Source organism: Streptomyces sp. NPDC041796 (genome assembly GCF_055590785.1).
Window position 1 is genome coordinate 1 of record NZ_JBVJAH010000003.1, and the last position, 112128, is coordinate 112128.

Consider the following 112128-nt stretch of genomic DNA (forward strand, 5'->3'; position numbering starts at 1 on the left):
CCGCACGCCACCCGCCGTACGCCGCGCGCCACCTCCCCCCCCCCCCCCCCCCCCCCCCCCCCCCCCCCCCCCCCCCCCCCCCCCCCCCCCCCCCCCCCCCCCCCCCCCCCCCCCCCCCCCCGTCGCGGGGGCGGTGGGGTCAGGAGACCGCGGCCCCTTGGGCCTCGGGCGCCGCTTCACCCTCCTGCCGCAGCCTGCGGGGGATGGAGAACATCAGCAGGAACACCACCGCGGTGACGCCGATGAACACCCACAGCAGCGTCTGGAAGCTGGCCGCGAAGGAGGTGCCGGTGGCGTCCTTCTGGTAACCGGCCAGGACGGAGGCGACCTTCTCGTCCGTCAGCGGGGCCGCGGTGCAGCTCTCCGGGACGGTGGCGAGGTCCTTCTCACCGGCGCGGTCCACGGAGCAGGTCCGGTAGGCGGCGATGACCGCGTCCGCCTCGCCGGGGGTGACCCCGGCGGTGGCGACCAGGTCCTGGCGCAGCTGCGGGACCTGCTGGTCGACACCGGCGCCGGTGTTGCCGGCGAGCCCGCCGAAGAAGACCACGCTCACCAGGGCGCCGCCGATGGCGAAGCCGAGCTGGGTGTTGGTGTTGACCAGGCCCGACGCGGAACCGGCGTCCTTGTGCGGCACCTCGGAGGTGACGATCAGCGGAAGCGGGGTGGCGACCGTGCCGAAGCCCAGGCCGATCAGGAACAGCGGGACGACGAGGTGCCAGGAGGTCACGTCGCTGCCGTACTCACCGGCGACCCAGATGTACGAGCCGAGGCCCGCGACCAGGACGACCGCGCCGACCTGCATCGCCTTGCGGCCGAACTTGGGCACCAGGATCATCACCGACGAGGTGGCGGTGAGGAAGGCGCCGATGCAGAACGGCAGGCTGGTGAGGCCGGCGCGCATCGGGGACCAGCCCTGACCGATCTGCATGTACAGCGTCCAGCCGATGGTGAACATGCCCATGCCGATGTAGAAGATCAGGTTCACGGCGAGGCCGGAGGAGAAGCTGCGGGTGCGGAACAGGCCGAGCTCCACCAGCGGCGAGCCGTCCTTGCGGGACTTGCGGCGCTGCCAGGCGACGAACCCGAGGAGCACCGGCAGCGACGCGATCATGGAGGCGTAACCCCACGCCGGCCAGCCCAGTTCGCGGCCCTGGAGCAGCGGGTAGACGAGCATGACCAGACCGCCGGTGGCCAGGACGAGACCCAGCATGTCGAGCCTGAGGGCCTGCGGCGCCTTGGACTCGGTGATCACCTTGGAGCCGTACAGCAGGCCGAGGAGACCGATCGGCACGTTGATCAGGAAGATCAGCCGCCAGCTCAGGCCGAAGAGGTCCCACTCGACCATCAGGCCGCCCAGCGCGAGGCCCAGGGTGGCGGCGAGACCGCCGACCAGGCCGTGCAGGGCGAAGGCCGTGCCGCGCTCCTTGTCGGAGAACGTCACGTGGATGATCGACAGCACCTGCGGCACCATGATGCCGGAGAACGCTCCCTGGAGGACGCGCGAGATCACGAGCTGCCAGGGTTCCTGGGCGAGCCCCGCCGTCAGGGAGGTCAGCGTGAAGCCGGCGACACCGATGAGGAACATCCTCTTGCGTCCGAAGATGTCACCCAGCCGTCCGCCCAGGATCAGGGTGAGGGCGAAGGCGAGCTGGTACCCCACCAGAACCCACTGGATGGCCGAGTAGCCGGCCGCCAGCTCCTGCTGCATCGAGGGCGCCGCCACGTTGGCGATCGTGCCGTCCAGCAGATCCATGAAGGCGGACACGAGCAGGACCAGCAGCGCCGCCCAGCGCTTCGGGTCGAGCTTCACCGTGTCGGCCGCCGCATCCGCGCCCGTCGTTAACCTCTCCACCTCCGTCTCCACGGACGGTGCCTGCTCGGACGAAATAGCCATGGTGTACCTCTCTGATACTTGGGGGGGTATCGGGGGATTCCGGGGGGAACCGGCGGACCGGCCGAAGGCCGTGAGCGTCGATACGCAGAATGACGGCGGTCAGTGGAGTTCCGCTGGAGTGCGGCTGAAGCGGGGAGCGGGAGCGGCGGGGCGGCTGCCTCGCGCCCGGTGGTGGGGGTGTGCGGCGGCTTCGGTCACCGTCAGCACGGGGGTCACACAGGCCTCGGTGGCCTCGAAACGGCGGGCCCAGGTGTCACGGTCGTGGCGCAGGAAGCGGTCGGCGAACAGCCGGCGCAGTGCGGGCCACTCGGTGGGGTCGTCGCGGTCCGGGACCGCGGCCGGGTCGAGGTCCAGCCCGTGCAGCAGGGCCGCGTAGAAGCGGTCCTCCAGCGCGCCGACCGCCACGTGGCGCCCGTCCGCGCAGGCGTAGCAGGTGTAGAACGGCGCTCCCCCGTCCAGCAGGTTGGCCCCGCGTGCCTCCCGCCACGCGCCGGCGCCGGTCATGGCGACGAGCATGCCGAGCAGGGCGTTGGTGCCGTCCACGATCGCCGCGTCGACGACCTGGCCGCGCCCGGACGTGCCCCGTTCGTACAGGGCCGCCAGCACGCCCGCGACGAGGAACATCGCGCCGCCCCCGAAGTCGCCCAGCAGGTTCACCGGCGGCACGGGAGGACCACCCGCCTCACCGATGGCGTCCAGCGCGCCGGTCAGGGCGAGGTAGTTGATGTCGTGCCCCGGGGTGTGGGCGAGCGGCCCGTCCTGTCCCCAGCCGGTCATCCGGGCGTAGACCAGCCGGGGATTGCGTGTGAGGCAGGTGTCGGGGCCGACGCCGAGCCGTTCCGCCACACCCGGACGGAAGCCCTCGACGAGCACGTCGGCGTGGTCCACCAGGCTGAGGAGTTCATCGGCACCTGCCGGGGCTTTCAGGTCGAGGACGGTCGAGCGCCGCCCCCGGTCCAGCACCCGGTGCCACTCGGCGAACGACCGGCGGCCGTCCGCCCGGTCGACACGCAGGACGTCGGCGCCGAGGTCGGCGAACATCATGCAGGCGAACGGCACGGGGCCGATCGCCGCGAGTTCCACGACCTTCAGCCCGTGCAGCGGTCCGGTGGCGTCGGGTTGCGTCATCGAAGGCTCCTCCTCGTCACGGCCCGGTCCGGCCGGCCGGACCCGGCCCGATGGGGCACGGCCCGGTCCGGTCCGGCTGGTACCGGCTCGGTACGGCACGGCGCACGGTGGGGGCGGTCGCTCGCGTTCCGCTCGTGGACCGGTCGGGGCCGGGGGCCCGCCCCCCGCCCGGCACGGCTGTTCGACCCCGCCTCGAGGGCCGGTCCCTAGCGTGCGGTGGCACACAGCCTTCGGCAGCACAGGAGGAGCTCACCCATGAGTACCGCGCTCACGCCCTTCAGGGCCGGGATCCCCGACGCGGATCTCGCCGACCTCAAGGACCGTCTCGCGCGCACCCGGTGGCCGGAGGCGGAGACCGTCGACGACTGGTCGCAGGGCGTGCCCCTCGATGTCCTCCGTGACCTGGCCGCGTACTGGCGCACGTCCTACGACTGGAGGGCGACCGAGGCGCGGCTGAACGCGGTGCCGCAGTTCCGTACCGAGATCGACGGCCTGGGCATCCACTTCCTGCACGTGCGCTCCCCGCACCCGGACGCCGTGCCCCTCTTGCTCAGCCATGGCTGGCCCGGCTCGGTGGTCGAGTTCCTCGACCTGATCGGTCCGCTGACGGACCCGGAGGATCCGGCGGACGCCTTCCACGTGGTGTGCCCCTCCCTTCCCGGGTACGCGTTCAGCGACAAGCCCACGGCCACCGGATGGACGGTGGAGCGCACCGCGGCCGCCTGGGCGATGCTGATGGCGCGGCTGGGCTACGAGCGGTACGCGGCCCATGGCGTCGACTGGGGCTCGTTCATCACCGGAGAGCTGGGCGGCATCGACGCGGAGCACCTGCTCGGCATCCACCTGGCGATGCCGTTCGCGAAGCCGCCGCAGGAGGAGGTGACGCTGGACGAGCGCGACCTCGCGGGTCTCGCGGCGCTCAAGGAGTTCCAGCAGAACGAGGGTGGTTACTCGGTCCTGCAGGCCACCCGCCCCCAGACCCTCGGTTACGCGCTGACGGACTCGCCGGTGGGCCAGCTGGCCTGGATCGCCGAGAAGTACTGGGCGTGGAGCGACCATGACGGTGACCTGGAGAAGGTCATTCCCCGCGACCGGCTGCTCGACGTGGTGACGCTCGCGTGGCTGGCCGGCACGGGCGCGTCCTCCGCCCGTATCTACTGGGAGAGCCACAACAGGATGGCGCTCGGCCCGGTGGCCGTCCCGACCGCCTGCTCGGTGTTCCCGAAGGACGCGCGGATGCCGCGCGCCTGGTGCGAGCACCGCTTCACGGATCTGCGCCGATGGACCGACCACGAGAGCGGTGGTCACTTCCCCGCGCTGGAGCAGCCGGAGCTGCTCGTCGGGGAGCTCCGGTCCTTCTTCCGCTCGCTGCGCTGAGCGGGGGACATGTCGATGAATCTCCGTCCGACCGGGCCGGCCGAGGACGATCCGGAGCTGCCCGCGTTCCCCTTCCCCGGCTCCAGCCATCGGGGCCCCGCGCCGCTGTTCGCGCGCCTGCGCGCCGAGCGGCCGGTCGTCCGGGTGGCCTGGGAGGGCGGCGGCCACGCCTGGCTGGTGACCCGTCACGAGGACGTGATCCGCGTGCTCGGCGATCCGCGGTTCAGCCGGGCCGCCTCCTACGCTCCGGACGCGCCGCGGTTCAGCGGCCTGTTCCAGGCGCCGCCCGGGATGATCATCTCGTTGGACCCGCCGGACCACACCCGGCTCCGGGCCCTGGCCGAGCAGGCCTTCTCCCCCGAGCGCATCGAGGGGATGCGCCCCCGGGTGCGGGAGGTCGCGGGCCGGTTGCTGGACGGGCTGGAGAAGGAGGCCGGGCAGGGCCCGGTCGACCTGGTGGCCGGCTTCGCGGCGCCGCTCGCCATGACCGTCATCTGCGAGCTGCTCGGCGTCCCCGAGGCGGACCGGGACCAGTTCCACTCCTGGGTACGGCAGTTCGCCGATGTGTCGGCTCCGGAGGAACGGTCGGCGGAGGGCGGGGAGAAGCTCGGCGCGTACATCGCCGGGCTGGTCGCGGCGAAGCTGAGGGAGCCCGCCGACGACGTCCTGTCCGCGCTGGCCGCCGCGAGGCTCGCCACACGCGAGCAGCACGACACCGATCCGCACGGCACCGAGACGCACCGCACCGATCCGCACGGCACCGACTCGCACCGCACCGATCCGCACGGCACCCACCGCGACGAGGACCGCCACCAGGGCGACGAACCCGGCGGTGACCGACTCGGGTTCGAGGAGCTCGTCGGGCTCGGCTTCACGCTGCTGGGCGCCGGGTTCGACTCGTCCGCCGGCCAGATCGGCAACTTCACCGTCACGCTGCTCGCCGGCCACCGGGACGTGTGGCGCCGGCTCGGCGAGCACCCCGAGGAGATCCCGGCCGCGGTCGAGGAACTGCTGCGTACGGTGAACCTCAACGGCAACGACACCTCGGGGCTACCCCGGATCGCCACCGAGGACGTGACCGTCGGCGGGGTGGTGATCCCCGCGGGGGAGGCCGTGTTCCTGGCGTTCCCGTCGGCCAATCGTGACTCCTCGGTCTTCCCCGACCCCGACCGCGCCGACTTCGGGCGGGCCGACAACCCCCACCTCGCGTTCGGCCACGGCATCCACCGCTGCCTGGGCGCCCCGCTCGCGCGCCTGGAGCTCACCGTGGCCCTCGAGGAACTGACCCGCCGCTACCCCGGCGCGCGGCTCGCGGTCCCCGAGCACGAGCTGTGCTGGCGGGCCGGGGACGTGAACCACAACCTGCTCGCCCTTCCCGTCGAACTGTCAAGGAGCACCGCATGACCGTCGAACAGCTGCCGGCGACCAGCCGGGAGGTCCGGCTGGCCTCCTACCCGGAGGGGGAGGTCACCCTCGCCCACTTCGAGCTCGGGGAGTCCGCCCTCGCCGAGCCCGGGGAGGGCCAGGTCGTCGTACGCAACGACTGGATGACGCTGGGCTCGGTGGCCCGCGACCAGATGAACCCGGACACCAAGCTGCCCATCCCGGTCTTCCAGCCGGGCGTCGCCATGTGGGGCCGGACCGTCGGCACGGTCGTCAGGTCCAACAGCCCCGACCTGGCGGTGGGGGACCTGGTGGAGCACTTCTCCGGCTGGCGGGAGTACGCCGTCGGCGCCTCCCACGAGTTCTTCAAGCGGGACCGGGCGCTGCTGCCGGGACCGGAGTACTTCCTGTCGCAGGGCCCGACGGCCTGGCACGGCATGGTCGGTACGGCGGACGTACGCGAGGGTGACGTCGTGTTCGTGTCCGGCGCCACCAACGGCGTCGGTGCCCTGGCGGGGCAGATCGCCCGGCTGCGGGGCGCCGGGCGGGTCATCGGAAGCACGGGCTCCAAGGAGAAGATCGCCTTCCTGGTCGACGAACTCGGCTTCGACGCCGCCTTCGACTACCACGACGGCCCGGTGGCCGAGCAGCTCGCCGAGCTGGCTCCCGACGGCCTCGACGTGATGTTCGACAACGTCGGCGGGGAGCAGTTCGAGGCCGCGGTGGAGCTGGCGTCACGCGGTGCGCGGTTCGCGCTGTGCGGTGCGCTGGCGGGGCAGCACGGGACCGGCGACGGGGGCAGCCCGCGGCTGCCGCTGATGTCGGTCATCACCAAGGACCTGACCCTGCGGGGCTTCGCCACGCTGCACACGCCGGACCAGATCGAGCACTGGAACGACCGGTTCGGCGAGTGGCTGCGTGACGGCCGCATCGTCTTCCCGCACACGGTCGTCGAAGGCGGGGTGCCCGCGCTGCCCGACGCGTTCGTCGCGCTGATGGAGCGCCGGTACAGCGGCACCGTACTGGTCAGGCTGAGCTGAGCGCGCTCGGCCGTACGCTGCGGCGGTGCCCCGTGGAACGTTCCGGGGCACCGCCGCTGTCACGCTTCAGGAGAAGGGAACGGTCATGACGGACGCCGGGGACGTACTCGGCCGGAGGGCGCTGAACCGGGCGCTGCTGGCCCGGCAGTTGCTCGTGGAACGCTCGGCGATGACGGCCTCCGAGGCCGTCGAGCACCTGGTCGGGATGCAGGCACAGGCTCCGGACCCGCCGTACGTCGGGCTGTGGACCCGACTCGCGGACTTCCGTATCGAGGACCTGTCGGACCTGGTGCGGGAGCGGGCCGTGGTGCGGATCGTGCTGATGCGCGGAACCCTGCACCTGGTCACCGCCCGGGACTGCCTGCGGCTGCGGCCCGTGCTGCGCGGCCCGCTGGAGCGCCGGCTCAAGGGCACGTTCGGCCGTAAGCTGACCGGCCTGGACCTCAACCGGGTGGCCGCGCTCGGCCGCGAGCTGGTCGAGAAGGAGCCGCTCACGCTGGGCGGCCTCGGCACCGCACTCGCCGAACACCTCCCGGACCAGGACCCGTTCGCCCTGGCGAACGCCGTACGCAACCTGGAGGCGCTCGTACAGATCCCGCCCCGGGGCCTGTGGGGCGAGAGCGGACAGGCCGTGCACACCACCGCCGAGGCGTGGCTCGGCCGGCCCCTCGACGACGACGAGTCGCCGGACGAGACGGTCGTGCGGTACCTCGCCGCGTTCGGTCCGGCGAGCGTGAAGGACATGCAGGTCTGGTCCGGGATGACCCGGCTCGGCACGGTGGTACGGCGGCTCGCGCCACGGCTGCGCGCCTTCCGCGACGAGAACGGCGTCGAGCTGTACGACCTGCCCGACGCTCCCCGGCCCGCTCCCGACACCCCCGTACCGGTGCGCTACCTCCCCGACTTCGACAACATCCTGCTCTCGCACGCCGACCGGTCCCGGATCCTCACCGAGGATCGGCGTCGTCTGGTCTTCACCCGCAACGGACTGATCAGACCGACCTTCCTGGTCGACGGGTTCGTCCGCGGCATGTGGCGCCTCGAACGCGGCCGTGACACGGCGACGCTGGTGCTGCGGCCGTTCGCGCCCCTGGCGGAAAAGGACCGGTCGGAGCTGGTGGCCGAGGGGATGCGGCTCCTCGCCTTCGCCGCGGACGACTGCCCCTCCCCCGAGGTCCGCTTCACCGACGGGCCCTGAGCGCAACAGCGCTCCCCGTCCGCTCGACCGGCACCCCAGCCGGACCCGGTGTACTGGCTCGCGGCTGGATCCGTCCGCCCGTCATACACCGGCCGAGAGAGGAAGTCGCCATGTCGGACACGCCCTTTGCCGAACGGACCGTCGTCGTCACCGGAGGAGGCACCGGCATCGGCCGGGCCACCGCGCTGGCCTTCGCCGGCCTCGGCGCCGGCGCCGTGGTCATCACCGGCCGCCGCAAGGAGCGGCTGGCCGAGGTGGCGGAGCTGCACCCGGCGATCGTCCCCGTCACCGCCGATGTGACCACGGAAGTGGGCGCCGAGGCCGTCTCCGAGGCGGTACGGGAGCACGGCGGCGCCCTGGACGTGCTCGTACAGAACGCCGGTGTCTTCCGTTTCACCCCCCTCGCGGCGCTCGACGCCGGCACGGCCCGGGAGGTGCTGGAGACCAACGTCCTGGGCCCGGTCCTGCTCACCGCGCACCTGCTGCCGCTGCTGCGCAGCCCGGGCGGGCACATCGTCCTCATCTCCAGCCGGGGCGGCCACAACCCCGGACCCGAGAGCTCGCTGTACTCCGCGAGCAAGGCCGCCGTGCACAGCTTCACCCGGAGCTGGGCCGCCGAGCTCGCCCCGCAGGGCATCCGCGTCAACGCCGTCGCCCCGGGCTTCGTCCGCACCGAGGCGTACGCCGCCAACGGGCTGTCGGACGAACAGGTGGAGGGGCTGTTCGCCGGGGTGACGCACTCCATCCCGCTCGGCCGGGTCGCCGAGGCGGAGGACATCGCGTCCTGGGTCACCCGCCTGGCCGAGCCGTCCGACTCGCTGGTCACCGGGCAGATCATCACCGTCGACGGTGGCATGGACATCGCCGGCCGCTAGGTACGTCCGCCCCTTCTCGATCGATCCCTCATGAAACGGAAAGGACTCAACCGTGACAACCAGTGCCATGGAGCCGGACGCCCTCGCGGAGGCGGAGACCAAGACATTCCCGTACGCGCGGCAGTGCCCGTTCACGCCGCCGAAGGAATACGCCGAGATGATCGAGAAGGACGTCTCCCAGGTCACCCTGGACGGATCCGGCCTGCGCATCTGGACGGTCACCGGCTACCAGACCATACGGGAGCTGCTGACCGACCCACGGGTCAGCGCCTCACGCAAGCACGACAACTTCCCGTTCTACTTCGTCGCCCCGCCGGAGTACCGGACCGAGACGTCGTTCATCGGGTACGACGGCAAGGACCACAGCAACACCCGGCGCAAGGCGGCGCTGACCTTCACCAACCGTCAGGTGCAGCGGCTGCGGCCGCGCATCGAGGAGATCGTCGACGACCACCTGGACAAGCTGCTGACGATGGCGCCGCCGGTCGACTTCCACCGGGTGTTCTCGCTGGCGGTGCCGATGACGGTGATCTGCGAGCTGCTCGGCATTCCGCAGGACCAGCACGACTTCTTCATCAAGCACGGTACGGCGCTGCTCGGCGGCCACAGCTCCACCGAGGAGCGGCAGGCGGCGATCGTCGAGGTGAACGCGTACATCAGTGATCTGATCCAGCAGAAGAAGGCCGAGCCGGGCGAGGATCTGCTCAGCCGGGCGATGGCCGACTACGAGGCCTCCGGCGAGGAGTACACCGACCGCGACCTGTTCAACATGGTCCGGCTGCTGATGAACGGCGGCCACGAGACGACGGCCAGTCAGATCTCGCTGGGTACCGCCTGCCTGCTGGAGAACCCCGACCAGCTCGAACTGCTGCTCAACGACCCGTCGTTGGTGCGGCCGGCCGTCGAGGAGCTCGTCCGCTTCGCCACCATCGGCGACACCGCCGTGCCGCGGGTGGCCCTGGAGGACATCGAGATCGGCGGCCAGGTCATCCGCAAGGGCGACGGCATCCTGTGCCTGGGGCTGGCCGCCAACCGGGACCCCGAGGTGTTCCCCGAGCCGGAGAAGCTCGACATCACCCGGGGCAGCCGCAAGCACCTGGGCTTCGGGCACGGGGTGCACCACTGCATCGGCGCCGACCTGGCGCGGCTGGAGCTGGAGATCGTGTGGAGCAAGCTGTTCCAGCGCATCCCGACGCTGCGGCTCGCCAAGCCGTTCCTGGAGATCCCGCGCAAGGAAGGCGCCGTGATCTACGGGCTGTGGGAGCTGCCGGTCACGTGGTGACCCCACCCGGCACCACGAAGGCCCGGTACCTGTCGGTACCGGGCCTTCCCGTCGTCCGGGGGCGGTTCAGGAGGCGTCCGCGGGGATGTCGGGCCGCGGCGTACGGCCCGGGCAGGAGGTGCGGGCGGGCGGCAGGACTCCGTCCACCAGGTACCGGTGCACCAGGGTGTCGACGTGCGGGTTGCCGCCGAGGACGTACACCTCGTGCTCGCCGGAGTCCTCGATGGTGAGGAGGTGGTGGCCGAGCCGCTCCGCCATGGCGACGCCTCCCGCGTAGTGGTCCATCGGGTCGCCGTCGGCCTGGACGACCAGGCCGGCCGGGTAGCCGTCCCGGGTGATCACCGTGGGCGGCTCGGGGGCCTGGAAGGCACGGAAGGCGCCGACCCACGGCTGGGCGCGGAGGACTCCGTAGCCGTAGGGGAACCGCTTCCGGAAGTCGCGCATGTCCTGGTAGTAGACCTCCAGGTCGGACGGCCAGGCGTGCTCCAGGGTGATCGCCTCCAGTACGCCGCACCGCAGGTCGCCCTCGCTGTCGCTCGGCCGCCAGGTGCCCTGCTGCGCCAGCAGGCCGCGGCACGCGTCGCCGGCGCCGTCGCCGCCCTCCCCGGCCGCCTCGCGCAGCCGGCCCACCAGGATGCCCAGCTCGGTCCACTGGCCGCGGTCGGCGGCGCGGTTGCCCACCGCCCCGTCGAACAGGGTGCGCAGCTGTGCCCCGTGGTTCAGCCCTTCGAGGAGGGTGACCACTTCCTCCACGGTGGCGAGGACCTGGGCGGTGGAGGTGCCGAGCCCGAAGTGGCCGTGCCGCGCGCCGGTCCAGGCGGCCCACTGGTCGACGTTGCGCTGCACGGCGTCGCCCTGCCACAGGAACTGTTCGCGCCAGGTCCAGTCGGGGTTGACGCACGAGTCGAGGACGCTGCGGTCCAGGGCCTCCGGGAACATGCTGCCGTACACGGCACCGACGTAGGCGCCGTACGCGTAGCCCACGAAGTTGAGGGTGTCCTCGCCGAGGACGGCACGGATGACGTCCATGTCGCGGGCCGTGTTGCGGGTGCTGATGTGCGGGCGCAGCGTGCCGCCCGCGCGGGCGCACGCCTCCTCCCGCAGCCGCATGTCCTCGGCGAGGACGGGGAACAGCGAGTCGGGCGGCCGCGAGTCGAACGGCGCGGCCGGCACGGTCACTTCGGCGTGCAGGGGCGTGGAGGCGCCGGTTCCGCGCGGGTCGAAGCCGATCAGGTCGTACACCTCGTGCAAGGGGGTGCCGGCGTACTTGTCGGGCAGGGCCCGGCCGTGTCCCCAGTCACCGCCGGGGCCCCCGTTGACCGCCAGCAGGATGCCGCGCCGCCGCTCGGGCACGGTGGCGCGGCGGCGGCTGAGGGCGAGGGTGATCCGCTCGCCCCCGGGGTCGGCGTAGTCGCGGGGCACCTCGATCGTGGCGTGCTCGAGTGTGTCGTCGTGCGGCGCGGGCGACCAATGCGGCCGTTGTGTGCGGAACTCGTTGACCACCGCAAACCTCCGTTCTCGTCAGGGTGCCAGCCTCTCGGTGTCGCCTCGAGACACTCTGGATCGCTCCCTGACCGGTACGGCCAGGGCGGCGACGACCCCCGCCGCGGCGAAGAGTGCCGCTCCGGCCAGAGCCGTCCCGTAACCGGAGGCGAGGGCGTCCGGGGAGGCCGTGCCGCCCGCGCCGGTGTCGTCGATGCGGGCGGTGGAGAGCGCGGCGAGGGTCACCAGGCCCACCGCGCTCCCCAGTTGGCGGGTGGTGTTGAGCAGGCCGGACGCCAGCCCGGCCTGGTGCGCGGGGAGTCCCGCGGTGGCGGCGTTGGTGGTGGCGTTGAGGACGGCGCCCATGCCGAAGCCGAGGAGCAGCACCGGACCGAGGACGTCGGCGGTGTACGAGGCCGTCGCCTCCGTCCCGGCGAGCCAGAGCAGACCCGCGCTGGAGAGGGCCAGTCCGCCGATCAGTACCGGGCGGGGGCCGACGCGCGGCACGACGGAGGAGATGCCCCACCCGCCGAGCGCGATGCCCAGCGACAGGGGCAGGTAACCGAGGCCGGTCTGGAGCGGGGTGTAACCGAGCACCTGCTGGAGCAGCAGGGTGAAGAAGTAGAAGGTGCTGAAGAGGGCGGCGATGCCGAAGAACGCCACGAGGTTGGCGGCGGCGACCGCGCGGTTGCGGAAGATCCCGAGCGGTACCAGCGGGTGTTTCGCGAACCGGGCCTGGATGACGAGGAACACGGCGAGCAGGGCCGCTCCGCCCAACAGCGGTCCCAGGACGCGTGGTGAGCCCCAGCCGTGCACATGGGCCTCGGACACCCCGTGGACGGCGGCCATCAGGCCGAGGGTCACCGTCACCGCGCCGGGCACGTCGAGGGTGCGCCGCTCCTGCCGCGCCGGGGACTCGGGCACGACCCAGCACACGGCGGCGAACAGCGCGATACCGATGGGCAGGTTGATCAGCAGGATCCACCGCCAGGAGAAGAACTCGGTGATGACCCCGCCGAGCAGCACCCCGACGGCGCCGGCGGCACCCGAGACGGCGCTCCACCAGCCGAACGCCTTGGCGCGGGCGTCCGGCCGGGTGAACGTGGTGCCGAGAACGGTGAGGGTGGCGGGTGCCATGACGGCGGCTCCCAGGCCCTGGAAGGCGCGGGCGAGGACAAGGGTGGCGGGGTCGTTCGCCGCTCCGCCGACGGTACTGGCGAGGGTGAACAGCGCGACCCCGCACAGGAAGATCCTGCGCTGTCCGAACAGGTCGGCGAGGCGCCCGCCGAGCAGGAGGAACCCGCAGACGACCACGGTGTAGGCGTTGTTGACCAGTTGCAGGTTGTGCCGGTCGAAGCGCAGGTCCTCGGCGATGACCGGCAGGGCCACGTTCACCACCGAGGCGTCCAGCACATTCATGAACTGGCCCAGGCAGCAGGCGACCAGGACCAGCCGGAGCCGGCTGCGGGCCGTGGCGGGAGGTGCGGTGGTGTCCGTTGTCCGCGCGAGAGTCATGGCGGCACGCTGGGCGCGGCCGATCGAAGTCCGGTAGCGGTCCGGTCGAGTGGTCCCGTCGCTTCGAGGGCTGCTCCACCGGGCCACCAGAGGCCGTCGCCACAGTCCTGGCCGTATCTCCGCAAAGCCGGTCGACACTCCAGAGGAGAGCGCATGGCCAAGATCACGTACAAGCATCCGAGCGGCACCGTCACCATCGTCGATGTCGAGGCGCCCAACACGGTCATGCGCGGTGCGAAGCTGAACAACATCGCGGGCATCGAGGCCCAGTGCGGTGGCTCCGCCCAGTGCGGCACCTGCCACGTCTACATCGACGAGGCCAACGAACTGCCGTTGCCCGCCATGGACTCCGTCGAGGACGACGTCCTGTACGGGACGGCCTGCGAGCGCACCGAGCACAGCCGGCTGAGCTGCCAGCTGCCGGTCTCGGAAGCGATCGACGGGCTGGTCGTCCACCTGCCGGAGGCACAGAGCTGATGGGCGCCCGAGGAGTCGTCGTCATCGGCGCGGGCCAGGGCGGGCTCGACACCGCCGCGGCGCTGCGCGGCCGTGGCTACCGCGGCCGGATCACACTGGTAGGTGACGAACCCGCGCTGCCCTACCAGCGGCCGCCCCTGTCGAAGGGCTTCCTCACGGGCGACACGGCCGCCGGGGAGCTCGAACTGCGCCCGCGGGCCTTCTTCGCCGCCCAGGACATCGAACTGATGTCGGGCGTCAGAGCGGCGAAGATCGACCGGCAGAGGCGGACCGTCCTCCTGGAGACGGGGTCGACCCTGCCGTACGACAGCCTCGTCCTCGCGACCGGAGCCCGGCCCCGCACGCTGCCCGTACCGGGCGCGGCCTCGCTGTCCGGTGTGCTGACACTGCGCGGTCTCGCCGACGCCGAGGACCTGCGGAAGCGGCTGACCGGCCCGCCGCGCCGCCTCGTGGTGATCGGAGCGGGGTTCATCGGACTCGAACTGGCCGCCACCGCGACGAAACTCGGGCACGAGGTGACCGTGGTGGAGGCCCAGGCCCGTGTGCTGGCGCGGGCGCTGACCCCGGTGATGTCGGCGCGCCTGCTCACGGAGCACGCCGACGCGGGCGTCCGCGTCCTGATGAACCGCGAAGTGACCGCCCTGTGGGGAGACTCCGCCGGACGGGTGGAGGTCGTCGAGCTCGACGGGGCGGAACGCCTCCCCGCCGACCTGGTGGTCGTCGGCGTCGGTGTGCTGCCCAACACCGAGCTGGCCACCCTCGCCGAGCTCCAGGTCGGCGACGGCATCATCGTCGACGCCCGGCTGCGTACGGACGACCCCGACATCTACGCGCTGGGCGACTGCGCCCGCTTCCCCAGCCCGCACGCGGGCCGTCACCTCCGGCTGGAATCGGTGCAGAACGCCTCCGACCAGGCCAAGTGCGTCGCCGCCGGAATCTGCGGCGACCCCGTTGCGTACACGGCCGTCCCCTGGTTCTGGTCGGAGCAGTACGCGCTGCGCCTCCAGATCGCGGGGCTGACCGCCGGACACGACGAGACGGTGCTCGTGGGCGACCCCGACGCCGGCCGGTTCTCCGTGTTCTGCTTCCGCGAGGGCCGGCTGACCGGCGTGGAATCGGTGAACCGCCCGGCCGACCACGGCATCGCCCGGCGCCTGCTCGCCTCCGGTACGGAGCTGACGGCCGACGAGGTGCGGCGACCGGGTTTCGACCTCAAGTCCGTCGCCCGTCCGGCCGCGACCCGGCCCGCCGCCGTCGTCGGTGCGTCGGCGACCTGACCGCACTTCCGCCACCTGTACATACCCCACACCCGACCCGCACAGAGAGAGGCATGCACCCATGTACCAGACACGGACGGTCCCGCCGTCACCCCGGCGCCGAACCCGGCACCTCACCCTGCGCCTCGTCGGCGTATGGCTCGCCATGCTCGCGGCGGTCGTCGGTTTCGGCACGGCGAACGCCACGGCCGGTGACGCCAAGCCACGGCGTCCCTCGCTGGAAGGCATATGGGACCTGACGGTGACGGTGAGAACGCCCGACGGCGGCACCAGCAGCACCACCCCGAGATTCGTCTTCCGCCCCGACCACAAGCTGACGGCCGAGGGCCCGCCGGACGCGAACGGCAACCCCCAGTACCGCGCGACCGGCTTCTGGAACGAGCGCAACGACGGCACCTTCTCGTTCTACGTCACCCACCCCGGCCGTGAGGACGGCGCGTACCTGGGCACGGTCCAGGCCGTCCACCTGGGCCGCGTCACCGGCGGCACGTTCACGACCGCGGCCCACGCCTTCGTCACCACCACCGCCGCGGGTGACACCCAGGGGCCCATCGCCGTCAGCAGCTCCGCCACGCGGGTCTCGGCCACGACCCGTTGACATCTCCCCCCACCCCCCACCCCGCGCCCGCGCCCCGCTCCTCACGAGCGGGACGCGGGCGCCGCTCGTCCAGGGCTCGAGAAGCCGCCGATACGGTGCGGACGACCGTGACGACGTGTACCCCCGTACGTGACCGAGAGAGGCAGGACATGACCTCATTCGATGCTGGAACCCCCTGCTGGGTGGACCTGACCGTGGCCGACCTGGAGGCCGGCAAGCGCTTCTACGGCGAGCTGTTCGGCTGGACGTTCGAGGCCGGTGCGGAGGCGTTCGGCCACTACACGCCGGCCCTCAAGGACGGCAAGAACGTGGCGGCGCTCGCTCCCGCGCAGGGTGGCGCGCCCACCGCGTGGAACCTGTACTTCTCCACCCCCGACGTGGAGGACCTCGCCCGCCGCATCACGGAGGCCGGCGGCAAGGTGACGGGCGGCCCGTTCCCGATCGCCGACGCGGGCAGCGTGCTCCAGGCCGTCGACCCGGGCGGTGCGGCCTTCGGCGCCTGGCAGCCCGGCACCCAAGCCGGCTTCGAGGTCCAGGGCGTGCCGGGCTCCTTCTTCTGGCCGGAGATCTACACCCGCGCCAAGGCGGACGTCGACCCCTTCTACGAGACGGTGTTCGGCTTCAACGGACAGCAGATCTCGGAGGGCACGGAGTTCGACTTCAAGCTGTGGTTCGCGCCCGGCGCGCAGGCGCCGACGGCCGGCCGCCTCCAGATGGGCGCGTTCATCCCGGAGGAGGTCCCGGCGCACGCGCTCGTGTACTTCTCCGTCGAGGACACCGACGCGACGGTGACGAAGGTCCGTGAACTGGGCGGCAGCGTGAGCCGCGAGCCGTCCGACAGCCCCTTCGGCCGCTCGGCGCTCGTCTCCGACGACCAGGGCGCGCGGTTCGCCGTGATGGGCCCCGTGAAGGACGCGGGCTGACCCGCCGTTCCGGCGCGTGAAAGAGCCGGGCCCGGCCACCGTGGGGTGGCCGGGCCCGGCTCTTTCCACCGCCCGCCGCCGTCGTCACCGGCACGCCTCGGGGGCGCCGCGAGCCACGCGGCGCCCCCGGGGATGCGACCGGACGGGTGTGCCGGCGGATGTCACGCGCCCCAGGTGACCGGGAGGCTGGTGAGCGTGTGGTTGATCTCGCCGCTGTGCCAGGGCAGTTCGCTCTCCGGCACCGCGAGCCGCAGGTCGGGGAAGCGCCGCACCAGGCCGTCGAGCGCGATCTCCATCTCCATCCGCCCCAGGTGCTTGCCGAGGCAGTAGTGGACGCCGTGGCCGAAGGAGATGTGCGGGTTGTGCTCGCGGGCCAGGTCGAGCCGGTCGGCGTCCGGGAAGACGGTCTCGTCCCGGTTGGCGGAGGCGAGCGCCAGCAGGACCGCGTCGCCCTTCTCTATGGTGACCCCGCCGACCTCGATGTCCTCGGCGGCGATGCGCGGGAAGCCGGAGGTGTCGGTGGCGAACAGGTTGACGTGGCGCAGCAGTTCCTCGACCGCGGTGGGGATACGACTACGGTCCTCGGCCAGCCACCGCCACTGCTCCTGGCCGTCCGCCAGCAGGGCGAGCACCGAGTTGGCGAGCTGGTTGGCCGTGGTGTCGAAACCGGCGCCGATGAGGGTGAAGCCGAAGGTGACCAGTTCCGGCTCGCTGAGCCGGTCGTCGTTGTCGCGTGCGGCGATCAGCTCCGACAGCATGTCGTCGGCGGGGGTCGCCCGCTTGTCGGCGATCAGCCCGACGATGTACTCGCTCAGCTTCGCCAGGCCGTTCAGCGACTCCTCGCCACCCGCCCGGTCGTCCACGGTGGCGAAGGCCCGCGCCCACTTCTCGAACGCGCGCAGGTCCTCCGACGGCACCCCGAGCAGCTCACCGATGACGGTCAGCGGCAGGGGCAGCGCGAGCTGCTGTACGAGGTCGATGGTGCCGCCCTTGGCCTGCATGTCGTCGAGCAGCTCGTCGGTGACCTTCTGCACGTTGTCCCGCATCCGCTCGACCCGGCGCAGCGTGAAGGCGCCGGCGACGAGCTTGCGCAGGCGGGAGTGCTCGGGCGAGTCCAGGGAGATGATCATCTCGGGTGTCGTGTGCATCGTCCCGCCGATGCGCGGCGCGCCGGGGCCGCAGGCGAGGGCGCGGCTGAGCCTCGGGTCCGCCGACAGCCGGCGCACGTCCTCGTACCGGGTGATGAGCCAGGCGTCCACTCCGCCCGCCGTCGGGACCTTCACCACGGGCTGCTCCGCCCGCAGCTCCGCGTACCGCGGGGCGGGACCACGGTAGGTCGAGCCGGTGAGGGGGAAGACGTCCGTCTCCTGAGGGGCAGTCATGGTGACACCTCCGCTTGGGCCTCTACAGTCACGCAGCACCCTAGGAACGGCCGATGGAGGGCAGGTCGCTCCTTCCTCGAGCCCCTCCCGGTCCGTCGCCGCCGAAGGTGAGGAGGGGGCGCCCCGGACCACGCTGTCCCGGACGCCCCCTCCCCCGCTCGTGCCGCCGCTCAGTCCTCCGGGCCGAGCAGCACCGCCCCGTAGTTCTTCCGCGCGGCCGTGTCGTACTGCAGCGCGACATGGCTGGTCGCCGAGGTGACGTCCCGCCAGAAGCGCTGCAGGGCCTGCCCCTCGCCCAGGCCGCCGGTCCCCGCGGCACCGACCAGCAGGCCGACGGCCTCCTGGAGGAGCTCGGCGGCGAAGGTGGCGTTGCGCTCGTTGCGCGCCATGTGTTCGGGGGTGAAGAGCCGCTGGTCGAGCACTCCGGCGTTCTCCATGACGAGATGCCGGGCGGCGTCGATCCGGCCGGAGGCGCGGATCAGTTTGAGCTCACCGGTCTGGTTGCGCTTGCGGCCCGTGAGCGTGGCCGCGGCGGCGGTGAGCGCGCCGGTGGCCGCTCCGACGACGGGGGCGATGAAGGTCAGCCCGCCGACCGCCTGGAAGGGGACGTTGTGGGCGGGCACGCCGGAGACGGCGTTGCGGCCGGTCAGCATGTCCGCGCGGTCGAAGGAGAGGTGGTCGGGCACCAGGACGTCGTCCACGACGACCGTGTGGCTTCCGGTGGCCCGCATGCCGACGCTGTCCCAGGTCTGGCGCACGGTGTACGTGCCGCGGGGCAGGGCGAAGAACCGCATCGTGGGCGGGCCCTCCCCCGCGCCGGGCACGACCGCGCAGACCAGGACCCAGTCGGCGAAGTCGACGCCGCTGACGTACGCCCACTGTCCGGTGAGGCGCCAGCCGCCGTCCGTCCGCCGGGCGCGGCCGACCGGCATCAGCGCGGTGGCGACCACCGTGTCGGGGCTGTCGTCCCACAGCGCCCGGTGCCCCTCCTCGGGCAGATGGGCGGCGAAGCGGGCCGAGTACGCGGACAGCGAGGCACACCACGCGGTGGCGGCGCAGCCCTCGCCGGCCGTCATGACCGCCGACGTCAGCTCGGCGAACGAGCCCTCGCTGCCGCCCCACCGGGCGGCGACGAAGTGCCGGGCGAACCCGGCTTCGCGCAGCGCGTCGACGACCTGGCGGTTCATGGCGCGGTCGGCGTCCGCGTCGGCGGCGTGCTCGGCGGCGAGGACGCGTACCTTCTCGGCCGCCTGTCCGAGGCCCGTGTCGCCGTGCCCGGCTGCCGGGGCACTGCCCGCGCCGGTGTTCCCGACGACGACCTGGGCGGGGTCCGGGGCGGCGTTCCCGGCGGCCTGGACGGGGCGCGTCCCGTTCGCCGTGCCGCTCATGGCCGGGGACCGTTCGCGACGGCCTTGGCGAAGAGCTCCAGCGTCTCGCCGGGGCTCGGCCCGTCCAGCGCCTTGAAGATCCGCTCGGCGCCCTCACCGTGGTTGTCCAGCTTGACGTGCGCCAGGGTCACGCGGGTGTGGCCCTCGTCCACGGCCTCGAAGTCGACCTCGATCTCGCTGGCCCGCTCGTCGTCCGGTATGGACTGCCAGTTGGGGTCGATGCGCCACGTCATGGCGAGCCGGCGGCCCGGCTCCCACTCGAGCACGCGCCCCCAGGCGATCTCGGTCCCGTCGACGTCCCACTCGTAGTAGCGGCCGCCGACGCCCGGCTCGAAGGCGAGACCGACCCGCTCCTTCTTGACCAGGATGTGGGTGGGGGGCCACCAGTCCTTGGGCCGCTCGGTGAAGACGGCGAAGCAGTGCTCTGGCGTGGCCGCCACGGTCACCGACTTCCGTACATCGGGAAGGGTCTGCTGCTGTTCGGGCACGGGGCCTCCTCGCTCGATCTCGCCGGGTGTCACCTGCTGCCGCCCGGTGTCCCGGGCATGTGGCGGGCCGGTCACGGTCACCGGTCGCCGCACGGAACGCCCCCACGCTCGCGCCGGCCGCTAGGCCCCATGTCGAGTTCCGCTCGAAGGCCGGCCTCCGGTCCGCCTCCACCCGTCGTCGAGAGCCGCGCGAGGCGGCACGGTCACGGTCGTCCCCACCCAGAGCAGCACCACACGACCTAGGGGAACGGGAGAGCACCATGACACAGGCGGGACGACGGGTGGCGTTCGTCACCGGCGCGACCAGTGGGATCGGCCTCGCCGTCACCGAGCTGCTGGCCCGGCAGGGCATGGCGGTGTTCGGGGTGGCCCGCGGCGAGGAGAGCGTGCGCACCATGGTCAAGCAGTTGCGCGAGGAGGGCCTGGAGGTCGCCGGCGCGGTGTGCGACGTCACCTCCCTCGACCAGATACGGACCGCGGTCCGGGCCGCGGTGGAGACGTACGGGCGCATCGACGTCCTCGTCAACAACGCGGGCCGGGGCGGCGGCGGTGTCACGGCCGAGCTGGAGGACTCCGTGTGGGACGACGTCATCGAGACGAACCTCACCGGCACCTTCCGGGTCACCCGCGAGGTGCTGAGCACCGGCCGGATGCGTGAGGGCGACTGGGGCCGGATCATCAACATCGCGTCCACCGGGGGCAAGCAGGGCGTCGAGCTCGCCGCGCCGTACTCGGCCTCGAAGCACGGTGTGGTCGGCTTCACCAAGGCGGTGGGCAAGGAGCTGGCCAAGAGCGGCATCACCGTGAACGCCGTCTGCCCGGGCTACGTCGAGACGCCGATGGCGCAGCGCGTACGCCAGGGGTACGCGGGTCACTACGGCGTGAGCGAGGAGGCGATCCAGGAGAAGTTCAACGCCAAGATCCCGCTCGGCCGCTACTCCACCCCGGAGGAGGTCGCCGGGCTGGTCGGCTACCTCGCCTCCGACACCGCCGCGTCGATCACCGCTCAGGCGCTGAACGTCTGCGGCGGACTCGGCAATTACTGACCCGCCCCGAGCCCCCACCCATGCCGCGCCCACAGAGACGGAGCCCCGAACATGACAGCTGCAGGCGCAATGCTCGCCGAGCCCGATCTGGCCGTATTCCGGTCCGCGATGGGCCGGTTTCCCACCGGTGTCACGCTGCTCACCCAGGGCAGCGCCGACGACACGGCCGTGATCACCCTCAATAGCCTGACCTCGGTTTCCCTCGACCCGCTGCTCATCCTCGTCTCGGTCAAGGCGGACGGCCGGATGCGTCCCCGGGTGGTGGAGCAGGGGAGCTTCGCGGTGAACGTCCTGACCGAGGCGCAGCGCGACCTCGCCCAGGAGTTCTGCCGGCCCGACCGCTCCGAGGGGCAGGCCGCCATGCTGCGGCTCGCCGCCGTCGAGGGCGTCACCGGCAATGCCGTGATCCCGTCCGCGGAGGCGTACTTCGAGTGCGTGCTCGACGCCCAGCACCAGGCCGGTGACCACACGCTGCTGATCGGCCGGGTGGTGGCCCTGTCCGGCGGGGCCGGCGACCCGGACCCCCTGGTGTTCCACCGGGGCCGTTTCACCCGGCTGCCGGCCGCTCGGGCGGAGGCCGCCGCGTGAGCGCCACGGCGGAGGTGCCGACGGGCGGCCAGGGGTCGCTGTGCGCGGTGGCGGACGGGGTGTACGCGTTCGTCCAGCCGGACGGCGGGTGGTGCCTGAACAACGCCGGGCTCGTCGTCGGCGAGGGCCGGACCGTCCTGGTCGACACCGCCGCGACCGAGTCCCGTGCCCGGCGGCTGCGCGCGGAGGTCGAGCGCGTCGCGCCGGGCGGGGCGGACTTCGTGGTCAACACCCACTTCCACGGCGACCACACCTTCGGCAACGGGCAGTTCACGCCCCGCGCCGTGGTCGTCGCCCACGAGGGGACCCGCGCCGACTCGGCGGAGGCGGGGCTGGGCCTGCGGCAGCTGTGGCCCGACGTGGAGTGGGGCGAGACGCCCCTGGTGCTGCCCACGCTGACCTTCCGCGGCTCACTCACGCTGTACGCGGGTGACCTGCGCACCGAGCTGCTCCACGTCGGGCCCGCGCACACCGCGACCGACGTGGTGGCGTGGGTCCCGGAGCGGTCGGTGCTGTTCACCGGTGACGTGGTCTGGTCGGGTGTGACGCCCTTCGTGCTCTTCGGTTCGATCTCCGGGTCGCTGCGGGCCCTGGACCGGATGCGTGCCCTGAACCCGCGTACGGTCGTGCCGGGTCACGGCCCGGTCGGCGGCCCCGAGTTGCTGGACGAGACCGAGGACTACCTGCGGTGGCTCCAGCGGCTGGCCGAGGAGGGGGTCCGGGACGGACTGACCCCGCTCCAGGCGGCGCACCGCGCGGACCTCGGGCGGTTCAAGGAGCTGATCGACTCCGAGCGTCTGGTGGGCAATCTGCACCGTGCGTACGCCGAGTTGGACGGACTGCCGCCCGCTGCGCGGATCGACGTGATCACCTCGTTCCAGGAGATGGTCGCGTTCCACGGAGCGCTGCCCGCGTGCCACGCCTGACACACCCGAGAGGAGACGGACATGGTCACGACCCTGTTGGAACGCCGGGAGGGAACACCGTACGAGCCGTACGAGCAGGTCCCCGCGGACGCCTTCCTGGTCCCGCTGTTGCTGCTGGCGGGCGAGGCGGACGACGACGTCGAGCCGCACATCTGCCGGGGCATCGACTGACCGCACGGTCACGACGTACACGACCGTCACCACGGTCACATGGGAATGGGGCCCCTTGCCGGGGGCCCCATTCCCATGTGGTGGTTCAGGCGGCGGGCGGTGCGGCCGGGCTGTCGCGGTGGATGACCCGCGACCGGGTCAGGAGCCGGCCGTCCCGCCGGACCAGCTCGTCCTCGACGGTGAAGGTGGGCTGGAAGTTCACCTTGCCCTCGCGGTCGGTCTGGGTGACGAGGGTGTAGTACGACACGCGGAGCAGATCGGCGTCCGCCGCGTCGGTCTCGATGATCAGGTGGCCGAACCAGTGCCGTACGGCGATGTCCTGGTAGCGGGGCAGGCTGGCCCGCATGCCCGCGATCATCTCAGCCCGGCCCCGCTGCCGGTGGCCGCCCGCGTGGACCACCTCGCCGTCCTCGGTGAAGGTGTCGGCGAACCCCTCGATGTCGAGGGCGTCCACCCGCCGCATCTGCTGGGCGTAGAAGGTCTGCACCTCGGCGTAGAGGTCCCCGGTGACCTGGTTGGGCAGGGTCCCGACCGGCTGAGACATGGATACTCCCTTCGAGACGGCCGGCCCGGTGGCCGCGCCGATCGCCCCCAGCCTGCCGCCCGGCCCTGCAGCGGCACTGGAGACCGGCTCGGAACCCGGGGCGTCACCCTGCCCTCGGCCGGGGCCGGTCAGCCGGCCGTCAGCTCGGCCACCAGCCGGGTCGTCACCGGCACCGGCACCCCGTGCTGTTCCGCCCCGCGCAGCAGGGCCCCGCCGATCGCGTCGAGCTCCAGGGGGCGCCCCGCCTCGGCATCGCGCTGCATCGACGACTTGGTGCCGGCCGGGAAGGCGTCGTACCGCGCCAGGACCGCCGCCGGGTCGGCCGGCGCCCCGCAGGCGCGGCTCACCGCGGTGGCCTCCTCGACGAGCGCCACCAGTTCGTCGCGGCGGCCGGTCCGCAGGTCGCCGACGGGCACCCCGTACCGCGTGGTGAGCAGCGCGAAGGGCGCGAGGAGGGTGAGCTTCGCCCAGAGCACCGCCGTTTCGTCCTCGGCGGTCCTGACACGCACCCCGGCCGCCTCCAGCACACGAGCGAGGCGCTCCAGCCGCTCGGGCGGTCCCGCCAGGTCCACCTCGGTGAACGGAGTGCCGTGCTCGATGACGCCCGGCGCCACCCGGGTCGACTCGGCCCGGATCACCCCGGGGACGATCCGGTCCCCGTACCGCTCGCGCAGCACCTGCGGATGTTCGACGCCGTTGAGCAGCGGCACCACCAGGGCGTCGCCGAGGACACCGGGCGGTATGCGGTCCAGTGCGGGGCCGAGAGTGGTGTGCTTGACGGCGATCAGGCACAGGCCGGCCGGCTCGCGCAGCTCGGTGTCGGCCTCCACGGAGGCGGTGAAGTCGCCGAACTGCGCGCTGTGCACGCGGATGCCGTCGCGGCGCAGGGTCCGGGCGGTCTCCTCACCGGCCACGCAGATCACCCGGTGCCCGGCGCGGGACAGCAGGGCGGCGAGCAGGCCGCCGATGCCTCCGGGGCCGAGGACGGCGACGGTTCCAGATTCGAGCACGGTACGGCGGTCCTTCCGGGGGGCGGGGGCGGGCACGGACGGAGGGTCGGCACCCGTCCTCTCTTCGCCAGGGCCCGTTGGGGTGCGAAGGGTGGACGGGTTGCCGCCCGGGGCCCTGTGACGATCTTCCGGCGGGCCAACCACCAAGTCAATCCTAGGATTTACTCCTCCGCTCCAAGGGATACCTTGGGTCCGTGACTCTTGAGGATCTCCGTGTGTTCGTCGCCGTCTGCCGCGCGGGCAGCCTCAGCGCGGTCGCCCGCGAGCTCGGCTGTACGCAGTCGGCGGTGAGCCAGCACGTGAAGCGGCTGGAGCGGGAGACCGGCGTCGCCCTCCTGGAACGCCACACGCGCGGTGTCGTCCCGACCCGGGCGGGGCAGGTGCTGCGGGCGGCGGCGGCCCAGAGCACGGCCGGTCTCGACCTGGCCCTGCGGAGCATCCAGGAATCCGTGCGCGGCGAGGTCGGTTCCGTACGGGTGACCACGGGCGCCACGTCACTGCGGCACTTCATGTCCGATGCCGTGGTGGCCTTCCGGCGCCGCCATCCTCGGGCGAGTCTGGAGTTCCAGACGGCGAGCTCCAGCCGCAGTTGCTTCGACGCTCTCGCCGCCGACGGCCTGGATCTCGCCTGGGTCACGATCGGCGACCGGGTGCGCGGAATCGAGCAGCGCCCGGTCGTCGACCTGCCCTGGGTCCTGGCCGTCCGCGCCGACGACCCGCTCGCGGCACGCCCACGGATCGAGGTGAGCGACCTCGCCGGCATCCGGCACATCCGTCTCCCGGCGAGGTCGACCTCCCGGGCACATCTGGACGCGGCCTTCGCCGAACTGGGCATCCGCGACAGCTCCGACACGAGCGTCGCCGACTGGGACACCGCGATCCTCCTGGCCGAACTCGGCCTCGGCCACGCCGTCGTGCCCGCCCTGCCGGGCCGCTTCACCGACGGCGGCGACGCGCTCACGTTCGTCCCCGTACCGGCGCTGCCGCCCCTGTCGGTGGGGTGGGCGGTGCGGAGCTGGGACGCCCTGACGCCGCTCGCCCGCGCCTTCGCCGACACCGTGCGCCGGACGTGCAAAGGGGGCGCGGCGTAGGACCGCGCCCCCTTCGGCGCGGCGTGAACCCGCGCCCCGGCTCCGCCCCAGGACCCCCGGGACCGGGGCTGGTTCAGCGGGCCCGGGGCGGGTTCAGCGGGCCCGGGGCGGGTTCAGCGGGCCCGGGGCGGGTTCAGCGGGCCCGGGGCGGGTTCAGCGGGCCCGCTGCTCGTATCCCACCAGCCGGACGCAGACGGCCAGTCCCTCGATCGCCTGCTCCAGCTCCGCGAGGCCCGGGTAGCTGGGGGCGATCCGGATGACCGCGTCGCGCGGGTCGTCGCCGTACGGGTGGGTGGCGCCGGCCGGGGTCAGCACGATGCCCGCCCCGGCGGCACGGCGTACGACCTCCTTGGCGCAGCCGTCCGGCACCTGGAGGGTCACGAAGTAGCCGCCCTTGGGGGAGGTCCAGGTGGCGAGCCCGGTCCCGCCGAGCTCGGCGTCGAGGATCCGTGCCACCGCCTCGAACTTGGGCCGGAGCAGTGCGCGCTGGCGCTCCATGTGGGCGCGCACCCCGTCGGCGTCCCGCAGGAACAGGACGTGGCGCAGCTGGTTGACCTTGTCGGGACCGATCGAGCGCTTGGCGTTGTTGCCGAGCAGCCACGTGAGGTTCGCGGGGGACGAACCGAAGAAGGCGACGCCCGCCCCGGCCGCGGTGATCTTGGAGGTGGAGCCGAACACGAACGCCCGGTCCGGGTTCCCGGCCTCGGCACAGGCGCCGAGCAGATCGGCGATCTCGACGGGCTCGTCGGTGAGGTGGTGGACGGCGTAGGCGTTGTCCCAGAAGATCCGGAAGTCGGGCGCGGCGGTGCTCATGGAGGCGAGCCGCGCCACGGTCGCGTCGCTGTAGCAGACGCCGTCGGGGTTGCTGTACTTCGGAACGCACCAGATGCCCTTGACCGCCGGGTCCTCGGCGACGAGCCGCTCCACGACGTCCATGTCCGGGCCGTCGGCGGTCATCGGTACCGGGATCATGTCGATGCCGAACCGCTCGCACAGCGCGAAGTGCCGGTCGTAGCCCGGCACCGGGCACAGGAACGCGATCCGCTCCTGCTCCACCCAGCGGGTTCCGGCCCCCGGCAGCACGCTCAGCAGGGCGTGGACCAGGCAGTCGTGCATCAGCTCCAGGCTGGAGTTCCCGGCCGCCAGAAGCTGTGCGGCCGGGACCTGGAGGGCCTCGGCGAAGATCTCCCGGAGCTCCGGCAGCCCCTGCAGTCCTCCGTAATTGCGTACGTCCGTGCCGTCCGCGGCGGTGTGCCGGCCGCCGGGCAGGCCCAGCAGGTCCCCGGAGAGGTCGAGCTGCTCCGGCGCCGGCTTGCCCCGTGTGAGGTCGAGCGCGAGCCCGCGCCCCACGAGGTCCTGGTAGTCCCGGCGGGCACGGTCGAGGAGCCCGGTCAGGGCTTCGGGGCTCAGCTCGGTGGTCATGGGTGTGTCCTCTCAGGGGTACCGCTCGGCTGGGTCGCGCCTGCCGAGGATACAAACCGGGGTGGTGAGCGCCCGCGGTCACGGGGCAAGGGGCGCCAAGAGCCTCGGGCGGTGTCCGGTCGGCCGCCGCGCCCGGGCCCGGACATGACGAGGACCCGCGCCTGGGAGGCCCACCCTCAGCGGCCCTTGCCCTGCGGCGGGTTGGCGATGTGCGGTCGCCGGGCGCCTTCCCTCGGCCGGGTGGTGTTCGGCCAGGCACCGCGCCGGACGCCGCCGGGTGGACGGTGTGCCCGTGACCATGTGACGGTGATCACAGAACATCGCGGCACCGTCCGGCGACGCCGGGCCCTGATCGTGCCCGCACTCGAAGCCGTCAGCCTGCTGTCGCTGCTGTCCCCGCTCCCCGCTTCGGCCGAGCCCCCGGGCCGGCATTCCCAGGTCGCGCCGGCACGGCCCCCAGTACCACGCCGGTGGACCGCCGCCGAGGCGCGTACGGACGCCTTCCTGAAGCACATCCGGCGGGATCCCCGGCTGCTGCGCCACTTCTTCGAGCACCTCCCCAAGGGCGGTGACCTGCACAACCACCTCTGGGGCGCGGTGCCGACGGAGTACCTGATCCGGCTGGCCTCCGAGGACGGCCTGTGCGTGGACACCTCGACGATGACGGCGGTCGCGCCACCCTGCCGTCCGGGCACCCGCCCTGCCGCGGACACCCGCACGGACCGCGCCTTCCACGACGCGCTGGTGCGTGCCTGGTCCATGCAGGACTTCCCGCCCGGCCAGAACGGACACGACCACTTCTTCGCCACCTTCGGCAAGTTCGGCGAGGTCACCCGGCGCCATCCCGGCAAGCTCCTGGCCGAGGTGGCCGACGGTGTGGCCGCACAGAACCAGTTCTATCTGGAGACCATGGTCAGCCCCGCCTCCGGCGGGGTGAAGAAGCTGGCCACCGAGGCCGGCTGGGACGCCGACCTGGCCCGGCTCCACGGCAAGCTGACCGCCGGGGGCAAGCTGGACGGACTGGTGGCCGAGGCCCGCGAGGAGGCCGACCGGGCCGACGCCGAGTTCCGCACCGCGGCGCGCTGCGGCACCGCCCGGCCCCGGCCCGCCTGCCGGCTGACCGTGCGCTATATCTCCCAGGTCTCACGCGGCAGTTCGCCGGAGCGGGTCTTCACGCAGATGGCGCTCGGCATGCGGCTGGCGGAGCGCGACGGCCGGTTCCTGGCCGTCAACCTCGTCCAGCCCGAGGACGGGGACAGCGCCCTCGACAACTACCGCCTGCAGATGCGCATGCTGAAGCACCTGCGCGGTGTCCATCCCCGTGCGCACGTCACCCTGCACGCGGGCGAGCTGTGGCCGGGCCTGGTCAAGCCCGAGCACCTGAAGTTCCACATCAAGGAAGCGGTCACCGTGGCCGGCGCCGAGCGGATCGGGCACGGCGTCGACCTGGTCCACGAGGACGACTGGCGGGGCACCGCCGCTACGATGGCCGCGCGCGAGATCGCCGTCGAGGTGCCCTTCACGAGCAACGCCCAGATCCTCGGCGTCAAGGGCGACGACCATCCCTTCTCCACCTACTTGGAGCACGGCGTGCCCGTCGTGCTGGCCACCGACGACCCCGGTGTCTCCCGCATCGACATCAGCCACGAGTACCAGTACGCCACCGCCACCTACGGTCTGACGTATCCCGAGCTCAAGGACCTGGCCCGTGCCTCCCTGGAGTACGCGTTCCTGCCGGGCCGCAGCCTGTGGCGCGGCAACCCCACCGCCGGGGGCTACCGCCCCGAGGCCGCCTGCCTCGGCCGGATCCCGGACAGCGGCCGCCCGGTCACCCCGGAGTGCCGCCGCCTGCTGACCGCGAGCCCCAAGGCGTCCGTGCAGTGGCGGCAGGAAGCGGCCTTCGGCGCCTTCGAGCGCGCCTTCCGCGTGGGCCGCTGAACCGCCCACCCAGGACCGGCCGGTCCCCGTGATGGCCGAGGGGCCGTATCGGATCACTCCGATACGGCCCCTCGGTTTGCGTTTCCGCGATCACCGGCAGGGCCGGCAAGACGCCCGGCACCACGTGGTACGCCGTCGCCGCCGCCCAGTCGGTGAGGTCGTCCTGTCCGACGGCGGCCGGTGTACGGGCCATGGCCGTGGCGCACGTCCCGCGCTCGCGCCGAACCGGACACCGAGCCGCTCACGGGTACACCAGGCGTCATGACACCACCGCTCCGTTCAGGGCCCCGCCACCCGGCCGCCACCGCCCCCAGCAGGGCCGGCGAGTTGTCCGTCCGGTGCCCCGGTCAGCGTGGCGTCCCGCCAAGGTGCCCCGGCGGTGTCAGCGCGCGTGCCTGCCCTTCGCCGGCTTCGGCTTCCCCTGCCCCGCCTCGGCCTTCCCGGGAGCCGGGCCGGCTGCTCCGTGACCGGTCGTACGGCCGCGCTGCCGCTCCCAGGTGCCGGGAGCCGACGGCGTGCCGCTGTCGATCGCCGCGTCCTCGGCCCCGGTGACCCGTCGGCTCCCGGTGTACGAAGGGGACCGCGGCGCGGACGCGGAGACGGCGGCGGCTGTGGCCGGCGGGGCGGGCGGGGCGGACGGGGAGGAGGAGGAGGCGGACGCGCTCGAGCGGTTCGTGCCGGGTGAGACCGGCTCCGTCGTGGCGGGGCGGGGCGGACCGGACGCGGCGTTCTCCCCCTCGGCGGGCGGACCGCCCACCGAACCGGCCAGCCCGACGCCGAAGACGGTAAGGGCCGCGCCGGCGGTCAGCAGAATCCGGCCGGCCCGGCGTGAGGCGGGCCGGCCGGAGGCGGATCGCGCGGGCACTTCCCCGCCCTGTGCGGGAACGGCGGCCTCGACGCCGTCGGTCCGCGGCGGGACACCCGCCCCGTGCGACCTCAGCGTGTCCGGGTTCCGCTCGCCGGGGCCGTCCTCACCGCTCATGGGCGAAGCCCCACGCACGGAGGATCCCGTGGGCGCGTCGGCCGCTCCCGCGGGATCCTCCGATGCCAAGGCGGCCAGGGCCTGCCCACAGGCCTGGGCGTCCGGCCGGCGGCTCTCGTCCGCGTCGGTCATCGCCTCCAGCAGTTCGACGAGCGCCGCCGGTATGTCCGGCGGAATGACCGGGGGCCGGTGCAGGCGGGCGATCGCGGCCTCCAGCGGCGCCCCGTCGTACTCCAGTTCACCCTTGATGGACTCGAGGAGCACAAGTCCCAGGCTGTAGATGTCCGCTGCCGGTCCGGCGCCCCGGCCCAGCACCTGCTCCGGGGCCATGTACGCGGCGGTCCCCACCAGAACGCCCGGGACGGTCTGGGCCGTGGTGCCGAGCAGCCTGGAGATGCCGAAGTCCGTCAGGTGGGGGACGCCCGCCTCGTCCAGCAGGATGTTCGCGGGCTTGACGTCGCGGTGGACGACTCCGGCCCGGTGCACATGGGCCAGCACCGAGGCCAGCGCGGCTCCGATCCGGCACGCCTCGGCGGGCGCCAGCGGGGCCGCGGCGATCCGGCGGCGCAGCGTCGTGCCCCTGACCAACTCCATCACCAGGTAGGGCGTTCCGTCGTCCCGGCCGCAGTCGTACACGGTGATCAGACCCGGGTGCTGCAACTGGGCCAGCAGGCGGCCCTCGCTGTCGAACTGCTCCTCCGTGTCGGCGGCACCGTCCGGGCGGAAGACCTTCACCGCGACAGGCCGCCGCAGACGCAGGTCCATGCCCTCGTACACGTCGGCCGCGCCGCCGCGGCCGAGCAGGTCGTCGAGCCGGTAACGTCCGGCCACCACGTGGGCGGTGAGCCGGTGGTCCGGTCGGATCGGCCACGAGCGGACTTTCATCACTGCGCTCCCTGCGTCCTGTTGTCACCTGCCGTCGTCCGCCCGCCCACGTGTCTGCTGCCGATGGCACGCCCGGCCGCGTGGTTGCGAGCACCGTGTGCACGTGTGCCCCCTCAGCCGCCGGACATCCCCCCGCACCGCACCCGACCTCGTGGACGGAGGGGTGCGGCATCGTTTCGGCTTCCTTTCGGCATGATGGAGTCATGCGGCCTCGACCGGTGCTCGTCTTCGACGGCGACTGCGGCTTCTGTACGTCCTGCGTGTCGTTCGTCGAACGCCGCCTGCGCCCCGACTGCGAGACCGTCCCCTGGCAGTTCGCGGATCTGGCCGCGCTCGGCGTGACGCCGGAGCGGGCCGCACACGAGGCGCTCTGGGTGACCCCGGCGGGCCGGGTGTACGGCGGTGCCCGGGCGGTGGCGAAGATCCTGCTGCGCACCGGCCGGGGCTGGGCGCCGCTGGGGGCGCTGCTCATGCTGGCCCCGGTGCGTTGGGTCGCCCACGCCGTCTACCGGCTGGTGGCGGACAACCGGCACCGGATGCCGGGCGGGACGGCGGCGTGCGCCGCACCGGCGCCACGTGGGCGAAGGTGACCGGAGCCGGGCGGTGGCTCCCACCGGAGGGGGTAGGTGAGGGCAGCACACGACCATCGCGTCTGCCAAGGAGACGAGCATGACCGACGACGCCTACCTGTTCCTCGTGGACGACCGAACGACCCCGCTGGGCGCATCCGTCGCGACCGTCGGAGACCTGGCATGCCTGGAGACGCCCGCCGTACGGGCCTGGCTCGACGCGCACGGTGTGACCGCCGCCTCCCCGCGAGTCCGGCTGCTGCCGCCCGAGGAGACGGGCGCCATCCCCGGCGGGGCGGAGAAGCTGCCTGTTCCGTTGAGCGACGAGGAGATGAACCGGCTGCGCCACGCACTGGCGCCGGGCGCCCTCGCCCGGGTGGAGAAGGAACTGCTGGCCTACCGCGACTGCGCGGGCGAGCGGGATGCCCTGCTGGCGCGGGCCACTGCCGCCGGGGTTCCGCCGCACCGCATCGTCGAACTCACCGGCGAGGACCCCCGGACCGTGGCGTCGGCGGCCGCGGCACAGGGACAGGGCCGTCCGTCGGACCCCGGTCCGCGGCAGCGGTGACGGGAAGAGGAGCACGACGCCCGAAGAGACGCGTACCGGGCTTCGACCGCTGAGGGGTGCCCGCTTGTTCACCGGACCTCGGGGGTTCGCCGGCACCCCGCGTCGGTGAAGTACAGCCGGCTCCCTGACTGCCCACGAGAGGTGTCTGCACCCCCGAGGTGCACAAGATCACCACTGCGGGCCCTGCTCTCTCGGCACACCTCGGCGCACCGCGCTCCCCACGGAGCCCGAGCGTGGTCGCACACTGACACGGTCAGGGAGCCCGGTCCCCGACTGGTGCCCAAAACGATCGAGGGGCCGTCTCAGATTGCTCTGAAACGGCCCCTTGACCTGCGACTCTCACAAGTCGGGACGACAGGATTTGAACCTGCGACCCCTTGACCCCCAGTCAAGTGCGCTACCAAGCTGCGCCACGTCCCGGTGCCCGTCTGACCTGGGGTTTCCCCCGGCCCGGCGTGCACGAGAACAATACCGCACTCCTGCCGGTGATCACGAACCGCTTTGCCGCTTGACCTCAAGCGCGGTTGAAGTTGCACCGTCGGTGGCATGACGAACACGACCGAGACCTCCCTGCCGGACCTGCACCGGCTGATGGCCCTGATGACCGGTGACGAGAAACACGGGCCGGCCGCCACGTCCACGCTCGACGCACTGTGGGTGCTGTACGACCGGGTGCTGCGCGTGTCGCCGGAGAGCGTCGACGCACCGGGGCGGGACAGGTTCCTGCTGTCGAAGGGGCACGGGCCGATGGCGTACTACGCCGTCCTCGCCGCCAAGGGCTTCTTCCTCGAGGAGCTGCTGCCGGGATTCGGGGCGTACGACTCACCGCTCGGCCACCACCCGGACCGGATGCTGGTGCCGGGGGCCGAGATCGGCAGCGGGTCGCTGGGGCACGGGCTGCCGCTGGCGGTGGGCAGCGTGCTCGGGCTGCGGGCCCAGGGGCTGACCGACGCGCGCGTGTGGGTGCTGATCGGGGACGCGGAACTGGACGAGGGCAGCAACCACGAGGCCATCGCGTACGCGGGACCGGCCGGTCTGGAGCAATTGCACACGCTGGTGATCGACAACGCGTCGGCGACCTACGGCCGGCCCGGCGGGATCACCTCGCGGTTCGAGGCGGCCGGCTGGGCGACCGAGACCGTCGACGGACGGGACCACGAGGCGATGTACGCCGCCTTCACCCGCCCCCACCCGGGGCGTCCGCTGGCCGTGGTGGCCCGGGTCGAGCCGAAGAACGCATAGAGGGGGAGAACACTCATGGACACGATGCGTGACCGTTTCATCTCGACCGCGAGCAGGCTGCTGGACGAGGACCCGCGCCTGGCGCTCGTCCTCGCCGAGATCAGCCGCGACGGCTTCCGGCCGGTGGAAGAGAGGCATCCGGAGCGGGTGATCAACGTCGGGATCAGGGAGCAGCTGCTGATCGGGGTGGGCGGCGGGCTCGCGCTCACCGGGGTGCGGCCGGTGCTGCACACCTTCGCGAGCTTCCTGGTCGAGCGCCCGTTCGAGCAGGTCAAGCTGGACTTCGGCCATCAGGGCGTGGGCGGGGTGCTGGTCAGCGCCGGCGCCTCCTACGACTGGCCCGCGGGCGGCTTCACCCATATGGCCCCGGGCGACGTGGCCCTGATGGACACGCTCGACGGCTGGACGGTGCACGTGCCCGGCCACCCGGACGAGGCGGAAGCCCTGCTGCGGCACGCGGTGGCGGGGGACGACAAGGTCTACGTACGGCTGTCACTGCAGGCGAACGAGCAGGCCCGGCCCGTCACGGGCGAGCGGTTCCTCACCGTCCGGGAGGGCCGAGGAGGCGTGGTGGTGGCGGTCGGGCCGATGCTCGACAACGTGCTGGCGGCGACGGAGGGCCTCGACGTGACGGTCCTGTACGCCACGACGGTGCGCCCCTTCGACGACGAGGCGGTGCGGCGCGCGGTGGCGGGCGACGGTGCGGCCGACGTCGTACTCGTCGAGCCGTACCTCGCCGGCACCTCCACGGCCGCCGCCAACGACGCCCTCGCGGACATCCCTCACCGGGTGCTGGGCCTGGGCGTCGCCAAGCGGGAGCTGCGCCGCTACGGCCATATGGACGAGCACCTGACCGCCCACGGCCTCGATCCCCGCTCCCTGCGCACCCGCATCGGCGCGTTCCTGAGCCGCTAGGCCTTCTCGACCCCCAGCTCCGGGTGGGCGGTGAGCAGTCGGCGCGGGGCGGCCTGGCGCCAGGAGTCGACGAGGATGGCGTACAACTCGTCCTCGTCGTCCAGCGCCGCCAGGCGGACCCGCAGCCAGGCGTAGGCGTCGTCGTGACCTTCCCGCAGGAAGAACTTCCCGGGCTCCGCCGCGATGAGCTCCTCCCGGTCGTCCTTGGGGCACTTGACGCCCATGGACCGGTCGTCGTCGTCCAGCGAGGCGAAGATCTTCCCTCCGGGGCCGCCCGCGCGGAACGTGGGCATGCCCCAGGAGAGCTTCTCCACCGCGCCCGGCAGCGAGAGCGCGAGTCTGCGTACGTCGTCGGCTGTGGCCATGTGACGACCGTACGACCCGGCACTGACAACGCCGCCGTCGACGCGACCGGGGCGGAGCCCGGGGGGTCACCAGCCGGTCACGCCCGCCGGTTGCTTGATGGTGACGTTGATCCGGTTGAAGAAGTTGGTCGTCGCGATCCACAGGATGATCGAGGCGAGCTGCTGCTCGTCGAAGTGGTCGGCGGCCTCGTCCCAGACGTCGTCCGGCACCGCGTCCGGCGTGTCGGCGAGCCGGGTGGCCGCCTCGGCGAGCGCCAGGGCCGCCCGCTCCGCGTCACTGAAGTACGGCGCCTCGCGCCAGGCGGCCACCGAGTGCAGCTGCTCGTCGCTGATGCCGTTCTTCTTCGCCTGACGCGCGCCGAGGTCCACGCAGAACCCGCACCCGTTGATCTGGCTGGCCCGCAGGTGGACGAGCTCGAGGACGGTCTCCGGCACATCGCTCTTCTTCACCGCCTCCATCAGGTTCTGGATGGCGGGCATCGTCCCGGGGAGCACGCTGACCGGGTTGGTCATCCGAGCCTTCATGGGTGTCTCCTTCATGCGTTCCGCGTCTGGTCGGTCACCCCTTCGACGGACCGGGGGTACGCGGATGTGACACGCGGCGGGAGTGGATCCACCGATGTGAGGCGCCTCACATGGACAGTTGGGCTCTCACAGGCGGCCGTCCTCCCGGCGGTGGATCCGCTCCACCAGTTCGGCGGCGAGCGACTTGATGGTCTCCAGCCCGGGCCGCCCCCAGGGCCGCGGCTCGGTGTCCACGACGCAGATGGTGCCGAGGGCCGTGCCCGTACGGTCGATGAGGGGCGCGCCCAGGTAGGAGCGGATGCCGATCTCGTCGACGACCGGGTTGCCGGCGAACCGCGGATAGTCGCAGACGTCCTCCAGGACCAGCGCCTTGCGGCGTACCACCACGTGCGGGCAGTAGCCGTGGTCACGGGCCATGTACCGGCCGACGCCCACGGCGGGGGCGCCCGTGGCGTGGAGCCGGCCGGCGGTCCCCGTCCGGGTGCCGCTCCGGGTGCCGGTGCCGGTCGGCGTGTGCAGGCCGGCGAAGAACTGCTGGTTCTCGTCGATGAAGTTGACCATCGAGTACGGTGCCGCGGTCACCTTCGCGAGCTTGTCCGCGAACGCGTCGAAGTCGGGGTCCGGTCGGTCCCCGATGCCGAGTTGACGCAGCCGCTGTACGCGCAGCGGGGCCTCCCTGTCGACGGGGGTGAGCAGCAGATGGCCGGTCGGGTCGTACGTCATTTCGGTGCTCCGTGGCTCGGCGCCGGCGCCGGGGCCGGGGCCGGGGCCGGGGGCGGGTTGGAGTCCAGCAGGTGCTGGACAAGGGTGACCAGGGTCTGGATCCCGGAGCTGGCGAGCCGGGCGTCGCACAGGACGACCGGCACCTCCGGCTTGAGGCCGATCGCCTCCCGTACCTCCTCCGGTTCGTAGCGGTGGGAGCCGTCGAACTCGTTCACGGCGACCAGGAACCGGATCCCGCGCCGCTCGAAGAAGTCCACCGCGGAGAAGGACGCCTGGAGGCGCCGGGTGTCGGCCAGGACCACCGCTCCGAGCGCGCCCTCGGACAACTCGTCCCACATGAACCAGAAGCGTTCCTGACCGGGCGTGCCGAAGAGGTAGAGCACATGGCTGTCGTCCAGGCTGATGCGGCCGAAGTCCATGGCGACCGTGGTGGTGGTCTTGCACTCCACGCCCTCCAGGCTGTCGGTCGCGGCGCTGACCGTGGTGAGCAGTTCCTCGGTGCTCAGCGGTTCGATCTCGCTGACCGCCCCGACGAAGGTCGTCTTGCCGACCCCGAAGCCCCCCGCGATCAGGATCTTCAGGGCGGTGGGGAAGACGTCGCGGTCCTCGGGCCGGGCCACGGGCCGGGCCTCAGAGCCGTCGTCGTAGGCCATCGAGCACTGCCTCCAGCAAGGAACGGTCGGTGGTGGTGTCGTGGAGGCGGGGCGCCCGCGCGGTCAGCGCCCCGCAGTCCACGAGGTCCGAGAGCAGCACTTTGGTGACCACGGCGGGCAGCCGTAAGTGCGCCGCGATCTCGGCCACGGAGGTCGGCCCGTCGCACAGCCCGAGGGCCAGGGTGTGGTCGGGGCCGAGGTGCGACCGGGGCGTCGCTCCGGTGGCCATGACCAGGGAGAGCAGGTCCAGCGCCGCCGTCGGCCGGGTGCGGCCGCCGCTCACCGTGTACGGGCGGACGAGCCGGCCGGCCGCGTCGTCGATCCAGGGCCCGTCCTGCCGGTGCGGCACGGGTCAGCGCCCCGTGCCGCCCGGCGCCACCGCCGCGTGTCTGGCCGGCGTGACCAGGTAGGGCCGTACGCTCTTGACCAGCATCGTCATCTCGTACCCCAGGACCGCCGCGTCCGTCTCCCGGCCGGCCAGGACGGCCAGGCAGGTGCCGGATCCGGCGGTGGAGACGAACAGCAGGGTGGAGTCGAGCTCGACGACCACCTGCCGGACCTCGCCGTCGTCGCCGAAGCGGGCGCCGGCGCTGCGGCCGAGGGAGTACAGGCCGGAGGCCAGGGCCGCCATGTGGTCGGCGCTGTCGGCGTCCAGGCCGTGCACCGATTTCACCAGGCCGTCCGACGAGAGCAGAACCGCGCTGCGGGTGTACGGGACCCGCTGGACCAAGCCGCCGAGCAGCCAGTCGAGATCCGAGGTATGGCCGTTCGGCACACCGCTCGCCATGGTGCATCTACTCCTTGTGCGTTTCGTCGTGTCGTTGCGGATCCGGGGATTGCGGGTACGGCGGGTGCGACACGTCCCCGGAGGCTGGGGGCATGGACTCGGCGAGGCCGATCCCGCGCCGGAAGGCCGCCATCAGGCCGGGGTCGTGCAGGGCGTCCCCGCTCTTGCGCGGACCTGGCGCGTCCCGCAGCTGCGGGACGAGGTGCTCCTGCGCGCGGCGCTGGGGCAGTTGGGGGCGGCCGGGGGTTTCGGGCGCGGCGGCAGCGGGGGCCGGCCGGGCGGGCCGGTCGCCGCGTACGGGCAGGGGCGCGTTGCCGCCGTGCTGGTGGGGGATCACCGGCGGGGCGGTGGCCGCGTCGACCGTGCCGGGGTGCACGGGCTCGGGGGCCGTGACCTCGCCGGGGGTGTGCGGCACGGGACCGGCGTGGTGTTCCGCCTGGCGCGGAACCTGGTGTGCCTCCTCGTGCCGGGCCTGGAGCGCGGCCTGCTGTTCGGCCGGGGAGAGACCGTCGGGTTCGGCGCCGAGGAGGCTTTGGGGCAGGACCAGTACGGCCTGGACGCCCCCGTAGATGTTGGACTGGAGGCGTACGGCGATGCCGTGCCTGCGGGCGAGCGCCGCGACGACGAACAGTCCGATCCGGCCGTCCTGGAGCAGGTGCGCCACGTTCACCTGGTCGGGGTCGGTGAGCAGGGCGTTCATCTTGTTCTGCTCGGAGGCGGGCATGCCCAGGCCCCGGTCCTCGACCTCGACGGCGAGCCCGGCCGTCACGTACTGGGCCCGCAGCAGCACGGGGGTGTGCGGTGCGGAGAACAGCGTGGCGTTCTCGACGAGTTCGGCGAGGAGGTGGATGACGTCGGCGACCGCGTGTCCGTGCAGGGTGCCGTCGATGGGGGGCACCAGCTTGACCCTCGGGTAGTGCTCCACCTCCGCGATGGAGGAGCGGAGCACCTCCGTCATGGTGACCGGGTTGGACCACTGGCGCCGCGAGATGGCGCCGCCCAGGACGGCGAGGTTCTCGGCGTGCCGGCGGATGCGCGTGGCCAGGTGGTCGATGTGGAACAGGCCTTTGAGCAGTTCGGGGTCCTCGACCTCGTTCTCCAGCTCGTCGAGGAGCTGGATCTCGCGGTGGACGAGGGACTGCAGGCGACGGGCGAGGTTGACGAAGACCTCGACCTTCTGTTCGTCACCGACGCTGCTGGACAGCCGCGATGCCTGGACGACGGTGGTGACCGCCACCTCGTGGGCACGGCTCAGCTCCTCCGTCAGCCGGTCGAACTCGTCCCCGTCGGCGGACGGTGGCGGTGAGGCCTGGCGGGCGGGTGGGCGTTCCCCGCGGCGGAGTTGCTCGACCAGGGCGCGCAGTTCGTTCTGGCCGTGTGCGCTGCGCCGCCGCAGGGCGTCGCACCGGTCCAGTACGGCCGTGGCCGCGCGGTTGGCGCCCAGCAGGGCGGCGGCCACGGCGGCCACGGCGAGGGCCGCGGAGGCGGTAAGAGCGGCCCACAGGGCGGTCGACGGCTCGGCGCCGGTGGAGCGGACCGTGAAGAGCACGGCGGCCGACCCGCCGAGCGCCACCACGACGGGCGGCAGCGCGGCGGCGCGCAGGAGTTGGGACCGGAAACGGATCTCCGGTGCGGCGGAAGAGGAGCGCGCCCTCCCGTTGTACGACAGGGAACGGGCGCCCGGCCGGCCGTGCCGCCCGCCTTCACGACGGTCCGGCCGCGCGCTGGGTGCGCGAAGTTGAGACATCAGCGTCCTTGGTCGTGGGGGCCCCAGGAACAGGATTCGGCGCGTTGCACGTACATTCGGATCCGGTGGTCGGGCGGTGGCGTCGGGACGCCATATGAACCCGCCGTTGATCACCGGCCACACACAGTAGTCAGCAATCCTTCATGTGTGATGCGCCGTTGACAAACTTGCCCGCCCAGCGTCCCGCTCTGGTATGAGCGCTCGCACGGCCGCCCGAAAATCCCTTCCGGCCGACACGCCGCGCCCGAGCCGGCCGCGGCGCCGACCGATCGGGAGGCACTCACCGACGGGTGGCCGGGCCGGGTCGCGTACCGTGGCGCCGGTGGAATCCCGAAACCCGTACGGTGGGCCGTCGCCCGTCATGAGCGCACGGATACGTGCCCGGGTTCGGTGGGAGCGGGTGAGGGCACTGGGGGCGGCCAACCCCCTGGTGGTCGACATCGGGTTGGCGCTGCTGGTCCAGGCGGCGATGACCATGCCGTTCGTGGTGCCGCGCCCGCCCGAGCTGGAACCGGCGACATGGCCCGCGTACGGACTGAGCACGCTCACCGTCGTCCCCCTGGTGTGGCGTCGGCGCGCTCCCCTCGCCGTCATGTTCGCGGTCCTGGCGGCCGGCGCGGTGTACACCCTGGCGTTGGACGGCCCCGGGCAGCCGCTGCCGTACACCGGTCTCGTGATCGTCTACACGGTCGCGGCCCTCTCCCCGCCCTGGAAGCGGCTGGCCACCGTGCTCCTGCTCCTGGTCGCCGTGCCCGTGTCGGTATGGCTCAACACGCGGTCGGCACGGGAACTGACCTTCTCCCTCTTCGTGTTCGGCGCCGCCTACGTCCTGGGGCGGCTCACCGCTGCCCGGCACCGCGCCAACCGGGTGGAGGCGGAACGGGCCGCGGCGCGCGAACGGGCCCGGATCGCACGGGAGATGCACGACATCCTCTCCCATGCGGTGAGCCTGATGATCGTGCAGGCGGAGGCCGGCCCCGTGGCGGTGCGCACGGCTCCGGAGCGGGCGGAAGCAGCGTTCGACGCCATCTCCGAGACGGGCCGGGACGCCATGGCGCAGTTGCGCCGCATGCTGGGCGTCCTGCGCGAGGGCGACGAGCCGGGGCACTCCCCGCGTGAGCCGCAGCCCGGTCTCGCCGGGCTGCCGGGTCTCCTCGACCGGGTGAGGGCCGGTGGCCTCGACGTCGTGTACGGGACGGCCGGTGATGTGCGGCGGCTGCCGGACGCGACCGGTGTGACCGTCTTCCGCATCGTCCAGGAGGCGCTGACCAACGTGGTCAGGCACGCGGACGCCCGCACCGTCTCCGTGCGGCTCACCTGTGGTCCGGGTGACGTGGACATCCGAGTGACGGACGACGGGCGTGGCCCGCAGCCGGGCTCCTGCGGTGGCCACGGGCTCGTCGGGCTCCGCGAGCGGGCCGCGGCGCACGGCGGTACGGCGGTCACCGGGCCGGGCCCGGACGGCCGGGGCTTCGAAGTGCGGGTCCGTATCCCCGTACCGTACGCGGCGGAGGTGACGCGTTGACGATCCGTGTGGTGGTGGCCGACGACCAGGAACTGGTGCGCAGCGGCTTCGCGATGATTCTGGACGTCCAGCCGGACATCGACGTGGTCGCGGAGGCGGGCGACGGCGCCGGGGCGGTCGAGGCGGTACGGCGGCACGCGCCGGACGTGGCCCTGCTGGACATCCGGATGCCGGGCATGGACGGCATCGAGGCGTGCCGCGCGATCAGCTCGGCCGGCACCTGCCGGACGGTGATGCTGACGACCTTCGACACCGACGAATACGTGTACGAGGCACTGCACGCGGGCGCGAGCGGCTTCCTGTTGAAGGACGTACGCCGGGACGATCTCGTGCACGCGGTCCGGGTGGTGGCGCGGGGCGACTCGCTCCTGGCGCCGCCCGTGGCCCGGCGTCTGGTGGAGCAGTACACCCGTCCGGCCACCCGTCCCCGGCGGCCCGATCCCCGCCTGGAGGTGCTGACCGGACGGGAGCGGGAGACGTTGCTGCTGCTGGGACGGGGCCTGTCGAACGCGGAGATCGCCGCGGAGCTCGTCGTCAGTGATCACACGGTCAAGACGCATGTGGGCAATGTGCTCGCCAAGCTCGGGCTGCGGGACCGGATCCAGGCAGTGATCTGCGCGTACGAGACGGGCCTCGTCGTGGTCGGGGATCCCCCGCCCGGGGGAGCCGCCCCGTCCGCCTCCTCCCCCGCACAGGCGAGGAACTGAGCCCGGAAGACCCGCTGGGCGGGCGATCCGCGGAAGGCCGGTGGTCAACAGGATGGAGCCGTCCGGAAAACCGGCTCACACCCACGGAGTTGACCATGAAGAGCATCCCCCGCACGCACCGCACACTGCTGGCAACGGCACTCGTCCTGGGCGTCGCGGCGGGCCCGGCGGTGCTGCCGGCCGCCGCGTCCGCTCCACACCCCGTGACCGCCCCGCACCCCGCGTCCGCCGTGGGTGTCACGGCTCCCGTGCCGTCCGGCGACGCCGCCCTGAGAGCGGCCGTCGCGGGCCTGCCGTCGGCCCACGCGACGGCCGCACTGGTCCGGGTCGGTGGCACGGAGGGCGTCTGGCACGGCAGCTCGGGCGTGCACGATCTGAGGAGCAACCGAGAGGCCGACCCCGGCGCCCGCTTCCGGGCCGGTTCCGTGACCAAGGTGTTCACCGCGGCGGTCGCCCTCCAGCTGGCCTCCGAGGGCACGCTGGACCTTGACCGCAGTGCGCGCTCGTACCTGCCGGAGCTGATCCCCGCGTCGTACGGGGCTGTCACCGTGCGGCAGTTGCTCAACCACACGCACGGCATCCCGGCGGCCGACTTCCCGGGGAGCACGGTCGAGGAGTGGTACGAGAACCGCTTCAGGACTCATGACCCCGAGGACATGGTCCGTTCGGCGACCTCGAAGAAGCGCGAGTTCGCGCCGGGCGAGAAGCAGCACTATCTGAACATCGGCTACACGATCGCCGGTCTGGTGATCGAGCGCGTCACGGGCGACTCGTACGAGCACCAGGTCCACCGCCGGATCCTCCGCCCGCTCGGACTGCGCGACACCTCCTTCCCGGGGACGAACCCGCACATCACCGGCCGGCACAACCACGGCTACCAGACGATGCGGCTGGACGACGGGACGATCGGTCTGCGCGATGTGACGGTCTGGGGGACGACCGACGGCTGGGCGGCCGGCGACATCATCTCCACCACACGGGACCTGGAGCGGTTCACGAACGCCCTTTTCCAGGGGCAGATCGTGCGCGGCCCGCTCCTGGAGGAGATGTTCACCCTGCCGAGGGTGGCGGACTTCACCAGCGGCGACCCGGCGGCGTACGCCGTCGGCCTGGCGATGAAGAAGCTGGGCGGCCGGGAGGTGTGGGGAAAGACGGGCGGCCGCTGGGGCTACAACGCGGCCATCGCCTCGACCCGTGACGGCTCCCGCACCATGGTCTACAGCGTGAACTCCACGGACGCCAAGGGCCAGGACATGAACGAGGTGGCCATGAAGATCATGGTGGCCGTCTACGGCAGGCCCTAGGCGTCCGCCTCGACTAGGCGTCCGCCTCGACGGTGACCTCCGCCGGCCGGGGCCGACGCCACGGGTGCGGCATCGGGTGGGACACCGCTCGCCACCAGGGGTCGACGGGGAGCGTGCCGGAGGGTTCGAACGGTTCGCCGGGGCGGGGAAGCGCCACTGCCTGCCCGGCTTCCCCGGCGGCGTCCCGGGTCCACTCGCCGGGTTCGGCCCAGGGGTGGGGGGCGAGGTTGAACGTTCCCCAGTGGATCGGGAGCAGCACGCCGTGCGGTGTGGATCCCTGCAGGTCGAGATGGGCCCGCACGCCTTCGTCGGGAGTCATGTGGATGTCGGGCCAGTACTCGCTGTAGGCACCGATCTGGATCATGGTGGCGTCGAACGGGCCGTGTTCGGCGCCTATGTCCCGGAAGCCGTCGAAGTAGCCGGTGTCGCCACTGTGGTAGACGCGGTGCTCGGGTCCGGCCACCACCCAGGACGCCCAGAGCGTGTGCTGCTGGTTGCGCAGGCCTCGGCCGCAGAAGTGCCGGGCCGGGGTGGCGGTCAGCCGCAGGCCGCCGACCTCCGTCGACTCGTTCCAGTCCAGTTCCCGCAGCCGGGAGGCGGGAACGCCCCAGTGCTCCAGGTGCGCGCCGACGCCCAGCGGCACGGCGAAGAGCGCGTCCGTGGCGGCGAGGGCGCGGATGGTCGGGAGGTCGAGGTGGTCGTAGTGGTCGTGGGAGATGACGACGACGTCGACCGGTCCGAGCGCGGCGAGCGGCAGGGGCACGGGATGCAGCCGCCCGGGACCGGCGAAGGAGAACGGCGAGCAGCGCCGGCCCCAGACCGGGTCGAAGAGGACCCGGTGGCCGTCGATCTCGGCGAGCACGCTGGAGTGTCCCATCCAGGTGAGCCGCAGTCCGGTGGCCGGGGGCTCGGCGAGGTCGGCGACGGTGGTGGAGTGCACGGGGATGGTCCCGGCGGGGGCGCGGCGGGCCCGTGACTCCTTCTCGAAGTAGATCTTCGCGAACTCCATGGTGGAGCCGGACGGTCTGTGCCGGGTCCCCACCGGGTTGCGGAACGTGCCGTCCACGAAGTTCGGCGAGCGGCGGATCCGCTCCATCCGCTCTCCGGTCGAGTCCACGCCGAAGGCGGTGGGCCGCAGGGAACGCAGGTGGGAACGGAGCTGGTGCGGGATGCCGGCGCGGCTCACGGAACCTCCAGTGGTGAGGGTCCCTCCATTATGGGCGGGGGGTGTGACAGCACGGGGCCGGGCCCCACGAGCGCGATGTCACATCCATGCTCGGCCCAGGTCCCTTCCCGCGCTCGGCTCGACGGGCGGGAACCGCGGCGAGCTCCGGTCCCGGTGACGCAGCGGTGACGCGACGGACACCCGGCGTACCCGCGGACCGCCTAGGGTGGCGGCGTGGGCAGAGTGCGGTTGAGCGTGGCCGAGCGGCGGGAGGAGCTGCTGCGGGCCGCCGTGGAGCAGATCGAGGCGCGGGGTGTGGTGGCGGTGCGGATCGCCGACGTGGCGTCCGCGCTGGGTGTGAGCAACGCGCTGGTCCTGTACCACTTCTCGACCAAGGAGAAGCTCGTCGCGGCCGCTTTCGCGTACGCCGCCGAGGGCGATCTCGCCCACCTGCGCCGGCTGCTGGGCCGCCGTACGTCGGCGGTCCGCCGGCTGCGGGCGGCCGTGCACTGGTACGCGCCCACCGGCCGGGCCAAGGGGTGGCGCCTGTGGATCGAGGGCTGGGCGGCGGCCCTCCGGGAACCCGCGCTGCGGGAGGTCGCCCAGGACCTCGACCGGCAGTGGAAGGCGGCATTGGCCAAGGTGTTCGCGGAGGGTGCGGCGGCGGGCGAGTTCCGCTGCGAGGATCCCGCGGCGGCGGCCTGGCGGCTGACCGCGTTCCTGGACGGTCTGGCCGTGCAGATGACCGCGTACGCGGCGTCCTTCTCCCGTGCCCGCATGCTGGCGTGGGCGGACGAGGCCCTCGCCCGCGAACTCGGCCACCCGGAAGCCCCGTCGGGAACTCCGGCGGTCTCCGGCCCGTGAGGCCGTGAGGCCGGTGAGGCCCGTCCCGCTCCCCCGCCCCGGGACCTACAGCGGCAGCAGGTCCGGTCGCTTGGCCGAGACGTGGTCGCCGGACGATTCGCCGCGCAGCCGGCGGCCGATCCACGGGACCAGGTACTCGCGCGCCCACTGGATGTCGTCGCGGCGGAGTTCGAGGGGGCCGCGCGGCGGCAGGGGCGGCCACGGCTGGTCGGGGTCGGCGGGGACATCCACGCCCAGGACCTGACCGGCCCGCAGGGCGACGCGGGTGTGTCCCTCGGGAGACAGGTGCAGCCGGTCGTCGTCCCAAGCGCGCCTGTCCTGAACGGTCTTGAGGGACCACAGGTCCAGAACCGGGCAGCCGTACCGGTCCGCGACGGCGCGCACATGCCCGTTGTACGTGGCGATCTTGCCGCGCAGCCGGCGCAGCACCGGCACGCTGCGGGTGTCGAAGCCGGTCGTCACCAGGACGGTTCCGACCGCGGACGTCAGGTCGGCGACGGCCCGTTCGAAGCGTTCGGCGACGTCGTCCGGGTCGCTGCCGGGCCGGATGATGTCGTTGCCGCCGGCGCAGAACGTCACCAGATCGGGGGCGAGTTCCTTGGCGCGCGGGACCTGCTCCTCCACGATCTGGTCGAGGAGACGCCCGCGTACGGCGAGGTTGGCGTACCGGAACTCCTCGGGCTCCGGCAGCCGGTCGGCGAGCAGCACCGCAAGGCGGTCCGCCCAGCCGACGAACGTTCCGCCGGGGCCAGGGTCTCCGACGCCCTCGGTGAAGCTGTCACCGATCGCCGCGTACGACCCGAATACGTCACTGTCTCTGAATGTCGAATCGTCTGCCACGGGAGCACATCTTTCACCCCGGGATGTGACCTACGCGACCGTAGGAGAGGTTGACGGGGGGTGATGTTTGCCACCGGTCAAGATTCACCCAAGCCCGGAATACGGCTCCGCCCGGCACCGGGAGGCGGTGCCGGGCGGAGCGCTTCGCCGCGGAGGCGTCAGATGGAGACGCCGTGCTGGCGGAGGTAGGCCAGCGGGTCGATGTCCGAGCCGTAGTTGGGGCTGGTGCGGATCTCGAAGTGCAGGTGCGGGCCGGTGGAGTTGCCGGTGGAGCCGGACAGGCCGATCTGCTGACCGCCGCTCACGCTCTGGCCGGAGGAGACGGACAGCGAGGAGAGGTGGGCGTACTGCGAGTAGGTGCCGTCGGTGTGCTGGATGACGACCTCGTTGCCGTACGCGCCGCTCCAGCCGGCCGAGACGACGGTGCCCGCGCCGACGGCCTTGACGCTCGTGCCGGAGGAGGCGGCGAAGTCGACGCCCGTGTGGTAGCCGGAGGACCAGCTGGAGCCGGAGGCGCGGTAGGGCGTGGTGACACCGGCGTCGACCGGGGCGGTGAAGCCCGAGCCGCTGGTCTTCGGGGCGGACTGGGCGGGGGCCTCGGCCTTGGCGGCGGAGCGGGAGGCGCGGCTCTCGGTGCGGGTGTCGTCCGCCTTGGGCTTCGCCGGGGCGGCCTTCGCGGGGGCGGCCTTGGACTTGGCACCGAGGGTGAGCTTCATGCCCGGGTGGATCAGGGACGGGTCCTCGCCGATCACCTGGCGGTTGTCCTGGTAGAGCTTCTTCCAGCCGCCCTTGACGTTCTTGTTGTGGGCGATCTTGGAGAGGTAGTCACCGGCGACCACGGTGTACGTGCGCGGCGCGGCCTTCTGCGCCGACGCGGCCTTCGGGGCGGCCTTGGCGGCGGTGGCCGCGGCGGTCACGGCCTGCTGCGGAGCGGTGGCCGGGGCGGCCTTCTCCGCGGCGTGCGCTCCGGTGGCGCCGAGCAGCGGGATGGCGATGGCGGCGCCACCGGTACCGGCGGCGACGAAACCACGCGTGATGGGGCTGGACTTGGGACGGCGGTGCTTACCCTTCGCGGGCATGGCGATTTCCTCTCCGGCGCCTGCGAGGTGAGCTGTCGGGTTCGGACTGGAGTTGTCCGGCCGCGTCATGGACGCGACTTCACCCCGAGCCGGTCCCGGAATTCCGGGACCGGCGTACTACCTGGGTCCCCCGCTCCTGCCACACGTGGGTGGGTGCGAATTCCGACCGGCGGCAGGATTCGGCGGTCCGGCCGGATTGCCGTGACCGTAAGCGAGTGGGGTCGGCGTGAACAAGCCGCTGTTTTCTCCGGGGCATTTCCGGCGGTGCGGCGGTCATGGAATTCCGGTCACCCTCCGTGGATTACGGATCATGTATTCCCGTTCTGGGCAAGGGATTTATGAACGGCCTCCCGCCACGGACGGTCACGGTTATGACGCTGCTCACGCGGTCCGGTTCATCTCCCTTACGACCAGGGCACGTTATACCTAATCCCCCAATACGGACAGAAGCGCCATTCCTTGACGAGCCTTCTCAATCCCTCCAGACTCACGGCCGGACGGCGATCGCACCGGTCTCGACGCCAGTCGGACAAATCACCATTAAGACGGACAGGTGGAGTGGGCCACCGTGTACGCGGCAGCCCCTTCGCACCCGTGGGTCGCACCCACCCCCCGCCGGCCGGGCCCGCGAGAGGCCCCGCCCGGCCCGAGGGGCGTCTCGTGCGCCTCACCGGTCGCCGACCTGGGACAAGGGCAACGAATGTGCGACGTGCACGGAGATTGATTGCGGGACGAACCAATGTCGTATCGTCGGATCACGACATCGTCGGCGGGCCGACGCCGACCTCATACACGGAGGAGCCCCCGTGACGCAGCAGCTGCCGCAGGTCCCGTCGATCGAGCCCGAGCTGACCGGAGTGCGCAACTTCCGGGACGTCGGCGGGCTTCCGACCGTGGACGGCCGACGGGTGCGGCACGGCAGGCTCTACCGCAGCGGCCACCTCGCGCACGCCACGGGCGAGGACGCCGCCTTCCTGGCGGGCCTCGGCCTCCACACGATCTTCGATTTCCGCAACGCCGCCGACCAGAAGCTGGAAGGCCCGGACGTCGAGCTGCCCGGCGTCCGGAATGTGAACATCCCCCTCTCCGACCCGGCCGACGGCGCGGAGTTCTGGACCATGGTCCGCGACGGCGACCTCGACCAGCTGCGCTCGATACTGGCGGACGGCAAGGCGGCGGCCCGGATGACGGCCTCGTACCGCATGATCATCAAGGAGCGCACGGCCGAGCACAGCCGCGTGCTCCACGCGCTCGCCGAGGACAGCGTCCCGGCCCTGATGCACTGTGCGGCCGGAAAGGACCGGGCGGGGCTCTCCATCGCGGTCTCCCTGCTGGCCGTCGGCGTCGAACGCGAGGCGATCGAGGAGGACTACCTCAAGTCGAACGACCCGCGCCGCCGCTACAAGGTGCGCCGCAGCGACAATTCCCCGGCCGGTATGTCGCCGCAGGTCATGGAGCTGCTCAGCCCGCTCTTCGAAGCCCGCATCGACTACCTGACGGCCGCCTTCGAGACGATCGAGGAGACCTGGGGCTCGACCGAGCGCTACCTGACCGAAGGACTGAAGCTGAGCGACGAGACCAGGGAGCGGCTGCGCGAGCGCCTCCTCGACGAGAGCTAGGCCCTACTCGGCCCCGAGGGCGAACAGCAGGTAGAGGAAGGCCGCGAAGAGGTGGCCCGCCACCAGGTAGGCGAAGAGCCGGACGGCGAGGCCTCGGGGGAACGTCCGTTCCTGGGACATGGTGATCTCTCCGATCGGGTCAGCGGCGGTGCGCGCCCGCGCCGAGGCACAGGTCGGCGGCGGCGCTCTGCATGAGGGTGTGGACGAACAGCAGCTCGGCCCCGCCGCGTGTGGCGGCGCCGATACGGTGCGGGGTCAGCGAGTCGAAGTGCGCGCTGTCCCCGGGGTCGAGGACGTGCACGGCCTCCCCGAGGGCGAGCCGCACCCGGCCGTCGAGGACGTACAGCCACTCCTCCCCCGGGTGTACGCGCACGAGATCGTCCCGCGTCGCGTAGGGGACCTGGACGCGCAGCGCCTGTATCGCCCGCCCGGGGCCGCCGGCCTGGTGGTAGACCCAGCCGTCCGCCTCGGCGGGCTCCGCCCGCCCGCCCCGGACGATCGGGTCGCGCTCCGGCGGCACCTCGCCCAGAAGCTCGGAGACGGTTGTACCGTAGATGCGGGCGAGACCCAGCAGCATCGGCAGGGACGGCTGGCGGCGGCCGGTCTCCAGACGGGACAGGTGGGCCGGGGAGAGCCCGGCTCGCTGCGCCGCGGCCTCCAGGGTGAGCCCCCGGCGCCGCCGTAGCGCCCGTAGCTGGGGCGCGACGTCCGGCACCAGGCCGACCGCCTCGGCGTCGTCCGCCGCACCGGCCGGCCCGGAGGCGCCAGGCGGTTCCGCGCCCGGTCGGCCCGGGTCCGCGGAGGCTTCGGGGAAGGTGCTCATGGCCCCATTGCGCCAGGAACCTTCCTCCGGGGCAAATTTCTTGCCTCTGAGGCAAAGCAGCTCAGCGGTTGGCCATGGCTTGCTTCACCAGTGTCCTGCCGAAGTCCCACATCAGTCCGCCGCCACTGTGCGCCTCGTCCATGACCGCCGTGAACGCCGCCACGAACCGGTCGACCTCCCGCTCCCCGATGATCAGCGGCGGGATCAGCTTGATGACCTCCAGCCGGTCGCCCGAGACCTGGGTGAGGATGCGGTGCCGTTGCAGCAGGGGCACCACGACCATCTGGGCGAAGAGCCCCTTGCGGGCCGCCTGGAGCATCGTCCAGCGGCTGCGCAGGCCCAGTGACGACGGGCGGCCGAACTCGATACCGATCATCAGGCCCCGGCCGCGCACCTCGTGCAGCATCTCGTAGCGGTCGACGAGCGCGGTGAGCCGTGACTTCAGCAGCTCGCCGGTCGTCAGGGCGTTGGCCACGATTTCCTCGTCGTCCAGGACCGACAGGACCGCCAGGCCCGCCGCCATGGCCTGGGCGTTCGACCCGAAGCTGGCCGAGTGGACGAGCACCCGGTCCATGGCCGAGTAGACCTTTTTGAAGATCCAGTCCTTGCCGAGCGTGGCACCGACCGGCACATATCCGCCCGACAGTGCCTTGGCGACGCACACCAGGTCCGGCTCGACACCGTCCTCGTGCTGGTAGCCGTAGAAGGTGCCCGTCCGGCCGAGGCCGGTCTGGACCTCGTCGGCGATGAGCAGCGCCTTGTGCTTGTGGAGCAGTTCCTGGGCGGCGCGGAGGAAGCCGGGCGGCGCCTCGTGCACACCCTTTCCCTGGATGGGCTCGACGATGAGGGCGGCCACATCGCCCCGCTTCAGCTCCCGCTCCAGCGCGGTCAGGTCGCCCAGCCCGATGGCGGTGTCGGGCAGCAGCGGGTCGAAACCGTCGCGGAAGCAGCTCTCCCCGTTGACGGAGAGCGAGCCGGTGGTCAGGCCGTGGAACGCGTGGGCGCAGTACAGGACGCGCGGCCTGCCGGTGGCGTACCGGGCGAACTTCAGCGCGGTCTCCACGGCCTCCGTGCCGCTGTTGGAGAAGAACGCCCGGTCCAGGTGCGGGGAGTGGGTCAGCAGCTTCTCGGCCAGCAGCCCCGGCAGGGGCGGGCAGTCGAAGCGGGTGAGGTCGGCGAGCTCCGCGTCGAGGACGTCGTGGAGTGCCTTGCGTACGACGGGGTGGTGCCGGCCCAGGGCCATGACGCCGAAGCCGGCGAGCATGTCGAGGTAGTCGTTGTCCTCGGTGTCCCAGAAATAGGCGCCCTCGGCCCGCTCGTACGTCTTGTCGAAACCGATCGTCTGAAGCATGCGCGGAAGCTGCGGATTGAGGTGGCGGGCGTGCAGGTCGTACCCCTCCGCGCCCCGGTCGGCGAGGAGTGCCGCCAGGTCGAACTTCTTGCTCATGCTTCGTTCTCCTTGCCTGCCAGCGCTCCGCTGATCCGTCCCGCGACCTCCACCGGGGTGAGCCCGATGTCGGCCAGCACCTCACCGCGCTTGGCGTGTGCCAGGAACTGTTCCGGGATGCCGAAGGTCCGCAGCGGTACGTCGGCTCCGGCGTCCCGCAGCGCCTGCCCCACCGCCCAGCCGACGCCACCGCTGCGGCTGTTGTCCTCGACGACGGCGACCAGCCGGTGCGTGTCCGCCAGCGGGGCGAGCCGCTCGTCGACGGGCTTCACCCAGCGCGGGTCGACGACGGTGCAGCGAATGCCGCGCTCGGCGAGCAGCCCGGCCGCCCCGAGGCAGACGCGTGCCATGACACCGACGGCCACCAGCAGCACGTCCGGCTCGTCCGCCCGGTGCAGCACGTCCATCCCGCCGATCCGCCCAACGGCCGGTACGGCGGGCCCCACCGACTCCTTCGGGAAGCGCAGCACGGTCGGCGCGTCCCGTACGTCCACCGCCTCGCGCAGCTGGGCGCGCATCTGGTCGGCGTCGCGCGGCGCGGCGATCCGGAGCCCGGGCACGGCCTGGAGCAGGGACAGGTCCCACACGCCGTTGTGCGAGGGCCCGTCCACGCCGGTCACGCCCGCCCGGTCCAGGACGAAGGTCACCCCGCAGCGGTGCAGGGCGACGTCCATCAGCAACTGGTCGAAGGCGCGGTTGAGGAAGGTGGCGTAGACGGCGACCACCGGGTGGAGGCCCCCGGTCGCGAGCCCGGCCGCGCACACGGCGGCGTGCTGCTCGGCGATGCCGACGTCCCACACCCGGTCGGGGAACCGCTCGGCGAACTTCGTCAGCCCGACGGGGTGGAGCATCGCGGCGGTGAGGGCGACCACGTCCGGCCGCTCGGCACCGATCTCGGCGATCGCGTCACCGAACACGGACGTCCACGAGGGGCCGGCGGCGGGCGTGAGCGGCGCGCAGGTCAGCGGGTCCATGGCGGCGACGGCGTGGAACCGGTCGGCCTCGTCCTCCAGGGCGGGCCCGTAGCCGTGGCCCTTCTGGGTCAGGCAGTGGACGAGGACGGGGCCGTGGAAACGTTTCGCGCGGCGCAGCGCCGCCTCGACGGCCGCGATGTCGTGCCCGTCGATCGGACCGACGTACTTCAGGCCGAGGTCCTCGAACATGCCCTGGGGCGCGATGAAGTCCTTGAAGCCCTTCTTGGCTCCGTGCAGCGAGCCGTACAGCGGCTGGCCGATGACGGGCGTGTGGCGGAGGACGTCCTTGCCCCAGGCGAGGAACCGTTCGTAGCCGTCGGTGGTCCGCAGGGTGGAGAGGTGACCGGCGAGGCCTCCGATCGTCGGGGCGTACGAACGCTCGTTGTCGTTGACGACGATGATGAGGGGCCGGTCCTTGGCGGCGGCGATGTTGTTGAGCGCCTCCCATGCCATACCGCCGGTGAGCGCGCCGTCGCCGATGACGGCGACCACGTGCTCGGTCCCGCCGCGCAGGTCGCGGGCCTTGGCCAGGCCGTCGGCCCAGCCCAGCGCGGTGGAGGCGTGGGAGTTCTCGATGACGTCGTGCTCGGACTCCTCGCGGGAGGGGTAGCCGGACAGGCCGCCCTTGCCGCGCAGCTTGGAGAAGTCCTGCCGGCCGGTGAGCAGTTTGTGTACGTAGCTCTGGTGGCCGGTGTCCCACAGGACACGGTCGACCGGCGAGTCGAAGACCCGGTGCAGGGCGACGGTGAGCTCCACGACGCCCAGGTTGGGGCCGAGGTGGCCGCCCGTCCGTGCGACGGCGTGGACCAGGAATTCGCGGATCTCGTCGGCCAGTTCGTCGAGCTGTGCGCCGTCCAGCGCCGTGAGGTCGCGCGGCCCCCGGATGGTCTCGAGAATCGTCACGCTCGGGCCCCTCTCTTCTGCGGTCAGCTGACGGTGACGGCGGGTTCGCCCGACATGACGCCGTCCTTCTCCATCTGCTCGGCGATCTTCATCGCCTCTTCGATGAGCGTCTCCACGATCTTGGACTCGGGAACGGTCTTGATGACCTCGCCCTTGACGAAGATCTGGCCCTTGCCGTTGCCCGACGCCACCCCCAGGTCGGCCTCGCGGGCCTCGCCCGGGCCGTTGACGACACAGCCCATGACCGCCACCCGCAGCGGGACCTCCAAGCCGTCGAGACCGGCGCTGACCTGGTCGGCCAGCTTGTAGACATCCACCTGGGCCCGCCCGCAGGACGGGCAGGAAACGATCTCCAGGCGGCGCTGGCGGAGGTTGAGCGACTCCAGGATCTGGATACCGACCTTGACCTCCTCCGCCGGCGGCGCGGAGAGGGAGACCCGGATGGTGTCGCCGATGCCCTCGGAGAGCAGCGCGCCGAAAGCCACGGCCGACTTGATGGTGCCCTGGAAGGCCGGGCCCGCCTCCGTGACACCCAGGTGCAGCGGATAGTCGCACTGCGCGGCGAGCTGGCGGTAGGCGTTGACCATCACCACCGGGTCGTTGTGCTTGACCGAGATCTTGATGTCGCGGAAACCGTGCTCCTCGAACAGCGACGCCTCCCAGAGGGCCGACTCGACCAGCGCCTCGGGGGTGGCCTTGCCGTACTTCTCCAGCAACCGCCGGTCGAGGGAGCCCGCGTTCACGCCGATGCGAATCGGCGTACCCGCGTCACGCGCCGCCTTGGCGATCTCCTTGACCTTGTCGTCGAACTGCTTGATGTTGCCCGGGTTCACCCGGACCGCCGCGCAGCCCGCGTCGATGGCGGCGAAGACGTACTTCGGCTGGAAGTGGATGTCCGCGATCACCGGGATCTGCGACTTCCGCGCGATCGTCGCCAGCGCGTCGGCGTCGTCCTGCGTGGGACAGGCGACGCGCACGATCTGGCAGCCGGACGCGGTCAGCTCGGCGATCTGCTGGAGCGTGGCACCGATGTCGGAGGTGCGCGTCGTCGTCATCGACTGCACCGACACGGGCGCGTCGCCGCCCACGGCCACCGAGCCGACCTGGATCTTGCGGCTGACGCGGCGGTCGGCGATCGGCCGGGACGGCAACGCGGGCAGACCGAGGCCCACGGGCTCCGCCATCACCTCACCCCCGGCTTCCGGACACCGTCTCGCGGGCCGCGCGCAGGGACTCCTTGAGCGAGCCCATGGTGGCGAGGACGGCGGTCGGCTCGTAGCCGCAGTGCGCCATGCAGTTGGCGCAGCGCGGATCCTTGCCACGGCCGTACTTGTCCCAGTCGGTCTCCTCGATGAGCTGCCGGTACGTCGGGACGTAGCCGTCGGCCATCAGGTAGCAGGGTCGCTGCCAGCCGAAGAGCGAGTAGTTGGGGATCGCCCACGCGGTGCAGGGGAAGTCGGCCTTGCCCTCCAGGAAGTCCAGGAAGAGCGGGGAGTGGTTCAGCCGCCAGCGCCGCCGGTTGCCGCCGGCGAAGGACTTCCGGAACAGCTCGCGGGTCTGCTCGACGCCCAGGAAGTGCTCCTGGTCGGGTGCCTTCTCGTAGGCGTACGCGGGCGAGATCATCATCTCGTCGACCTTGAGGTCGTCGTTGAGGAAGTTGAGCACCTCGATGACGGTCTGCGGGGTGTCGGTGTTGAAGAAGGTGGAGTTGGTGGTGACGCGAAAGCCCCGCCGCTGGGCCTCCTTGATGGCCTCCACCGCCTCGTCGAACACGCCCTCCTGGGCGACCGACTCGTCATGCCGTTCCCGCAGGCCGTCGATGTGCACGGCGAAGGCGAAGTACGGCGAGGGCGTGAACTTGTCGATCTTCTTGCGCAGCAGCAGGGCATTGGTGCAGAGGAATACGTACTTCCTCTTGGCCACCAGCTGGCGCACGATCTCGTCGATCTGCGGGTGCATCAGCGGTTCGCCGCCCGCGATGGAGACCATCGGCGCACCGGACTCCAGGACGGCGCCGACCGCCTGGGCGACCGGCATGCGCTGCTTCAGGACCCCGGCCGGGTGCTGGATCTTGCCGCAGCCCTCGCAGGCGAGGTTGCAGGCGTAGAGCGGCTCCAGTTCGACGATGAGCGGGAACTTCTTCCGCTTGCGCAGCTTCTGTTCGAAGAGATACGTCCCTACCCGGATGGTCTGGCGAAGCGGCATGGCCATCTGGCTCACCTCCTGGGGAGCAGCAAAGAACGGTGCCATTCAAAGAAAGCGGGCAATACCGAACGAAGAACACGGAAGGCCGATATTCCCCCGCGTACCGTGCCAATACGGACGAGCTCGTGCTCCGGAGCGTCCACGACCACCCGTACGGCCGCAACAGGGCGGGACCGGATGCCCGTGCTCAGCGCGCTGCGCAGGGTGGCGGCGGACTCCATGTCGACCGCGATGGCCCCCGTACCGCGGAGCTGGGCCCGCTCCTGACCACGTACGACGTGGTCGGAACCGGTGAGCGGGCCGGTGTGCACCGTGCGGCCGGGGACGGCCCGTGCCAGCGCCTCGACCAGCAGCTCCGTTCCCGTGCACAGGGTGGAGCCGCCGGGGCCCCGGGTCTCGTCGGCGACCACCAGGTCGCCCGGGTGCATGCCCGGCTCCAGCCCGGCGCAGAAGCCGGAGGCGACGACCGCGGCGCCGCGGAGCTCGCCGCCCTCCAGCGCCCGGGTGACGGCCCGCCGGGCGTTCGCCGGACCCATGCCGGTGCGGAGCACGGTCACCGGGCCGGGCGACGCGCCACCGTGGCGGCGACGGCCGCTGCGCAGCGCGAGCTGCTCGATGCCGAGCGCGCAGGCGATCAGCATCGGCGCAGCGGGAGGCTCCCCGTGCGGCGGCACCGACGCGTGCGCGGAACCGGAAGGCCCCGGTTCGGCTGCCATCAGGCCCCCTTGCCGAGCCGGCCGACCACCGGTTCACCGTTGACGTACCGGCCGAGCGCGGTCAGCGGGAAGACCTGCCGGTACAGGTGGTAGTTGATGGAGAAGTCCCAGGGGAAGCCGGTACCGGTGAAGTACGGCTCGTCCCAGGAGCCGTCCTCCCGCTGGGTCTCGGCGAGCCACCTGACGCCGCGCTCCACGGCCTTGGACTCCCGCTCCCCCGCAGCCAGCAGGGCCATCAGCGCCCACGCCGTCTGGGAGGCGGTGGAGGCACCGTGGCCGATCCACTCCTGCTCCCGGTAGGAGCGCAGGTCCTCGCCCCAGCCTCCGTCGTCGTTCTGGACCGACTCCAGCCAGGCGACTGCCCGGCGGACGGCCGGGTGCGAGGCAGGCAGCCCTGCCGCGGTGAGGGCCGGCACCACCGAGCCCGTTCCGTAGACGTAGTTGACGCCCCAGCGCCCGAACCAGGCGCCGCTCGCCTCCTGTTCGGCGAGCAGCCAGGCGATTCCCCTGCGGGTGCGGGGGTGGTGGGCCTTGCCCTCGTGGGCCAGCATCTCCACCACGTGGGCGGTGACGTCGGAAGACGGGGGGTCGATGACCTCGCCGAAGTCGCAGAACGGCAGCCGGTTGGGGAAGGGGCTCGTGTTGTCGGCGTCGAAGGCGCCCCAGGCGCCGTCGCGGGACTGCATACCGGCGGTCCAGTTGGCACCGCGCCGGATCGCCGCGTCGACCTGCTCCGGGTGGGGGTGCTTGACGCGGCGGAGGGCGAGGATGACTTCGGCGGTGTCGTCGATGTCCGGGTAGTTGTCGTTGTGGAACTCGAAGGCCCAGCCGCCGGGGGTGAGCCCTGGGCGGCGGACGGCCCAGTCGCCGGGGCGGACGATCTCCTCCCCGAGCATCCAGTCGGCGGCCTTGACGAGCGCCGGGTGGTCGGCGCGGAGACCCGCGTCGGCGAGCGCGATGGTGGCCAGGCAGGTGTCCCAGACGGGCGACTGGCAGGCCTCGATCATCCGGGCGCCGTCGTCGCGCCACACGGCGAACCGGTCGAGCGACTCCAGGCCCGCGCGCATCACCGGGTGCTCCAGGTCGTAGCCCAGCAGATGGAGCGCGATGAGGGAGTAGACGGCGGGTGGCTGGATGCCGCCCCAGCAGCCGTCGTTCTCCTGCCGTTCGACGATCCAGCGGGCGGCGGTGTTCATCGCGGCCTTGCGCAGCCACCGGGGGGCGACCTGGTGGTAGGCGTGCAGCGCCTTGTCGAGCCGCTGGAACGCTCCCTCCCAACTGCCTGCCGGAGCGAGGGCCTTGGGCGGGTTGGGCACGCCGGGGTCGGTGTGCAGCTCGTCGAGCGCGAAGGAAGCGGGGCGGACCGGCCGTTTGGCCGAGACGACGGTGAGCGGCACGATCGTCTGCCGGGCCCAGCAGCCGAAGTCGTAGATGTTGAGCGGGAACCACTTCGGCAGGAAGATCAGCTCGGGTGGCAGCTCGGGCAGGTCCTCCCACCTCCACCACCCGAACAGCGCCAGCCAGATGCGGGTGAAGACGCGGGCGGAGGCGATACCGCCCCGCTCGCGGATCCAGGCGGCGGCGCGGGCCATGTGCGGCTCGTCGGGCCGGTCGCCGGCCAGGCGCAGCGCGACGTACGCCTCGATGGTGACGGACAGCTCGCCGGGCCCGCCGTAGAAACTTGCCCAGGTGCCGTCGTCGCGCTGCTGCCCCCGGATGTGCAGGGCGGCGGCGCGGGTGGTGGCCTCGTCCTGGACGCCGAGGAACTGCCTGAGCAGAAGGTCCTCGGCGTCCATGGTGACGTTGGTCTCCAGGTCGCCCTTCCACCAGCCCTCGTCGTCCTGACGGGCGAGGAGATGCTCGATGGAGCGCTGGGCGGCCCGCGCGGCGATGTCCTGGACGTCGCTCGCGGCGGGGGTCGTCGTGGTGGTCGTTCCGGTGGCCGAGGGGGCGTGGGGCCCCAGGGCCCCGGTGCTTCCGTCGGTCGTCGCTGTCATGGCTTCCCCTTCGTGCAGTTGGTGTGCTGCGGCTGCGGGTGGGCCGTCGGCCGGTACAACCGAGTGCACCGGCCGGCGACTAGCGATTCATATGGTGAGGGGGCGGGTGATGGTCCCGATGGCGGTCATCGCTTTCGTACGACGACGAAGTCCGCGAGTGCGGTGAGCTGGGCGCGGACCCGCTCCGGCATGTCGACCCGGTGCAGGGCCTCGATCGCGACGGCGTGCTGCCGACGGGCCTCCTCGGAGGTCCACTCACGGCCGCCCGCCTCCTCGATGAGGGCCGCGCGCATGGCGAACTCCTCCTCGGAGAAGCTGTCGAGGTCGCTGCTCTTCGCATCGGCCGCGAGCAGCTCCGCGAGGCGCTCGGAGGCCGGACCGCCCGCGTCGAGCGCGGCCACGACCGGCAGGGACTTCTTGCGCTGGCGCAGGTCGCTCCAGGTCTGCTTGCCCGTGGCCTCGGGGTCGCCCCAGATGCCGAGCAGGTCGTCGACCGCCTGGAAGGCGAGGCCGAGGTGGTGGCCGTACGCCTCCAGGGTGTCGGCGGTGCGGTCGTCGGCGCCGCCGAGGACGGCACCGATGGAGCAGGCGCAGGCGAGCAGGGCGCCGGTCTTGTTGCCCTCCATCTCCAGGCACTCCTCGACGGTGACCCGCTCGCGGTGCTCGTAGGAGATGTCCTGGGCCTGGCCGTCGATGAGCTTGCGGCTGGCCGTGGTCAGCCGGCGGGTGGCGCGGCCGGCGTCCACGGTGCCGAGCTCCAGCAGCAGCTCGTTGGCGAGGGCGAAGAGGGCGTCGCCGACCAGGATGGCCTGTGCCGGGCCGTGGACCTTCCACACGGTGTCGCGGTGACGGCGCTGCTCGTCGCCGTCCATCAGGTCGTCGTGCAGCAGGGAGAAGTTGTGCACGAGCTCCACGGCGACCGCGCCGGGGATGCCGGTCTCCGGCGGTGCGCCCGCCGCCTCGGCCGACAGCAGGGCGAGGGCGGGGCGCACGGCCTTGCCGCTGTCGCCGTCGGTGGGCCGGCCGTGGGCGTCGATCCAGCCGAAGTGGTAGGCGGCCACGGTGTCCATGGGCGGCGCGAGCCGCTTCACGGCCGTGCGCAGGACCGGGGTGGACATGGTCCGGCCCCGCTCCAGCAGCGCGGTGACGTCCGCGGTGTCGACGGCCGGTTTCACCGGGGGCACAGTCGGCACGGTCTCTCCTCTGGTTCCAGTACTCAGGCTCATGCCGCCTCCTCGAGCGGATGTACATGGGGGCGGCCGAGGGCCGAGAGGGCTGCGCCCGCGGCGGTGAAGCCGCTGCGTACCGCGCCCTCCATGGTCGCGGGCCAGCCGGTCGCGGTCCACGCGCCGGCCAGGTGGAGGCCCGGCGCGTTGGTACGGGCGCCGGGCCGCAGCCGTCCGACGCCGGGGGCGGGGGCGAACGTCGCTGTCCGCTCCCGGGTGACGAAGAAGTCCCGCACCTTCGCGCCGTGTGCCGCGGGCAGCAGCCGCTCCAGTTCGGGCAGGTAACGCTCGCGGAGTACGGAGACGGGCTCGTCGATCTCGTCCTCGGCGGCCGACTGGGACAGGGCCAGGTACTGGCCGTCGGTGTATCCGGAGGCGTCGGTGCGGTCGAAGACCCACTGGACCGGGGAGCCGAGCGCGGCGAAGAACGGACGGCGCAGCACCTTGCGGTCGTAGAGGACGTGGATGTTGAGGATGGGGGCGGTGCCGATGTCGAGCAGCTTGCCGGGGTCGTCCAGGGCACCGGTCGGCAGCAGGTCGTGGGCCTCGCGCTGCGGTACGGCGAGGACGACGGTGTCGGCCTCCAGCCGCTCGCCGGGCACGTCCACGGCCCAGCGGCCGTGCCCGCTCGGCAGGACGGCGCTGACCTTGGCGCGCAGTTCGGTGCGTACGCCCGCGGCGTCCAGCTCCTTGCGGGCGAGGGTGTCGTGCAGCTCGCCGAGCGGCACGTGCGCCCAGCCGATGTCGGCGGCGCCGGGGTCGGTGAGCAGCGCGGTCTTGAAGACCATGGCGGCAAGGCCCATGGAGGAGCGCGGGGCGACGGCGTTGAGGGTGGCGACACCGATCAGGTCCCACAGGGCTTCGATCGCGCGCTCGGACTGGCCCTGGCGGGCGAGCCAGGTGGCGAAGTCGATGCCGTCGAGGGCGGGGTCGGCCGGGTCGAGTTTCTTCAGGGCGAGGGCGGCGCGGCCGACGCCCGCGCGCTCGGCGAGCGAGAGGTGGGGGTAGCCGGCGAGGCTCGCGGCGAGGTGGAGCGGCACCGGGAGCGCGGTGCGGCGCAGCCGGCCGAGGCGGGGGCCGCGCGGGTGGGCGACGTCGAGGACGGGCACGTCGAGGCGGGGCTGGAGGGGCGCGAGGTGGGCGCCGCCGACGCGGTCGAGGAACCAGCGGTAGGCGGTGCAGCAGCGGAGGTAGACGTGCTGGCCGTTGTCGACGGTGAGGTCACCGCGCCGGAAGGAGAACGCGAGGCCGCCGAGGCGGGGCCGGCCTTCCAGGAGCGTGACGCGCAGTCCGGAGTCGGCCAGGCGCAGGGCGGCGGTGATGCCGGCGAGGCCGCCGCCGACGACCACGGCGTGGCCCGGTGTCAGGTCGTCGTCGCTCATGCGGTCTCCCGTCGGGTCGTCGCAGTCAGGGACGCGGGGCGGTGGAGGAGGGTTGCGCGCCGATTGTGCCGGTTCGTCGGCCGCGAAGCGGGCATGGTGGCCATTTAGGCGCGCCTCCTGACATGCTGCCGGGAGACGGTACGGGCGTCGAGGCCGGACAGGCCGCGTACGGCGACGTACGCCTTCTCGTGACCGGGCAGGGAGACCCGGCCGCGCAGGACGGCCTCGGGGTCGCGCTCGATGCGGTCGAGGAGTCGGCGGTAGATCCCGGCCATGGCGGCGACGCAGGCACCGCTGCGCCGGTCGAGCATGGGCAGCAGCCGGTATCCCTCGGCGAACAGGGCGCGGGCGCGCCGGACTTCGTAGTGGACGAGCCCGGTGAAGTCGGCGCCGGCGAGCGGGGCGGCGGCGCGGAAACCGTCGGAGCAGCCGAACTTGGCGAGGTCGTCGGCGGGCAGGTAGGTGCGCCCGGTCGTGGCGTCCTCGCGAACGTCGCGGAGGATGTTGGTGAGTTGGAGAGCGAGACCGAGTGTATCGGCGTACTCGGGGGCGCGTGCCGCCCCATGTGCGCCGGGCGCGGTGCCGAAGATGGAGAGCGACAGCCTGCCGATGGCGCCGGCGACGCAGCGGCAGTAGACCTTGAGGTCGTCCCAGGTCTCGTAGGTCTCGCCACGCACGTCCATCAGGACGCCGTCGATGAGTTCGTCGAGGCCACCGAGCGGGAGCGGGAAGCGGCGTGCGGCGTCGGCGAGCGCGACGGCCACCGGGTCGGTGTCGTCCTGGGCGACGGCGTCCTTCCGGATCCGGTCGAGCAGCTCACGGGTGGTTTCGAGCCGGTCCGCCTTGGCCTCGGGGGCGAGGTTCCCGTCGCCGATGTCGTCGACGCGCCGGGAGAAGGCGTACAGGGCCGACATGGCCTGCCGCTTCGCGGTCGGCAGGAGCCGGATGCCGTAGGCGAAGTTGCGGGCCTGCTGTCCGGTGACGGCTTCGCAGTAGCTGTAGGCGGCCGCCACCGGCGCGGACATCTCCGTCGGTCCTTCCACGGTCGCGCTCACCCCTCTCTGCGCGCTCTGCGCAACACGGTTCCCACTTCGCGCAGCAGGTTCGGTCTGGTGGCTCTGGGCGGTCCGGGGAGTACGTCGTGGCCGGCGGCGGCGATCGCGTCGAGGGCGGCGTGACCGCCGGCGACGAATCCGGCGAGGAGGAGCCGGAGCCTGCCGTGGACGCTGCTCACGAGGGGGGTGCCGTCGTCCAGGAGCCGGCGGGCGCGTTCGGCTTCGTACGCGACGAGGGAACGCACCGACGCGCCACCGGTGGGACGGGCCAGGTCGGCCTCGGTGACGTGGAACCGCTTCATGTCCTCGGCCGGGAGGTAGATCCGGTCGTGGGCGAGGTCCTCGGCGATGTCCTGGAGGTGCTCGACGATCTGGAGGGCGGTGCAGATCGCGTCGGAGTGGCGGAGGCGTTCGGGGCTGGTGGTCCCGGTGATGTCCAGGACGAGGCGGCCGACGGGGTTGGCGGAGAGCGCGCAGTAGGCGACGAGGTCGTCGTACGTCTCGTAGCGCCGCACGAGCTGGTCCTGGCGGTTGGCCTCGATCAGGCCGAGGAACGGTTCGGGGGTGAGCGCGTGGCGCCGCACGGTGGGCTGCAGGGCGCGCAGCAGCGGGTGGGCGGGCGTGCCGTCGAAGACCAGCCGGAGGTCGGCCTCGAAGGCGTCGAGGAGGGCGAGCCGGTCGGTTTCCCCCTCGGCGCCCAGGTGCCGGGCGTCGGCACCGTCCGGGGCCAGGTCGCCGTCGCCGATGTCGTCGACGAGGCGGGCGTAGCCGTAGACGGCCATCAGGTCGTCGCGCCAGGCGCGGGGCAGGAAGAAGGGGGCCACGGGGAAGTTCTCGTGTGCGGCCTTGTCGAGTGTGGCGCGCGAGGAGGCGTCGGGGCGCACCTGCCGGGTACCTGTCACTGCGGACTGCCCGGCGTGGGGACGGCGGGACCCTTGCGGAGGCGGGGCTGGGGATTCACCGTCATTGCCGTCACGTCTCCCGTTCTACACTGCCGACCCAAAACATCCTATTTCGGACACGCCGCCGGTCCTGCGGGTGAGGCACGCCCCGGCCCGGTGGGAGGCCCGGGGAATATCGCCCCACTTGCCGCGAATCAGCACCGGTACAGCTTACGTTGTACAACGTCCGGGACCGTGTCGGGGTGTTACACACCCGGGAACCGTCACGCTCTTGGCATCAACACCCCCGGGCGGCACGGGACTTGACCGAAACACGGCACCCGGGCGCGGTGGGCCGACCGTGCGTGCCCGGCTCCGGTCCGCGCCACCGCCGAGGCCCCCGCGCGCTCCCACAGGGGCCCTCGCCGGCCGGACGGAACCGCGACTACCTGCCGGTCTCCTTCTCGTACGCCCGCAGGACCTCGTCCGTGGGCCCGTCCATCAGCAGTTCGCCCTTCTCCAGCCACAGGACGCGGTCGCAGGTGTCCCTGATCGACTTGTTGCTGTGGCTGACCAGGAAGACCGTGCCGGCCTCCTTGCGCAACTCCCGGATGCGCTCCTCGGAGCGGATCTGGAACTTGCGGTCGCCGGTGGCCAGTGCCTCGTCGATCATCAGCACGTCGTGGTTCTTGGCGGCGGCGATCGCGAAACGGAGCCGGGCGCCCATGCCCGAGGAATATGTCCGCATGGGAAGGGTGATGAAGTCGCCCTTCTCGTTGATGCCGGAGAAGTCGACGATGTCCTGGTAGCGCTCGCGGATCTCCTCGCGCGACATGCCCATGGCCAGCCCGCCGAGGATGACGTTGCGCTCGCCGGTCAGGTCGCCCATCAGGGCCGCGTTGACGCCCAGCAGCGAGGGCTGGCCGTCGGTGTAGACCTTGCCCTTCTCCGTGGGCAGCAGGCCCGCGATGGCGCGCAGCAGGGTCGACTTGCCGGAGCCGTTGGTGCCGATCAGGCCGATGGCCTCGCCCCGGTACGCGGTGAAGGACACCCCGCGCACGGCGTGCACCTTGCGCACGCCACGGGACTCGCCCTTCTCGCGGCGCAGGATCCGGCTGAGCGCCGCGGTGGCGCTGCCCTTCCCGCCCCCTCCGCCGTTGACCCGGTACACGATGTGCACGTCGTCGGCGATGACGGTGGGGATCCGCGCGCCGTCGGCGGCGGCGGTCGCGGTCACGTCCTCGGTGTGATCAGCCACGGCCGTACCGCTCCTCTGCCTTCCAGAAGTACACGAACCCGGCCACCCCGACCAGGACGGCCCACAGCAGGCCCGCGAGCCAGACGTGGGAGGGCAGGTTCTCCGAGCCGTACCCGTCGATCAGGGCGAACCGGATCAGGTCCATGTAGATGGCCGCCGGGTTGTACATCAGGACGTCGGCGATCCAGGCCGGCTTGTCCTGGAGCATGATCGGGATCGAGAACATCACGCCCGAGCCGTACATCCAGGTGCGCATGACGAAGGGCATCAGCTGCGCGAGGTCGGGGGTCTTGCTGCCGAGCCGGGCCATGATCAGCGACAGGCCGACGTTGAAGAGGAACTGCAGCGCCAGCGCCGGGAGGATCAGCAGCCAGCTCATCGAGGGGTAGCTGCCGAACGCCGCCGCGATCACGAACAGCACGACCATCGAGAACATCAGTTGCTGGAGCTGCTGCAGCGCGAAGGAGATGGGCAGCGAGGCGCGCGGGAAGTGCAGGGCCCGCACCAGCCCCAGGTTGCCCGAGATCGCCCGCACACCGGACATGACGGACGTCTGCGTGAACATGAAGACGAAGACACCCGTCACCAGGAACGGGATGTAGACGTCCTTCTCCATGCCGCGGCCGGCGTTCAGGATCAGGCCGAAGATGAGGAAGTAGACCGCCGCGTTGAGCAGCGGTGTCGCCACCTGCCAGAGCTGGCCGAGCTTGGCCTGGCTGTACTGGGCCGTGAGCTTCGCCTGGGAGAAGGCCAGGATGAAGTGACGGCGCCCCCACAGCTGCCGGACGTACTCGGCCAGACCGGGCCGGGCACCGCTGACCGACAGGCCGTACTTGGCGGCCAGTTCCGCCGCGGACAGGCCCGCGTCCGGAGATGGCGGGGCGGTCACGGCGATCGCTCCGTCATGGGTTGTCTCACTCACAAGTTGAAACTTTCGTGTCCAAGATGCGCGGCAGATGGGGGGCGGGCGGGTCAGGTGGCGGCCGGGCCCCGGTTGCCCCGTGCTTGTCGGTGACGAGCTTGTCAGATTCCGAGCTTGTCAGATGACGGGTGGGCGGCCCAGTCTCGTCAGGCGCCACACCGTACGCCACCTCATGGGCCGGCGCGGCCCGCACGGAGACGTCCAGCCCTCCTTGAACCCGCCGAACCAGGCCTTGAGCGCCGGCATCGAGGGGCGCCGGGCCAGCGTGAGCAGCAGCCAGACACCGAGGTAGAGCGGCACCAGCGGCGCGGGCAGGTTGCGGCGCGCCAGCCAGACACGGTTGCGGGCGATCATGCGGTGGTAGACGGCGTGCCGGGAGGGCGCGGTCGTCGGGTGGAAGAGGACCATGTCCGCGCGGTAGTCGATCATCCAGCCGGCGTCGAGCGCCCGCCAGGCGAGGTCGGTCTCCTCGTGCGCGTAGAAGAACTCGTCCGGCAGCCCGCCCACCTCGGCCAGGACCTTCGTCCGCACGGCGTTGGCGCCGCCGAGGAAGGTCGTCACGCGCGAGGAACGCATCGGGTCGGAGGCACGCAGCCGCGGCACGTGGCGGCGCTGGGTGACACCGGTGTCCGGGTCGGCGATCCGGAAGCTGATGATGCCCAGCGCCGGGTCGGCCGTGAACGCCTGGCGGATCAGCTCGGCGGTGTCGGTGTTCGGCAGCAGACCGTCGTCGTCCAGGAACAGCAGGGCGTCCACGTCGGTGCCGCCGGGGCCGAACGCCTCGATGCCGACGTTACGGCCGCCGGGGATGCCCAGGTTCTCCGGGAGGTCGATGGTGCGCACGCCGTCGGGGACGCCCGTGACGGGAGCGCCGTTGCCGACGACGACGACCTCCACCGGGTCGCCGTCCTGCTTGCGGACGGACTCGATGAGTGCGCGGAGGTCGTCGGGGCGGTTGCCCATGGTGATGATGACGGCGCCCAGTTTCATCGGCGTCCTCACTTGAGCCTGCTCGACGCGAGGATGGACACCAGGTGCAGCACGGTCTGGAGCAGCGCGATACCGGCCAGGACCGCGACGCCGAGGCGGGAGAAGAACAGGTCGCCGCGGACCGTGTCGAGGACCGCCAGGACCACGATGAGCAGCGACGCCTCGATGCCGAGGACGAGCCGGTGGAACTTCAGCGCCGCGGCGGCCCTGCGGGCCAGCGCCATACCGGACGAGCGCGGCTCGGCGGCCGACTCCTTGACCGGCGGCAGACCGCCCTGGTGGCGTGCGACGCCGACGAGGTCGGTCTCGGCCTTGATCAGGATGGCGCCGAGGGCGGCGAGGGTGCCGAGGAAGGCCCACAGCCAGTCGATCCGCCCGCTGCCCCACAGGTCGGCGGCGCGCAGGCCGAAGCCGACCAGCACCGCCGCGTCGCACAGGTAGGCGCCCACGCGGTCCAGGTACACCCCGCCGAGCGAGAACTGCTTCTTCCAGCGGGCGACCTCGCCGTCGACGCAGTCGAGGAGCAGGTAGAGCTGGACCATGAGAGCGCCGAGCAGCGCGCCGGGGATGCCCGGGATCAGCAGGGCCGGCGCGGCGAGGACGCCCGCGACGGTCATCACGTAGGTGAGCTGGTTCGGGGTGACCCGTGTGGTGACCAGCAACCGGGTGATGCGCAGCGAGATCTCGCGCATGTAGAGGCGGCCGCCCCAGTGCTCACCGCTTCGACGGTCCTTCACTCCCGCCGGATGAACGACCGGGCGGAGTTCAGCTACGGATGGTCTTGGCATAGTCGGCGTACGCGTCCCTGATCTGGTCGGTGGACAGGTCGAGGTGCTCGAGGATGGTGAAGCGCCCGGGGCGGGTCTGCGGTGCGTACTCCACGGCCGCGACGAACTCGTCCGGGGAGAACCCGATCTCCTCGGGCAGCACCGGCAGGCCGTGCCGGCGGAGGACCTCGGCGAAGAGCCCTGACTGCTCGTGGGCGCCGCGCAGGTGCATCGCGAAGGCGGCCCCGAGTCCGACCTGCTCGCCGTGGAGCGCGGCGCGCGCCGGGTGCAGCAGGTCGAAGGCGTGGGAGATCTCGTGGCAGGCACCCGACGCGGGCCGGGTGTCGCCGCTGATCGACATGGCGATGCCGGTCAGGACGAGGGCCTCGGCCAGCACGATGAGGAACTCGTCGTCGGCGACGGTCCCCGGGTGGCGCAGCACCGACTCGCCCGCGGTTCGGGCCATGGCGGCGGCCAGGCCGTCGACCTGCTCCCCCGTGTGCCGGTGGGACAGTTCCCAGTCGGCGATGGCCGAGATGTTCGAGATCGCGTCGCCGATGCCGGAGCGGACGAACCGCGCCGGCGCCTCACGGATGACATCGAGGTCGATGACCATGGCGATCGGCGAGGGGACGCCGTAGGAACCGCGGCCGTTGTCGTTGTCGAGGGTGGAGACCGGCGAGCAGATGCCGTCGTGCGACAGGTTCGTGGCGACCGAGACCATGGGCACGCCGACCCGCGCCGCGGCGTACTTCGCCACGTCGATGATCTTGCCGCCGCCGAGGCCGACCACGGCGTCGTACCGCTTGCCCTTTATGGCGTCGGCGAGGCGCACGGCGGAGTCGATGCTGCCGTCGGCGACCGGATACCAGTCGGCGTCCGGCAGCAGCGGCGCGAGCTTCTCGCGCAGCGCCTGGCCGGAGCCGTTGCTGATCGCCATGGCCAGCTTGCCGGAGGCGGAGATCCGCTGGTCGACCAGGAGGCCGGCCAGGTCGTCCATCGCCCCGCAAGAGATGTCGACGACGACCGGCGAGGGGATCAGCCGGGTCAGTACAGGCACGCGATCTCACGGCCCTTCGCGAGGTCGTCGTGGTTGTCGATCTCGACCCAGCGGATGTCGCCGATGGACTCCACGTCGATCCGGAAGCCGCGGTTGACGAGCTCCTGGTAGCCGTCCTCGTAGTAGAGGTCGGGGTCACGCTCGAAGGTGGCCTTGAGCGCGTCCGCGAGGGGCTCGGCGGCCTCGGGCTCGATGAGGGTGACACCGATGTACTCGCCGGTGGCGGTGGCCGGGTCCATCAGCTTGGTGATGCGGCGTACGCCCTGGCCGTCGACGATGACCTTCATCTCCTCGTCGGCGAGGTTCTTCACCGTGTCGAGGGCGAGGATGATCCGCTTCCCCTCACCGCGGGCGGCGAGGAGGTCCCGCTCGACGGAGACCGGGTGCACGGTGTCGCCGTTGGCGAGGATGACGCCCTGCTTCAGGACGTCACGGGCGCACCACAGGGAGTAGGCGTTGTTCCACTCCTCGGCCTTGTCGTTGTCGATCAGGGTGAGCTTCAGACCGTAGGCGGCCTCCAGCTCGGCCTTGCGCGCGTAGACGGCTTCCTTGCGGTAGCCCACGACGATGGCGGCCTCGGTGAGGCCCACGGCGGCGAAGTTGGCGAGGGTCAGGTCGAGGACCGTCTTCTCGCCGTCGACGGGCACGAGGGCCTTCGGGAGCGTGTCGGTGTAGGGGCGCAGACGCCGTCCGGCACCGGCTGCGAGTACGAGGCCGATCATGCGGGTTCTCCTTCGTCATGTACTGCGGGTGCTCCGGAGGACACCCAGAAGCGGATGGACTCCACGAGCACGACCAGCGCGACGGCCACCGCGAGGGCGGTGAGCCCGAGGGTGAAGTGGCTCCCGGTCGCCAGGACCGTGGCGAGGACCGCCACCACCAGCGTGCGGCCCTCGTGGCCGCCGATCGTCCGCACCAGCCACGCGGGCGGCGCGCCGGTGCCGCCGCGGATGCGGTAGACCGTGTCGTAGTGATGGTAGGCGACGGCCGCCACCAGGCCGAATGCGGCGGGAAGCGCCTGCGGGGCGTCCGAGCGCGCGGCCAGGACCAGGATCGTGACGTACTCGGCGGCCCGGAAGACGGGCGGGACGAGCCAGTCGAGGACGCCCTTGAGGGGGCGGGCCACGGCAAGTCCGGAGGTGACCGCGTACCCGAGGGCGGCGACCACGGGCCAGGGGCCGCCGGACGGCGCGAGGGCGGCGGTGGCGACGACGGCGGCGGCTCCGGTCAGGGCGGTGACGGGCGCCAGGGTCCGGGGGGCCTTCTTGAACGCCTCCGCGAAGCCCTGGGCGAGCGGCCCGGAGTCGGCGAGGTCGGCCAGGGCATGGGCGGCACGGGCGGTGCGGCGGGCCTTGCGGGTGAGCGACCGCAGGAGGCGGCCGGCGGTGGTGTAGCAGGCGGCGAAGGCGCAGCCGATCAGCAGGGCCCAGAAGACGACGCGGGGCGTGGTGACGGCCGTCAGGACGGCGATCATGGCCCAGCGTTCGCCGATGGGCAGGACTATCATCCGGCGCACCCAGACCGTCCAGCCCCGGGCGTCGAGCTTGTCGGACAGCGCGGCCGTCGGGCTGGTGTTCGCCGTGGCGTCGTGGTTGGCCTCGTTGAAGGAGAAGTCCACGACGTGGCGGCAGGTCTGCAGGACCATCGCGCCGAGCGCCAGCGCCCATACGTCGTCCCCGCCGCGCGCGGCGCCGAGGGCGAGGCCCGCGTAGTAGGCGTACTCCTTGGCCCGGTCGAAGGTCGCGTCCAGCCAGGCGCCCATCGTGGAGTACTGCAGCGAGTAGCGGGCGAGCTGCCCGTCGGTGCAGTCCAGCACGAACGAGAAGAGGAGCAGCAGTCCGGCGGCGACGTAGCCGCCGCGCGTGCCGGTCGCCGCGCATCCGGCCGCGACGAGCGCGGTGAGGAGGGAGGCGGTGGTGACCTGGTTGGGCGTGAGGCCCCGGCGGGCGCACCAGCGGGCGATGTAGCGCGAGTACGGGCTGATGAAGAAGGTGGTGAAGAAACCGTCCCGCGCCTTCACGGCGGAGCGGAGGCGTACGGCCTCGTCGTCGACGGCCTCGACGGCGTCCCGCGTCTCCTTGCGGCCCTGCGGGTCGACGGGCACGGCGGCGACCAGCGACCCGAGCTCGGGCCGGTGCACCTGGACCCCGTCGGCCGCCAGCGCCTCGGCGAGACGGTCGGGGAGGGTGACGACACCCTGGCCGGGGCCGGGGTGACCGGCCGTCGTGGCGGCGGTGGCCGCCTCGGTGCCCCCGGTGGCCCGCGCCCGCACGGCCGTGCCTGGCGCGTCGCCCGTGAGCCCGGGCGGGGCGGTGGCGGGCGAGCCGTCGGCACGGTCCGCGTCGGCGACGAGCGCCGTGCCGACGCCGTCGTCCGCGCCCTGGACGGCCGGGTTCCGGTTGCCGCCGGCCGGCGTCGTGGCTGTGGCGGCTTCGCCGGCCGTGGCCGCGGGTGAGCCGGTGGGGGTGTCGCCGGACCCGCCCGGCGCGGTGCCGGCACCGGCGGAAGGCCGGGGCGCGGCGGACGTCGCGGGTGTCAGCGCGCGGGTCAGGGCGGGGCGGGCCTCCGGCTGGGCCGTGAGGGCGCCGGGGGCCGTGGCCGCCGGGAAGCGGGGGTCCGTCAGGGCGAGGCGCAGTGCGTGGACGTGGCCCACGAACCTCGGGTCGACGACCGCGACCCGCTCAGCGGCCGGGACGGCGGCGAGCAGCGCGGCGGTCTCCCGCTCGTCGGCGGCGACCCGGACGTCGAAGCCCAGCGACCGCAGATCGCCCTCGAGCGGCGATCCGGGTACCGGAGGACCGGTGAGGATGGCGGTCGACAGACGAACTCACTCCTTGGAGCTGAACAGGGCTGGTGCACGGTGGCTCGGCCCGGTCGGGCGGCGGCACGTCGGCAGAGGCTATCGGATGAACGGAAGCGGAAGTTCATTGAGGTTTCCCGGCATCCGACGGCCGTCGGCCAGGACGCGATCATCATCGTCGATGGGCACCTCACCCCACAAACCGCGGGTGCCGACCGCCTAGTCTGGCCGTCATGACGTGGTTGATCACAGGCGGTACGGGATATATCGGCGCCCATGTGGCCCTGGCGATGGCGGAGGCGGGCGAGCGGGTCGTCGTCCTCGACGACGTCTCGTCGGGCGTTCCGGAGCGGCTGCCCGCCGGCATTCCGCTGGTGCTCGGCTCGCTGGGCGACCGGGAGCTGGTGGACCGGACGCTGGCCGGGCACGGTGTGACCGGTGTGGTGCATCTCGCGGCCAGGAAGCAGGTCGGGGAGTCGGTCGAGCAGCCGCTGCGCTACTACCGGGAGAACGTGCACGGGCTGACCGTGCTGCTGGAGGCGGCGGTGGCCGCCGGGATCGAGCGGTTCCTGTTCTCCTCCTCGGCCGCCGTGTACGGAGTGCCGGACGTGGAGCTGATCGACGAGGACACCCCTGCGGTGCCGATCAATCCGTACGGGGAGACGAAGCTCGCCGGTGAGTGGCTGGTGCGGGCGACCGGCACGGCGCACGGCATGGCGACGGCATGCCTCCGCTACTTCAACGTGGCCGGGGCCGTACGGCCCGAGCTGGCGGACACCGGGGTGTTCAACATCATTCCGATGTTCTTCGACCGGATCACACGCGGGGAGGCCCCCCGGATCTTCGGTGACGACTATCCGACGCCGGACGGCACCTGCATCCGTGACTACATCCACGTCGCCGACATCGCCGACGCGCACCTCGCCGTCGCCCGCCGTCTCGGCGAGCAGAAGGGCGACCTGACGCTGAACATCGGCCGCGGCGAGGGCGTGTCCGTGCGGCAGCTCGCCGACCTGGTGGCCGAGGTCACCGGAAGCGGCCACGCACCGGTGGTCGAGGGGCGGCGGCCCGGGGACGCGGCGAAGGCCGTCGCGTCGGTCGACCGGATCACCGCGGAACTGGGGTGGACGGCCTCACTCGGTGTGCGCGAGATGGTCGAGTCGGCGTGGGAGGGCTGGTGCCTTCGCCATCCCGAGGCACGCGCCGTGGCTCGTACACGCTGATCGCGCCACCCCGCCGACCACCCTGACCAGCGGACATAACCGCAGGTCAGGGCATATGACAACGGTGTTCAGTACCGGCTTGCGGATACCCCCTACCCGTAGTTCACTGACCGTTGTTGTCGATCAGCGGGAGGCGTCCGATGGGGGCAGGGCACGATCACGGGCACGGCCACGGGCACGGCGGGCCGCCGCCGACGGGGACCGCGGCCGCCGCGTACAAGGGGCGACTGCGGATCGCGCTCACGATCACCCTGGCGGTCATGGCGGCCGAGCTCGTGGGCGGCGTCATGGCCGACTCGCTCGCGCTGATCGCCGACGCCGCGCACATGGCCACCGATGCCGTCGGCCTCGCCATGGCGCTGCTCGCCATCCACTTCGCGGGGCGCCCGGCCGACCAGAGGCGGACGTACGGATTCGCGCGGGCCGAGATCCTGGCCGCGCTCGCCAACTGTCTGCTGCTGCTCGGCGTGGGCGGCTACCTGCTGTTCGAGGCGGTGCAGCGGTTCGTCACGCCGGTTGAGACCAGGGGTGGCGTCGCGATCGCGTTCGCCCTGTTCGGCCTGGTCGCCAACATGGTCTCGCTGTCCCTCCTCGTGCGGGGGCAGAAGGAGAGCCTCAACGTACGGGGCGCGTACCTGGAGGTGCTGGCGGACGCGCTGGGCTCGGTGACCGTGCTGATCTCGGCCGGGATCATCCTGGCCACCGGCTGGCAGGCGGCCGACCCGATCGCGTCCCTGGCGATCGGCCTGATGATCGTTCCGCGCACGCTGAAGCTGCTGCGGGAGACGCTCGACGTGCTGCTGGAGGCGGCCCCCAGGGGCGTGGACATGGGTGAGGTGCGGGCTCACATACTGGCCCTGCCCGGTGTGCAGGACGTCCATGACCTGCACGTATGGACCATTACCTCGGGCATGCCGGTGCTGTCGGCGCATGTGGTGGTGCACCAGGAAGCGCTCGATTCGGTGGGGCACGAGAAGCTGCTGCACGAGCTTCAGGGCTGCCTCGGCGACCACTTCGACGTCGAGCACTGCACGTTCCAGCTCGAGCCGAGCGGTCATGCCGCGCACGAGGCGAGGCTCTGTCACTGACCGCTGCTAGGGTTTTGTTCCGTTGGTCGTACCTGTGAGAGGAGCTGAGGTTGATGACCGTCGCGGTGACGGCCGCCCAGTGCGGCACCCGGTCCAGCATCGACTTCGGCTTCCGGGTTCTCGGCTGACCTGATCTCGTACGTCCTCACACGTACACGTCGGCCGGGGCCCGCTCACTTCCAAGGGTTCCCACGTTGTCCGACAACGCTCTGTACGACGCTTTCTTCGCCCTGCACCACGGTCTGCCGCGGCAGGGCCCCGGCTCCGACGACACCACCCGCCGGCTCCTCTCCCTCGCGTGCCTCGCCGGTCCGCTGCCCGAGCGGCCGCGCGTGCTGGACCTGGGCTGCGGCCCCGGCCGGTCCGCGCTGCTGCTGGCCGCGGAGGCCGGCGCGGACGTGACCGCCGTCGACCTGCACGCGCCGTTCCTGGCCGAGCTGCGGCAGGCCGCCGCCGCCCGCGGGCTGGGGGACGCCGTCCACACCGTCGAGGGCGACATGGGCGCGCTCCCCCACCCCGACGGGTCGTTCGACCTGGTGTGGGCGGAGAGCTCGGCGTACGCGATCGGTTTCGACCGCGCACTGCGTTCCTGGCGGCGGCTGCTATCCCCCGGCGGGACGCTGGTCGTCACCGAGTGCGAGTGGACCACCGACGATCCGAGCCCGGAGGCACGCGCCTTCTGGGACCGGCACTACGCGCTGCGCACCCCCGCGGCGAACACCGCGGCGGCCGTCGGCGCCGGTTACCACGTGATCGGGTCGTACCCCCAGCCCGAGAGTGACTGGGACGAGTACTACGGACCGCTCGGTGAGCGGGCCGACGCGGCCGACCCCGCCGCACCGGGCATGACCGAGGCACTCGCCGCGACCCGCGGGGAGATCGCGATGCGCCGGGAGCACGGCGGGGAGTACGGGTACACGGGCTACGTGCTGCGGCCGGCCGACCCCCGTTGGCGTACGCGGCCGGAGACCGGCGCGGACGCCGCGGCCGTACGCGCGGTCACCGCCACCGCGTTCCGGACGGAGGCGGAGGCCCAGCTCGTCGACCGGCTCCGCGAGGACCCCTCCGCGTGGCTGCCGGGCCTCTCGTACGTCGCGGAGGCCCCGGACGGCACGATCGCCGCGTACGCGCTGATCACCCGGTGCCGTGTCGGAGGCTCCCCGGCCGCCGCACTGGCGCCGGTCGCGGTCGCGCCCGCGTACCAGCGGCAGGGCGCCGGGCAGGCCGTGGTCCGTGCGGTGCTGGACGCGGCACGGCTGGCGGGCGAACGGCTGGTGCTGGTCCTCGGTCATCCGGAGTACTACCCGAGGTTCGGTTTCGTGCCCGCGTCGAGGCACGGGATCAGGCCGTCCTTCGACGTACCGGACGAGGCCATGATGGCGCTCGACCTGGACGGTTACCGGGAAGTGCCGAGGGGCACGATCCACTATCCGTCGGCATTCGGCGTCTGATCCGACATAACGGGTGCGGGTCGTCGTGTGCCGACAAGCGGCTTTTGTACGGCAGACTGAGGCGTGCCCCACAGGGCCGAGAACCGAAGCGAAGGATGGTTATGCCGACCACACCAGCCACCGCGGCGAACAGCTCGTCGAACGGAACCGCGCCGTCGATCATGCTCGAACTGGTCGACGAGAACGGCACCACCATCGGCACCGCGGAGAAGCTGGCCGCCCACCAGGCGCCCGGGCAACTGCACCGGGCGTTCTCGGTGTTCCTCTTCGACGAGGAGGGGCGGCTGCTGCTGCAGCGGCGGGCGCTGGGGAAGTACCACTCCCCCGGTGTCTGGTCGAACACATGCTGCGGGCATCCGTATCCGGGCGAGGCGCCGTTCGCGGCGGCCGCCCGGCGCGTCCACGAGGAGCTCGGGGTGTCGCCGTCGCTGCTGGCGGAGGCGGGAACGGTCCGCTACAACCATCCGGACCCCGAGTCGGGGCTGGTCGAGCAGGAGTTCAACCACCTCTTCGTGGGGATGGTGCAGGCTCCGCTGCGGCCGGATCCGGTGGAGGTGGAGGAGACGGCCTTCGTGACGGCGCGTGAGCTGACCGAGCGGCACGCTTCGGCTCCGTTCTCCGCCTGGTTCATGACCGTGCTGGACGCCGCGCGCCCAGCGATCAAGGAGCTGACAGGGGAGACCGGGGGCTGGTGACCGTCGGCCCGTCCGGGCCGGCCGGTCCCTCGCCCGTCGGGGGCCCGGCCGGTACCGGGGGCGCGGAGGGCAGCGGTGACCCGGTCGGCACCGGCGAGACGGCCGGTACCGCAGGTACGGCCGGTACAGGGGATACGGCCGGTACGGTCGTCACCACCGGCACGGCGGGTGGCAGCGGTGCGGGTGGTGCCCCGGGTCTCAGAGGCAGGGCCGCCCAGATGATCTTTCCGCCGCTCGGGGTGTGCTCGACGTCGCACTCTCCGCCCGCCTCCTTCGTGATCTCCCGCACCAGCAGCAGGCCACGCCCGCCCGTGCGGCCGTAGTCGGCCTCCAGCGCCTTGGGGCGGTACGGGTGGTTGTCCTCCACCGACACCCGGATCCACTCCGCGCCGATCGCGACCTCCAGCGCGAGCTCGGGTGAGAGCAGGGCCGCGTGTCGTACGGCGTTGGTCACCAGTTCGGAAACGATCAGCAGCAGGGCGTGGACGGCATCGTCGTGCACCGGCACGCCTTGACGTTTCAGCAAATCCCGTACGGCATGCCTGGCCTGCGGTACGGAGACATCGACGGCGGGAGCCGTGAATCGCCAGACCCCTTCGTACGAGGGAGGCCGGGCCGGGGCGCTCCCGCGGCTCTCCATGGTCCGATTTCCACCCTCGTGCTCGATTGTCGCCACGTCATCGAGTGTTGGTACGTCACGGACCCGGCCAGGGCTACTGACCAGAAGTCAACAGCTATTCGACGGCTTTTGACGGTACACGCACAAGGAAGTCCCGGGTTCGACCGTTCCTGCTCCTTCTTGATCGGACGCCTGGCCCGGCCGGATAGCATCCGGCCCATGGAGCAGCCTGAGCTGGAGCAGTCCGTCACCGACGGTGTCGCCACCCTCGTCATCAGCAACCCCACCAAGCGCAATGCCATGACGGCCGGGATGTGGCGCGCACTGCCCGAGCTGCTCGCCTCGCTGGCCGCCGACCGGAGCGTGAGGATGCTGGTGCTGACCGGCGCGGGCTCCACGTTCTGCGCCGGAGCCGACATCGCCTCGCTCGGCGAGCCGGGCGACCGGCAGCAGTCCCTCGCCGTGCGCGCCGAGGAGGCGCTGGCCGCGTTCCCCAAGCCGACGCTCGCCGCCGTACGCGGCTACTGCGTGGGCGGCGGCAGCCAGCTCGCCGCCGCCTGCGACCTGCGGTTCGCGGAGGAGGGGGCTCTCTTCGGCGTCACTCCGGCGAAGCTCGGCATCGTCTACCCCTCCTCCTCCACCCGACGGCTCGTGTCCCTGGTGGGGCCGTCGGCCGCCAAGTACCTGCTGTTCTCGGGCGAGCTCATCGACACGGAACGGGCGCTGCGCACGGGGCTGGTGGACGAAGTGCTTCCGGCCGGTGAACTGGGCAAGCGGGTCGCGGAGTTCAGCCGGGTCCTCGCCTCCCGCTCGCAGCTGACGCAGGCGGCCGCCAAGGAGTTCGCCGCGGGGCGGACCGACCGGGACGCGTACTGGGCGGAGCAGGCACGCGACAGCGGCGACACCGCCGAGGGTGTCGCCGCCTTCCTGGAGCGGCGGGCGCCGCGCTTCACGTACGGGGTGTGACGCCCCCGGAGTGTCCTGCTCCCGCCGTGCCGACTACCGGCACCCGGCCCATCTCGGCGCGCCAGAACGCGACGATCTCGGCCGGGGCCTTGTCCGGCGAGCCCGCGTCGTACGGGGGCTGGGGGTCGTACTCGGTGAGGAGCTGGATGATCTGGGCGTGCCGGTCGCCGGCGATCCGGCCGACCAGGTGCAGGCCCATGTCGATGCCGGACGAGACGCCGGCGGCCGTGACGTACTTGCCGTCGAAGACGACCCGCTCCCCCGTCGGGTCGGCTCCGTGCCCCTTCAGCACGTCCAGCGCGAGCCAGTGGCTGGTGGCGCGGCGGCCCTTCAGCAGGCCGGCGGCGGCCAGGATCAGTGAGCCGGTGCACACCGAGGTGGTCCAGGTGCTGGTGGCGTCGGCCGTGCGGAGCCAGTCGAGGGTCTCCTCGTCACGCATGACCGGTTCCCAGTCACCGGCGCCGGGGACGAGGACGATGTCCGGGCTCGGGACCTCGGAAAGGGTGCGATCGGCGACGAGGGCGAGGTTGCCCTGGTCGTTGCGGACGGGGCCGGCCTCCTTGGCGACGAAGACGGTCTCGGCGTCGGGCAGGCGGCTGAGTATCTCGAACGGTCCGACGGCGTCGAGGGTGGTGAAGCCGGGGTAGAGCAGGATGGCGATCCGCATGGGCGTGTCGTCCTTTCAGTGGGCGGGTACGGGGGGCGCGTGGAAACGGCGCCGGTATTCGGCGGGCGGGGTTCCGAGTGCCTTGACGAAGGCGCGGCGCATCGCCTCGGGCGTGCCGTAGCCGGCCGCGCGGGCGACCTCGTGGACGCCGCTGCCGGTGTCCTCCAGGAGGCGGCGCGCGTGTTCGAGGCGGACGCGCTCGACGTAGCGGCCCGGGGTGGTGCCGGTCTCGGTCCGGAAGGCGCGGGCGAAGTGACGCGGCGAGAGGCGGGCGCGGGCGGCCAGGGCGTCGACGGACAGGTCGGCGGCCGGATGCTCGGTGATGAACTGCTGGACCTCGCGCAGCGGTTCACGGCGGGCGGTCTGGGCGGCGAGCTGGGCACTGAACTGGGCCTGGTTGCCGGGGCGGCGGAGGAAGACCACCAGGTGGCGGGCGATGACGAGGGCCGCGTCCCGGCCGAGGTCCTCCTCGACGAGGGCGAGCGCCAGGTCGATGCCCGCCGTGACGCCGGCGGACGTGGCGATCTTCCCGTCCCTCACGAAGATCGGGTCCGGGTCGACGTCCACCGCCGGGTGATCGCGGGCGAGATCCTCGCAGTACGCCCAGTGCGTGGTGGCGCGGCGCCCGTCCAGCAGGCCCGCCGCGGCGAGGAGGCCCGCGCCGGTGCAGACGGAGACCAGGCGTTCGGCGCGCGGGGCGTGGACGCGCAGCCAGTCGACCAGGCGCGGGTCGGGGTCCAGGCTGCCCTCGCCTCCGGGAACCAGAAGGGTGTGCGGTCGCGGCGCGTCGGCCAGTGAGCTGTCGGCGGCCAGCCGCAGGCCGCTCTGGGTGCGGACGGGTGCTCCGTCGAGCGAGGCGGTACGGATCGGATACGGATCGGGGGCGCCGGTGACGTGCTGGGCACCGGCGAACACCTCCACCGGTCCGGTGACGTCCAGGCTCTGCACGCCGTCGAAGAGGACGACGAGTACGGGTCGCTGCGTCATGCCCTTCATCCTTGGGGGCGCCGACGCATGGCCGCAATGACGAAGACCCCGCCTTTCCTGCCATCCGCGCCCCGCACCCTGACCACGTACCGACCAGTCGGTAACCTGGCGGTATGACGACTCTGCCGCCGCGCGCCGGACGCCGCTGCCACAACGCCCTGAACCCGTTCCACTCGACGGTGTACTTCTCGCCCGACTTCGCCAAGGAGCTGGCCGCGCTCGGCGTGACGGACTCGAGTGCCGCGTACTTCGCCGGTCGCGCGGCCGCCCTGGGAGCGGTCGGGCCCGGGGTCGTCACGGCGTCCTTCTACAACTTCAACCACGAGCTCGTGGCCCGTCACCTGCCGGCCGTCTGGAACACCGCCTCCCCCGAGGCCGTGCTCGTCGCACGGCTCCGGGCCGCCGACACCACCCTGCGGAGGCTGCTCGGCGACGCCGCGATCCGGTCCGACGAGATGGCGGAGGCCGCCCGGCTCGCCCTGCGGGCCACCGAGGCGTGCACCCGGCACGCCCGCCCGCTGTACGCCGCCCACGCCGACCTCCCGGTGCCCGAGGAACCGCACCTGGCCTACTGGCACGCCGCGACGCTGCTGCGCGAGCACCGCGGGGACGCCCACGTGGCCGCGCTGCTGTCCGCCGGGCTCGACCCGCTGGAGGCCCTGGTCAGCCACACGGCGACCGGCAAGGGCATGGCGCCCCGCTGGATCCTCTCCACGCGCGGCTGGCGACGCGCCGACTGGGACGCCGCGGCCGAGCGGCTGCGCGAGCGCGGCCTGCTGGACGGGGCCGGCGAGCTGACGAGTGCGGGCTCCGCCCTGCGCGCCGAGCTGGAGGACCACACGGACCGCCTGGACGCCGCCCCCTACGAGCACCTCGGCGCGGCGGACGTCGAGCGGCTCACCGAGCTGGCGCGCGGCTTCCTGGGCGCGGCCGTTGCGGCCGGGGCGTTCCCGGAGGGCCTGGCCGGCAAGGGCTGACGTCTCGCCGGACGTTTCGCCGACCGTCCCGCCGGACATTTCGCCGACCGTCCCGCCGGACGTTTCGCCGACCGTCTCGCCGGAGGTTTCGCCGACCGTCTCGCCGGAGGTTCAGCCGAGCGACTCGCCCGGCGCTCCGCCCGACGTTTCGCCGCATTCCGGTGCGGCAATCCGCAAGGGGCAACCGACAGCACACGGAGGTGCCCCTTGCGTACGATCGCCGACTTCTTCCGCATGATCGGTTCGGCCGTCGCCACCGTCGTCACCCTTCCGTTCCGGCTGCTGGCGCGGCTCTTCGGCGGGGCCTCACGGGGCGGGGGCAGGGCGCGCCGCGCCTGACGACGGGGCAGGCGGACAGGTCGCACGGTGACCCGGCAGAATGCAACCTCAAGCTGGTAGGCACGAGAAGGCGAGTCGGGACACCGTGACGACGTCCATCGAAGGCAGGATCGCCGAGGAGCTCGGCGTACGGGAGCGGCAGGTGAGGGCGGCCGTCGAGCTGCTCGACGGCGGGTCGACCGTGCCGTTCATCGCGCGCTACCGCAAGGAAGCGACCGAGATGCTCGACGACGCGCAGCTGCGCACGCTCGAGGAGCGGCTGCGCTATCTGCGGGAGCTGGAGGACCGACGGACCGCCATCCTCGACTCCGTACGCGAGCAGGGCAAGCTCACCGAGGAGCTGGAGGCGAGCATCCGGGCGGCCGAGACCAAGGCTCGCCTGGAGGACATTTATCTGCCGTTCAAGCCGAAGCGGCGCACCAAGGCGCAGATCGCGCGCGAGGCGGGCCTGGAGCCGCTCGCGGAAGGGCTGCTGACCGACCCGTCGGTGGAGCCGCTCGCCGCCGCCGCGGCGTTCGTCGACGCCGACAAGGGCGTGGCCGACCCGGCCGCCGCCCTGGAAGGCGCCCGGGCGATCCTCACCGAGCGGTTCGCGGAGGACGCCGACCTGATCGGCGAACTGCGTGAGCGGATGTGGACGCGTGGGCGGCTGGCCGCGAAGGTACGGGAGGGCAAGGAGGAGGCCGGGGCGAAGTTCGCCGACTACTTCGACTTCGCCGAGCCGTTCACCGAGCTTCCCTCGCACCGGGTGCTGGCGATGCTGCGCGGCGAGAAGGAGGAGGTCCTCGACCTGGTCCTGGAGCCGGAGGAGCCGGTGGAGGGACCGTCCTCGTACGAGGGGATCATCGCCTCCCGGTTCGGGATCTCCCAGCAGGGCCGTCCCGGCGACAAGTGGCTCGGCGAGACCGTCCGCTGGGCGTGGCGCACCCGCGTCCTGGTCCACCTCGGTATCGACCTGAGGCTGCGGCTGCGTACGGCGGCCGAGGACGAGGCGGTACGGGTCTTCGCCGCGAACCTGCGCGACCTGCTGCTCGCGGCACCCGCCGGGACGCGGGCGACGCTCGGGCTCGACCCCGGCTTCCGGACGGGCGTGAAGGTCGCCGTCGTCGACGCCACCGGCAAGGTCGTCGCCACCGACACGATCTACCCGCACGTGCCCGCCAACAAGTGGGACCAGGCGCTGGCCACCCTGGCGCGGCTCGCCGAGGAGCACGCCGTCGAGCTGATCGCCATCGGCAACGGCACGGCGTCCCGCGAGACGGACAAGCTCGCCGGTGAACTGATCGCCAGGCACCCGGAACTCAAGCTCACCAAGGTGATGGTGTCGGAGGCGGGCGCGTCCGTGTACTCGGCGTCCGCGTTCGCCTCGCAGGAACTTCCCGACCTCGACGTCTCGCTGCGCGGCGCCGTCTCGATCGCGCGCCGGCTCCAGGACCCGCTCGCGGAGCTCGTCAAGATCGACCCGAAGTCGATCGGTGTCGGCCAGTACCAGCACGACCTGTCCGAGGTGAAGCTGTCCAGGTCCCTGGACGCGGTGGTGGAGGACTGTGTGAATGGCGTCGGGGTCGACGTCAACACCGCGTCCGCGCCGCTCCTTTCGCGCGTCTCGGGCATCGGGGCGGGCCTCGCCGAGAACATCGTGTCCCACCGGGACGCCAACGGCCCGTTCCGGTCCCGCAAGGCGCTCAAGGACGTGGCGCGGCTCGGCCCCAAGGCGTACGAGCAGTGCGCGGGCTTCCTGCGGATCCGGGGCGGCGACGACCCGCTGGACGCCTCCAGCGTGCACCCCGAGGCGTATCCGGTGGTGCGGCGGATGGTGAAGACGACGGGTGGCGAGGTCGCGTCGCTGATCGGCAACACGTCGGTGCTGCGCTCGCTCCGGGCGGACGACTTCGTGGACGAGACCTTCGGTCTGCCGACGGTCACGGACATCCTGCGGGAGCTGGAGAAGCCGGGGCGCGACCCGCGTCCCGCGTTCAAGACGGCCACCTTCAAGGAGGGCGTCGAGAAGATCGGCGACCTGGAATCGGGAATGGTGTTGGAGGGCGTCGTCACGAACGTGGCCGCCTTCGGTGCCTTCGTGGACGTCGGTGTGCACCAGGACGGGCTCGTACACGTGTCGGCGATGTCCCGGAACTTCGTCAAGGACCCGCGCGAGGTGGTGAAGCCGGGCGACGTGGTGAAGGTGAAGGTGCTGGACGTCGACATCCCGCGCAAGCGCATTTCGCTGACGCTGCGGCTGGACGACACCGCCGCCGACTCGGGCGCCGGCGCGCCGAAGCGTGAGCGGGGCGGCCGGCCTCCGCAGCAGCGCCAGGGCAGCGGTGGTGGCGGTGGCGGCCGTGGTGACCGGCGCGGTGGCGGCGGTGGCGGTGGCGGGGCCAAGGGCGGCGGGCGCGCGTCCCAGGCCCCGGCGCCCGCGAACAGCGCCATGGCGGACGCCCTGCGCAAGGCGGGCCTGCTGGGCGGTGGCACCGGCGGCGGCAAGGGAAAGGCCGACCGCGGCCGGTGAGGTGACGTGACCTTGAGCGCCCGCAGGGCCCCGGCACTCCGTGCGGGGCCCTGCGGGCCTGGGTGGTAGGCCCGGGGCCGGTGGGACGCGGGCGGCGGACGGTCGGTCGCAGCCGTACGACTCGGCCGGGCGCGACGGCGCGTACCGGACCTCTCGCCTGCCCGGCGGGCGGATCGGTTGCCGGGCGCGGTCGGGCCGACACACGGACGGCCCCTACGCGTAACGGACGCCCCACGGGCCCGGCAGGCGAACGATCGACGGGACGGCTCGGTCGGCACACGGGGGCCACGCGCACCGGACCCCCGCCGGCCCGGTGGGCGACCGGGTGTCGGGCGTGGGTCTATGCGTCCGGGGTGGAGGGCAGGAAGCGCAGGGCCCATTCCGCGCGGGCGGCCACGGCGGGGTCCGGGTCCTTGGTGAGCGGGAGCAGGAGCGCGCGGGCGGCGTGGGGATCCGTGAGTGCCGCGTCGACGATCTCCGTGGCCAGCCCGTCCTGGTCGTCCCCGAGGTCGTGGGCCGAGGCGCGGAGCAGCACGGGCAGCGCGTCGGCGCCGCCGAGCCGCCCGATCACTCCGCCCAGCAGTTCGCGGGCGTAGGGGTTGTGCTCGCCGATGAAGCGGTCAAGTTCCGCCTCCAGGCGCGGCAGCACCCCGCGGTCGCCTGACGCGGCGATCCCGTCGGCGGCCTCGATCGTCGTGTCGACGTCGGCGTCGGGGTCGTCCAGCAGCTCGATCAGCCGGTCGACGGCGGCCCGGGCGGTCACAGCTCGGTCACCTTGCCGTCGGCCACCTCGATGCGGCGGGTGGTGCGCACGGCGTCGAGCATGCGCCGGTCGTGGGTGACCAGCAGCAGGGTTCCCCGGTACCCGTCGAGGGCCGACTCCAGCTGTTCGATGGCCGGCAGGTCCAGGTGGTTGGTCGGCTCGTCCAGGACCAGCAGGTTCACGCCACGGCCCTGCAGCAGGGCGAGCGCGGCCCGGGTGCGTTCCCCGGGCGAGAGGGAGGTCGCCGAGCGTGTCACGTGGTGGGCCTTGAGGCCGAACTTGGCCAGCAGGGTGCGCACGTCGGCCGGCTCGGTGTCGGGCACCGCCGCGCAGAACGCGTCGAGCAGGGATTCCTGCCCGTGGAACAGCTTGCGTGCCTGGTCGACCTCCCCGACGACGACGCCCGAGCCGAGGGAGGCGTGCCCCGCGTCCAGCGGGAGGCGGCCGAGGAGGGCGGCGAGGAGGGTGGACTTGCCCGCGCCGTTGGCACCGGTGATGGCGACCCGGTCGGCCCAGTCGATCTGGAGGGAGGCCGGGCCGAAGCGGAAGCCGCCGCGTACCGCCTCGGCGTCGCGCAGGGTCGCCACCACCGCGCCGGAACGCGGGGCGGCGGCGATCTCCATCCGCAGCTCCCACTCCTTGCGAGGCTCCTCCACCGCGTCGAGCCGTTCGATCATGCGCTGTGTCTGGCGGGCCTTGGCGGCCTGCTTCTCACTCGCCTCGCTGCGGAACTTGCGGCCGATCTTGTCGTTGTCGCCGCCCGCCTTGCGACGGGCGTTCTTGACGCCCTTGTCCATCCACGAGCGCTGCATCTGGGCCCTGCCTTCGAGGGCGGCCTTCTTGTCGGCGTACTCCTCGAACTCCTCGCGGGCGTGCCGGCGGACCGTCTCCCGCTCCTCCAGGTACGCCTCGTAGCCGCCCCCGTACAGCCGGATCTCCTGCTGTGCCAGGTCGAGCTCGAGGACCTTGGTCACGGTACGGGCGAGGAACTCGCGGTCGTGGCTGATGACGACCGTCCCGGCGCGCAGCCCCTGGACGAAGCGCTCCAGCCGTTCGAGGCCGTCCAGGTCGAGGTCGTTGGTCGGCTCGTCGAGCAGGAACACGTCGTAGCGGGACAGGAGCAGCGAGGCGAGGCCCGCGCGGGCGGCCTGGCCGCCGGAGAGGGAGGTCATCGGGCGGTCGAGCCCGACGGTCAGCCCGAGGGAGCCGACGACCTCCTCGGCGCGCTCGTCGAGGTCGGCGCCGCCCAGGTCGAGCCAGCGTTCCAGTGCGGTGGCGTACGCGTCGTCGGCGCCGGGTGTGCCGTCGACGAGGCCCTGGGTGGCCTCGTCCATCGCGGCCTGGGCGGCGGCGACGCCGGTGCGGCGGGCGAGGAAGTCCCGTACCGTCTCCCCCTCGCGGCGCTCCGGCTCCTGCGGGAGGTGGCCGACGGTGGCGGCGGGGGGAGACAGGCGCAGCTCACCGTGCTCGGGGGCGTCGAGCCCGGCGAGGAGCCGCAGCAGGGTCGACTTGCCGGCGCCGTTCACGCCGACGAGGCCGATCACGTCGCCGGGTGCGACGACGAGGTCGAGGCCGGAGAAGAGGGCACGTTCGCCGTGGCCGGCGGCGAGGTCCTTGGCGACGAGGGTTGCAGTCATCAGGGGAACGATCCTAGGTCAGAGCGGTCCGGCGGGTCCGCGGGGGCGAGGACGGGCGGGCCTCAGCGGTTCGCGGGGGCCGTCGCGGGTGCGACCAGCACGCCCCCCATGGTGCGTGCCACGAGGAAGGACCGGCCCCTGGCCGTCCGCGCCTCCAGCGGGATCCGGTGGGTTCCCGGTTCCAGCAGGCCGTCGAAGAGTTCCTGGGTGCGGTTGCGGTGGAGGCGGCCTGGGCGGTACGCGACGAGCTGGACGCGGCAGGTGGAGGTGACCTCCACGGTCGCCGCGCCGTCGGTGACCGTCAGGCGCGTCAGACGTCTGCGCTCCGCGGGGCTGCGGTCCAGGGCCTGCTCGATCTGCGCGACGAGCAGGGGGATCACGGGCGCGAGCCCGTCGACGTACGCCACGTCCGCGTCGGCCCGGGCGAACGATTCCCTCACCGCGGTACGCCGCTCCTCACCGACCGCGCGGCCGAACACCACCGCACCGTACGCGCGCAGTTCGTCGGGCGGTACGGCGACGGTGTCCTCGGCGATGTCGGCGCCGACGCCGATGGTCCGCAGGGCGGCGGCGAGCTTGGCGAGGACGGCGACACGGGCGCCGATCAGCAGGACGCGGCGGCGGGCCGGGGTGCCCGGGAGGAGGCGTTCCAGCTCGGTGCGGTACTGGGCGCCGTGGAAACGGAACGGGCCTATCCCGTGGTAGCCGTTGAGGTCCAGGTCGGCGGACTCGCCGGTCTGCCAGGCGAAGTCGCGCCAGACGACGTCGTCGCCGTCCCGCTCGATCACGGCCGTGACCGCGCCGCATTCGAGGGTCTCGCACTCGGGACAGCCGTAGATGACGTACCGCCCACCGGGCAGGGGTGCCTCGGCGTCGAGCAGCAGGCGGCGCACGTGGTCGGTGAAGATGGCGGGCGGCACGTCGGAGGCGAGCGGGGAGACCGCGTCGAGGTCGGACAGCCGGTGGATGAGCGGACGGCCGTCGACGACGAAGTCGAGGAAGTCGCGGTGCAGTTGGTAGGCGCCGTCGGTGAGGACGCCGCCGGCCCGTGTCGCGGGCGCGAGGGCGAAGGACGCGTAGGCGTGGTCGTGGTCCGGGCCGCTGGGCTGGGTGCGGTCGGGGCCGCGCGGCTGGTCGCGGCCGGGGCCGCTGGGCTCGGCGCGGTCCGGGCCGCGCGGCTGGTCGCAGTCGGGGCCGCTGGGCTGGTCGCGGTCGGGGCCGCGCGCTGGGTCGTGCTCGTGCTCGGCAGGCATGTCGGGTGTATGCCCGCCGCGGGCGCCTCCGCTACCGTCCCGGCATGAGCGGTGACGTGATCGTGGTGGGTGGCGGGGTCATCGGGCTGACGACCGCCGTCACACTGGCCGAGCGGGGCCTGCGCGTACGTGTGTGGACGCGTGACGCGCCGGGCGACACCACCTCCGCGGTGGCGGGCGCGCTGTGGTGGCCGTACCGCATCGAGCCGGCGGAGCGGGTGGGCGCGTGGGCGACGGCGTCGCTGCGGGTGTACGAACGGCTCGCCGCCGGTCCGGGGGCCACGGGCGTACGGATGGTGGCGGGTGTCCACGCGGAGACGGCGCTGGGGTCGCTCGGTTCCTGGGCGGCCGAGGTGCCGGGGCTCCGGCAGCTTCCGTCCGGCGGGCTGGCGGCCCGGTTGCCGCTGGTCGACATGCCGGTCCACCTGGCGTGGCTGGCGGCCCGGCTGGAGGCGGTGGGCGGGGTCGTCGAGACGCGGGCGGTGTCGTCCCTCGCGGAGGCCGCGGCCACGGTGGTGGTCAACTGCACCGGGCTGGGGGCGCGGGACCTCGTCCCGGACCGCGCGGTGCGGCCGGTGCGCGGCCAGCTGGTGCTGGTGGAGAACCCGGGCGTGGAGGAGTGGTTCGTCGCCGCGGACGCCTCGGCGGACCGGGCGACGTACTTCTTCCCCCAGCCGGGGCGGCTGGTGCTGGGCGGTACGGCGGAGGAGGACGACTGGCGCACGCGGCCGGACGCGGGGACGGCCGCGGCGATCGTCGCGCGGTGCGCGCGGATCCGTCCCGAGATCGGCCGGGCCCGCGTGCTGGGCCACCGGGTGGGTCTGCGTCCGGTACGCACGGGCGGGGTGCGCCTCGGCCCGGCCGCCGAACGGCTCCCCGGGGGCGGCGTGCTGGTCCACAACTACGGCCACGGGGGCGCGGGGGTGACGGTCGCGTGGGGCTGTGCGGAGGAGGTGGCGCGGGTGGTGACCCGGGCGGCCTCCCCCTGAGCGGGCCCGCCGGCCCGGCTCGCCGCCGGAGCCCTTCGTCCGCGAGGTGCGGGACCCTGCCGGTCAGGTGGCGGCGGGCGGGGAGCCGGGATCGTCGCGGTCGTGCTCGGTCCGGGTATCCGTCTCCTGGGCCGGGCCGATGCGGATCTCGAAGTCGCCCGCGTACTTCTCGTGACCCGCGATCACGGCCTCCTCCACGGCCTCCTCGGCGAGTTCGCCGCGGACGATGAGCGGGTCCTGGCGGAGGTCCCGCATGAGGGACCAGCACATGCCGATCATCACCAGGACGAACGGGGCCGCGACGAGGATCGTGAGGTGCTGGAGGCCCGCGAGAGCGTCACCCTTGCCCTCTCCGACGAGCAGCATCACGGCGGCCACGCCACCGGTCACCACGCCCCAGAAGACGACGACGAACCGGGCGGGTTCGAAGGTGCCCTTCTGGGAGAGGGTGCCCATCACGATGGAGGCGGCGTCGGCCCCGGAGACGAAGAAGATGCCGACGAGGATCATGACGAGCAGGCTCATCACCCCGGCGATGGGGAACTCCTGGAGCACGCCGAAGAGCTGGGCCTCGGGCGTGGTCGCGTCGCCAAGGTCTCCCCGCTCCTGCAGGCGCATGGACGTACCGCCGAAGATGGCGAACCAGATCAGGCTCACGGTGCTCGGGACGAGGATGACCCCGCCCACGAACTGGCGGATGGTCCGCCCCCGGCTGATGCGGGCGATGAACATGCCGACGAACGGCGTCCAGGAGATCCACCACGCCCAGTAGAAGACCGTCCAGCTACTGAGCCAGTCGGCGACGTCCCCACCGCCGGTGGCCGCCTCGGTGCGGCCGGCCAACTGCCACAGCTCGTCGAAGTAGGAGGCGAGGGAGGTGGGGATCAGGTCGAGGACGAGGATGGTGGGGCCGGCGACGAAGACGAAGAGGGCGAGCACCACGGCCAGCACCATGTTGGTGTTGGAGAGCCACTGGATGCCCCGTTCCACGCCGGAGACGGCCGAGAAGACGAAGCACACCGTCAGGACGCCGATGATGCTGACCAGTAGTCCGGTCCCGGCCTCGTCCAGCCAGCCGACCTCCTGCATGCCGCTGCCGATCTGGAGCGCGCCGAGTCCCAGGGAGGTGGCGGAGCCGAAGAGCGTGGCGAAGATGGCCAGGATGTCGATGACCCGGCCGGGTGCGCCGTCGGCGTTCTTCTGGCCGATGAGCGGGACGAAGACGGCGCTGATCGTCTGCCGCCGCCGGCGCCGGAAGGTGCTGTACGCGATGGCCAGGCCGACCACCGCGTAGATCGCCCACGGGTGCAGGGTCCAGTGGAAGAGCGTGGTGGCGAGCGCCGTCTGCATGGCGTCCGCCGAGTCGGCGGGGTCGGTGCCCGGCGGCGGGGCGGTGTAGTGCGCCAGCGGCTCGCTGACGCCGTAGAACATCAGGCCGATGCCCATGCCGGCGCTGAACATCATGGCGACCCAGGAGACGGTGCTGAACTCGGGCTTCTCGTGCTCCTGGCCAAGCTGGATGCGTCCGTACCGGCTGATGGCGAGCCAGAGCGCGAAGACGACGAAGCCCGAGGCGGCCAGGACGAACGCCCAGCCCCCGTTGTGCATCAGGCCGTTCAGCAGGGTGTCGGAGACGCTCTCCAGGGTGCTGGTGGCCGTGGCTCCCCAGATCACGAAGCCCAGGGTGAGCACGGCCGTGACGCCGAACACCACGCGGTCCGTGACGGGCGGCTTGTCCTCGTGGGGATGGCGGCCCGGGAGGGCTGCCTTCACCGGTAGCCGCATGCGTTGCCCCGGTTTGCGTTGCTCCTGAGACACGGGCGGCACCTTTCGCGATCATGGCCTGATTCGGCTGCTACTACCCCCTACCACGCGATGCACACCTGTCCCGGGATCAACAGGCGTCCACCGGTTCCCCGTCCGTGAGGTGGTAGGCCGCGCGGGTGTCGAGGAGGAGGGGTACGAGGGCACGCCGGGACTGTCGCAGGGGTACGAAGGCGGCGCCGTCGCCGTCCACGCGGGCGGCCACCCCGTGCAACGCCAGTTCGTCCTTGACGTCGGCGTACCGGGCCGGGTCCAGGCGGTAGCCGCAGGGCGGGTCCTGGAGGGTTTCGGCGGGCTCCGGCGGGTCGTTGTCGGCGCCACCCAGGTGGACCGGGCCGTGGTCCCGCAGACCGGCGAGCCGGGCCGTCGTGGTGGCCGCCTCGATGGTGCCGCGCCGGCCGTCCGCGTAACGGAAGAGCCCGTCGAGGGCGGCGAGCTGGCTGTCCACGCGGCGCCGGTTGTTCAGGGCCGGGTCGTTCTTCTCCTCGTCGGTGAGGGGGTCGACGCGGGTTTCGACGAGCAGGCCGACGGAGTGCTTGATGCCCGCCGTGTTGCGCAGGATGCGCTCCTGGCCGTCGCCCGCGACCTGTTTGACGGGCTCTCCGGTGACGGGGTCGGTCCAGATGCCGTAGATGCCGCTGTCGAAGCCGGCCCGCTCGGCGGTGGGCCGGACGTACGACTCGGAGAGGGTGTGCGCCTCGTCGTGCACATGCGCGTCGGTGTTGGGATTGCGGGGCCAGAGGGAGAGCAGGTCCTTGTCGTAGTAGGGCGGGGTGGCGCCGTACTCGTGCAGGTCGTACACGACGTCGGGGCGGTGGTCGCGGATCACGGCGGCCAGGGCGCGGCCCTCGGCGGTCCTGAGGGCGATGTGGTCGCGGTTGATGTCGACGCCGTCCGCGTTGCCCCGGGTGTCGGCGGCGCGGCCGTCGGGGTTGGCGGTGGGGACGACGAGGACGGTCGTACGGGCGAGGAGGCGCAGCGTTTCGCGGTCCTTGGCGTACGCGAGGTCGCGGACGGTGGACAGGCAGGCCTCCCGGCCGGACGGTTCGTCACCGTGCTGGCTGCAGATGAGCAGCACGGTGTGGGGGCTGGGGGCGGTGGAGATCCGTACGAGGTCGAGGGGACGGCCCTGCCGGGTGGTGCCGATCCGGGTCATCGACACGCGGTCGCTCGCCCGGTCGACGGTGGTGAGGAATCGTTGCTCCTCGGGCTGACCGGTCCAGCGGGCACCGTTGGAGCTCTCGAAGCCGGTGCGGGGCGGCGGGGTGGGTGACGCCTGCGCGGGGGCGGTGATCAGTGGGAGGGCGAGCGCGGCGGCGGTGACGGTCACGGCGAAGGCGCGGACGCGGGCGGCGCGTGGGGTCATCGGGTGCTGCCTCCGGGAATCGGCGGGACGGGACGCGGGGCGGTGACGCCCGCGGACGGGTCGGTGCGCGGGGTGGTGCGCGGGGCGGCCGGGTGCGCGGTGCCGGAGGTGGCGCGGAGGAAGGCGGGGGCTCCGCCGACGAGGGGGAGCCTCGCCGAGGTGCGGGTCAGGTCGAGGGTGAGGGTGGGCCTCGTCGACGGCGGGTCGATCAGGTACTGGTCGGTGCCGCCGATGATGAGGGCGAGCCGGTGGCCGGCCGGGACGACGTGGTCGGCGGCGGCGAGGTCGAGGGTGATGGTGTGGGGCCTGCCGGGGGTGAGCGGGCGGCCCTTGTGCTCGTCGGCCCAGTTGCCGAGGTCGGCCCAGCCCCGGCTGAAGACGGTGAAGCCGACGTCGGTGGTCTTCGCCCTCGTCTCCTTGAAGCAGGCGCTGTCGCCGGTGGTGCTCGCGCCCCAGCAGGTGCGTTCGGTGAGGGTGGTGATGCCTTCCCCGGGCGCGCCGTAGTCGCGGATGGTGTCGGGCCCGAGGTCGACCAGCACGGCGGAGAGGTGGGCGCTGGTGGTGTCCGGGGTCGCGGTGACGGTGACCGTGGCGGAGCCGGAGAGCCGCAGGTCACGCGTCAGGGGGCGGGAGACGAAACCCGCTTTGGACGGGGTGGAGGTGTCGACGTGCGCCGCCCAGTCGAGTTCGTCCAGGGCCGGGTCGTCGGTGAACGTCTCCTTCGCGCCGGGCCGCGCGGGGGTGAGACCGAGGGTGCCGACGCCGGGCGCCGCTCCGGTGGCGGGGCGGAGCGTGGTGGTGGCGGTGGCGCGGGGCGGCCAGACACGGTCGGTGGACCACTGGTCGGGGGCGCGCTCGATGTCGGCCATAGGCTCGCGGTCGATGCCGTTGTCGTAGCCCAGCAGGTGGTGGTCGAACCAGCGGTGCAGGGTGCGGACCCAGTCGGCGCGGCGGAAGTCGAAGGGGTCGACGTGGCCGGTCTGCGAGAGCCAGATCTTGCGTTCCACGCCGTGCTCGGCGAGCGCGTCCCACCACTGGCCGAAGTGCTTGGCCCGTACGTTGAGGTCCTGCTGCCCGTGCACGACGAGGACGCCGGCCTTCACCTTGTGCGCGTCCTTGACGTAGTCGCGGTCCTCCCACAGCGGCGTCCGGTCGCCGGTTCGTGGGGCGCCGTCGACGAGGCGCTGCTGGACGTGGGCGCACCGGGCTCGGGCGTCGGGGCTGTTGACGTAGTGGGAGAGCCAGTCGGGGCCGGAGTCGTACAGCGGGGCACCCTTGGCGAAGTAGTAGTCGTACCAGGACGAGATGGCGCCGATCGGAACGATGGTCTTCAGGCCCTCGACGCCGGTCGCGGCGACACCGTTGGCGATGGTGCCGTCCCAGCTCTTGCCGATCATGCCGGTGTCGCCGGTGGACCAGCCGGTCGCACGGGCGCGTTCGGTGCCGGTACGGGTGGTGTAGCCGCGGCCACGGCCGTTCAGCCAGTCGACGACGGCCTTGGCGGACTGGATGTCGGAGCGGCCGCCGACGTCGTCGCAGCCGTCCGAGCGGCTGGTTCCGGCCAGGTCGACGGCGACGAAGGCGTAGCCGCGGGGCACGAAGTAGTTGTCGTAGTAGAGCGGGAACTGGACGGGGTCGCCGTTCGCGTCGTACGTCTTCTTCTGGCTCTCGTTGCCGCGCCCGCAGCAGGAGTAGTACGGGCTGGCGTCCATAATCACGGGGACCTTGCGGCCCCGCTGGGCGGCCTCGCGGGGCCGGACGATGTCGACGGCGACCCGGTCGGTCCTGCCGTCCCGGTCACCGTCGAGGCCGGTGTCGACCCAGACGGATTCCCGGACGGCGTTGTCGTACGAGTAGATCGGTCGGGATTCGCGGGCGGAGGCGCTGTTCGCGCTCGCCTGCGGCACGAGTGTGGACATCAGGGCGGCTGTGGCCGCGACCCCGAGGACTCTGCTCCGCGCACGTATCGGCATGGGAGCGGAAGGTACACGGGTCAACTCACCGAGGACAGAGGGCAGTACGGGGACGAAGTCGACGCAAGGGGATGCCGGGGACAAGGGTCGCTCATGTCGGCCACATGGCGATCCTGTGACGGGTGGGGCCATGGACATGATTGGGGTGCCAGGGCTGAATACCCTTCAGGAGATCTTCCGTCCACAAGACTTGGAGAGCTTGACGTGCACCGCAGACTGATCGTCCCGAGCGCACTCGCGGCGTCGCTGCTGCTGGCGATCCCGGCATCGGCGGCCGACTACAGTCCGGGCGCCCCGGGCATCGGCGACCCGTACTACCCGGCCAGCGGCAACGGCGGCTACGACGTGTCGCACTACGACCTGCGCCTGAAGTACCAGCCGAGGACCGACCTGCTGGAGGGCACGGCGACGATCGTCGCCACCACCACGCAGAACCTGTCGCGTTTCAACCTCGACCTCGGCCTCAAGGCCACCGAGGTCCGGGTGAACGGCAAGAAGGCGAGGTTCACCGCCACCGGCGACCACGAGCTGGAGGTGACCCCGGCCGCGCCGCTGGCGAAGAACCGGGCGATATCCGTCGTCGTACGGTACGCGGGCAAACCGTCCGAGCTGAAGATCGGCGGCTGGACCGCCTGGCACCGCACCCCCGACGGTGGCGTCGCGGCGCAGGAGCCGGACTCGGCCGTGTGGTGGTTCCCGTCCAACGACCACCCGCTGGACAAGGCCACGTTCGACGTGTCGGTCTCCGTACCGGACGGCACGCAGGCCATCAGCAACGGCGTCCTGCAGTCGCAGTCGTCGCGGCTCGGCTGGACGCGGTTCAACTGGCGCTCCAACAAGCCCCAGGCGACCTACCTCGCCACGCTCGCGGTCGGCAAGTTCGACATCACCACGGACAAGACGGACAAGGGGCTGCCCGTCCTCAACGCGTACAGCAAGGACCTCGGCGACAACGCGGGTGCCGCGCGGGCCAGCATCGAGCGCACGGCGGAGGTCGCGGAGTGGCTGGAGGAGGTCTTCGGACCGTATCCCTTCAACGCCCTCGGCGGCTACGTCCCCAATGTGACCAGCGGTTACGCCCTGGAGACGCAGACGCGGCCGTTCTACAGCCCCCGGCAGTTCGCCAATGGAGCGAACGTGTCGGTGGTCGTGCACGAGCTGGCGCACCAGTGGTACGGCGACAGCGTGTCGGTCGACGCCTGGAAGGACATCTGGATCAACGAGGGCTTCGCCCGCTACAGCCAGTGGCTGTGGTCGGAGAAGGAGGGCGAGGGCACGGCGCAGGAGCTGGCGGACTACGTGTACGCGCAGCACCCCGCCGACGACCCGTTCTGGACGGTGAAGCCGGGCGATCCGGGCCCGGACAAGCAGTTCGACCTCGCCGTGTACGACCGGGGCGCCCTGGCCCTCCAGGCGCTGCGCAACGAGATCGGTGACGAGGACTTCTTCGCCATCCTGAAAGGCTGGCCGACCGAGCACGCGTACGGCAACGCCAGGGTGGCCGACTTCGTGAAGTACGCCGAGCGCGTCTCGGGCAAGCCGCTCGCCGGACTGTTCGACACCTGGCTGTACCAGCCGTCGAAGCCGGCGGCCCCGGCGGCTGCGGAATCCCGGATCGCCCGCTCGCAGGCGGCGGCCCCGGCCGAGAAGCCGGCCCAGCCGAAGTCGTGGCAGAAGATCGCGGCGACGAACACCGTCCACGACCACGGTCACTGATCGCCTCACGCGACCGCCGCCGTCCCTCATATCCGGGGCGGCGGCGCTCCCGGCAGCACAGAGAGCGCTCTCAGAACCTTCCCCGACCGGCTACCCTGCTCCTGTACACAGGTTTCACCGCGCCGCCGAGGAGCACCCTTGTCCCCCATGCCCGAACCGGCCCCCGGCTCCCGCCCCACCCTGGAAGCCGTCGCGGCCCGCGCCGGGGTCTCGCGGGCGACGGTGTCCCGTGTCGTGAACGGCGGCGCCGGGGTGCGCCAGCCCCTGGTGGACAAGGTGCGCCGGGCGGTCGAGGAGCTGGGCTACGTCCCCAACCACGCGGCCCGCACCCTGGTGACCCGCCGCAACGGCGCGGTGGCGGTGATCATCGCGGAGCCGGAGTTCCGGGTGTTCTCGGACCCGTTCTTCGAGCAGCAGGTACGGGGCATCAGCCGCGAGCTGACCGCGCACGACTCGCAGCTGGTGCTGCTGTGGGTGGAGGGCCCCGGCGACTACGACCGGATCGGCCGCTACCTGGGCGGCGGCCATGTCGACGGCGCGCTCGCCTTCTCGGTGCACAACGACGACGAGCTGCCCTCCATCATCCGGCGGGCCCAGGTGCCGGCGGTGTTCGGCGGGCGGCCCGGCTGGCCGGGTGCGGCCAACGGCCTCACGGTGCCGTACGTGGACGCGGACAACCGGGGCGGCGCCCGGGAGGCCGTACGTCACCTTCTGGCACTGGGCCGGGAGCGCGTCGCGCACATCGCCGGCCCGTCCGACCAGACCTCCGCCCTGGACCGGATCGACGGTTACCGGGACGTCCTGCTGGACGCCGGGCCGGGGCTGATCGCGCAGGGGGACTTCACGGAGGAGAGCGGGGCCCGCGCGATGGCGGAGCTGCTGGACCAGCGGCCCGACCTGGACGCCGTGTTCGCCGCGAACGACCTGATGGCGTCCGGAGCGCTGCGCGTCCTGCGGGAGCGGGGGCTGCGGGTGCCGGAGGACGTGGCGCTGGTGGGCTTCGACGACATGACGTCCATCGCGGAGGCCACCGACCCTCCGCTGACGACCGTCCGCCAGGACATCGAGGGCATGGGCCGGCTGATGGTCCGGCTGCTGATGCGCGTACTGAACGCACAGGAGGCCGAGCCCGGAGCGGGCAGCGCTCCGGGCTCGGTCATCACCCCTACGGAACTGGTGCGACGGGCGTCGGCCTAGCCGTGGGGTTCAGCCGTACGGGATGACGAGCACGGACCGGTCGGTGCCCGTCTGGAGCCGGGCCGTGCCGTTGCCGATGGCGTGCCACACCTCCAGGCGTACCGTGCCGCCCTTGAGGTCGCCCAGTGTGCCGGTCGCCGACTTCAGCCCGCGTGCCTGGGTGTACTCCTCCCAGCCGGACACCGGGTCGGTGGCGAAGTAGTGGTACGTCTCCGTCCGCTCGAAGGTGCCGTCGCCGGTGAGGTCGTAGCTGACGCGGGCCTGCTGGCCGAGTCCGACCGTGGTGCCCGCGTCGACCGGGAGCCGGAAGGTGGTGGCGCCGCCCGGCTTCAGCGTGCCGTTGACGCCCTTCGCCTCGTACACCAGGGGCTGGTGGGGGGTGCCGTCGTGGTTCGCGCCGCCCGCCGAGGGGATGGTGTCGCTGCCGGCCGTCGCGCCCGTGGCGGTGGTGAGGGTGCCTCCGGTGCGGAGCTGGAAGGTGTCGCCTGTGCCGGGCACGGGATCGGGATCGGGGTCGGGGTCGCCGCCTCCGCTGCCCGTCCCCGTGGCCGTCGAGCGCGCCGGGACGGTGAGCTTCGCGCCGTCGGAGAAGGTCACGGTGCGGGTGGTCGAGCCGTGGTTGTGGGCCGTGTACGTCCGTACCGTGCCCTTGGTGAAGACGGCCGAGGTGGGGATGTCACCGGTGACGGTGGCGTCGGGCGCGCCGAGTGCGTCCAGGGTGGCGATCCAGTGGTAGGTGTGGGCCTTGGACTCGCCGGCTTCCGGGGTGTACGAGGCGTGGCCCGCGTCCCACTTGGCCTTGGCGGCGGCCGGGTCGGCGAGCGACTGGAACTCCCAGAGGATGTCGCGCCATTCGACGGCCGGACCGCCGTTCTCGCGTTCCATCTCGGCGATGTTGCGGCGGATGGCCGCCTTCTCGCCGCCCAGGTGCAGTGAACCGCCGGTCACCGGGAGGACGTTGATGCCGTGGATCTCTTCGGGGTTGGCCGTCCACCAGGTGGCGTAGGCGGCGCCGCTCCCCCACACCATGCCGGCGGTGTCGTGCCCGAAGGTGGACGGGAAGACCTGCTGGTCCGCGTCGAACCAGTACTGGGCGATCGCCTCCGCCTCGGTCGTCAGCAGGTAGACCCCGAGGTCCCGCAGCGCGGTGTCACCGGTGGCCGAGCCCCACAGGACCAGGCCCGCGCTCAGGTTGGTGGACTCGGAGGACGACTCCTGGTTGTTGCCGGCGGCGAAGCCCTGGTGACCGGAGGCCCAGCTGTGACCGGCGTACACGTCGAAGCCCCGGAGGAACGGGAAGGCGGTGTCGGTGCGGCTGGGGTTGGCGGCGTCCCGGACGAGGGTCTTCACCATGCCGCCCCACGCGGAGTCGGCGGCCCAGGCGGGGTCGTACTGGGCGACGATCGCGGCGGCGTAGACGTAGTACGAGTAGTGGAAGTGGTGGTCGTTGAGCTCGGTGTCGCTGCCGTAGGAGGCCGGGTAGCCGGTCAGCGTCTTCCAGGCCCGGTCGTAGGAGAACTCGTTCGCGCCGCCCGCCGTGAACCAGTCCTGGAGCCGCCCCTTGAGCAGCCCGAGCAGCTTGTCGCGGGTGGCGGTCTCGCCGGTCTGGTCGGCCAGGGGGACGAGCTGGGCGAGGCGGCCGAGCGCCTTGCCGGTCCAGTAGGAGTCGGTGGCGCCGGAGAAGGGGTCGGCGGCGTTCGCGGCCTCGTTCAGGTGGCCGCGCAGCCGGGCGGCGTCGACGCCGGACGACTTCGGCAGCCCGGGCAGCACCGCGGCGGCCTTCTGGCTCGTGGTGAAGGTGGTGGCGGCGCGGACCTTCATGGTGCCGCGTGGTGAGACGTAGGTGTACGGGGTCAGCGCGTCGGTGGTGTGAAGCCACTGGTGCCGGTAGAGGGCCTGGAGGGTGCCGGTCTGGGTGCCCTCCTGGGGCTGGGTGGTGAGGGTGTAGGTGGCCCTGACCGTACCTCCGCCGTAACTCCAGGCGACCTTGGAGCCGGTGACGAAGCTGTAGGCGTACGTCCGGTAGGTGGCCAGCGCGTCCGGCGAGGGCAGGACGGCCACCGAGAAGTAGTCCTTGCCGCCGAGGCCGGCCGTCAGTGTGGAGCCGGAGACGTTCCAGTCGGTGCCGGTGGGGGCGAACAGCGCGTAATGGTGGCCGGCGACGGTGATACCGAGGACGTTGCCCTGGTCGGCGAAGACGGTGGGGGCGGTGGCGGTGGTGATCCGGGCGTCGCCGCCGGTGCCCTTGGCGTATACGAACGGGGAGCCGTGGCCGATGGTGGTGCGGAGGGTGCGGGCCCCGTCGGACCAGTAGGGGGTGACGGTCCAGTCGGACCAGGCGTCGGCCTTGGTGTCGGGCGAGTTCAGGCCGGTGAGACCGAGAGTGAGGTCGCGCTTGTGGGCGTACTCGTACTGTCTGCCGTCGCCGACGATCGCCGGGGTGGTCGGGTAGCCGATGTCGAGGCCGGCGGCGGTCGCCTGGTAGGTGAGCGGGTGGCCGTACATGGGCGTCGACCAGGGGTTGTCGCCGTAGCGCTGGAAGGCGAGCGAGGACCACCAGTCGTTGGTGGGCACCGGCTTCCCCTGGGCGGCGGGGGTGAGTTTGGGGGTGACGGGGGTGCCGGTGTTGGTGGTGGGTCCCGAGGTTCCGGGCGGCCGGGTGTCGGAGTAGCTGCCCGCTCCGACCGGGACCGTGGCGGCCGCGGCGGGGGTGGCGGTGGTCGTGGTGAGGCCGGCGGCGGCGAGGGCGGTGGCCAGGAGCAGCGCGGCCGGTCGAGTGCGGGCGGACGGGCGTGGGCGGGGGTCGGGTCGGGTGCGGGGGGATGGCATGTCGGCACCTCGGATGGGGATGGCGGGAGAGCGGCGCGAGAGCGCTCTCAGGTGCCCAGGAACGTAAAACTCCTGAAACATGGCTGTCAATACAGGTGACCACTAAGGAAGTTGACGTCACCGGCCACCCGTTATGTGTTCGAGTCTTGACGGGGGGACGGTACGGGGGGCACGCTCCTGAGCATCTTCTTGAGAGCGCTCTCAGCATCGTGGGCCGCTCTGCACCACTGCCACCGCCGAAGCCAAGGAGGCTTCCCATGCCCATCGCCCGAGCCGCCACCGCCAGGAGGGCCGCCGTCCGATTCGGTGCGCTCGCGCTCACCGGGGTATTGCTCGCCGCCTGCGGATCCGGCGCCTCGGACGAGGCGTCCGACGGCACGGTCACGCTCACCGTGGACCTCTTCGGCTCCTTCGGCTACAAGGAAGCCGGGCTCTACGCCGAATACGAGAAGCTGCATCCCGGCATCAAGATCAAGCAGACGGACACGGAGGACGAGCAGGACTACTGGAAGTCCCTCCAGACCCGGCTCGCCGGCGGTGGCGGACTCGCCGACGTCCAGGCGATCGAGGTCGGCCGTATCGCTTCGGTCACCCAGGCGCAGGCGGACAAGTTCGAGGACCTGACGAAGTACGGCGCGGACAAGCTGAAGGGGGAGTTCGCCGAAGCCAAGTGGTCGGCGGCGACGACCAAGGACGGCCGGGTGCTGGGGCTCGGCACGGACGTCGGGCCCGAGGCCATGTGTTACCGGACGGACCTCTTCAAGCAGGCCGGACTGCCCACCGACCGCGCCGTGCTGGCGCAGAAGTGGGCCACCTGGGATGGCTACCTGGACCTCGGCAAGCAGTACAAGGCCAAGGCCCCGGCCAAGAGCGCCTGGCTGGACAGCGTGGGCAGCCTGTTCACGATCATGATCGGCCAGGAGAAGGAGCGGTACTACGACGCCTCGGGCACGCTGATCTACGAGTCGAACCCGGCCGTCAAGACCGCCTGGGACACCGCCACCCAGGCTGCCGAGGACGGCCTGAGCGCCAAGCTGGACCAGTGGTCCCCGCAGTGGAACCAGGCCTTCGCCGCCGGGTCGTTCGCCACGATCCCCTGCCCCGCCTGGATGCTCGGGTACATCAAGGGCCAGGCCGGTGAGGCGGGCAAGGGCAAGTGGGACATCGCCAAGCTGCCCGGCGGCGCCGGGAACTGGGGCGGCTCCTACCTGAGCGTCCCCCGGGCGGCCAAGCACAAGAAGGAGGCGTACGAGCTGATCCAGTGGCTCACCGCTCCCGAGCAGCAGGCCAGGCTCTTCGAGAAGCAGGGCAACTTCCCCTCCTCCACGGGCGCCATCGCCAAGGTCGCCGGTGCCAAGGACCCGTACTTCTCCGGCGCCCCGATCGGCAAGATCTTCGGCGACGCCGCCAAGGCGGCCCCGGTACAGGTCCTGGGCGTCCACGACAAGAACGTCGCCGACCAGATCACGAACGCGCTGAGCGAGGTCGAGCGGAAGGGGACGTCACCGGACAAGGCCTGGTCGAACGCGAAGAAGGGCGTCGAGAACGCCACGGGATGACCGAGGCGCCCCGCTCTCCCCTCGTCCCGTCCACGCCCCCGTACCGAACACCATGAAGGGCCGCACCGTGACCCTCACCGCTCCGGCAGGAACGGCGCCCGCCCGGCGGCGGCGCCCGTCGGCGGCGCGCCGCGCATGGCGGACCGTCTCGCCGTACGCGTACCTCGCCCCGTTCTTCACGCTCTTCGCCGCCTTCGGCCTCTTCCCGCTGCTCTACACGGCGTTCGTGTCGCTGTACCGCGTCGAGCTGCAGACCCCCGGCGACATGGAATGGCGCGGGCTCGGCAACTACGCCGCGCTCTTCACCGACGAGTTCTTCTGGATCTCGCTGCGCAACACCTTCACCATCGGGGTCATCTCCACGGTCCCGCAGCTCGTGATGGCCCTGGGCCTGGCCCACCTGCTCAACTACAAGCTGCGGGGGCGGACGTTCTTCCGTACGGCCATGCTGCTCCCGTACGCCACCTCCGTGGCCGCCGCGACGCTGGTCTTCGCCCAGCTCTTCGGCCGCGACTTCGGGCTCGTCAACTACGCGCTGGGACTGGTCGGCATCGACCCCGTCGACTGGCAGACCAACACGGTCGCTTCCCAGATCGCCGTGTCGACCATCGTCATCTGGCGCTGGACCGGCTACAACGCGCTGATCTACCTCGCGGGCATGCAGTCGATCCCGAGTGAGCTGTACGAGGCGGCGGAGATGGACGGGGCGTCGCGCTGGCGGCAGTTCTTCCACGTCACCCTGCCGGGCCTGCGTCCGACGATCGTCTTCACCACGGTCGTGTCGACGATCGGCGCGACCCAGCTCTTCGGTGAGCCGCTGCTGTTCGAGGGCTCGGTCTCGGGTGGCATCTCGCACCAGTACCAGACGCTCGGGCTCTACATGTACGAGCAGGGCTGGGGTTTCTTCCACCTGGGCCGTGCCGCCGCGATCGCGTGGGTGATGTTCCTGTTGATCCTGGTGCTCGTCGGGGTGAACGCCCTGATCGTGCGCCGCCGTTCCCTCAAGGAGGCCGGCCGATGACCGCGCGCCGCGCCGGGCGCACCCTGCACGGCGGCAGGGTCGCGTACGCGATCCTCGTCGTCGCCGTGCTGGTGTCGGCCTTCCCGTTCTACTGGACGATCGTCGCCGCCAGCCGCTCCAACGCCGACCTGGCGAAGGTGCCCCCGTCCCTCCTCCCCGGCCCGAACCTGATGCGCAACTTCGAGGCCGTGATGGAGGAGGCGGACATCGGCACGGCCCTCCTCAACTCCCTGATCGTCTCGGGCTCCATCACGGTCGGCACGGTGCTGTGCTGCACCCTTGCCGGGTTCGCCTTCGCCAAGCTGCGTTTCCGCGGCCGGGGCGCGCTGCTCGCGATCACGGTGGGCACGATGATGATCCCGCCGCAGCTCGGCGTGATCCCCCTGTTCATGCTGATCGCGGAGCTGGAGTGGGTGAACCAGCTCCAGTCGGTGATCCTGCCCGGCCTGGTGTCGGCCTTCGGGGTCTTCTTCATGCGGCAGTTCCTGGTGCAGGCGCTGCCGGACGAGCTGATCGAGGCCGCGCGGGTGGACGGCGCCTCCTCCGCGCGGATCTTCTGGTCGATCGTGGTGCCGATCGCCCGGCCCGGTATGGCGGTGCTGGGTCTGCTGACCTTCATGGCCGCCTGGAACGACTTCTTCTGGCCGATCGTCGCGCTGTCCTCGCAGAATCCGACCGTGCAGGTCGCGCTGCGCCAGCTGGGCGGCGGTTACGTCCACGACCAGTCCGTGATCATGGCGGGCACGCTGCTGGGCACGCTCCCGGTCCTCCTCGTCTTCGGGCTGCTGGGCCGGCAGATCGTGGGCGGCATCATGCAGGGCGCCGTCAAGGGCTGACGCTCCCGCTCCCCCTTTCCTCCATTCTTCGTTGGGAGTCTCATGACCGAGCTCACCTTCCCGGCCGGTTTCCGCTGGGGCACGGCCACGGCCGCCTACCAGATCGAGGGCGCCGCCGACGAGGACGGCCGGACGCCGTCCATCTGGGACACCTTCAGCCGTACGCCGGGCAAGGTCCGCAACGGCGACACCGGTGACATCGCGGCCGACCACTACCACCGGATGTCCGAGGACGTCGCCCTGATGAAGGACCTGGGCGTGACGGACTACCGGTTCTCCGTCGCCTGGCCGCGTGTGCAGCCGACCGGACGGGGACCCGCGGTGCAGAAGGGCCTGGACTTCTACCGGCGGCTCACGGACGAGCTGCTGAGCGCGGACATCCGGCCGGTCGTCACGCTCTACCACTGGGACCTGCCGCAGGAGCTGGAGGACGCGGGCGGCTGGCCGCACCGGGAGACGGCCGAGCGGTTCGCCGAGTACGCCGGGCTCGTGGCGGGCGCCCTGGGTGACCGCGTCACGACCTGGACGACGCTGAACGAGCCGTGGTGCGCGGCGTTCCTCGGGTACGCCTCGGGCGTGCACGCCCCGGGCCGTACCGATGCCGCCGCGTCGTTGCGCGCCGCCCACCACCTGAACCTCGCGCACGGGCGCGCCGTCCAGGTGCTGCGCACGGCCCTCCCCCGGTCCGCGGAGGTCTCGCTGACGCTCAACCTCCATGCGGTGCGCGCGCTCTCGGATTCCGCCGAGCACCGTGAGGCCGCCCGGCGGGTCGACGCGCTGGGCAACCGGATCTTCCTGGAGCCCGTGTTCCACGGGCGTCTCCCGGCGGACCTGGTGGAGGACACGGCCGCGCTGACGGACTGGGCGTTCGTGCGGGAGGGGGACCTGGAGGTGATCGCCACGCCGATCGACTCGCTGGGCATCAACTACTACTCCCCCACGGTCGTCGCGGCGGGTACGTCCGAGGCGCCGTCCCCGTGGCCGGGCACCGAGCGGCATGTGCGTTTCGTACCGGCGCCGGGTCCGCGCACGGCGATGGACTGGCCGGTGGACGCGGAGGGTCTGTACGAGCTGCTGACCCGGCTGCGGGACGAGCTGCCGGAGGTGCCGCTGATGGTGACGGAGAACGGCGCCGCGTACGACGACTACGCCGACCCGTCGGGCGAGGTCCACGATCCGGAGCGGGTCGCCTACCTGGAGGGCCACCTCGCGGCCGTGCACCGGGCGCTCGCGGACGGGGTGGACGTACGCGGGTACTTCCTGTGGTCCCTGCTGGACAACTTCGAGTGGGCGTACGGCTACGGCAAGCGGTTCGGCATCGTGCACGTGGACTTCGCGTCGCAGCGCCGGACGCCGAAGGACAGCGCGCGCTGGTACGCGGACGTCATCGCGCGGGGCGGGTTGCGCGGCTGAGCCGCCCCTGCCGTGCCCGGTGCTCCCGGCGCGCCTCCCGCGCGAGCGGGAGGTAGCGCAGCCGCTCGGGGAGTACGGGGACGACGGCCCGTACGACCCGGCCGAAGCGGCGCAGCTTCCGCTCCTGCGCGTCCGACCACTCGAGGCCGATCGCCTCGCGCGCGTCCGGCGGCAGCAGGCCGATGGTGACGAAACGGCGGAAGCGGGCGAGCGGTGGGAGGAGCACCGGCCACAGGGCCCGCAGGAGGAGCCGCAGCGGCAGCGGCCCTCGGTCGGGCGGGGGCACCGGGCTGTCGGTGGCGACGAGTTCGCGTACGACGGCGGTGGCCTCGATCTCGTCGGCGAGGACCTTGCGGTAGTAGGGCCAGAACTCCTCGATCGTCCGGGGCATGTCGCGGTCGCGCAGGCCGAGGATGCGGCCGACACGCAGCCACTCGGCGTACAACTGGCGCTCCTGCGCCTCGGTCATCGGCCGGACGAGGTAGCGGTAGGCGTGGTGGAAGACGGGGAATCCGGTGGCGTGGACCCAGGCGTAGTTCGCGGGGGTGAGGGCGTGGTAGCGGCGCCCTCGGGTGTCGGTGCCCTGGATCGTGGCGTGGAGTCGGCGCAGGCGGCGCCCTTCCTCGGCGGCTGCCTCGCCCCCGTACACCCAGAGCTGGAGCGAGCGCAGGGAGCGCTCGCCGCGGCCCCATGGGTCGGTGCGGAAGACGGAGTGCTCGTCGACGCCGGCGCCGACGGCGGGGTGGGCGACCTGGAGGGTGAGGGCGGCGGGCAGCATCAGCAGGCCCCGGATGTCGCCCGCGAGGGTCCAGAGCACTCCGCCGGGCGGGGGTGGTGCGGGATCGTTCGTGGCGGAGGACGTGCTCATGGTCCCAGTATCCGCCGTCGATAAGTTGGTGTGGTGGACGGGGGTCCGCAAGATTCCCTGCACGCGATGGCTACCGGAAAGTAACCGTGGCTGATTTGATGTGCCGCGCGATGTCCAACCCCCCACTTCTTCCTGGAGTTTCCGTGCCGCGACCCCGAAAGCGCGCCGCGCTGTCCGCTGCCCTCTCCACCGCCCTGTCCACCGTGCTCGCCGCCGCCGCGGTGACCGCGACGGCCCCGTCCGCCTCGGCTTCGTCCGCGGCGGCTTCGTCCGCGGCGGCCGGGACGCCGGCGCTCAAGGTGCTGTCGTACAACGCGTTCCTCTTCAGCAAGACGCTCTACCCGAACTGGGGGCAGGACCACCGGGCGAAGGAGATACCGGCGGCGCCCTTCTTCCGCGGTCAGGACGTGGTGGTGCTCCAGGAGGCGTTCGACAACTCCTCCTCCGACGCGCTCATGCGCGACGCCGCCGCCCAGTACCCGTACCAGACGCCGGTGATGGGCCGGGGGAAGACCGGGTGGGACGCCACGAGCGGCGCGTACTCGGCCACGACGCCTGAGGACGGCGGTGTGACGGTCCTCAGCAAGTGGCCGATCGTCCGCAAGGAGCAGTACGTCTACAAGGACGCGTGCGGTGCCGACTGGTACTCCAACAAGGGCTTCGTCTACGCCGTGCTGGACGTCAACGGCGCACGTGTCCATGTCGTCGGCACCCATGCCCAGTCGACGGACCCGGGCTGTGACAGCGGCGAGGCGGCGCAGATGCGCAGCCGCCAGTTCAAGGCGATGGACGCCTTCCTCGACGCCAAGAACATCCCGGCGTCCGAGCAGGTGCTGGTGGCGGGCGACTTCAATGTGGACTCGCACACCGGTGAGTACGCCACGATGCTGGCCGACGCGGGGCTCGCGGGGGCGGACGCGCGCACCGGGCACCCGTACTCCTTCGACACCGAGCTGAACTCGATCGCCTCCGAGCGCTACCCCGACGACCCGCGTGAGGACCTCGACTACGTCCTGCACCGCGCCGGTCACGCCAGGCCGGCCGGCTGGACCAACGAGGTGATCAAGGAGCAGAGCGCGCCCTGGACGGTCTCGAGCTGGGGCAAGCAGTACACCTACACCAACCTGTCGGACCACTACCCGGTCATCGCGTCCGCGAGGTAGTCGCAAGGCTTTCGCAGCTGGTCACAGGCCGCTTTTCGACGGTGGCTGCAGGGCGGTCCGGCTGTCATGGTGGTGTCCATGACGGGTCGTGGACACCACCATCACCACCACCACCATCACCACCACGGTGAGCGGATCGACGCCGCTCTGGAGGGGTCGGCGGCGGGGCTGCGGACGCTGTGGTTCTCGTTCGCGGTGCTCGCCGCGACGACCGTCGTGCAGGCGGTGATCGCCGCGCTGTCGGGCTCGGTCGCCCTGCTCGGCGACACGGTGCACAACGCCACGGACGCCCTGACGGCGCTGCCGCTGGCACTCGCGTTCCTGCTGGGCCGGCGGGCCGCCACACGCCGCTACACCTACGGCTTCGGCCGGGCCGAGGACCTGGCGGGGGTGTTCGTGGTGCTGGTGATCGCCGCGTCGGCCGCTTTCGCGGGGTACGAAGCGGTACGGCGGCTGCTGGACCCGCAGCAGGTCGGCCATCTGCCGGCCGTCGCGGCGGCGGGCCTGGTGGGCTTCGTCGGCAACGAGTGGGTGGCCAGGGCCCGTATCCGTACGGGCCGGGCGATCGGCTCGGCCGCGCTGGTCGCCGACGGACTGCACGCGCGCACCGACGGCTTCACCTCACTGGCGGTCCTGCTGGGCGCGGGCGGCGCGGCCCTGGGATGGCGGTGGGCGGATCCGGTGGTGGGCCTGGCCATCACGGGCGCCATCCTGCTGGTGCTGCGGGGCGCGGCACGCGAGGTGTGGCACCGGCTGATGGACGCCGTAGACCCGGTGCTGGTGGAGCGGGCGGAGCACGTGCTGTCGCACGTCGAGCGGGTCCGAGAGGTGGGACCGGTGCGCATGCGGTGGCTGGGCCACGCCCTGCGGGCGGAGACGTCCGTGGTGGTGGACCCGTCGCTGACGGTCGTCCAGGCGCACGCGGTGGCGGTCGCGGCGGAGCACGCCCTGCTCCACGAGGTGCCCCGGCTGGCGGCCGTCACCGTCCACATCGACCACGCCCACCCGGCGGGCGCCGACCCCCACGCGGCGCTGGCGCACCACTTCACGGCGGCGGCAGGTCAGGGCTCGTAGACGCAGGGGGCCGTGGTGGACAGCCGGGGGGTCGTGGTGGACAGCCGGGGGGTCGTGGTGGACAGCCGGCTGAACCCGAGGCGCCGTAGGACGGGGCGGCTCCGCTCCGAGGCGTCGGCCTGGAGGTAGCGGCGGCCGCGCTCGGCCGCGATGCGGGCGTGGTGGGCGACCAGGGTGCGGTAGACGCCCCGGCCGCGCCACTCCCGTACCGTGCCACCACCCCACAGGCCGGCGAACGCGCCGCCGGGCGGCAGCTCCAGGCGTGCGGAACTCACCTGCCGGTCGCCGGCCATGGCGACGACGGCGGCCACGGTGTCCGGGTGCGCGGTCAACTGGTCGAGCAGGCGGCGCCGGAGGTGCGCGCCGTCCGTGTCGAAGACCCGCTGGTGAACCTCCGCCACCAGTGCCACACCGGCCTCGTCCGTGACCGCCCGGATCTCCCCCTCGGGCACCCGGCTGCCGATGCCGTGCAGAACCGCGACCTCGGCGACCATGAGGGCCTCTTCGGGCCCGGCCACGAAGCCGGTCGCCCGGAGCCGCGCGCCGAGGTCGGCCGGACAGTCGTGCGCGTAGAGCTTCGACTCGAAGGCGCGGCCGAGCGAGGTGAAGTGGCGTACCTGCCGGGCGATCTCCTCCTCGGCCCGTGTCTCGTCGAGGGCCGACCACAGCACCCCGTTCCACCCGTGGGCCGGGCCGGTCTGCTGTACGACGTCCCCGACCCGATCGACCGTGGAGCCCGGGCCGTCGGGCCATGCCTCGCGCCGCATCTCTGGCGCGCTGGAGGACAGTCTCGCCCAGCACGCTCGGGTCGCGGCGGCCTACCGGATGCGGCCACCGGTACCGTGCGCTCTGCCTTCGAACTGATCCGGAAAGCCGCCACGAGCGCTGCGGCAGCCTGCGCGCACGGCCAAAGGCGCACCCGATGAGGCCGATGACGCGATCACGCGGAAGGACGACCGGCCGATTTTCGGATACGACCACCTCAGCATCGCCGCCATCAGCCAGCGCCTGCCGATGCTCTCCCAGGCTGAGCTGAACGCGCTCGACAGCTACGAGCGCGCACACGCCGGCAGCCGGCCGGAAATCCTGAACGCCATCGAGCAGCTGCGCGGCAGCGAACCGTGGCCCGGGTACGACGCCACACTCCCCGCCAGGATCATCGCCCGGCTGCAGACCGCCGCCCCGCCGAAGCGCGGCAGGTGCCGGACTACGAACGGCGCCACCGCCGGCGCAGCACAGTCGTCGCCATCGCCAAGGCACGCAGCATCGCATGACCCGGGGGGCGAGCCGAGCACGGCACCCCCCCCGGGAATGATCACGGAGAAACACCGCTTCCCTGACTCCTCAGGCACATCCGTCATCGGTGGGGGTCAGGGCTGACCCGCTGCGATCGTCGCCTCAAGACCGTCGTGCTCCTGGCCCTCGTCATCGGCCTTCTCGCCCCCCGACGGCGGCCAGACGCCGAAGGGCCCCCGCTCGCGCGGGCCGGACGCAGCCGGCAGCGATGCGCCCTTGAGCCGGTAATGGTCGGGGATCACGGCCTGGTCCTCTTGGGCCTTGCCCCCGAATCCTGGACACGGGCTTACGCGGCTGCGGCCAGGTTCGTTGATGTCGTTTCGAGTGCCGTCTCGTAGGTCGATGGGGCTGCGGTGTCCAAGGCTCGAGTGGCGGCGTCGGGTGTTGTAGCGGTGCAGCCGGTCTCGAATGTCCAAGATCAACGGGCAAGACCGAAGCCACATTTGTCCCGTTTCGTGGCCGTAGGCGTGGTTACTCGGGGGGCGTCCCGGCACAAGAGCACACGAGCGCGCGGTATGGCCCTGGCACATCGGGCCAGCTGAAGAACGCGGTGACGGTGTCCGGTGACTTCCACGGGCAGTCCGGCGGTCGAAGCGCCGTGTGGTTGTGCGTGTTGCGAAGGAGGAGGAAGCGATGAGTGCTGAGTCCGCGAGTGGCGGTGCTGGGCGTGCCCAGCAGGCCGGGCAGGCAGCGAAGGAGCAGGCGTCGGCCACGACCGGTCAGGCTAAGCAAGCGGCCGGTGAGATGGCGGGCACGGCTGTGGAGCAGGCCAAGGCGGTGGCGGGGGAGGCGCGGCAGCAGGCCGGCACGGCGGTGAGCGACCTCCGGGGGCGAGTGACGCAGGAGGCGGAGAACCAGACCCAGCGTGTGGCAGGCACAGTACGGCAGTGGGCCGACGATCTGGCCGACCTGGCACAGAGCGCGTCCGAGGATTCTCCGGCCCGCAGCCTGGTCTCTCAGGCGGCCGACGGCGGTCACCGCGCGGCGGACTACCTCGACGAGCATGGTCTGGGGGGCATGGCTGAGGACCTGAAGGGGTTCGCGCGGCGGCGGCCGGGAGTGTTCCTGGGAGGGGCGGCGCTGGCCGGACTTGCCGTCGGCAGACTGGCCAAGGCCAGCGGCAAGGTGGGCCAGTCCTCGCAGGAGTCGCCGCAGGCCCCGGTGCGGGATGAACGAGCGCCGGGTATGCCCGCGGGGACGGTGCGGCCGGCGTTGCCGGGTTATCCGGAGGCGTGACATGTCGTCGATGGCCCCGGAGCCGCGCGAGCAGGACCGTTCGGTGGGTGAGCTGCTGTCCGCGGTGACGTCGGATGTGCAGACGCTTTTCCGGCAGGAAGTGGAGTTGGCCAAGGCTGAGATCCGCGAGGAAGCCGCCAAGGCGGGGAAGGCCGCCGGAATGTTCGGCGGGGCCGGGTTCGCCGGCTACATGGTGTCCCTTTTCGTGTCACTCGCGGCGATGTTCGGCCTGGCCAATGTGATGGATCTGGGCTGGGCTGCGCTGATCATCACCGCGGTGTGGGCGGTGATCGGTGCGGTGCTATTCGTGATGGGCCGCTCCCGAATGCGGAGCGTGTCGCCGAAGCCGGAGCAGACGGTGGAGACGTTGAAGGAGGACGCGCAATGGGCACGTCACCCGACGAGGTAAGGGCCGACATCGAGACCACACGGGAGCGGCTGTCGCAGGATGTCGACCAGCTGGCCGAGCGCACCAGCCCTCGGCGGATGGTGCGCCACCGCACGGCTCGGGTCCGTGGCGCGGTTTCCGGTGCGCGGGAGCGCGTCATGGGCACCCGTGACGCGGTTTCCGGTGCGCGGGAGCGCGTCATGGGCACCGCTTCGCACGCCGCAGGGAAGGCTCAAGACCGTACGCGGCAGGCCGCCACCTCGCTACAGGAGAGCGCCGGGCAGGCCACGGACACCGGGCGCCAGGCCGCCGGACAGATCGGTGAGGCGGTCAGCAGCGCGCCGGAGCAGGCCGTGCGGCAGACGCAGGGCAATCCGCTGGCAGCCGGGCTGATCGCTTTTGGCGCCGGGCTGTTGGCCGCCTCACTCCTGCCGACCTCGCAGGCCGAGGAGCAGGCTGCCACCCAGATCTCCGAGAAGGCCGGAGAGGCGATCGAGCCGGTCAAGGAAGCGGCGCTGGAGTCCGCCCAGCAGGTGAAGCAGGACGCCACCGAGGCCGCCAAGCAGGCCGTCCAAGAGGTCAAGGGCACGGCCGCGGAAGCTGCGCAGACCACCAAGGAGAAGGCCAGCGAGCAGGCCAGCCAGGTCACCGAGCAGGCGAAGGAGTCCGGGCAGCAGGTGGCCGAAGAGGCCCGCCGGCAGGCCCCCGGCTCTTGAACCATCCGCAGCCGCCGCACTGCCTTTGCCCCTCCTCCCTCGGGCTGTGCGGCGGCACCCGTCCGAGAAGGGGTGAGCCATGGCGCAAAACCCGGCATCAGATGGCAACGGCACCTCCCGCCCGAGGACGAAGGGCAAGCCGCCGGCCGAGAAACCGACGGATCTACCCAAACGATCCTGGCTCGGAGTACTCAAACGCACCGTGAAAGAGTTCAAGGAAGACAACCTCACCGACTGGGCGGCCGCCCTGACCTACTACGGGGTCTTGGCGATCTTCCCCGCCCTGCTGGCTCTGGTGTCCATCCTGGGGCTGCTGGGCACTTCCACCATCAGGCCGCTGATCGACAACCTCGGCAGCCTCGCCCCCGGGGCTGCCCGGGACATCCTCACCAACATCCTGAAGCAGCTGGAAGGCAACCAGGGCCGAGCCGGCATCGCGCTGATCATTGGGATCGCGGTCGCCCTGTGGTCGGCCTCGGGGTACATCGCAGCATTCATGCGCGCGTCCAACGCCGTCTACGACATCGGTGAAGGCCGCCCCGTATGGAAGACCATGCCCACCCGGCTGGTCATCACCCTGGTCGTAGTGGTGCTGCTGGCAGTCATGGCGGTGGGCGTGGTCTTCACCGGCAACCTGGCCAAGAAGACCGGAGAGATCCTCGGACTGGGCGACACGGCCATCACGGTGTGGAACATCGCCAAATGGCCCGTGCTGGTCCTGCTGTTCATGCTGATCATCGCGCTGCTGTACTGGGCGTCACCGAACGTCAAACGCACGTTCCGCTGGGTCAGCCCGGGCAGCATCATCGCCGTCGTCATCTGGCTCATCGCCTCCGCTCTCTTCGCCCTGTATGTGGCGAACTTCAGCAGCTACGACAAGACCTACGGCAGTATGGCGGCGGTCATCATCTTCCTGATCTGGATGTGGATCACCAACATCGCGATCCTGCTCGGCCTGGAGTTCAACGCCGAACTCGAACGCGGCCGCGCCATCGAAAGCGGCCACCCGCCCGGCGAAGAGCCCTACGTCGAGCCCCGCGACACCCGCAAACTCTAAGTCCGGCCACCCCGTCCCGGCCCGCCGGTTCCGCTGAGTAAGAGGTTGGCTGCCGTCTCACATTCCTCATGTCGCGTACATGTCGCCCCCGGCGCATACCGAGCATTGCCCACCCATGCGCAGTCGCCAGAGCGCACGAGGGGTGTTACGACAGGCTGCGCAGCAGCAGGCGGGGCGCACGGCGGACCAGAACGGCGCCGGCTATCCCGATGACGGCGCCGAAAGCGACATCACTGGGGTAGTGGGCTCCGCTGTGGACGCGCTCCACAGCCACCAAAGTGGCCGGAACGGCGGCGGCCGCTCCCCACCACGGAGAAGACGCGGCCACGGAGGCAGTGAAGCCCACCGCGGCAGCGGTATGCCCGGAGGGGAAGGACGAGGAGTCCGGACGATCCTCGACACCGTCGTGCGGAATCAACTCTTGAGGCGGCCTGCGCCGCTCATACAACTGCTTGCACACGGCATTCGCGACCAGCTGCGAAGCGAGCATACTCAGCACGCCCGACGCTGCGGCCCTTCGGCTGATCCGCCCGCCCCCCGCGGCCATCAGCGCCGCAGTGCCCCACCACAGCTTGGTCCCCTCAGCGGCAGACTCCACCGCCGGCAGACCTTTCCGTACCCAGGGCGAGTCCCACGAAGCGGCCCTTCGGGTCAGATGCCGGTCCAGGCGGCGCAGGTCGCGGAGCAGAAGCATGGCCACCGCTTTCCCCTGATCCGCTAGCTGACACCCCAGCTCAATCCGCTTTGCGTCCTGCACCTCGCCGGACCCCGAGCTCCGCCAGCACCAACTGGACATTAACCCATATAACATGTCTCCTCGCCATTCCCTCGGTTACGCGGCTGGTAACCACCCAGGGAAGCAGGAGGGTCAAGATGATCACCCGAGAGCAGATCCCGGCCGCGCTGGAGCATCCCTCTACGACGCGGAGGGGAAACAAGGTCGGCGAAGCCAAGCACGTCTTTCTCGATGACGTCACCGGTACCACCTGGCAAGGATCAAGGACGCCCCCAACATCGATGTCGACGCCGGTGGACACCTGTCCGAGGACGAAGAACACCGCCTGTACGAGTACTACGGCAGCGACTGGGACGCCGCCTGGCAGCAGGCCAACCAGCCCGGCGAAGGCGGCTGGCCCGCAGCAAGGGCGACGACGCGATGACCCGCTCCGAGGAGCAGATGCACGTCGGCACTGAACGCCGCGAGGCAGGACGCACACGGCTGCGCAAGTACGTCGCGTCGTCACCGAAGAGGTCCAGCAACCCGTCCCCGTGCGCCGCGAAGAGGTGCGCCTGGAGCGCGAGCCGATCACCGACGCCAACGTCGACGACGCGATGTCCGGGCCCGACATCTCCGAGGCCGAAGACGAGGTCACGCTCCACGAAGAAAAGCCCGTGGCTCAGACCGAAGCGGTACCAGTCGAACGCGTACGTCTCACTCCGGAATAGCACGGAAGACACGGAAGAGGAGACCGTCACCGGCGAGGTCCGCAGAGGGCGGATCGAGGCCGAAGGCGTCGACGAAGAGGACGACCGCCGTCGCCAACTTACGTGTGCCCCGCGCCCTTACAGGCGTCCGGGGGGCCTCAGGTTCCCGCGCCCGCCCGGCCGGTCCCATAGCCCCAGGCGGGCGCGGACGACGCGAGCAAGACCCGGTGATGCTGGTCTGGGGCCCACGGGTCACCTCGTGGGGTTACCCGCTCCGGTGCCGCCGCTCCTGAAGCTTTTTCATCTGGTCTTGAATGAGCGCGCTGCGTTCCCTCGCCTTGGCCTTCTTCTGCCCTTTGTTCTTCTGCTCGCCTTGGCCCTTCTGTCGCAGCTTGTCGGCCATCTCCTTGGCCCGCTGCCTCATCTCGCCAGCGCCCATGGTCACGCCTCCTCGCAGCAAATATGCACAAATCTCCTGTCCAGATTTACACGCGATAAGGCGGCCCGCACCCTGCCGCCGTTCACACCTGCCGCAGCAACCCACCCTCGGCCCGGTGCTCACCAGCGTCCCGAAAGGCGCCCGTCCTTGTAGGGCTCTGCGCCACCAAGGACGCCGTGGTCCCGGCCGGGGCGCCGGAAGGTGGAAGCCGCCTACGAGGCCGACCGCCGCCAGACCTGCCCCCGGTGCCGACAACGGCTGAGACAGCATCACGCCCGCTGCGTTGTTTCCAGGGTCAGACGTCCGCGCGCAGCCGGACCACCCGCGGGATGACGGCGTGCCACGTGGCACCGCCTTCGACTTCGGCGACCAGGCCGGCACGCACGGGCGTCCACTGCGTCTCACCGATCCAGGCCTGGCCGGGCTCGGCCAGGGCCGACAGGACCGGGGGCGAGCTGCAGGCGCAGCGCGGGAGCGCGGTGGAAAGTGGCGCCGTGACGGCGGGGCGGGCGCGTTCGACGAGCTGAAGCACGAGGGCGGCGGGGCGGTCTGGACGGCCAGTGAAGCCAGACCCCGCAGCGTCGGATGTCTAGATGACGGCCCCGCCGTCCAAGACGGTGCCGACGCGCAGCGACCGGTCGAACAGCGCCCGTACCGTGTGGTGATCCATACGGTCAGCCCATCGGCGCGCCCCTGGTGCGCCAACCGGTTTTCCCGGTGGCGCCGTCAGGCTTCGTGGTCGTACACGGTCACCGGTATCCCCCGGGCCGCCAGCCGCTCCGCTATCAGCGGCTCCACCCGGGACCACTTGCCGCCCGCGAGTCCGCAGCCGATGCGCGGCATATGGACGGAGGCGCCCAGCTCGGCAGCCCTGTCGGCGAGCCGGCCCAGGGCCGCGTCGATCGCCTCGTACCGCACGGGCACCCCCTTGCTGCCCGTCCGCATCCCCCGCTGGCCCACCATGTTGGCCACCCACAGATACGGCCCCACCTGGACGAACTGCACGGCGCCCAGCCCGAAGTCGTTCCCGGCGCGCTCACGGTGCCAGCGCCGGTACGCGGCTTCGGGCTCCGGCCAGCGGCGGGAGAGCGCCAGGACGAAGCCCTTGCCCCAGCCGCCCAGGTCGTTGCAGACATGCGCGATGATTTTGACGCCCTTACCGGCCGGCGCGGTGGCGTCCCCCCGTGCGTAGGCGATCCCCGTCATGCGAACTACCGTACGGGCACCGGATCGGAGCGGCTTGTGCAGGGCCTGAGAAGGTGGGCGGCTCGTACCCCTGGACGCCGGGCGTGGCTTTCACAGCGATGGTGGTACAGCAATACTGTTGGACACACCCAGCGTACGAACCGGAAGTGAGGCCCGCATGGCGACCGAGGCGACCGAGCCCACCGGGACCGCGGCGACCGGGAGCGGGCCGGCCGGGACCGGGGAGCAGCAGCCGACGCTCACCGTCGACGAGCTCGCCGCCCGGGCCGGCGTCACTGTGCGCACCATCCGGTTCTACAGCACCCGCGGCCTGCTGCCGCCGCCCGTCATCGGCCCGCGCCGGGTGGGGCATTACGGGCCCGAGCACCTCTCCCGGCTGGCGCTCATCGAGGAACTCCAGCACCAGGGCATGACGCTCGCCGCGATCGAACGGTACCTGGAGCAGCT

104 protein-coding genes, 1 tRNA gene, 2 pseudogenes and 1 riboswitch (1 of these 108 only partly in view) are annotated in these 112128 nt (G+C 72.0%); of the genes and pseudogenes, 49 read left to right on the forward strand and 58 right to left on the reverse strand.

The window, feature by feature from the left end:
* Positions 1 to 139 precede the first annotated feature (139 nt).
* Both ACZ6C1_RS06165 and ACZ6C1_RS06170 read right to left on the reverse strand, forming a co-directional pair.
* Entirely contained in the window at positions 140 to 1894 is a 1755-nt protein-coding gene (locus tag ACZ6C1_RS06165) for an MFS transporter (RefSeq protein WP_469238204.1), read from the reverse strand.
* 99 nt (positions 1895 to 1993) lie between these two features.
* The gene (locus ACZ6C1_RS06170; RefSeq protein WP_469238206.1) at positions 1994 to 3022 is read right to left on the reverse strand and encodes a CaiB/BaiF CoA transferase family protein; all 1029 of its coding nucleotides are present in this window, start codon (positions 3020 to 3022) and stop codon (positions 1994 to 1996) included.
* A 255-nt stretch (positions 3023 to 3277) separates the two neighbouring features.
* Here ACZ6C1_RS06170 and ACZ6C1_RS06175 point away from each other — a divergent pair, with 255 nt between their 5' ends.
* From ACZ6C1_RS06175 to ACZ6C1_RS06200, 6 genes are all read left to right on the forward strand, one after another.
* On the forward strand, positions 3278 to 4399 hold the full coding sequence (locus ACZ6C1_RS06175) for an epoxide hydrolase family protein (protein WP_469238207.1): 1122 nt from the start codon (positions 3278 to 3280) through the stop codon (positions 4397 to 4399).
* A 15-nt stretch (positions 4400 to 4414) separates the two neighbouring features.
* Positions 4415 to 5803, forward strand: coding sequence for a cytochrome P450 (locus ACZ6C1_RS06180; protein WP_469238209.1), 1389 nt, complete (start codon positions 4415 to 4417; stop codon positions 5801 to 5803).
* A complete protein-coding gene (locus tag ACZ6C1_RS06185) occupies positions 5800 to 6822 on the forward strand; it encodes a zinc-binding dehydrogenase (RefSeq protein WP_469238211.1) in 1023 nt (340 codons plus the stop codon). Before ACZ6C1_RS06180 ends, ACZ6C1_RS06185 begins: the two co-directional genes overlap by 4 nt.
* Before the next feature lie 25 nt (positions 6823 to 6847).
* Positions 6848 to 8020, forward strand: coding sequence for a winged helix DNA-binding domain-containing protein (locus ACZ6C1_RS06190; RefSeq protein ID WP_469238213.1), 1173 nt, complete (start codon positions 6848 to 6850; stop codon positions 8018 to 8020).
* A 110-nt stretch (positions 8021 to 8130) separates the two neighbouring features.
* A complete protein-coding gene (locus ACZ6C1_RS06195; RefSeq protein WP_469238215.1) occupies positions 8131 to 8895 on the forward strand; it encodes an SDR family NAD(P)-dependent oxidoreductase in 765 nt (254 codons plus the stop codon).
* Positions 8896 to 8947: 52 nt separating this feature from the next.
* Positions 8948 to 10177 (forward strand): cytochrome P450, encoded by a 1230-nt coding sequence (locus ACZ6C1_RS06200; protein WP_469238216.1) that lies wholly within the window; start codon positions 8948 to 8950, stop codon positions 10175 to 10177.
* 66 nt (positions 10178 to 10243) lie between these two features.
* On the opposite strand, the gene ACZ6C1_RS06205 is transcribed toward ACZ6C1_RS06200, so the two are convergent.
* Positions 10244 to 11680, reverse strand: coding sequence for an alpha/beta fold hydrolase (locus ACZ6C1_RS06205; RefSeq protein ID WP_469238219.1), 1437 nt, complete (start codon positions 11678 to 11680; stop codon positions 10244 to 10246).
* Between the two features lie 18 nt (positions 11681 to 11698).
* On the reverse strand, positions 11699 to 13174 hold the full coding sequence (locus ACZ6C1_RS06210; RefSeq protein WP_469238221.1) for an MFS transporter: 1476 nt from the start codon (positions 13172 to 13174) through the stop codon (positions 11699 to 11701).
* Between the two features lie 153 nt (positions 13175 to 13327).
* Here ACZ6C1_RS06210 and ACZ6C1_RS06215 point away from each other — a divergent pair, with 153 nt between their 5' ends.
* From ACZ6C1_RS06215 to ACZ6C1_RS06230, 4 genes are all read left to right on the forward strand, one after another.
* On the forward strand, positions 13328 to 13651 hold the full coding sequence (locus ACZ6C1_RS06215) for a 2Fe-2S iron-sulfur cluster-binding protein (RefSeq protein ID WP_469238223.1): 324 nt from the start codon (positions 13328 to 13330) through the stop codon (positions 13649 to 13651).
* A complete protein-coding gene (locus ACZ6C1_RS06220; protein WP_469238225.1) occupies positions 13651 to 14928 on the forward strand; it encodes an NAD(P)/FAD-dependent oxidoreductase in 1278 nt (425 codons plus the stop codon). Before ACZ6C1_RS06215 ends, ACZ6C1_RS06220 begins: the two co-directional genes overlap by 1 nt.
* Positions 14929 to 14989: 61 nt before the next feature.
* Entirely contained in the window at positions 14990 to 15526 is a 537-nt protein-coding gene (locus tag ACZ6C1_RS06225; RefSeq protein WP_469238227.1) for a hypothetical protein, read from the forward strand.
* A 149-nt stretch (positions 15527 to 15675) separates the two neighbouring features.
* Entirely contained in the window at positions 15676 to 16449 is a 774-nt protein-coding gene (locus ACZ6C1_RS06230) for a VOC family protein (protein ID WP_469238228.1), read from the forward strand.
* Between the two features lie 161 nt (positions 16450 to 16610).
* On the opposite strand, the gene ACZ6C1_RS06235 is transcribed toward ACZ6C1_RS06230, so the two are convergent.
* The 3 genes from ACZ6C1_RS06235 to ACZ6C1_RS06245 form a co-directional block, all read right to left on the reverse strand.
* Positions 16611 to 17831, reverse strand: coding sequence for a cytochrome P450 (locus tag ACZ6C1_RS06235; RefSeq protein WP_469238229.1), 1221 nt, complete (start codon positions 17829 to 17831; stop codon positions 16611 to 16613).
* A 170-nt stretch (positions 17832 to 18001) separates the two neighbouring features.
* Positions 18002 to 19219 (reverse strand): acyl-CoA dehydrogenase family protein, encoded by a 1218-nt coding sequence (locus ACZ6C1_RS06240; protein WP_469238230.1) that lies wholly within the window; start codon positions 19217 to 19219, stop codon positions 18002 to 18004.
* Entirely contained in the window at positions 19216 to 19707 is a 492-nt protein-coding gene (locus ACZ6C1_RS06245) for an SRPBCC family protein (RefSeq protein ID WP_469238231.1), read from the reverse strand. The genes ACZ6C1_RS06240 and ACZ6C1_RS06245 overlap by 4 nt, the downstream gene beginning before the upstream one ends.
* Positions 19708 to 19967: 260 nt before the next feature.
* Between ACZ6C1_RS06245 and ACZ6C1_RS06250 the strand changes: the two genes are divergently transcribed.
* Genes ACZ6C1_RS06250 through ACZ6C1_RS06265 form a run of 4 tightly spaced genes read left to right on the forward strand, consistent with a single transcriptional unit; the run spans position 19968 to position 22438 of the window.
* Entirely contained in the window at positions 19968 to 20753 is a 786-nt protein-coding gene (locus ACZ6C1_RS06250) for an SDR family NAD(P)-dependent oxidoreductase (RefSeq protein WP_469238232.1), read from the forward strand.
* A gap of 51 nt (positions 20754 to 20804) precedes the next feature.
* On the forward strand, positions 20805 to 21341 hold the full coding sequence (locus ACZ6C1_RS06255) for a flavin reductase family protein (protein WP_469238233.1): 537 nt from the start codon (positions 20805 to 20807) through the stop codon (positions 21339 to 21341).
* Positions 21338 to 22267, forward strand: a complete 930-nt coding sequence (locus ACZ6C1_RS06260) for an MBL fold metallo-hydrolase (protein ID WP_469238234.1) — start codon at positions 21338 to 21340, stop codon at positions 22265 to 22267. The genes ACZ6C1_RS06255 and ACZ6C1_RS06260 overlap by 4 nt, the downstream gene beginning before the upstream one ends.
* A gap of 21 nt (positions 22268 to 22288) precedes the next feature.
* The gene (locus ACZ6C1_RS06265) at positions 22289 to 22438 is read left to right on the forward strand and encodes a hypothetical protein (protein ID WP_469238235.1); all 150 of its coding nucleotides are present in this window, start codon (positions 22289 to 22291) and stop codon (positions 22436 to 22438) included.
* An 85-nt stretch (positions 22439 to 22523) separates the two neighbouring features.
* On the opposite strand, the gene ACZ6C1_RS06270 is transcribed toward ACZ6C1_RS06265, so the two are convergent.
* On the reverse strand, positions 22524 to 22982 hold the full coding sequence (locus ACZ6C1_RS06270; protein WP_469238236.1) for a nuclear transport factor 2 family protein: 459 nt from the start codon (positions 22980 to 22982) through the stop codon (positions 22524 to 22526).
* Between the two features lie 128 nt (positions 22983 to 23110).
* Positions 23111 to 23992 (reverse strand): ketopantoate reductase family protein, encoded by an 882-nt coding sequence (locus tag ACZ6C1_RS06275; RefSeq protein WP_469238237.1) that lies wholly within the window; start codon positions 23990 to 23992, stop codon positions 23111 to 23113.
* 194 nt (positions 23993 to 24186) lie between these two features.
* Between ACZ6C1_RS06275 and ACZ6C1_RS06280 the strand changes: the two genes are divergently transcribed.
* Positions 24187 to 25083 (forward strand): LysR family transcriptional regulator, encoded by an 897-nt coding sequence (locus tag ACZ6C1_RS06280; protein ID WP_469238238.1) that lies wholly within the window; start codon positions 24187 to 24189, stop codon positions 25081 to 25083.
* Positions 25084 to 25236: 153 nt separating this feature from the next.
* Here the strand turns inward: ACZ6C1_RS06280 and ACZ6C1_RS06285 are convergent, their stop codons facing one another.
* Positions 25237 to 26505, reverse strand: a complete 1269-nt coding sequence (locus tag ACZ6C1_RS06285; RefSeq protein ID WP_469238239.1) for an aspartate aminotransferase type Ic — start codon at positions 26503 to 26505, stop codon at positions 25237 to 25239.
* Between the two features lie 306 nt (positions 26506 to 26811).
* On the opposite strand from ACZ6C1_RS06285, the gene ACZ6C1_RS06290 reads away from it, so the two are divergent.
* Complete coding sequence (locus ACZ6C1_RS06290; protein ID WP_469238240.1) at positions 26812 to 28443, forward strand: adenosine deaminase family protein; 1632 nt, start codon at positions 26812 to 26814, stop codon at positions 28441 to 28443.
* Between the two features lie 382 nt (positions 28444 to 28825).
* Here the strand turns inward: ACZ6C1_RS06290 and ACZ6C1_RS06295 are convergent, their stop codons facing one another.
* A complete protein-coding gene (locus ACZ6C1_RS06295) occupies positions 28826 to 30310 on the reverse strand; it encodes a serine/threonine-protein kinase (protein WP_469238241.1) in 1485 nt (494 codons plus the stop codon).
* Between the two features lie 203 nt (positions 30311 to 30513).
* Here ACZ6C1_RS06295 and ACZ6C1_RS06300 point away from each other — a divergent pair, with 203 nt between their 5' ends.
* Together ACZ6C1_RS06300 and ACZ6C1_RS06305 are read left to right on the forward strand one after the other, a co-directional pair.
* Entirely contained in the window at positions 30514 to 30900 is a 387-nt protein-coding gene (locus ACZ6C1_RS06300; protein ID WP_469238242.1) for a thiol-disulfide oxidoreductase DCC family protein, read from the forward strand.
* A 79-nt stretch (positions 30901 to 30979) separates the two neighbouring features.
* A complete protein-coding gene (locus tag ACZ6C1_RS06305) occupies positions 30980 to 31447 on the forward strand; it encodes a DUF6003 family protein (protein ID WP_469238243.1) in 468 nt (155 codons plus the stop codon).
* Between the two features lie 346 nt (positions 31448 to 31793).
* Here the strand turns inward: ACZ6C1_RS06305 and ACZ6C1_RS06310 are convergent.
* Positions 31794 to 31867, reverse strand: a tRNA-Pro gene (locus ACZ6C1_RS06310).
* Positions 31868 to 31993: 126 nt separating this feature from the next.
* Here ACZ6C1_RS06310 and ACZ6C1_RS06315 point away from each other — a divergent pair.
* Complete coding sequence (locus tag ACZ6C1_RS06315; protein WP_469238244.1) at positions 31994 to 32689, forward strand: transketolase; 696 nt, start codon at positions 31994 to 31996, stop codon at positions 32687 to 32689.
* A 15-nt stretch (positions 32690 to 32704) separates the two neighbouring features.
* A complete protein-coding gene (locus tag ACZ6C1_RS06320; protein WP_469238245.1) occupies positions 32705 to 33604 on the forward strand; it encodes a transketolase family protein in 900 nt (299 codons plus the stop codon).
* On the opposite strand, the gene ACZ6C1_RS06325 is transcribed toward ACZ6C1_RS06320, so the two are convergent.
* The 7 genes from ACZ6C1_RS06325 to ACZ6C1_RS06355 form a co-directional block, all read right to left on the reverse strand.
* Positions 33601 to 33969: an MmcQ/YjbR family DNA-binding protein gene (locus ACZ6C1_RS06325; RefSeq protein ID WP_469238246.1), complete on the reverse strand. Its 369-nt coding sequence runs from the start codon at positions 33967 to 33969 to the stop codon at positions 33601 to 33603. The two genes, ACZ6C1_RS06320 and ACZ6C1_RS06325, sit on opposite strands and share 4 nt — an antisense overlap.
* A gap of 66 nt (positions 33970 to 34035) precedes the next feature.
* A complete protein-coding gene (locus ACZ6C1_RS06330; RefSeq protein WP_469238247.1) occupies positions 34036 to 34494 on the reverse strand; it encodes a carboxymuconolactone decarboxylase family protein in 459 nt (152 codons plus the stop codon).
* A 126-nt stretch (positions 34495 to 34620) separates the two neighbouring features.
* A complete protein-coding gene (locus ACZ6C1_RS06335) occupies positions 34621 to 35217 on the reverse strand; it encodes a GAF domain-containing protein (RefSeq protein WP_469238248.1) in 597 nt (198 codons plus the stop codon).
* Positions 35214 to 35870: a GTP-binding protein gene (locus ACZ6C1_RS06340; RefSeq protein WP_469238249.1), complete on the reverse strand. Its 657-nt coding sequence runs from the start codon at positions 35868 to 35870 to the stop codon at positions 35214 to 35216. The genes ACZ6C1_RS06335 and ACZ6C1_RS06340 overlap by 4 nt, the downstream gene beginning before the upstream one ends.
* Entirely contained in the window at positions 35848 to 36219 is a 372-nt protein-coding gene (locus ACZ6C1_RS06345) for a DUF742 domain-containing protein (protein ID WP_469238250.1), read from the reverse strand. Before ACZ6C1_RS06345 ends, ACZ6C1_RS06340 begins: the two co-directional genes overlap by 23 nt.
* A gap of 3 nt (positions 36220 to 36222) precedes the next feature.
* A complete protein-coding gene (locus tag ACZ6C1_RS06350; protein ID WP_469238251.1) occupies positions 36223 to 36657 on the reverse strand; it encodes a roadblock/LC7 domain-containing protein in 435 nt (144 codons plus the stop codon).
* 7 nt (positions 36658 to 36664) lie between these two features.
* The gene (locus ACZ6C1_RS06355; RefSeq protein WP_469238252.1) at positions 36665 to 38404 is read right to left on the reverse strand and encodes a sensor histidine kinase; all 1740 of its coding nucleotides are present in this window, start codon (positions 38402 to 38404) and stop codon (positions 36665 to 36667) included.
* Between the two features lie 361 nt (positions 38405 to 38765).
* Here ACZ6C1_RS06355 and ACZ6C1_RS06360 point away from each other — a divergent pair, with 361 nt between their 5' ends.
* The 3 genes from ACZ6C1_RS06360 (at position 38766) to ACZ6C1_RS06370 (ending at position 41940) form a co-directional block, all read left to right on the forward strand.
* Entirely contained in the window at positions 38766 to 39929 is a 1164-nt protein-coding gene (locus ACZ6C1_RS06360; RefSeq protein WP_469238253.1) for a sensor histidine kinase, read from the forward strand.
* Entirely contained in the window at positions 39926 to 40636 is a 711-nt protein-coding gene (locus tag ACZ6C1_RS06365; protein WP_469238254.1) for a response regulator, read from the forward strand. The genes ACZ6C1_RS06360 and ACZ6C1_RS06365 overlap by 4 nt, the downstream gene beginning before the upstream one ends.
* Positions 40637 to 40731: 95 nt before the next feature.
* On the forward strand, positions 40732 to 41940 hold the full coding sequence (locus tag ACZ6C1_RS06370; protein WP_469238255.1) for a serine hydrolase domain-containing protein: 1209 nt from the start codon (positions 40732 to 40734) through the stop codon (positions 41938 to 41940).
* A gap of 13 nt (positions 41941 to 41953) precedes the next feature.
* Here the strand turns inward: ACZ6C1_RS06370 and ACZ6C1_RS06375 are convergent, their stop codons facing one another.
* Positions 41954 to 43126 carry an MBL fold metallo-hydrolase gene (locus ACZ6C1_RS06375; RefSeq protein ID WP_469238257.1) on the reverse strand — a complete coding sequence of 391 codons (1173 nt, stop codon included), beginning with the start codon at positions 43124 to 43126 and terminating at the stop codon, positions 41954 to 41956.
* Positions 43127 to 43339: 213 nt separating this feature from the next.
* On the opposite strand from ACZ6C1_RS06375, the gene ACZ6C1_RS06380 reads away from it, so the two are divergent.
* On the forward strand, positions 43340 to 43969 hold the full coding sequence (locus tag ACZ6C1_RS06380) for a TetR/AcrR family transcriptional regulator (RefSeq protein WP_469238258.1): 630 nt from the start codon (positions 43340 to 43342) through the stop codon (positions 43967 to 43969).
* A 45-nt stretch (positions 43970 to 44014) separates the two neighbouring features.
* Here the strand turns inward: ACZ6C1_RS06380 and ACZ6C1_RS06385 are convergent, their stop codons facing one another.
* Both ACZ6C1_RS06385 and ACZ6C1_RS06390 read right to left on the reverse strand, forming a co-directional pair.
* Positions 44015 to 44809 (reverse strand): SGNH/GDSL hydrolase family protein, encoded by a 795-nt coding sequence (locus ACZ6C1_RS06385; protein ID WP_469238259.1) that lies wholly within the window; start codon positions 44807 to 44809, stop codon positions 44015 to 44017.
* Between the two features lie 158 nt (positions 44810 to 44967).
* Positions 44968 to 45888 (reverse strand): M23 family metallopeptidase, encoded by a 921-nt coding sequence (locus ACZ6C1_RS06390; RefSeq protein WP_469238260.1) that lies wholly within the window; start codon positions 45886 to 45888, stop codon positions 44968 to 44970.
* A 2-nt stretch (positions 45889 to 45890) separates the two neighbouring features.
* Positions 45891 to 46054, reverse strand: a riboswitch (cyclic di-AMP (ydaO/yuaA leader).
* 640 nt (positions 46055 to 46694) lie between these two features.
* On the opposite strand from ACZ6C1_RS06390, the gene ACZ6C1_RS06395 reads away from it, so the two are divergent.
* On the forward strand, positions 46695 to 47507 hold the full coding sequence (locus ACZ6C1_RS06395; RefSeq protein ID WP_469238261.1) for a tyrosine-protein phosphatase: 813 nt from the start codon (positions 46695 to 46697) through the stop codon (positions 47505 to 47507).
* 3 nt (positions 47508 to 47510) lie between these two features.
* Here the strand turns inward: ACZ6C1_RS06395 and ACZ6C1_RS06400 are convergent, their stop codons facing one another.
* The 19 genes from ACZ6C1_RS06400 to ACZ6C1_RS06490 all read right to left on the reverse strand — a co-directional run bounded on the left by ACZ6C1_RS06400 (position 47511) and on the right by ACZ6C1_RS06490 (position 68766).
* Positions 47511 to 47627, reverse strand: a complete 117-nt coding sequence (locus tag ACZ6C1_RS06400; RefSeq protein WP_469238262.1) for a DUF6126 family protein — start codon at positions 47625 to 47627, stop codon at positions 47511 to 47513.
* A gap of 19 nt (positions 47628 to 47646) precedes the next feature.
* Positions 47647 to 48330 (reverse strand): XRE family transcriptional regulator, encoded by a 684-nt coding sequence (locus tag ACZ6C1_RS06405; protein ID WP_469238263.1) that lies wholly within the window; start codon positions 48328 to 48330, stop codon positions 47647 to 47649.
* 61 nt (positions 48331 to 48391) lie between these two features.
* Positions 48392 to 49777, reverse strand: a complete 1386-nt coding sequence (locus ACZ6C1_RS06410) for an aspartate aminotransferase family protein (protein ID WP_469238264.1) — start codon at positions 49775 to 49777, stop codon at positions 48392 to 48394.
* Positions 49774 to 51654, reverse strand: coding sequence for a 1-deoxy-D-xylulose-5-phosphate synthase (gene dxs, locus ACZ6C1_RS06415; RefSeq protein ID WP_469238265.1), 1881 nt, complete (start codon positions 51652 to 51654; stop codon positions 49774 to 49776). Before dxs ends, ACZ6C1_RS06410 begins: the two co-directional genes overlap by 4 nt.
* A 23-nt stretch (positions 51655 to 51677) precedes the next feature.
* Complete coding sequence (ispG, locus tag ACZ6C1_RS06420; protein WP_469238266.1) at positions 51678 to 52838, reverse strand: flavodoxin-dependent (E)-4-hydroxy-3-methylbut-2-enyl-diphosphate synthase; 1161 nt, start codon at positions 52836 to 52838, stop codon at positions 51678 to 51680.
* A 4-nt stretch (positions 52839 to 52842) separates the two neighbouring features.
* A complete protein-coding gene (gene hpnH, locus ACZ6C1_RS06425) occupies positions 52843 to 53865 on the reverse strand; it encodes an adenosyl-hopene transferase HpnH (protein WP_469238267.1) in 1023 nt (340 codons plus the stop codon).
* A gap of 5 nt (positions 53866 to 53870) precedes the next feature.
* Positions 53871 to 54575: a phosphorylase family protein gene (locus tag ACZ6C1_RS06430; RefSeq protein WP_469238268.1), complete on the reverse strand. Its 705-nt coding sequence runs from the start codon at positions 54573 to 54575 to the stop codon at positions 53871 to 53873.
* Complete coding sequence (gene shc, locus ACZ6C1_RS06435) at positions 54575 to 56572, reverse strand: squalene--hopene cyclase (protein WP_469238269.1); 1998 nt, start codon at positions 56570 to 56572, stop codon at positions 54575 to 54577. Before shc ends, ACZ6C1_RS06430 begins: the two co-directional genes overlap by 1 nt.
* 125 nt (positions 56573 to 56697) lie before the next feature.
* Positions 56698 to 57798: a polyprenyl synthetase family protein gene (locus tag ACZ6C1_RS06440; RefSeq protein ID WP_469238270.1), complete on the reverse strand. Its 1101-nt coding sequence runs from the start codon at positions 57796 to 57798 to the stop codon at positions 56698 to 56700.
* Positions 57795 to 59180 carry a hydroxysqualene dehydroxylase HpnE gene (gene hpnE, locus ACZ6C1_RS06445; RefSeq protein WP_469238272.1) on the reverse strand — a complete coding sequence of 462 codons (1386 nt, stop codon included), beginning with the start codon at positions 59178 to 59180 and terminating at the stop codon, positions 57795 to 57797. Before hpnE ends, ACZ6C1_RS06440 begins: the two co-directional genes overlap by 4 nt.
* 104 nt (positions 59181 to 59284) lie before the next feature.
* The gene (hpnD, locus tag ACZ6C1_RS06450; protein WP_469238274.1) at positions 59285 to 60235 is read right to left on the reverse strand and encodes a presqualene diphosphate synthase HpnD; all 951 of its coding nucleotides are present in this window, start codon (positions 60233 to 60235) and stop codon (positions 59285 to 59287) included.
* The gene (gene hpnC / locus ACZ6C1_RS06455) at positions 60232 to 61137 is read right to left on the reverse strand and encodes a squalene synthase HpnC (RefSeq protein WP_469238276.1); all 906 of its coding nucleotides are present in this window, start codon (positions 61135 to 61137) and stop codon (positions 60232 to 60234) included. Before hpnC ends, hpnD begins: the two co-directional genes overlap by 4 nt.
* 424 nt (positions 61138 to 61561) lie before the next feature.
* Positions 61562 to 62374: an ABC transporter ATP-binding protein gene (locus tag ACZ6C1_RS06460; RefSeq protein ID WP_469238278.1), complete on the reverse strand. Its 813-nt coding sequence runs from the start codon at positions 62372 to 62374 to the stop codon at positions 61562 to 61564.
* Positions 62367 to 63296 (reverse strand): ABC transporter permease, encoded by a 930-nt coding sequence (locus tag ACZ6C1_RS06465; protein WP_469238280.1) that lies wholly within the window; start codon positions 63294 to 63296, stop codon positions 62367 to 62369. The genes ACZ6C1_RS06460 and ACZ6C1_RS06465 overlap by 8 nt, the downstream gene beginning before the upstream one ends.
* Positions 63297 to 63413: 117 nt before the next feature.
* Positions 63414 to 64286, reverse strand: a complete 873-nt coding sequence (locus ACZ6C1_RS06470; RefSeq protein ID WP_469239054.1) for a glycosyltransferase family 2 protein — start codon at positions 64284 to 64286, stop codon at positions 63414 to 63416.
* A gap of 8 nt (positions 64287 to 64294) precedes the next feature.
* A complete protein-coding gene (locus tag ACZ6C1_RS06475) occupies positions 64295 to 65074 on the reverse strand; it encodes a CDP-alcohol phosphatidyltransferase family protein (protein WP_469238282.1) in 780 nt (259 codons plus the stop codon).
* On the reverse strand, positions 65052 to 66113 hold the full coding sequence (locus ACZ6C1_RS06480; RefSeq protein WP_469238284.1) for an iron-containing alcohol dehydrogenase family protein: 1062 nt from the start codon (positions 66111 to 66113) through the stop codon (positions 65052 to 65054). The genes ACZ6C1_RS06475 and ACZ6C1_RS06480 overlap by 23 nt, the downstream gene beginning before the upstream one ends.
* Entirely contained in the window at positions 66101 to 66835 is a 735-nt protein-coding gene (locus ACZ6C1_RS06485) for a phosphocholine cytidylyltransferase family protein (protein WP_469238286.1), read from the reverse strand. Before ACZ6C1_RS06485 ends, ACZ6C1_RS06480 begins: the two co-directional genes overlap by 13 nt.
* Positions 66832 to 68766: a DUF5941 domain-containing protein gene (locus ACZ6C1_RS06490; protein ID WP_469238287.1), complete on the reverse strand. Its 1935-nt coding sequence runs from the start codon at positions 68764 to 68766 to the stop codon at positions 66832 to 66834. The genes ACZ6C1_RS06485 and ACZ6C1_RS06490 overlap by 4 nt, the downstream gene beginning before the upstream one ends.
* Here ACZ6C1_RS06490 and ACZ6C1_RS06495 point away from each other — a divergent pair.
* The 5 genes from ACZ6C1_RS06495 to idi all read left to right on the forward strand — a co-directional run bounded on the left by ACZ6C1_RS06495 (position 68752) and on the right by idi (position 73370).
* Positions 68752 to 69150 (forward strand): hypothetical protein, encoded by a 399-nt coding sequence (locus tag ACZ6C1_RS06495; RefSeq protein ID WP_469238289.1) that lies wholly within the window; start codon positions 68752 to 68754, stop codon positions 69148 to 69150. The two genes, ACZ6C1_RS06490 and ACZ6C1_RS06495, sit on opposite strands and share 15 nt — an antisense overlap.
* A complete protein-coding gene (gene galE, locus ACZ6C1_RS06500; RefSeq protein ID WP_469238291.1) occupies positions 69147 to 70136 on the forward strand; it encodes a UDP-glucose 4-epimerase GalE in 990 nt (329 codons plus the stop codon). The genes ACZ6C1_RS06495 and galE overlap by 4 nt, the downstream gene beginning before the upstream one ends.
* Before the next feature lie 140 nt (positions 70137 to 70276).
* Complete coding sequence (locus ACZ6C1_RS06505; protein ID WP_469238293.1) at positions 70277 to 71224, forward strand: cation diffusion facilitator family transporter; 948 nt, start codon at positions 70277 to 70279, stop codon at positions 71222 to 71224.
* A gap of 194 nt (positions 71225 to 71418) precedes the next feature.
* Positions 71419 to 72675: a GNAT family N-acetyltransferase gene (locus ACZ6C1_RS06510; RefSeq protein WP_469238295.1), complete on the forward strand. Its 1257-nt coding sequence runs from the start codon at positions 71419 to 71421 to the stop codon at positions 72673 to 72675.
* Between the two features lie 101 nt (positions 72676 to 72776).
* A complete protein-coding gene (idi, locus tag ACZ6C1_RS06515) occupies positions 72777 to 73370 on the forward strand; it encodes an isopentenyl-diphosphate Delta-isomerase (protein WP_469238297.1) in 594 nt (197 codons plus the stop codon).
* A gap of 193 nt (positions 73371 to 73563) precedes the next feature.
* Here idi and ACZ6C1_RS06520 read toward each other — a convergent pair.
* Positions 73564 to 74010 (reverse strand): annotated as a pseudogene (locus tag ACZ6C1_RS06520) (ATP-binding protein); the annotation flags it as partial.
* A 198-nt stretch (positions 74011 to 74208) separates the two neighbouring features.
* On the opposite strand from ACZ6C1_RS06520, the gene ACZ6C1_RS06525 reads away from it, so the two are divergent.
* Positions 74209 to 74955 carry an enoyl-CoA hydratase/isomerase family protein gene (locus ACZ6C1_RS06525; protein ID WP_469238299.1) on the forward strand — a complete coding sequence of 249 codons (747 nt, stop codon included), beginning with the start codon at positions 74209 to 74211 and terminating at the stop codon, positions 74953 to 74955.
* Here the strand turns inward: ACZ6C1_RS06525 and ACZ6C1_RS06530 are convergent.
* A complete protein-coding gene (locus ACZ6C1_RS06530) occupies positions 74939 to 75622 on the reverse strand; it encodes a DJ-1/PfpI family protein (RefSeq protein WP_469238301.1) in 684 nt (227 codons plus the stop codon). The genes ACZ6C1_RS06525 and ACZ6C1_RS06530 overlap by 17 nt on opposite strands.
* Positions 75623 to 75637: 15 nt before the next feature.
* Positions 75638 to 76609, reverse strand: coding sequence for a GlxA family transcriptional regulator (locus ACZ6C1_RS06535; protein ID WP_469238303.1), 972 nt, complete (start codon positions 76607 to 76609; stop codon positions 75638 to 75640).
* Positions 76610 to 76722: 113 nt separating this feature from the next.
* On the opposite strand from ACZ6C1_RS06535, the gene ACZ6C1_RS06540 reads away from it, so the two are divergent.
* From ACZ6C1_RS06540 to ACZ6C1_RS06550, 3 genes are all read left to right on the forward strand, one after another.
* On the forward strand, positions 76723 to 77586 hold the full coding sequence (locus ACZ6C1_RS06540) for an SCO6745 family protein (protein WP_469238304.1): 864 nt from the start codon (positions 76723 to 76725) through the stop codon (positions 77584 to 77586).
* A 207-nt stretch (positions 77587 to 77793) separates the two neighbouring features.
* Complete coding sequence (locus ACZ6C1_RS06545; RefSeq protein WP_260604312.1) at positions 77794 to 77925, forward strand: LPFR motif small protein; 132 nt, start codon at positions 77794 to 77796, stop codon at positions 77923 to 77925.
* Between the two features lie 85 nt (positions 77926 to 78010).
* Entirely contained in the window at positions 78011 to 80437 is a 2427-nt protein-coding gene (locus ACZ6C1_RS06550; RefSeq protein ID WP_469238307.1) for a Tex family protein, read from the forward strand.
* A 340-nt stretch (positions 80438 to 80777) separates the two neighbouring features.
* On the opposite strand, the gene ACZ6C1_RS06555 is transcribed toward ACZ6C1_RS06550, so the two are convergent.
* From ACZ6C1_RS06555 to ACZ6C1_RS06565, 3 genes are all read right to left on the reverse strand, one after another.
* Positions 80778 to 81200 (reverse strand): HEAT repeat domain-containing protein, encoded by a 423-nt coding sequence (locus ACZ6C1_RS06555; protein WP_469238309.1) that lies wholly within the window; start codon positions 81198 to 81200, stop codon positions 80778 to 80780.
* Positions 81197 to 82837: an ABC-F family ATP-binding cassette domain-containing protein gene (locus tag ACZ6C1_RS06560; protein ID WP_469238311.1), complete on the reverse strand. Its 1641-nt coding sequence runs from the start codon at positions 82835 to 82837 to the stop codon at positions 81197 to 81199. Before ACZ6C1_RS06560 ends, ACZ6C1_RS06555 begins: the two co-directional genes overlap by 4 nt.
* A gap of 62 nt (positions 82838 to 82899) precedes the next feature.
* Positions 82900 to 84090, reverse strand: a complete 1191-nt coding sequence (locus ACZ6C1_RS06565; protein ID WP_469238313.1) for an oxidoreductase — start codon at positions 84088 to 84090, stop codon at positions 82900 to 82902.
* 44 nt (positions 84091 to 84134) lie between these two features.
* Between ACZ6C1_RS06565 and ACZ6C1_RS06570 the strand changes: the two genes are divergently transcribed.
* Complete coding sequence (locus ACZ6C1_RS06570) at positions 84135 to 85079, forward strand: FAD-dependent oxidoreductase (RefSeq protein ID WP_469238314.1); 945 nt, start codon at positions 84135 to 84137, stop codon at positions 85077 to 85079.
* Between the two features lie 63 nt (positions 85080 to 85142).
* Here the strand turns inward: ACZ6C1_RS06570 and ACZ6C1_RS06575 are convergent, their stop codons facing one another.
* From ACZ6C1_RS06575 to ACZ6C1_RS06585, 3 genes are all read right to left on the reverse strand, one after another.
* A complete protein-coding gene (locus tag ACZ6C1_RS06575; protein ID WP_469239056.1) occupies positions 85143 to 86864 on the reverse strand; it encodes a BCCT family transporter in 1722 nt (573 codons plus the stop codon).
* Between the two features lie 109 nt (positions 86865 to 86973).
* Positions 86974 to 88269 (reverse strand): M14 family metallopeptidase, encoded by a 1296-nt coding sequence (locus tag ACZ6C1_RS06580; RefSeq protein ID WP_469238316.1) that lies wholly within the window; start codon positions 88267 to 88269, stop codon positions 86974 to 86976.
* Positions 88266 to 90242: a Xaa-Pro dipeptidyl-peptidase gene (locus tag ACZ6C1_RS06585; protein WP_469238318.1), complete on the reverse strand. Its 1977-nt coding sequence runs from the start codon at positions 90240 to 90242 to the stop codon at positions 88266 to 88268. The genes ACZ6C1_RS06580 and ACZ6C1_RS06585 overlap by 4 nt, the downstream gene beginning before the upstream one ends.
* A 204-nt stretch (positions 90243 to 90446) precedes the next feature.
* Between ACZ6C1_RS06585 and ACZ6C1_RS06590 the strand changes: the two genes are divergently transcribed.
* Both ACZ6C1_RS06590 and ACZ6C1_RS06595 read left to right on the forward strand, forming a co-directional pair.
* Positions 90447 to 91958: a M1 family metallopeptidase gene (locus tag ACZ6C1_RS06590; RefSeq protein WP_469238320.1), complete on the forward strand. Its 1512-nt coding sequence runs from the start codon at positions 90447 to 90449 to the stop codon at positions 91956 to 91958.
* A 147-nt stretch (positions 91959 to 92105) separates the two neighbouring features.
* Positions 92106 to 93155: a LacI family DNA-binding transcriptional regulator gene (locus ACZ6C1_RS06595; RefSeq protein WP_469238322.1), complete on the forward strand. Its 1050-nt coding sequence runs from the start codon at positions 92106 to 92108 to the stop codon at positions 93153 to 93155.
* A 9-nt stretch (positions 93156 to 93164) separates the two neighbouring features.
* On the opposite strand, the gene ACZ6C1_RS06600 is transcribed toward ACZ6C1_RS06595, so the two are convergent.
* Entirely contained in the window at positions 93165 to 95984 is a 2820-nt protein-coding gene (locus tag ACZ6C1_RS06600; protein WP_469238324.1) for a glycosyl hydrolase, read from the reverse strand.
* 257 nt (positions 95985 to 96241) lie between these two features.
* Here ACZ6C1_RS06600 and ACZ6C1_RS06605 point away from each other — a divergent pair, with 257 nt between their 5' ends.
* From ACZ6C1_RS06605 to ACZ6C1_RS06620, 4 genes are read left to right on the forward strand one after another with little or no spacing between them, the layout of a single operon-like run.
* The gene (locus ACZ6C1_RS06605; RefSeq protein WP_469238326.1) at positions 96242 to 97543 is read left to right on the forward strand and encodes an ABC transporter substrate-binding protein; all 1302 of its coding nucleotides are present in this window, start codon (positions 96242 to 96244) and stop codon (positions 97541 to 97543) included.
* Between the two features lie 52 nt (positions 97544 to 97595).
* Positions 97596 to 98564 carry a carbohydrate ABC transporter permease gene (locus ACZ6C1_RS06610; protein WP_469238328.1) on the forward strand — a complete coding sequence of 323 codons (969 nt, stop codon included), beginning with the start codon at positions 97596 to 97598 and terminating at the stop codon, positions 98562 to 98564.
* Positions 98561 to 99400, forward strand: a complete 840-nt coding sequence (locus tag ACZ6C1_RS06615; protein WP_469238330.1) for a carbohydrate ABC transporter permease — start codon at positions 98561 to 98563, stop codon at positions 99398 to 99400. The genes ACZ6C1_RS06610 and ACZ6C1_RS06615 overlap by 4 nt, the downstream gene beginning before the upstream one ends.
* 42 nt (positions 99401 to 99442) lie before the next feature.
* Positions 99443 to 100813, forward strand: a complete 1371-nt coding sequence (locus ACZ6C1_RS06620; RefSeq protein ID WP_469238332.1) for a GH1 family beta-glucosidase — start codon at positions 99443 to 99445, stop codon at positions 100811 to 100813.
* Here ACZ6C1_RS06620 and ACZ6C1_RS06625 read toward each other — a convergent pair.
* Positions 100785 to 101681 (reverse strand): oxygenase MpaB family protein, encoded by an 897-nt coding sequence (locus ACZ6C1_RS06625; RefSeq protein ID WP_469238334.1) that lies wholly within the window; start codon positions 101679 to 101681, stop codon positions 100785 to 100787. The genes ACZ6C1_RS06620 and ACZ6C1_RS06625 overlap by 29 nt on opposite strands.
* A 98-nt stretch (positions 101682 to 101779) precedes the next feature.
* Between ACZ6C1_RS06625 and sph the strand changes: the two genes are divergently transcribed.
* Together sph and ACZ6C1_RS06635 are read left to right on the forward strand one after the other, a co-directional pair.
* Positions 101780 to 102844 (forward strand): sphingomyelin phosphodiesterase, encoded by a 1065-nt coding sequence (gene sph, locus ACZ6C1_RS06630; RefSeq protein WP_469239059.1) that lies wholly within the window; start codon positions 101780 to 101782, stop codon positions 102842 to 102844.
* Positions 102845 to 102922: 78 nt separating this feature from the next.
* Positions 102923 to 103918: a cation diffusion facilitator family transporter gene (locus ACZ6C1_RS06635; protein ID WP_469238336.1), complete on the forward strand. Its 996-nt coding sequence runs from the start codon at positions 102923 to 102925 to the stop codon at positions 103916 to 103918.
* On the opposite strand, the gene ACZ6C1_RS06640 is transcribed toward ACZ6C1_RS06635, so the two are convergent.
* On the reverse strand, positions 103906 to 104685 hold the full coding sequence (locus ACZ6C1_RS06640) for a GNAT family N-acetyltransferase (protein WP_469238338.1): 780 nt from the start codon (positions 104683 to 104685) through the stop codon (positions 103906 to 103908). The two genes, ACZ6C1_RS06635 and ACZ6C1_RS06640, sit on opposite strands and share 13 nt — an antisense overlap.
* Positions 104686 to 105288: 603 nt before the next feature.
* Positions 105289 to 105456, reverse strand: coding sequence for a hypothetical protein (locus ACZ6C1_RS06645; RefSeq protein ID WP_469238340.1), 168 nt, complete (start codon positions 105454 to 105456; stop codon positions 105289 to 105291).
* 391 nt (positions 105457 to 105847) lie between these two features.
* Here ACZ6C1_RS06645 and ACZ6C1_RS06650 point away from each other — a divergent pair, with 391 nt between their 5' ends.
* The 4 genes from ACZ6C1_RS06650 (at position 105848) to ACZ6C1_RS06665 (ending at position 108611) form a co-directional block, all read left to right on the forward strand.
* Positions 105848 to 106450, forward strand: coding sequence for a hypothetical protein (locus tag ACZ6C1_RS06650; protein WP_469238341.1), 603 nt, complete (start codon positions 105848 to 105850; stop codon positions 106448 to 106450).
* A 1-nt stretch (position 106451) separates the two neighbouring features.
* Positions 106452 to 106859 (forward strand): phage holin family protein, encoded by a 408-nt coding sequence (locus ACZ6C1_RS06655; RefSeq protein ID WP_469238343.1) that lies wholly within the window; start codon positions 106452 to 106454, stop codon positions 106857 to 106859.
* The gene (locus ACZ6C1_RS06660; RefSeq protein ID WP_469238345.1) at positions 106835 to 107554 is read left to right on the forward strand and encodes a DUF3618 domain-containing protein; all 720 of its coding nucleotides are present in this window, start codon (positions 106835 to 106837) and stop codon (positions 107552 to 107554) included. Before ACZ6C1_RS06655 ends, ACZ6C1_RS06660 begins: the two co-directional genes overlap by 25 nt.
* Positions 107555 to 107633: 79 nt before the next feature.
* A complete protein-coding gene (locus ACZ6C1_RS06665) occupies positions 107634 to 108611 on the forward strand; it encodes a YihY/virulence factor BrkB family protein (protein ID WP_469238347.1) in 978 nt (325 codons plus the stop codon).
* Between the two features lie 145 nt (positions 108612 to 108756).
* Here ACZ6C1_RS06665 and ACZ6C1_RS06670 read toward each other — a convergent pair whose 3' ends face one another.
* Positions 108757 to 109305, reverse strand: a complete 549-nt coding sequence (locus ACZ6C1_RS06670; RefSeq protein WP_469239061.1) for a phosphatase PAP2 family protein — start codon at positions 109303 to 109305, stop codon at positions 108757 to 108759.
* A 179-nt stretch (positions 109306 to 109484) separates the two neighbouring features.
* On the opposite strand from ACZ6C1_RS06670, the pseudogene ACZ6C1_RS06675 reads away from it, so the two are divergent.
* Positions 109485 to 110148: pseudogene (locus ACZ6C1_RS06675) on the forward strand (YsnF/AvaK domain-containing protein); the annotation flags it as partial.
* A 153-nt stretch (positions 110149 to 110301) separates the two neighbouring features.
* On the opposite strand, the gene ACZ6C1_RS06680 reads toward ACZ6C1_RS06675, so the two are convergent.
* The 3 genes from ACZ6C1_RS06680 to ACZ6C1_RS06690 all read right to left on the reverse strand — a co-directional run bounded on the left by ACZ6C1_RS06680 (position 110302) and on the right by ACZ6C1_RS06690 (position 111681).
* On the reverse strand, positions 110302 to 110475 hold the full coding sequence (locus ACZ6C1_RS06680) for a hypothetical protein (RefSeq protein WP_469239108.1): 174 nt from the start codon (positions 110473 to 110475) through the stop codon (positions 110302 to 110304).
* Between the two features lie 295 nt (positions 110476 to 110770).
* Positions 110771 to 111007 carry a hypothetical protein gene (locus ACZ6C1_RS06685; RefSeq protein ID WP_469238349.1) on the reverse strand — a complete coding sequence of 79 codons (237 nt, stop codon included), beginning with the start codon at positions 111005 to 111007 and terminating at the stop codon, positions 110771 to 110773.
* Between the two features lie 194 nt (positions 111008 to 111201).
* A complete protein-coding gene (locus tag ACZ6C1_RS06690) occupies positions 111202 to 111681 on the reverse strand; it encodes a macro domain-containing protein (RefSeq protein WP_469238350.1) in 480 nt (159 codons plus the stop codon).
* A gap of 157 nt (positions 111682 to 111838) precedes the next feature.
* Here ACZ6C1_RS06690 and ACZ6C1_RS06695 point away from each other — a divergent pair, with 157 nt between their 5' ends.
* A protein-coding gene (locus ACZ6C1_RS06695; protein WP_469238352.1) for a MerR family transcriptional regulator crosses the window boundary here: on the forward strand, positions 111839 to 112128 show its start. 493 nt of this gene lie beyond the right edge of the window; 290 of the gene's 783 nt are visible here — the first part of the coding sequence; it begins with the start codon at positions 111839 to 111841; the stop codon falls past the right edge of the window.

Bases quoted from the DNA above. Each gene is read 5' to 3' on its own strand.
- ACZ6C1_RS06165 (WP_469238204.1), bottom strand. From the start codon at position 1,894: ATGGCTATTTCGTCCGAGCAGGCACCGTCCGTGGAGACGGAGGTGGAG.
- ACZ6C1_RS06170 (WP_469238206.1), bottom strand. From the start codon at position 3,022: ATGACGCAACCCGACGCCACCGGACCGCTGCACGGGCTGAAGGTCGTG.
- ACZ6C1_RS06175 (WP_469238207.1), top strand. From the start codon at position 3,278: ATGAGTACCGCGCTCACGCCCTTCAGGGCCGGGATCCCCGACGCGGAT.
- ACZ6C1_RS06180 (WP_469238209.1), top strand. From the start codon at position 4,415: ATGAATCTCCGTCCGACCGGGCCGGCCGAGGACGATCCGGAGCTGCCC.
- ACZ6C1_RS06185 (WP_469238211.1), top strand. From the start codon at position 5,800: ATGACCGTCGAACAGCTGCCGGCGACCAGCCGGGAGGTCCGGCTGGCC.
- ACZ6C1_RS06195 (WP_469238215.1), top strand. From the start codon at position 8,131: ATGTCGGACACGCCCTTTGCCGAACGGACCGTCGTCGTCACCGGAGGA.
- ACZ6C1_RS06210 (WP_469238221.1), bottom strand. From the start codon at position 13,174: ATGACTCTCGCGCGGACAACGGACACCACCGCACCTCCCGCCACGGCC.
- ACZ6C1_RS06215 (WP_469238223.1), top strand. From the start codon at position 13,328: ATGGCCAAGATCACGTACAAGCATCCGAGCGGCACCGTCACCATCGTC.
- ACZ6C1_RS06220 (WP_469238225.1), top strand. From the start codon at position 13,651: ATGGGCGCCCGAGGAGTCGTCGTCATCGGCGCGGGCCAGGGCGGGCTC.
- ACZ6C1_RS06225 (WP_469238227.1), top strand. From the start codon at position 14,990: ATGTACCAGACACGGACGGTCCCGCCGTCACCCCGGCGCCGAACCCGG.
- ACZ6C1_RS06230 (WP_469238228.1), top strand. From the start codon at position 15,676: ATGACCTCATTCGATGCTGGAACCCCCTGCTGGGTGGACCTGACCGTG.
- ACZ6C1_RS06235 (WP_469238229.1), bottom strand. From the start codon at position 17,831: ATGACTGCCCCTCAGGAGACGGACGTCTTCCCCCTCACCGGCTCGACC.
- ACZ6C1_RS06240 (WP_469238230.1), bottom strand. From the start codon at position 19,219: ATGAGCGGCACGGCGAACGGGACGCGCCCCGTCCAGGCCGCCGGGAAC.
- ACZ6C1_RS06250 (WP_469238232.1), top strand. From the start codon at position 19,968: ATGACACAGGCGGGACGACGGGTGGCGTTCGTCACCGGCGCGACCAGT.
- ACZ6C1_RS06255 (WP_469238233.1), top strand. From the start codon at position 20,805: ATGACAGCTGCAGGCGCAATGCTCGCCGAGCCCGATCTGGCCGTATTC.
- ACZ6C1_RS06265 (WP_469238235.1), top strand. From the start codon at position 22,289: ATGGTCACGACCCTGTTGGAACGCCGGGAGGGAACACCGTACGAGCCG.
- ACZ6C1_RS06270 (WP_469238236.1), bottom strand. From the start codon at position 22,982: ATGTCTCAGCCGGTCGGGACCCTGCCCAACCAGGTCACCGGGGACCTC.
- ACZ6C1_RS06285 (WP_469238239.1), bottom strand. From the start codon at position 26,505: ATGACCACCGAGCTGAGCCCCGAAGCCCTGACCGGGCTCCTCGACCGT.
- ACZ6C1_RS06295 (WP_469238241.1), bottom strand. From the start codon at position 30,310: ATGAAAGTCCGCTCGTGGCCGATCCGACCGGACCACCGGCTCACCGCC.
- ACZ6C1_RS06300 (WP_469238242.1), top strand. From the start codon at position 30,514: ATGCGGCCTCGACCGGTGCTCGTCTTCGACGGCGACTGCGGCTTCTGT.
- ACZ6C1_RS06305 (WP_469238243.1), top strand. From the start codon at position 30,980: ATGACCGACGACGCCTACCTGTTCCTCGTGGACGACCGAACGACCCCG.
- ACZ6C1_RS06315 (WP_469238244.1), top strand. From the start codon at position 31,994: ATGACGAACACGACCGAGACCTCCCTGCCGGACCTGCACCGGCTGATG.
- ACZ6C1_RS06320 (WP_469238245.1), top strand. From the start codon at position 32,705: ATGGACACGATGCGTGACCGTTTCATCTCGACCGCGAGCAGGCTGCTG.
- ACZ6C1_RS06325 (WP_469238246.1), bottom strand. From the start codon at position 33,969: ATGGCCACAGCCGACGACGTACGCAGACTCGCGCTCTCGCTGCCGGGC.
- ACZ6C1_RS06330 (WP_469238247.1), bottom strand. From the start codon at position 34,494: ATGAAGGCTCGGATGACCAACCCGGTCAGCGTGCTCCCCGGGACGATG.
- ACZ6C1_RS06335 (WP_469238248.1), bottom strand. From the start codon at position 35,217: ATGACGTACGACCCGACCGGCCATCTGCTGCTCACCCCCGTCGACAGG.
- ACZ6C1_RS06340 (WP_469238249.1), bottom strand. From the start codon at position 35,870: ATGGCCTACGACGACGGCTCTGAGGCCCGGCCCGTGGCCCGGCCCGAG.
- ACZ6C1_RS06350 (WP_469238251.1), bottom strand. From the start codon at position 36,657: ATGGCGAGCGGTGTGCCGAACGGCCATACCTCGGATCTCGACTGGCTG.
- ACZ6C1_RS06355 (WP_469238252.1), bottom strand. From the start codon at position 38,404: ATGTCTCAACTTCGCGCACCCAGCGCGCGGCCGGACCGTCGTGAAGGC.
- ACZ6C1_RS06360 (WP_469238253.1), top strand. From the start codon at position 38,766: ATGAGCGCACGGATACGTGCCCGGGTTCGGTGGGAGCGGGTGAGGGCA.
- ACZ6C1_RS06370 (WP_469238255.1), top strand. From the start codon at position 40,732: ATGAAGAGCATCCCCCGCACGCACCGCACACTGCTGGCAACGGCACTC.
- ACZ6C1_RS06390 (WP_469238260.1), bottom strand. From the start codon at position 45,888: ATGCCCGCGAAGGGTAAGCACCGCCGTCCCAAGTCCAGCCCCATCACG.
- ACZ6C1_RS06400 (WP_469238262.1), bottom strand. From the start codon at position 47,627: ATGTCCCAGGAACGGACGTTCCCCCGAGGCCTCGCCGTCCGGCTCTTC.
- ACZ6C1_RS06405 (WP_469238263.1), bottom strand. From the start codon at position 48,330: ATGAGCACCTTCCCCGAAGCCTCCGCGGACCCGGGCCGACCGGGCGCG.
- ACZ6C1_RS06410 (WP_469238264.1), bottom strand. From the start codon at position 49,777: ATGAGCAAGAAGTTCGACCTGGCGGCACTCCTCGCCGACCGGGGCGCG.
- ispG (WP_469238266.1), bottom strand. From the start codon at position 52,838: ATGGCGGAGCCCGTGGGCCTCGGTCTGCCCGCGTTGCCGTCCCGGCCG.
- hpnH (WP_469238267.1), bottom strand. From the start codon at position 53,865: ATGGCCATGCCGCTTCGCCAGACCATCCGGGTAGGGACGTATCTCTTC.
- ACZ6C1_RS06430 (WP_469238268.1), bottom strand. From the start codon at position 54,575: ATGGCAGCCGAACCGGGGCCTTCCGGTTCCGCGCACGCGTCGGTGCCG.
- shc (WP_469238269.1), bottom strand. From the start codon at position 56,572: ATGACAGCGACGACCGACGGAAGCACCGGGGCCCTGGGGCCCCACGCC.
- ACZ6C1_RS06440 (WP_469238270.1), bottom strand. From the start codon at position 57,798: ATGAGCCTGAGTACTGGAACCAGAGGAGAGACCGTGCCGACTGTGCCC.
- hpnE (WP_469238272.1), bottom strand. From the start codon at position 59,180: ATGAGCGACGACGACCTGACACCGGGCCACGCCGTGGTCGTCGGCGGC.
- ACZ6C1_RS06470 (WP_469239054.1), bottom strand. From the start codon at position 64,286: ATGAAACTGGGCGCCGTCATCATCACCATGGGCAACCGCCCCGACGAC.
- ACZ6C1_RS06475 (WP_469238282.1), bottom strand. From the start codon at position 65,074: ATGCCAAGACCATCCGTAGCTGAACTCCGCCCGGTCGTTCATCCGGCG.
- ACZ6C1_RS06485 (WP_469238286.1), bottom strand. From the start codon at position 66,835: ATGATCGGCCTCGTACTCGCAGCCGGTGCCGGACGGCGTCTGCGCCCC.
- galE (WP_469238291.1), top strand. From the start codon at position 69,147: ATGACGTGGTTGATCACAGGCGGTACGGGATATATCGGCGCCCATGTG.
- ACZ6C1_RS06505 (WP_469238293.1), top strand. From the start codon at position 70,277: ATGGGGGCAGGGCACGATCACGGGCACGGCCACGGGCACGGCGGGCCG.
- idi (WP_469238297.1), top strand. From the start codon at position 72,777: ATGCCGACCACACCAGCCACCGCGGCGAACAGCTCGTCGAACGGAACC.
- ACZ6C1_RS06525 (WP_469238299.1), top strand. From the start codon at position 74,209: ATGGAGCAGCCTGAGCTGGAGCAGTCCGTCACCGACGGTGTCGCCACC.
- ACZ6C1_RS06530 (WP_469238301.1), bottom strand. From the start codon at position 75,622: ATGCGGATCGCCATCCTGCTCTACCCCGGCTTCACCACCCTCGACGCC.
- ACZ6C1_RS06535 (WP_469238303.1), bottom strand. From the start codon at position 76,609: ATGACGCAGCGACCCGTACTCGTCGTCCTCTTCGACGGCGTGCAGAGC.
- ACZ6C1_RS06540 (WP_469238304.1), top strand. From the start codon at position 76,723: ATGACGACTCTGCCGCCGCGCGCCGGACGCCGCTGCCACAACGCCCTG.
- ACZ6C1_RS06560 (WP_469238311.1), bottom strand. From the start codon at position 82,837: ATGACTGCAACCCTCGTCGCCAAGGACCTCGCCGCCGGCCACGGCGAA.
- ACZ6C1_RS06565 (WP_469238313.1), bottom strand. From the start codon at position 84,090: ATGCCTGCCGAGCACGAGCACGACCCAGCGCGCGGCCCCGACCGCGAC.
- ACZ6C1_RS06570 (WP_469238314.1), top strand. From the start codon at position 84,135: ATGAGCGGTGACGTGATCGTGGTGGGTGGCGGGGTCATCGGGCTGACG.
- ACZ6C1_RS06575 (WP_469239056.1), bottom strand. From the start codon at position 86,864: ATGCGGCTACCGGTGAAGGCAGCCCTCCCGGGCCGCCATCCCCACGAG.
- ACZ6C1_RS06580 (WP_469238316.1), bottom strand. From the start codon at position 88,269: ATGACCCCACGCGCCGCCCGCGTCCGCGCCTTCGCCGTGACCGTCACC.
- ACZ6C1_RS06585 (WP_469238318.1), bottom strand. From the start codon at position 90,242: ATGCCGATACGTGCGCGGAGCAGAGTCCTCGGGGTCGCGGCCACAGCC.
- ACZ6C1_RS06595 (WP_469238322.1), top strand. From the start codon at position 92,106: ATGCCCGAACCGGCCCCCGGCTCCCGCCCCACCCTGGAAGCCGTCGCG.
- ACZ6C1_RS06600 (WP_469238324.1), bottom strand. From the start codon at position 95,984: ATGCCATCCCCCCGCACCCGACCCGACCCCCGCCCACGCCCGTCCGCC.
- ACZ6C1_RS06605 (WP_469238326.1), top strand. From the start codon at position 96,242: ATGCCCATCGCCCGAGCCGCCACCGCCAGGAGGGCCGCCGTCCGATTC.
- ACZ6C1_RS06610 (WP_469238328.1), top strand. From the start codon at position 97,596: ATGAAGGGCCGCACCGTGACCCTCACCGCTCCGGCAGGAACGGCGCCC.
- ACZ6C1_RS06615 (WP_469238330.1), top strand. From the start codon at position 98,561: ATGACCGCGCGCCGCGCCGGGCGCACCCTGCACGGCGGCAGGGTCGCG.
- ACZ6C1_RS06620 (WP_469238332.1), top strand. From the start codon at position 99,443: ATGACCGAGCTCACCTTCCCGGCCGGTTTCCGCTGGGGCACGGCCACG.
- ACZ6C1_RS06625 (WP_469238334.1), bottom strand. From the start codon at position 101,681: ATGAGCACGTCCTCCGCCACGAACGATCCCGCACCACCCCCGCCCGGC.
- sph (WP_469239059.1), top strand. From the start codon at position 101,780: ATGTGCCGCGCGATGTCCAACCCCCCACTTCTTCCTGGAGTTTCCGTG.
- ACZ6C1_RS06635 (WP_469238336.1), top strand. From the start codon at position 102,923: ATGACGGGTCGTGGACACCACCATCACCACCACCACCATCACCACCAC.
- ACZ6C1_RS06640 (WP_469238338.1), bottom strand. From the start codon at position 104,685: ATGCGGCGCGAGGCATGGCCCGACGGCCCGGGCTCCACGGTCGATCGG.
- ACZ6C1_RS06650 (WP_469238341.1), top strand. From the start codon at position 105,848: ATGAGTGCTGAGTCCGCGAGTGGCGGTGCTGGGCGTGCCCAGCAGGCC.
- ACZ6C1_RS06655 (WP_469238343.1), top strand. From the start codon at position 106,452: ATGTCGTCGATGGCCCCGGAGCCGCGCGAGCAGGACCGTTCGGTGGGT.
- ACZ6C1_RS06660 (WP_469238345.1), top strand. From the start codon at position 106,835: ATGGGCACGTCACCCGACGAGGTAAGGGCCGACATCGAGACCACACGG.
- ACZ6C1_RS06665 (WP_469238347.1), top strand. From the start codon at position 107,634: ATGGCGCAAAACCCGGCATCAGATGGCAACGGCACCTCCCGCCCGAGG.
- ACZ6C1_RS06670 (WP_469239061.1), bottom strand. From the start codon at position 109,305: ATGCTTCTGCTCCGCGACCTGCGCCGCCTGGACCGGCATCTGACCCGA.
- ACZ6C1_RS06680 (WP_469239108.1), bottom strand. From the start codon at position 110,475: ATGGGCGCTGGCGAGATGAGGCAGCGGGCCAAGGAGATGGCCGACAAG.
- ACZ6C1_RS06690 (WP_469238350.1), bottom strand. From the start codon at position 111,681: ATGACGGGGATCGCCTACGCACGGGGGGACGCCACCGCGCCGGCCGGT.